General features: G+C 69.7%; 105 protein-coding genes, 1 tRNA gene, 2 pseudogenes and 1 riboswitch (1 of these 109 cut by a window edge). Of the genes and pseudogenes, 70 read left to right on the plus strand and 38 right to left on the minus strand.

The window, feature by feature from the left end:
• Together FE633_RS00005 and FE633_RS00010 are read left to right on the plus strand one after the other, a co-directional pair.
• Positions 1 to 295: pseudogene (locus FE633_RS00005) on the plus strand (oxidoreductase); the annotation flags it as partial.
• Between the two features lie 76 nt (positions 296 to 371).
• Complete coding sequence (locus FE633_RS00010) at positions 372 to 695, plus strand: plasmid stabilization protein (RefSeq protein WP_138042898.1); 324 nt, start codon at positions 372 to 374, stop codon at positions 693 to 695.
• On the opposite strand, the gene FE633_RS49645 is transcribed toward FE633_RS00010, so the two are convergent.
• Positions 614 to 850, minus strand: a complete 237-nt coding sequence (locus FE633_RS49645) for a pentapeptide repeat-containing protein (RefSeq protein WP_138043130.1) — start codon at positions 848 to 850, stop codon at positions 614 to 616. The genes FE633_RS00010 and FE633_RS49645 overlap by 82 nt on opposite strands.
• Positions 847 to 1,143 (minus strand): YciI family protein, encoded by a 297-nt coding sequence (locus FE633_RS00020; protein ID WP_138042899.1) that lies wholly within the window; start codon positions 1,141 to 1,143, stop codon positions 847 to 849. The genes FE633_RS49645 and FE633_RS00020 overlap by 4 nt, the downstream gene beginning before the upstream one ends.
• A 52-nt stretch (positions 1,144 to 1,195) precedes the next feature.
• Here FE633_RS00020 and FE633_RS00025 point away from each other — a divergent pair, with 52 nt between their 5' ends.
• Both FE633_RS00025 and mmpA read left to right on the plus strand, forming a co-directional pair.
• Positions 1,196 to 1,879: an endonuclease V gene (locus FE633_RS00025; protein WP_138043131.1), complete on the plus strand. Its 684-nt coding sequence runs from the start codon at positions 1,196 to 1,198 to the stop codon at positions 1,877 to 1,879.
• 159 nt (positions 1,880 to 2,038) lie between these two features.
• On the plus strand, positions 2,039 to 2,185 hold the full coding sequence (gene mmpA, locus FE633_RS00030; protein ID WP_162931372.1) for a morphogenic membrane protein MmpA: 147 nt from the start codon (positions 2,039 to 2,041) through the stop codon (positions 2,183 to 2,185).
• A 10-nt stretch (positions 2,186 to 2,195) separates the two neighbouring features.
• Here the strand turns inward: mmpA and FE633_RS00035 are convergent, their stop codons facing one another.
• On the minus strand, positions 2,196 to 3,398 hold the full coding sequence (locus tag FE633_RS00035; RefSeq protein ID WP_138042900.1) for a saccharopine dehydrogenase family protein: 1,203 nt from the start codon (positions 3,396 to 3,398) through the stop codon (positions 2,196 to 2,198).
• Positions 3,399 to 3,512: 114 nt separating this feature from the next.
• Between FE633_RS00035 and FE633_RS00040 the strand changes: the two genes are divergently transcribed.
• The 4 genes from FE633_RS00040 to FE633_RS00055 all read left to right on the plus strand — a co-directional run bounded on the left by FE633_RS00040 (position 3,513) and on the right by FE633_RS00055 (position 8,749).
• Positions 3,513 to 3,893 carry an MmcQ/YjbR family DNA-binding protein gene (locus FE633_RS00040; protein ID WP_138042901.1) on the plus strand — a complete coding sequence of 127 codons (381 nt, stop codon included), beginning with the start codon at positions 3,513 to 3,515 and terminating at the stop codon, positions 3,891 to 3,893.
• A 125-nt stretch (positions 3,894 to 4,018) separates the two neighbouring features.
• The gene (locus FE633_RS00045) at positions 4,019 to 5,158 is read left to right on the plus strand and encodes a CaiB/BaiF CoA transferase family protein (RefSeq protein ID WP_138042902.1); all 1,140 of its coding nucleotides are present in this window, start codon (positions 4,019 to 4,021) and stop codon (positions 5,156 to 5,158) included.
• Positions 5,159 to 5,315: 157 nt separating this feature from the next.
• Positions 5,316 to 6,530, plus strand: a complete 1,215-nt coding sequence (locus tag FE633_RS00050; protein ID WP_138042903.1) for an acetyl-CoA C-acetyltransferase — start codon at positions 5,316 to 5,318, stop codon at positions 6,528 to 6,530.
• A gap of 29 nt (positions 6,531 to 6,559) precedes the next feature.
• Positions 6,560 to 8,749 (plus strand): 3-hydroxyacyl-CoA dehydrogenase NAD-binding domain-containing protein, encoded by a 2,190-nt coding sequence (locus FE633_RS00055; RefSeq protein WP_138042904.1) that lies wholly within the window; start codon positions 6,560 to 6,562, stop codon positions 8,747 to 8,749.
• A gap of 31 nt (positions 8,750 to 8,780) precedes the next feature.
• On the opposite strand, the gene FE633_RS00060 is transcribed toward FE633_RS00055, so the two are convergent.
• Both FE633_RS00060 and FE633_RS00065 read right to left on the minus strand, forming a co-directional pair.
• On the minus strand, positions 8,781 to 9,485 hold the full coding sequence (locus FE633_RS00060) for a MerR family transcriptional regulator (RefSeq protein ID WP_138042905.1): 705 nt from the start codon (positions 9,483 to 9,485) through the stop codon (positions 8,781 to 8,783).
• 169 nt (positions 9,486 to 9,654) lie between these two features.
• Positions 9,655 to 11,178, minus strand: coding sequence for a M1 family metallopeptidase (locus FE633_RS00065; protein WP_171059741.1), 1,524 nt, complete (start codon positions 11,176 to 11,178; stop codon positions 9,655 to 9,657).
• A 228-nt stretch (positions 11,179 to 11,406) separates the two neighbouring features.
• Between FE633_RS00065 and FE633_RS00070 the strand changes: the two genes are divergently transcribed.
• The 3 genes from FE633_RS00070 to FE633_RS00080 all read left to right on the plus strand — a co-directional run bounded on the left by FE633_RS00070 (position 11,407) and on the right by FE633_RS00080 (position 16,494).
• Positions 11,407 to 13,368: a Xaa-Pro dipeptidyl-peptidase gene (locus FE633_RS00070; RefSeq protein WP_138042906.1), complete on the plus strand. Its 1,962-nt coding sequence runs from the start codon at positions 11,407 to 11,409 to the stop codon at positions 13,366 to 13,368.
• Entirely contained in the window at positions 13,368 to 14,657 is a 1,290-nt protein-coding gene (locus FE633_RS00075; protein ID WP_138042907.1) for a M14 family metallopeptidase, read from the plus strand. Before FE633_RS00070 ends, FE633_RS00075 begins: the two co-directional genes overlap by 1 nt.
• A 127-nt stretch (positions 14,658 to 14,784) precedes the next feature.
• Positions 14,785 to 16,494, plus strand: coding sequence for a BCCT family transporter (locus FE633_RS00080; protein ID WP_138042908.1), 1,710 nt, complete (start codon positions 14,785 to 14,787; stop codon positions 16,492 to 16,494).
• Positions 16,495 to 16,502: 8 nt separating this feature from the next.
• Here the strand turns inward: FE633_RS00080 and FE633_RS00085 are convergent, their stop codons facing one another.
• A complete protein-coding gene (locus tag FE633_RS00085; protein ID WP_138042909.1) occupies positions 16,503 to 17,459 on the minus strand; it encodes an FAD-dependent oxidoreductase in 957 nt (318 codons plus the stop codon).
• A gap of 66 nt (positions 17,460 to 17,525) precedes the next feature.
• Between FE633_RS00085 and FE633_RS00090 the strand changes: the two genes are divergently transcribed.
• Together FE633_RS00090 and FE633_RS00095 are read left to right on the plus strand one after the other, a co-directional pair.
• Complete coding sequence (locus FE633_RS00090; RefSeq protein ID WP_138042910.1) at positions 17,526 to 18,545, plus strand: oxidoreductase; 1,020 nt, start codon at positions 17,526 to 17,528, stop codon at positions 18,543 to 18,545.
• 170 nt (positions 18,546 to 18,715) lie between these two features.
• Positions 18,716 to 20,356: an ABC-F family ATP-binding cassette domain-containing protein gene (locus FE633_RS00095; protein WP_138042911.1), complete on the plus strand. Its 1,641-nt coding sequence runs from the start codon at positions 18,716 to 18,718 to the stop codon at positions 20,354 to 20,356.
• A 139-nt stretch (positions 20,357 to 20,495) separates the two neighbouring features.
• Here FE633_RS00095 and FE633_RS00100 read toward each other — a convergent pair whose 3' ends face one another.
• Complete coding sequence (locus FE633_RS00100; RefSeq protein WP_246113334.1) at positions 20,496 to 20,960, minus strand: DUF6174 domain-containing protein; 465 nt, start codon at positions 20,958 to 20,960, stop codon at positions 20,496 to 20,498.
• 288 nt (positions 20,961 to 21,248) lie between these two features.
• Here FE633_RS00100 and FE633_RS00105 point away from each other — a divergent pair, with 288 nt between their 5' ends.
• Positions 21,249 to 22,133, plus strand: coding sequence for an alpha/beta fold hydrolase (locus FE633_RS00105; RefSeq protein WP_138042912.1), 885 nt, complete (start codon positions 21,249 to 21,251; stop codon positions 22,131 to 22,133).
• Between the two features lie 167 nt (positions 22,134 to 22,300).
• Here FE633_RS00105 and FE633_RS00110 read toward each other — a convergent pair whose 3' ends face one another.
• The 3 genes from FE633_RS00110 to FE633_RS00115 form a co-directional block, all read right to left on the minus strand.
• Positions 22,301 to 24,685, minus strand: coding sequence for a Tex family protein (locus FE633_RS00110; protein ID WP_138042913.1), 2,385 nt, complete (start codon positions 24,683 to 24,685; stop codon positions 22,301 to 22,303).
• A gap of 151 nt (positions 24,686 to 24,836) precedes the next feature.
• On the minus strand, positions 24,837 to 24,980 hold the full coding sequence (locus tag FE633_RS46960; RefSeq protein ID WP_171059742.1) for an LPFR motif small protein: 144 nt from the start codon (positions 24,978 to 24,980) through the stop codon (positions 24,837 to 24,839).
• Between the two features lie 140 nt (positions 24,981 to 25,120).
• Positions 25,121 to 25,987 (minus strand): SCO6745 family protein, encoded by an 867-nt coding sequence (locus tag FE633_RS00115; RefSeq protein WP_138042914.1) that lies wholly within the window; start codon positions 25,985 to 25,987, stop codon positions 25,121 to 25,123.
• Positions 25,988 to 26,119: 132 nt separating this feature from the next.
• Here FE633_RS00115 and FE633_RS00120 point away from each other — a divergent pair, with 132 nt between their 5' ends.
• Together FE633_RS00120 and FE633_RS00125 are read left to right on the plus strand one after the other, a co-directional pair.
• A complete protein-coding gene (locus tag FE633_RS00120) occupies positions 26,120 to 27,088 on the plus strand; it encodes a GlxA family transcriptional regulator (protein WP_138042915.1) in 969 nt (322 codons plus the stop codon).
• A 91-nt stretch (positions 27,089 to 27,179) separates the two neighbouring features.
• Complete coding sequence (locus FE633_RS00125) at positions 27,180 to 27,815, plus strand: DJ-1/PfpI family protein (RefSeq protein ID WP_138042916.1); 636 nt, start codon at positions 27,180 to 27,182, stop codon at positions 27,813 to 27,815.
• Here FE633_RS00125 and FE633_RS00130 read toward each other — a convergent pair.
• Positions 27,802 to 28,551 carry an enoyl-CoA hydratase/isomerase family protein gene (locus FE633_RS00130; protein ID WP_138042917.1) on the minus strand — a complete coding sequence of 250 codons (750 nt, stop codon included), beginning with the start codon at positions 28,549 to 28,551 and terminating at the stop codon, positions 27,802 to 27,804. The two genes, FE633_RS00125 and FE633_RS00130, sit on opposite strands and share 14 nt — an antisense overlap.
• 301 nt (positions 28,552 to 28,852) lie before the next feature.
• On the opposite strand from FE633_RS00130, the gene FE633_RS00135 reads away from it, so the two are divergent.
• A complete protein-coding gene (locus tag FE633_RS00135) occupies positions 28,853 to 29,359 on the plus strand; it encodes an ATP-binding protein (protein WP_138042918.1) in 507 nt (168 codons plus the stop codon).
• A gap of 13 nt (positions 29,360 to 29,372) precedes the next feature.
• Here the strand turns inward: FE633_RS00135 and idi are convergent, their stop codons facing one another.
• The 4 genes and pseudogenes from idi to galE all read right to left on the minus strand — a co-directional run bounded on the left by idi (position 29,373) and on the right by galE (position 32,822).
• Positions 29,373 to 29,966 (minus strand): isopentenyl-diphosphate Delta-isomerase, encoded by a 594-nt coding sequence (gene idi / locus FE633_RS00140; protein WP_119103548.1) that lies wholly within the window; start codon positions 29,964 to 29,966, stop codon positions 29,373 to 29,375.
• A gap of 126 nt (positions 29,967 to 30,092) precedes the next feature.
• Positions 30,093 to 31,334, minus strand: a complete 1,242-nt coding sequence (locus tag FE633_RS00145; RefSeq protein ID WP_138042919.1) for a bifunctional class I SAM-dependent methyltransferase/N-acetyltransferase — start codon at positions 31,332 to 31,334, stop codon at positions 30,093 to 30,095.
• 211 nt (positions 31,335 to 31,545) lie between these two features.
• A pseudogene (locus tag FE633_RS00150) lies at positions 31,546 to 31,769 on the minus strand (cation efflux transmembrane domain-containing protein); the annotation flags it as partial.
• Between the two features lie 18 nt (positions 31,770 to 31,787).
• Positions 31,788 to 32,822: a UDP-glucose 4-epimerase GalE gene (gene galE, locus FE633_RS00155; protein ID WP_138042920.1), complete on the minus strand. Its 1,035-nt coding sequence runs from the start codon at positions 32,820 to 32,822 to the stop codon at positions 31,788 to 31,790.
• Positions 32,823 to 33,115: 293 nt separating this feature from the next.
• Here galE and FE633_RS00160 point away from each other — a divergent pair, with 293 nt between their 5' ends.
• From FE633_RS00160 to FE633_RS00250, 20 genes are all read left to right on the plus strand, one after another.
• The gene (locus FE633_RS00160; RefSeq protein WP_138042921.1) at positions 33,116 to 34,915 is read left to right on the plus strand and encodes a DUF5941 domain-containing protein; all 1,800 of its coding nucleotides are present in this window, start codon (positions 33,116 to 33,118) and stop codon (positions 34,913 to 34,915) included.
• Positions 34,912 to 35,664 carry a phosphocholine cytidylyltransferase family protein gene (locus FE633_RS00165; protein WP_138042922.1) on the plus strand — a complete coding sequence of 251 codons (753 nt, stop codon included), beginning with the start codon at positions 34,912 to 34,914 and terminating at the stop codon, positions 35,662 to 35,664. The genes FE633_RS00160 and FE633_RS00165 overlap by 4 nt, the downstream gene beginning before the upstream one ends.
• Positions 35,652 to 36,713 carry an iron-containing alcohol dehydrogenase family protein gene (locus FE633_RS00170; RefSeq protein WP_138042923.1) on the plus strand — a complete coding sequence of 354 codons (1,062 nt, stop codon included), beginning with the start codon at positions 35,652 to 35,654 and terminating at the stop codon, positions 36,711 to 36,713. Before FE633_RS00165 ends, FE633_RS00170 begins: the two co-directional genes overlap by 13 nt.
• Positions 36,691 to 37,473: a CDP-alcohol phosphatidyltransferase family protein gene (locus FE633_RS00175; RefSeq protein WP_119103541.1), complete on the plus strand. Its 783-nt coding sequence runs from the start codon at positions 36,691 to 36,693 to the stop codon at positions 37,471 to 37,473. Before FE633_RS00170 ends, FE633_RS00175 begins: the two co-directional genes overlap by 23 nt.
• Positions 37,470 to 38,363 carry a glycosyltransferase family 2 protein gene (locus FE633_RS00180; protein WP_138042924.1) on the plus strand — a complete coding sequence of 298 codons (894 nt, stop codon included), beginning with the start codon at positions 37,470 to 37,472 and terminating at the stop codon, positions 38,361 to 38,363. Before FE633_RS00175 ends, FE633_RS00180 begins: the two co-directional genes overlap by 4 nt.
• A 96-nt stretch (positions 38,364 to 38,459) precedes the next feature.
• Complete coding sequence (locus FE633_RS00185) at positions 38,460 to 39,392, plus strand: ABC transporter permease (RefSeq protein WP_138042925.1); 933 nt, start codon at positions 38,460 to 38,462, stop codon at positions 39,390 to 39,392.
• A complete protein-coding gene (locus FE633_RS00190; RefSeq protein WP_138042926.1) occupies positions 39,385 to 40,179 on the plus strand; it encodes an ABC transporter ATP-binding protein in 795 nt (264 codons plus the stop codon). Before FE633_RS00185 ends, FE633_RS00190 begins: the two co-directional genes overlap by 8 nt.
• Positions 40,180 to 40,604: 425 nt before the next feature.
• Complete coding sequence (gene hpnC / locus FE633_RS00195) at positions 40,605 to 41,507, plus strand: squalene synthase HpnC (RefSeq protein ID WP_138042927.1); 903 nt, start codon at positions 40,605 to 40,607, stop codon at positions 41,505 to 41,507.
• Positions 41,504 to 42,454, plus strand: a complete 951-nt coding sequence (hpnD, locus tag FE633_RS00200) for a presqualene diphosphate synthase HpnD (protein WP_138042928.1) — start codon at positions 41,504 to 41,506, stop codon at positions 42,452 to 42,454. Before hpnC ends, hpnD begins: the two co-directional genes overlap by 4 nt.
• Positions 42,454 to 42,594 (plus strand): DUF6380 family protein, encoded by a 141-nt coding sequence (locus FE633_RS47995; protein ID WP_219925804.1) that lies wholly within the window; start codon positions 42,454 to 42,456, stop codon positions 42,592 to 42,594. Before hpnD ends, FE633_RS47995 begins: the two co-directional genes overlap by 1 nt.
• A complete protein-coding gene (hpnE, locus tag FE633_RS00205; protein WP_138042929.1) occupies positions 42,591 to 44,054 on the plus strand; it encodes a hydroxysqualene dehydroxylase HpnE in 1,464 nt (487 codons plus the stop codon). The genes FE633_RS47995 and hpnE overlap by 4 nt, the downstream gene beginning before the upstream one ends.
• A complete protein-coding gene (locus tag FE633_RS00210) occupies positions 44,051 to 45,181 on the plus strand; it encodes a polyprenyl synthetase family protein (RefSeq protein WP_138042930.1) in 1,131 nt (376 codons plus the stop codon). Before hpnE ends, FE633_RS00210 begins: the two co-directional genes overlap by 4 nt.
• A 112-nt stretch (positions 45,182 to 45,293) precedes the next feature.
• A complete protein-coding gene (gene shc, locus FE633_RS00215; RefSeq protein WP_138042931.1) occupies positions 45,294 to 47,303 on the plus strand; it encodes a squalene--hopene cyclase in 2,010 nt (669 codons plus the stop codon).
• The gene (locus tag FE633_RS00220) at positions 47,300 to 47,944 is read left to right on the plus strand and encodes a phosphorylase family protein (RefSeq protein ID WP_138042932.1); all 645 of its coding nucleotides are present in this window, start codon (positions 47,300 to 47,302) and stop codon (positions 47,942 to 47,944) included. Before shc ends, FE633_RS00220 begins: the two co-directional genes overlap by 4 nt.
• A gap of 5 nt (positions 47,945 to 47,949) precedes the next feature.
• Positions 47,950 to 48,972, plus strand: a complete 1,023-nt coding sequence (gene hpnH / locus FE633_RS00225; protein ID WP_138042933.1) for an adenosyl-hopene transferase HpnH — start codon at positions 47,950 to 47,952, stop codon at positions 48,970 to 48,972.
• A gap of 4 nt (positions 48,973 to 48,976) precedes the next feature.
• A complete protein-coding gene (gene ispG, locus FE633_RS00230) occupies positions 48,977 to 50,158 on the plus strand; it encodes a flavodoxin-dependent (E)-4-hydroxy-3-methylbut-2-enyl-diphosphate synthase (protein ID WP_138042934.1) in 1,182 nt (393 codons plus the stop codon).
• A 154-nt stretch (positions 50,159 to 50,312) separates the two neighbouring features.
• Positions 50,313 to 52,208: a 1-deoxy-D-xylulose-5-phosphate synthase gene (gene dxs / locus FE633_RS00235; protein WP_138042935.1), complete on the plus strand. Its 1,896-nt coding sequence runs from the start codon at positions 50,313 to 50,315 to the stop codon at positions 52,206 to 52,208.
• Positions 52,205 to 53,614 carry an aspartate aminotransferase family protein gene (locus FE633_RS00240; RefSeq protein ID WP_138042936.1) on the plus strand — a complete coding sequence of 470 codons (1,410 nt, stop codon included), beginning with the start codon at positions 52,205 to 52,207 and terminating at the stop codon, positions 53,612 to 53,614. Before dxs ends, FE633_RS00240 begins: the two co-directional genes overlap by 4 nt.
• 80 nt (positions 53,615 to 53,694) lie before the next feature.
• Positions 53,695 to 54,327, plus strand: a complete 633-nt coding sequence (locus tag FE633_RS00245) for a helix-turn-helix domain-containing protein (RefSeq protein WP_138042937.1) — start codon at positions 53,695 to 53,697, stop codon at positions 54,325 to 54,327.
• The gene (locus tag FE633_RS00250; protein ID WP_119103528.1) at positions 54,324 to 54,449 is read left to right on the plus strand and encodes a DUF6126 family protein; all 126 of its coding nucleotides are present in this window, start codon (positions 54,324 to 54,326) and stop codon (positions 54,447 to 54,449) included. Before FE633_RS00245 ends, FE633_RS00250 begins: the two co-directional genes overlap by 4 nt.
• Before the next feature lie 83 nt (positions 54,450 to 54,532).
• On the opposite strand, the gene FE633_RS00255 is transcribed toward FE633_RS00250, so the two are convergent.
• Positions 54,533 to 55,330, minus strand: coding sequence for a tyrosine-protein phosphatase (locus FE633_RS00255; protein ID WP_138042938.1), 798 nt, complete (start codon positions 55,328 to 55,330; stop codon positions 54,533 to 54,535).
• A gap of 169 nt (positions 55,331 to 55,499) precedes the next feature.
• Here FE633_RS00255 and FE633_RS00260 point away from each other — a divergent pair, with 169 nt between their 5' ends.
• From FE633_RS00260 to FE633_RS00275, 4 genes are all read left to right on the plus strand, one after another.
• Positions 55,500 to 57,569, plus strand: a complete 2,070-nt coding sequence (locus FE633_RS00260) for an alpha-galactosidase (RefSeq protein WP_138042939.1) — start codon at positions 55,500 to 55,502, stop codon at positions 57,567 to 57,569.
• A gap of 301 nt (positions 57,570 to 57,870) precedes the next feature.
• A riboswitch (cyclic di-AMP (ydaO/yuaA leader) is annotated at positions 57,871 to 58,035 on the plus strand.
• Positions 58,036 to 58,037: 2 nt separating this feature from the next.
• The gene (locus tag FE633_RS00265; RefSeq protein ID WP_138042940.1) at positions 58,038 to 58,931 is read left to right on the plus strand and encodes a M23 family metallopeptidase; all 894 of its coding nucleotides are present in this window, start codon (positions 58,038 to 58,040) and stop codon (positions 58,929 to 58,931) included.
• A 194-nt stretch (positions 58,932 to 59,125) separates the two neighbouring features.
• Positions 59,126 to 59,848, plus strand: a complete 723-nt coding sequence (locus tag FE633_RS00270; protein WP_138042941.1) for a DUF6250 domain-containing protein — start codon at positions 59,126 to 59,128, stop codon at positions 59,846 to 59,848.
• A gap of 122 nt (positions 59,849 to 59,970) precedes the next feature.
• On the plus strand, positions 59,971 to 60,756 hold the full coding sequence (locus FE633_RS00275; RefSeq protein ID WP_138042942.1) for an SGNH/GDSL hydrolase family protein: 786 nt from the start codon (positions 59,971 to 59,973) through the stop codon (positions 60,754 to 60,756).
• Between the two features lie 84 nt (positions 60,757 to 60,840).
• On the opposite strand, the gene FE633_RS00280 is transcribed toward FE633_RS00275, so the two are convergent.
• Both FE633_RS00280 and FE633_RS00285 read right to left on the minus strand, forming a co-directional pair.
• The gene (locus FE633_RS00280; RefSeq protein WP_246113335.1) at positions 60,841 to 61,443 is read right to left on the minus strand and encodes a TetR/AcrR family transcriptional regulator; all 603 of its coding nucleotides are present in this window, start codon (positions 61,441 to 61,443) and stop codon (positions 60,841 to 60,843) included.
• Between the two features lie 90 nt (positions 61,444 to 61,533).
• Positions 61,534 to 62,724: a glutamate dehydrogenase gene (locus tag FE633_RS00285; protein ID WP_138043135.1), complete on the minus strand. Its 1,191-nt coding sequence runs from the start codon at positions 62,722 to 62,724 to the stop codon at positions 61,534 to 61,536.
• 220 nt (positions 62,725 to 62,944) lie between these two features.
• Here FE633_RS00285 and FE633_RS00290 point away from each other — a divergent pair, with 220 nt between their 5' ends.
• The 8 genes from FE633_RS00290 to FE633_RS00325 all read left to right on the plus strand — a co-directional run bounded on the left by FE633_RS00290 (position 62,945) and on the right by FE633_RS00325 (position 70,357).
• Positions 62,945 to 64,156 (plus strand): MBL fold metallo-hydrolase, encoded by a 1,212-nt coding sequence (locus tag FE633_RS00290; RefSeq protein ID WP_138042943.1) that lies wholly within the window; start codon positions 62,945 to 62,947, stop codon positions 64,154 to 64,156.
• 190 nt (positions 64,157 to 64,346) lie between these two features.
• Positions 64,347 to 64,607, plus strand: a complete 261-nt coding sequence (locus FE633_RS48000) for a hypothetical protein (protein WP_246113336.1) — start codon at positions 64,347 to 64,349, stop codon at positions 64,605 to 64,607.
• A gap of 7 nt (positions 64,608 to 64,614) precedes the next feature.
• Positions 64,615 to 65,772 carry a metabolite traffic protein EboE gene (eboE, locus tag FE633_RS00300; protein WP_138042944.1) on the plus strand — a complete coding sequence of 386 codons (1,158 nt, stop codon included), beginning with the start codon at positions 64,615 to 64,617 and terminating at the stop codon, positions 65,770 to 65,772.
• Positions 65,773 to 66,279: 507 nt separating this feature from the next.
• Entirely contained in the window at positions 66,280 to 68,277 is a 1,998-nt protein-coding gene (locus tag FE633_RS00305) for an ATP-binding protein (RefSeq protein ID WP_138042945.1), read from the plus strand.
• Positions 68,278 to 68,366: 89 nt separating this feature from the next.
• The gene (locus tag FE633_RS00310; RefSeq protein WP_138042946.1) at positions 68,367 to 68,801 is read left to right on the plus strand and encodes a roadblock/LC7 domain-containing protein; all 435 of its coding nucleotides are present in this window, start codon (positions 68,367 to 68,369) and stop codon (positions 68,799 to 68,801) included.
• A gap of 2 nt (positions 68,802 to 68,803) precedes the next feature.
• Entirely contained in the window at positions 68,804 to 69,193 is a 390-nt protein-coding gene (locus tag FE633_RS00315; protein ID WP_138042947.1) for a DUF742 domain-containing protein, read from the plus strand.
• Positions 69,171 to 69,770, plus strand: coding sequence for a GTP-binding protein (locus FE633_RS00320; protein ID WP_138042948.1), 600 nt, complete (start codon positions 69,171 to 69,173; stop codon positions 69,768 to 69,770). Before FE633_RS00315 ends, FE633_RS00320 begins: the two co-directional genes overlap by 23 nt.
• Positions 69,767 to 70,357: a GAF domain-containing protein gene (locus FE633_RS00325; RefSeq protein WP_138042949.1), complete on the plus strand. Its 591-nt coding sequence runs from the start codon at positions 69,767 to 69,769 to the stop codon at positions 70,355 to 70,357. Before FE633_RS00320 ends, FE633_RS00325 begins: the two co-directional genes overlap by 4 nt.
• A gap of 2 nt (positions 70,358 to 70,359) precedes the next feature.
• Here FE633_RS00325 and FE633_RS00330 read toward each other — a convergent pair whose 3' ends face one another.
• Positions 70,360 to 72,243 carry a DUF2264 domain-containing protein gene (locus FE633_RS00330; RefSeq protein ID WP_138042950.1) on the minus strand — a complete coding sequence of 628 codons (1,884 nt, stop codon included), beginning with the start codon at positions 72,241 to 72,243 and terminating at the stop codon, positions 70,360 to 70,362.
• Positions 72,244 to 72,356: 113 nt separating this feature from the next.
• Here FE633_RS00330 and FE633_RS00335 point away from each other — a divergent pair, with 113 nt between their 5' ends.
• The 7 genes from FE633_RS00335 (at position 72,357) to FE633_RS00365 (ending at position 78,173) form a co-directional block, all read left to right on the plus strand.
• Positions 72,357 to 72,524 carry a hypothetical protein gene (locus FE633_RS00335; protein ID WP_281291080.1) on the plus strand — a complete coding sequence of 56 codons (168 nt, stop codon included), beginning with the start codon at positions 72,357 to 72,359 and terminating at the stop codon, positions 72,522 to 72,524.
• 10 nt (positions 72,525 to 72,534) lie between these two features.
• Positions 72,535 to 73,131: a helix-turn-helix domain-containing protein gene (locus tag FE633_RS00340; protein WP_138042951.1), complete on the plus strand. Its 597-nt coding sequence runs from the start codon at positions 72,535 to 72,537 to the stop codon at positions 73,129 to 73,131.
• Positions 73,128 to 73,685, plus strand: a complete 558-nt coding sequence (locus FE633_RS00345) for a GNAT family N-acetyltransferase (protein WP_138042952.1) — start codon at positions 73,128 to 73,130, stop codon at positions 73,683 to 73,685. Before FE633_RS00340 ends, FE633_RS00345 begins: the two co-directional genes overlap by 4 nt.
• Positions 73,686 to 73,715: 30 nt before the next feature.
• A complete protein-coding gene (locus FE633_RS00350; protein WP_138042953.1) occupies positions 73,716 to 74,075 on the plus strand; it encodes an MmcQ/YjbR family DNA-binding protein in 360 nt (119 codons plus the stop codon).
• A gap of 138 nt (positions 74,076 to 74,213) precedes the next feature.
• A tRNA-Pro gene (locus FE633_RS00355) sits at positions 74,214 to 74,287 on the plus strand.
• A 262-nt stretch (positions 74,288 to 74,549) separates the two neighbouring features.
• Entirely contained in the window at positions 74,550 to 75,530 is a 981-nt protein-coding gene (locus tag FE633_RS00360; RefSeq protein WP_138042954.1) for a formylglycine-generating enzyme family protein, read from the plus strand.
• Between the two features lie 375 nt (positions 75,531 to 75,905).
• Positions 75,906 to 78,173: an arylsulfatase gene (locus FE633_RS00365; RefSeq protein ID WP_138042955.1), complete on the plus strand. Its 2,268-nt coding sequence runs from the start codon at positions 75,906 to 75,908 to the stop codon at positions 78,171 to 78,173.
• A gap of 207 nt (positions 78,174 to 78,380) precedes the next feature.
• On the opposite strand, the gene FE633_RS00370 is transcribed toward FE633_RS00365, so the two are convergent.
• The 8 genes from FE633_RS00370 to FE633_RS00405 are packed head-to-tail and all read right to left on the minus strand — an operon-like array spanning position 78,381 to position 87,077.
• Complete coding sequence (locus FE633_RS00370; RefSeq protein WP_138042956.1) at positions 78,381 to 79,178, minus strand: SDR family NAD(P)-dependent oxidoreductase; 798 nt, start codon at positions 79,176 to 79,178, stop codon at positions 78,381 to 78,383.
• 5 nt (positions 79,179 to 79,183) lie between these two features.
• Positions 79,184 to 80,677, minus strand: a complete 1,494-nt coding sequence (locus tag FE633_RS00375; protein WP_212747138.1) for an aldehyde dehydrogenase family protein — start codon at positions 80,675 to 80,677, stop codon at positions 79,184 to 79,186.
• Positions 80,674 to 81,555 (minus strand): ATP-binding cassette domain-containing protein, encoded by an 882-nt coding sequence (locus FE633_RS00380; protein WP_138042957.1) that lies wholly within the window; start codon positions 81,553 to 81,555, stop codon positions 80,674 to 80,676. The genes FE633_RS00375 and FE633_RS00380 overlap by 4 nt, the downstream gene beginning before the upstream one ends.
• On the minus strand, positions 81,548 to 82,627 hold the full coding sequence (locus tag FE633_RS00385) for an ABC transporter ATP-binding protein (protein WP_138042958.1): 1,080 nt from the start codon (positions 82,625 to 82,627) through the stop codon (positions 81,548 to 81,550). Before FE633_RS00385 ends, FE633_RS00380 begins: the two co-directional genes overlap by 8 nt.
• Positions 82,624 to 83,502, minus strand: coding sequence for an ABC transporter permease (locus FE633_RS00390; protein ID WP_171059743.1), 879 nt, complete (start codon positions 83,500 to 83,502; stop codon positions 82,624 to 82,626). The genes FE633_RS00385 and FE633_RS00390 overlap by 4 nt, the downstream gene beginning before the upstream one ends.
• Entirely contained in the window at positions 83,499 to 84,449 is a 951-nt protein-coding gene (locus FE633_RS00395) for an ABC transporter permease (protein ID WP_119106654.1), read from the minus strand. Before FE633_RS00395 ends, FE633_RS00390 begins: the two co-directional genes overlap by 4 nt.
• Positions 84,450 to 84,465: 16 nt before the next feature.
• Complete coding sequence (locus tag FE633_RS00400) at positions 84,466 to 85,998, minus strand: ABC transporter substrate-binding protein (RefSeq protein WP_138042959.1); 1,533 nt, start codon at positions 85,996 to 85,998, stop codon at positions 84,466 to 84,468.
• A 5-nt stretch (positions 85,999 to 86,003) separates the two neighbouring features.
• Positions 86,004 to 87,077, minus strand: a complete 1,074-nt coding sequence (locus FE633_RS00405) for an isocitrate/isopropylmalate dehydrogenase family protein (RefSeq protein WP_138042960.1) — start codon at positions 87,075 to 87,077, stop codon at positions 86,004 to 86,006.
• Positions 87,078 to 87,201: 124 nt separating this feature from the next.
• Between FE633_RS00405 and FE633_RS00410 the strand changes: the two genes are divergently transcribed.
• A complete protein-coding gene (locus FE633_RS00410; RefSeq protein ID WP_212747139.1) occupies positions 87,202 to 88,662 on the plus strand; it encodes an amidase in 1,461 nt (486 codons plus the stop codon).
• Positions 88,659 to 89,429 (plus strand): FadR/GntR family transcriptional regulator, encoded by a 771-nt coding sequence (locus FE633_RS00415; RefSeq protein WP_240437099.1) that lies wholly within the window; start codon positions 88,659 to 88,661, stop codon positions 89,427 to 89,429. Before FE633_RS00410 ends, FE633_RS00415 begins: the two co-directional genes overlap by 4 nt.
• 389 nt (positions 89,430 to 89,818) lie before the next feature.
• On the opposite strand, the gene FE633_RS00420 is transcribed toward FE633_RS00415, so the two are convergent.
• Positions 89,819 to 90,280, minus strand: a complete 462-nt coding sequence (locus FE633_RS00420) for an Lrp/AsnC family transcriptional regulator (RefSeq protein WP_138042961.1) — start codon at positions 90,278 to 90,280, stop codon at positions 89,819 to 89,821.
• 209 nt (positions 90,281 to 90,489) lie between these two features.
• On the opposite strand from FE633_RS00420, the gene ilvN reads away from it, so the two are divergent.
• From ilvN to FE633_RS00440, 4 genes are read left to right on the plus strand one after another with little or no spacing between them, the layout of a single operon-like run.
• Positions 90,490 to 91,002, plus strand: a complete 513-nt coding sequence (gene ilvN, locus FE633_RS00425; RefSeq protein WP_138042962.1) for an acetolactate synthase small subunit — start codon at positions 90,490 to 90,492, stop codon at positions 91,000 to 91,002.
• On the plus strand, positions 91,002 to 92,099 hold the full coding sequence (locus FE633_RS00430; protein WP_138042963.1) for a thiamine pyrophosphate-dependent enzyme: 1,098 nt from the start codon (positions 91,002 to 91,004) through the stop codon (positions 92,097 to 92,099). The genes ilvN and FE633_RS00430 overlap by 1 nt, the downstream gene beginning before the upstream one ends.
• Complete coding sequence (locus FE633_RS00435) at positions 92,096 to 93,124, plus strand: alpha-ketoacid dehydrogenase subunit beta (RefSeq protein WP_138042964.1); 1,029 nt, start codon at positions 92,096 to 92,098, stop codon at positions 93,122 to 93,124. The genes FE633_RS00430 and FE633_RS00435 overlap by 4 nt, the downstream gene beginning before the upstream one ends.
• A 31-nt stretch (positions 93,125 to 93,155) precedes the next feature.
• On the plus strand, positions 93,156 to 94,472 hold the full coding sequence (locus FE633_RS00440) for a dihydrolipoamide acetyltransferase family protein (protein WP_138042965.1): 1,317 nt from the start codon (positions 93,156 to 93,158) through the stop codon (positions 94,470 to 94,472).
• Between the two features lie 94 nt (positions 94,473 to 94,566).
• Here FE633_RS00440 and FE633_RS00445 read toward each other — a convergent pair whose 3' ends face one another.
• The 4 genes from FE633_RS00445 to FE633_RS00460 are packed head-to-tail and all read right to left on the minus strand — an operon-like array spanning position 94,567 to position 97,990.
• Positions 94,567 to 95,247, minus strand: coding sequence for a GntR family transcriptional regulator (locus tag FE633_RS00445; protein ID WP_246113337.1), 681 nt, complete (start codon positions 95,245 to 95,247; stop codon positions 94,567 to 94,569).
• 33 nt (positions 95,248 to 95,280) lie between these two features.
• Positions 95,281 to 95,817, minus strand: coding sequence for a flavin reductase family protein (locus FE633_RS00450; protein WP_246113338.1), 537 nt, complete (start codon positions 95,815 to 95,817; stop codon positions 95,281 to 95,283).
• Positions 95,814 to 96,242, minus strand: a complete 429-nt coding sequence (locus FE633_RS00455) for an ester cyclase (protein WP_138042966.1) — start codon at positions 96,240 to 96,242, stop codon at positions 95,814 to 95,816. The genes FE633_RS00450 and FE633_RS00455 overlap by 4 nt, the downstream gene beginning before the upstream one ends.
• A 56-nt stretch (positions 96,243 to 96,298) precedes the next feature.
• Positions 96,299 to 97,990, minus strand: coding sequence for a BCCT family transporter (locus FE633_RS00460; protein WP_138042967.1), 1,692 nt, complete (start codon positions 97,988 to 97,990; stop codon positions 96,299 to 96,301).
• A gap of 317 nt (positions 97,991 to 98,307) precedes the next feature.
• Here FE633_RS00460 and FE633_RS00465 point away from each other — a divergent pair, with 317 nt between their 5' ends.
• The 5 genes from FE633_RS00465 to FE633_RS00485 are packed head-to-tail and all read left to right on the plus strand — an operon-like array spanning position 98,308 to position 102,946.
• The gene (locus FE633_RS00465; RefSeq protein WP_138042968.1) at positions 98,308 to 99,474 is read left to right on the plus strand and encodes an LLM class flavin-dependent oxidoreductase; all 1,167 of its coding nucleotides are present in this window, start codon (positions 98,308 to 98,310) and stop codon (positions 99,472 to 99,474) included.
• Complete coding sequence (locus FE633_RS00470) at positions 99,474 to 100,100, plus strand: amino acid synthesis family protein (RefSeq protein WP_138042969.1); 627 nt, start codon at positions 99,474 to 99,476, stop codon at positions 100,098 to 100,100. Before FE633_RS00465 ends, FE633_RS00470 begins: the two co-directional genes overlap by 1 nt.
• Positions 100,097 to 100,648: an amino acid synthesis family protein gene (locus FE633_RS00475; protein ID WP_138042970.1), complete on the plus strand. Its 552-nt coding sequence runs from the start codon at positions 100,097 to 100,099 to the stop codon at positions 100,646 to 100,648. The genes FE633_RS00470 and FE633_RS00475 overlap by 4 nt, the downstream gene beginning before the upstream one ends.
• Positions 100,649 to 100,652: 4 nt before the next feature.
• On the plus strand, positions 100,653 to 101,420 hold the full coding sequence (locus FE633_RS00480; RefSeq protein WP_246113339.1) for an alpha/beta fold hydrolase: 768 nt from the start codon (positions 100,653 to 100,655) through the stop codon (positions 101,418 to 101,420).
• Complete coding sequence (locus tag FE633_RS00485) at positions 101,417 to 102,946, plus strand: aldehyde dehydrogenase (RefSeq protein ID WP_138042971.1); 1,530 nt, start codon at positions 101,417 to 101,419, stop codon at positions 102,944 to 102,946. Before FE633_RS00480 ends, FE633_RS00485 begins: the two co-directional genes overlap by 4 nt.
• A 57-nt stretch (positions 102,947 to 103,003) precedes the next feature.
• On the opposite strand, the gene FE633_RS00490 is transcribed toward FE633_RS00485, so the two are convergent.
• Positions 103,004 to 104,005 carry a glycoside hydrolase family 43 protein gene (locus FE633_RS00490; RefSeq protein WP_138043141.1) on the minus strand — a complete coding sequence of 334 codons (1,002 nt, stop codon included), beginning with the start codon at positions 104,003 to 104,005 and terminating at the stop codon, positions 103,004 to 103,006.
• A gap of 141 nt (positions 104,006 to 104,146) precedes the next feature.
• Between FE633_RS00490 and FE633_RS00495 the strand changes: the two genes are divergently transcribed.
• Positions 104,147 to 104,599, plus strand: a complete 453-nt coding sequence (locus tag FE633_RS00495) for an SRPBCC family protein (protein WP_138042972.1) — start codon at positions 104,147 to 104,149, stop codon at positions 104,597 to 104,599.
• A 38-nt stretch (positions 104,600 to 104,637) separates the two neighbouring features.
• Here the strand turns inward: FE633_RS00495 and FE633_RS00500 are convergent, their stop codons facing one another.
• Genes FE633_RS00500 through FE633_RS00520 form a run of 5 tightly spaced genes read right to left on the minus strand, consistent with a single transcriptional unit; the run spans position 104,638 to position 112,166 of the window.
• On the minus strand, positions 104,638 to 107,319 hold the full coding sequence (locus FE633_RS00500; RefSeq protein WP_138042973.1) for a discoidin domain-containing protein: 2,682 nt from the start codon (positions 107,317 to 107,319) through the stop codon (positions 104,638 to 104,640).
• Positions 107,316 to 109,049 carry a DUF2264 domain-containing protein gene (locus FE633_RS00505; protein WP_138042974.1) on the minus strand — a complete coding sequence of 578 codons (1,734 nt, stop codon included), beginning with the start codon at positions 109,047 to 109,049 and terminating at the stop codon, positions 107,316 to 107,318. Before FE633_RS00505 ends, FE633_RS00500 begins: the two co-directional genes overlap by 4 nt.
• Positions 109,049 to 109,915, minus strand: a complete 867-nt coding sequence (locus tag FE633_RS00510) for a carbohydrate ABC transporter permease (protein ID WP_138042975.1) — start codon at positions 109,913 to 109,915, stop codon at positions 109,049 to 109,051. The genes FE633_RS00505 and FE633_RS00510 overlap by 1 nt, the downstream gene beginning before the upstream one ends.
• Before the next feature lie 8 nt (positions 109,916 to 109,923).
• Positions 109,924 to 110,868 (minus strand): carbohydrate ABC transporter permease, encoded by a 945-nt coding sequence (locus FE633_RS00515; protein ID WP_138042976.1) that lies wholly within the window; start codon positions 110,866 to 110,868, stop codon positions 109,924 to 109,926.
• On the minus strand, positions 110,865 to 112,166 hold the full coding sequence (locus tag FE633_RS00520; RefSeq protein ID WP_138042977.1) for a type 2 periplasmic-binding domain-containing protein: 1,302 nt from the start codon (positions 112,164 to 112,166) through the stop codon (positions 110,865 to 110,867). Before FE633_RS00520 ends, FE633_RS00515 begins: the two co-directional genes overlap by 4 nt.
• Positions 112,167 to 112,249: 83 nt before the next feature.
• Between FE633_RS00520 and FE633_RS00525 the strand changes: the two genes are divergently transcribed.
• Together FE633_RS00525 and FE633_RS00530 are read left to right on the plus strand one after the other, a co-directional pair.
• Positions 112,250 to 113,302, plus strand: a complete 1,053-nt coding sequence (locus FE633_RS00525; RefSeq protein WP_171059744.1) for a LacI family DNA-binding transcriptional regulator — start codon at positions 112,250 to 112,252, stop codon at positions 113,300 to 113,302.
• 120 nt (positions 113,303 to 113,422) lie between these two features.
• Positions 113,423 to 113,479, plus strand: partial view of a glycosyl hydrolase family 95 catalytic domain-containing protein gene (locus FE633_RS00530; RefSeq protein WP_138042978.1) — the 5' portion only. Its footprint extends 2,850 nt past the window's final position; 57 of the gene's 2,907 nt are visible here — the first part of the coding sequence; its start codon is at positions 113,423 to 113,425; the stop codon falls past the right edge of the window.

Consider the following 113,479-nt stretch of genomic DNA (forward strand, 5'->3'; position numbering starts at 1 on the left):
CGACTACCGGGCCGACCAGGCGTCACCGCGGGCGGCCGCGGTGACCGGCGACGGCGGCCGCACCTGGGGGCCGGCTGCGCAGCCGCCGCCCGCCTACCGTTCGGGCGTCGCCTGGCTCCCGCACAGCCGCTCGGCCGCCCTCGCGGTCGGCCCCACCGGCACCGACCTCACCACGGACGGCGGCCGCACCTGGCGCACCCTCGACACCGGCTCGTACGACACCGTCGACTGCACGCCCGACATGGGCTGCTGGGCCTCTGGTGAGAAGGGCCGCGTGGCACGGCTGGAGCGCTGATGCGAGCGGACTCGGGCCGTGCTTGGGTGGAAGAGGGGCCGCTTTGAGCAGTCATCCAGCAGTGAGGAGCGCGGTCATGCCACGTGGCTCGAGTCCCAAGCGGGAGCGGCAGTACGAACACATCAAGGAGAGCGCCCGCGAACGCGGCGAGAGCGAGCGGCGCGCCAAGGAGATCGCCTCGCGGACCGTCAACAAGGAACGTGCCCGGAGTGGCGAGTCCAAGACCGCGAGCCGTACCTCGACCCAGGACATCTCGTCCGGCCGGCGTGGCGGTCTGCGGTCCCACAAGGGAGCGGGAGGACCCACGTACGAGCAGCTCTACGAGGAGGCGAAGAGCCGCAACGTCGAGGGCCGCTCCAAGATGAACAAGGAGCAGCTGTCCCGGGCTCTCGGGCGCTGAGGATCTGTCACGGAGCCGGGGTCTCTGCGTCGAGGCAGTCGAGGCGCCTCTGAGCAGGTGTCTTTGAGTGAGGTGTCTCTGAGCGAGGCGCCTCTGAGCGAGGCGCCTCTGAGCGAGGCGCCTCTGAGCGAGGCGCCTCGTGAGGCCGGGCTCAGCCGAGCGTTTCGCGGAACCGCTCCAGTTCGGGCGCCGTCTTCGTCGCGACGAACTCGGTGATCCGGTACTCACACACGCCCGCGACGACGAAGGGGTCGCTCGCCGTGATCTTCTCGACCGCCGCGCGACTGCCGGCGACGGCCAGAATCACGCCACCGTCACGAGGGTTCTTGCGCCCGGACGCGAGGAAGGCCCCTGCCGCGTACTGCTGGTCGAGCCACCGGACGTGTTCTTCCATAACGGCGTCGACGGCATCGATCGGGGCGGTGTAGGTCAGCTCCAGTACGAACATGATCGCGAGCCTACCCGCCGCCCCCTCGGCTCCCCGTACGCTCGACGGCACCATGACGACCGTACGCATCCCCGCGGGCTGGCCCGCCACCGAAGACCAAGCGCGTGCCGTGCAGGACGAGTTGCGAGGGCGGGTGGTCCTCGACGAGCCGGGGCCCGCGCCGGGAACCGGCCGGGTGACGGGGGTCGACGTGGCCTACGACGACGAGCGGAACGTCGTCGTGGCCGCGGCGGTCGTCCTGGACGCCGCGACCCTCGACGTCGTGGCCGAGTCCACGGCCGTGGGGCAGGTGTCCTTCCCCTACGTTCCGGGTCTGCTCGCCTTCCGCGAGGTCCCGGCCGTCCTCGCTGCCCTCGACGCCCTGCCGTGCGAGCCGGGCCTGGTCGTCTGCGACGGCTACGGCCTCGCCCATCCCCGCCGCTTCGGCCTGGCCAGCCACCTCGGCGTCCTCACCGGCCTCCCGACGATCGGGGTCGCCAAGAACCCCTTCACCTTCGCGTACGAGGAACCCGGCGCTCCGCGCGGCTCCTCGTCCCCGCTGCTCGCGGGCGAGGAGGAGGTCGGCCGCGCGCTGCGCACCCAGAAGGGGATCAAGCCGGTCTTCGTCTCGGTCGGCCACCGGGTGACGCTGGACAACGCCTGCGCTCACACCCTGCGCCTCGCACCGCGCTTCCGCCTCCCGGAGACGACCCGCCACGCGGACGCGCTGTGCCGCCGGGCCTTGAAGACGACCTGACGGCGAATCTGCTTACGCTCCTGATCACGGCTCTGATCACGGCTCTGATCACAGCGCTGATTGCGGCTCTGATCACATCTGCTGAGTACGTCTTCTGAGTACCTGTTCTGAGTATCTGTGCGGATGCCGGGCGCCGTCATGATCGGCAGGCTGTGCCGCATGACGACACACCGTGCCTCGAAGCCCGCCGCCAACCCCAGCCAGCCCGTCGAGCGTGCCGTGATGGCGGGACTGATCCTCGCGGTCCTCGCCGGAGTCGGCTGGATAGCGGGGATGATCTACACGGTCATGGGGTGGCCGCTTTGAGGCAGACCTCCTAGGACCTGTCCGGGCGCGAGGCCGCGACCCGGAAGCTGATTCCCGCCTCGCGCAGGCGCTCGATGAGCGCGTCGCCCATGGCCACCGCCGTCGTGACCTGGCCAGAAGTCGGGGGAAGGTCGTCGAAGGCCAGGCACAACGCGGACTCGGCGAGCATCTTGGCGGTCTCCCCGTACCCGGGGTCGCCGCCGGCGACCTCCGTGAAGACCCGGCGTCCGCCGCCCTCGCCCACGAACCGTACGGAGAACCAGCTCTTCGCCCGCTTCTTCTCGCTCGGCCCTTCCCCGGGCTTGAGCCGGCCGGACAGCCAGCGCCGGGCGGGCGGCAGCTGCGCCGCCGCGAACACCGCACCGGCCGCGGCCACCCCGCCCACCGCGAACGGCAGCCGTTTCACGGCCGCGTAGTGCCGGTAGCGGAATTCGGGCCCGTACCGCTCCAGGGCCCGGGCCGACCGCTGCACGATCCGCGGATCGATCGTGGGCAGCGGCAGCGCCCACATGCCCACCTCCTTGGCGTACCGCGGCGCGCTCTGTGGTGCGTACGCGCGTCGGCCGACCACCCGCGGCTCGTGCCGCTTTCGGTCCCGCGCCGCGGCCACCATGTGCCGCCCGCGTGAGAACTGGTTGAGGGCGGAGGCGAACGTGCCGCCCGAGAACATCGCCTCGGAGCGCACGAATCCGTCCACGGTCAGCGGCACCCCTTCGGGGAGCTGCTGGACGGTGAAGTACGCGCCCAGGTCGTGCGGAATCGAGTCGAACCCGCACGCGTGCACGAGCCGCGCCCCGGTCTCACGCGCGCGTGCGTCGTGCCGCACGTACATGAGGTCCACGAACTCCGGCTCTCCGCAGAGGTCCAGATAGTCGGTGCCGGCGTCCGCGCAGGCGGCGAGCAGTTCCTCGCCGTACTCGAGGTAGGGCCCCACGGTCGTGGCGAGCACGCGCGTGTGCTGCGCCAGTTCGCGCAGGGAGGCCGGCTCGTTGACGTCCGCCCGGAGCAAAGGCAACTCGGCGCAGGCCGGGTCGATGGAGGTCAGCCGATCGCGCAGCCGCTCCAGCTTCGCGGCGTCGCGCGCCGCGATCGCCCAGCGCAGCCCCTCGGGGGCGTGTGCGGCGAGATACTCCGCGGTGAGCGCTCCGACGAATCCCGTGGCTCCGAAGAGCACGATGTCGTACATGCGCTCCGTCCTGTCCTGCCTGCCCATGGCACCTCTCAGCCGTGCACCCCGCGCCGTTGTCGGTGGCTGAGGCTAGCGTGAGGTACGAGTATCCGAACCAGTACCCCGTACGAGGAGCCGAACCAAGGACCGGAGGCAGCCGTGCCCGCGACCAGGAGTGCGCTCAAGAAGTGGGAGCAAGTGCGTGATTTCGCCCTCGGCCTGCCGGGCGCGGCCGAGGAGTTCCCCTGGGGCGAGAGCGTCGCGAAGGTCAACAAGAAGGTCTTCGTCTTCCTCGGTGTGGACGACGGCAGCCATCCGCTGGGCATCACCGTGAAGCTCAAGGACGACGCGGCGCACGCCCACGCGATGACCTCGCCGGGCGCCGGGCCCGCCGGGTACGGACTCGGGAAGGCGGGCTGGGTGAGCATCCCGCTGGAGGAGAAGGGCGCCCCGGCCGCGGAGCTGCTGTGCGACTGGGTCGAGGAAAGCTTCCGCACGATCGCCCCGAAGAAACTCATAGCGGAGCTGGACGCGCGCTGATTCCCCTGGAGGCGCAGAGCTTCCAGAATGGGCTAAGCGCTTGCTTGCCAGGGTCTTGTGCCGTGTGGAACGTGTTCTTAACATCGCTGATGTTACATCAGAAGTGTCACAGTGCTGGGGGCTTGATGGCAGAGGCAGGGACGGCGGGGACCGGCCCGCTCGCCGGGGTGCGCGTGGTCGAGCTGGCAGGCATCGGGCCCGGCCCGTTCGCCGCCATGCTCCTCGCCGACCTGGGCGCCGACGTGGTCCGCGTGGACCGGCCGGACGGCGCGGGACTCGCGATCAACCCGCAGTACGACGTGACCAACCGCAACAAGCGGTCCGTGATCATCGACCTGAAGGCGGACGACGGCCCGGACCACGTCCTCGACCTGGCCGAACGCGCGGACATCCTCATCGAGGGCTACCGCCCGGGCGTCGCCGAGCGCCTCGGCGTCGGCCCCGAGGCCTGCCAGGCCCGCAACCCGAGGCTCGTCTACGGGCGGATGACCGGCTGGGGCCAAGAGGGCCCGCTGGCCCCGCGCGCGGGGCACGACATCGCGTACATCGCGCTGACCGGCACGCTCGGCATGATCGGCGCACCGGACGGGCCGCCCGCCGTCCCCGCCAACCTGGTCGGCGACTACGCGGGCGGCTCCCTCTACCTCGTCGTCGGCGTCCTCGCCGCCCTCCACCACGCCCGCGCGAGTGGCACGGGACAGGTCGTCGACGCCGCCATCGTCGACGGCGCCGCACACCTGGCCTCGATGATCCACGGCATGCTGGCCGCGGGCGGCTGGCAGGACCGGCGCGGCGCGAACCTGCTCGACGGCGGCTGCCCCTACTACGGCACGTATGAGACGGCCGACGGCCAGTACATGGCGGTGGGCGCGCTCGAGCGGCGCTTCTACCAGGAGTTCGTCGACCTGCTCGGCATCGCGGAACACGCCTCGGCCCACAAGGACCCGGCGCGCTGGCACGAACTGCGCGAGACGGTCGCGGCCCGCTTCAGGACACGTACGCGCGACGAGTGGACGGCCGTCTTCGAGGGCTCCGACGCATGCGTGGCGCCCGTCCTGTCGCTGAGCGAAGCGCCGCACCATCCGCACCTTGCCGCCCGCGGCACGTTCACCGACCACGACGGCATCACCCAGCCCGCTCCCGCACCCCGCTTCTCCGCCACCCCCGCCGCGGTCCGCAGCGGGCCCGCGCGACCGGGCGCCGACACCGCCGACGTGGCCCGCGACTGGGACGTACCCGGCCTCCCGCAGGGCGGCCCTCCATGAACCGGCAGATCTTCGAGGGCCGAATAGCCGAAAGTACCTCGTCGCCGCCAAGGCCCTGACCGACGGCCGTATCCCCCCTCTACGGCGGGACGACCGAGATCATGAAGGAGATCATCGGCCGGTCCCCGCATGGCTGACCCCATGGAAAGGCTTACCAGTGAGCACCGAAGCGTACGTGTACGACGCGATCCGCACCCCGCGGGGCCGCGGCAAGGCGAACGGCGCCCTGCACGGCACGAAGCCCATCGACCTGGTCGTCGGGCTCATCCACGAGATCCGGGGCCGCTTCCCGGACCTCGACCCGGCCGCCGTCGACGACATCGTGCTCGGGGTCGTCGGCCCGGTCGGCGACCAGGGCTCCGACATCGCCCGCATCGCGGCCGTCGCGGCGGGCCTGCCGGACACGGTGGCCGGCGTCCAGGAGAACCGCTTCTGTGCCTCCGGCCTCGAAGCCGTCAACCTGGCCGCCGCGAAGGTCCGTTCGGGCTGGGAGGACCTCGTCCTCGCGGGCGGCGTCGAATCGATGTCGCGGGTGCCCATGGCCTCCGACGGCGGCGCCTGGTTCGCCGACCCGATGACCAACCTCGCCACCAACTTCGTCCCGCAGGGCATCGGCGCCGACCTCATCGCCACGATCGAGGGCTTCACCCGCCGGGATGTCGACGAATACGCGGCGCTCTCCCAGGAGCGCGCAGCCGCGGCCTGGAAGGACGGCCGCTTCGAGCGGTCCGTCGTCCCGGTCAGGGATCGCAACGGCATCGTCGTCCTGGACCACGACGAGCACATGCGTCCGGGCACGACCGCCGACTCGCTCGCGGGGCTCAAGCCGTCGTTCGCCGACATCGGCGACCTGGGCGGCTTCGACGCCGTGGCGCTGCAGAAGTACCACTGGGTGGAGAAGATCGACCACGTGCACCACGCGGGCAACTCGTCCGGCATCGTGGACGGCGCCTCGCTCGTCGCGATCGGCTCCAAGGAGGTGGGGGAGCGATACGGGCTGCGCCCGCGCGCCCGCGTCGTCTCCGCCGCCGTCTCCGGCTCCGAGCCCACCATCATGCTGACCGGGCCCGCGCCCGCCACCCGCAAGGCGCTCGCCAAGGCCGGGCTGACCATCGACGACATCGACCTGGTCGAGATCAACGAAGCCTTCGCGGCGGTCGTCCTGCGCTTCGCCAGGGACATGGGCCTGTCCCTGGACAAGGTCAACGTCAACGGCGGCGCCATCGCACTCGGTCACCCGCTGGGCGCCACGGGCGCGATGATCCTCGGCACCCTCGTCGACGAACTGGAGCGCCAGGACAAGCGGTTCGGCCTCGCCACGCTGTGCGTCGGCGGCGGCATGGGCATCGCCACCATCGTCGAGCGCATCTGAACGTCCCGTCCCCTTACGGAGAAAAAGCCATGACCGAGAGCACCACCATCCGCTGGGAACAGGACGAGACCGGCGTCGTCACCCTCGTCCTCGACGACCCCCACCAGTCCGCGAACACCATGAACCAGGCGTTCCGGGAGTCGCTCACCACGATCGCCGACCGCCTGGAGGCCGAGCAGGACTCCGTCCGCGGCATCATCTTCACCTCCGCCAAGAAGACCTTCTTCGCGGGCGGCGACCTGCGCGACCTGATCGCGGTCACCCCCGAAACCGCCCAGTTCACCTTCGAGCGGAGCCTCGCCGTCAAGCGCGACCTCCGCCGCATCGAGAAGCTGGGCAAGCCCGTCGTCGCCGCCATGAACGGCGCGGCCCTGGGCGGCGGCTACGAGATCGCCCTCGCCTGTCACCACCGCGTCGCCCTCGACGCCCCCGGCTCCAAGATCGGCTGCCCCGAGGTCACCCTCGGCCTGCTGCCCGGAGGGGGCGGCGTGGTGCGGACCGTACGGCTGCTGGGCATCGCCGACGCGCTGCTGAAGGTGCTCCTCCAGGGCACGCAGTACAGCCCGCGCCGCGCGCTCGACAACGGTCTCATCCACGAAGTGGCCACCACCCGCGAGGAGATGCTCGCCAAGGCCCGCGCCTTCATCGACGCCCACCCCGAGTCGTCGCAGCCCTGGGACCAGCCCGGCTACCGCATCCCGGGCGGCACACCCTCCAGCCCGAAGTTCGCGGCGAACCTGCCCGCCTTCCCGGCCAACCTGCGCAAGCAGACGAACGGCGCGCCCTACCCCGCCCCGCGGAACATCCTCGCGGCCGCGGTCGAGGGATCCCAGGTCGACTTCGAGACCGCCCAGGACATCGAGGCCCGCTACTTCGTGGAGCTGGCCGCGGGCCAGACCTCCAAGAACATGATCCAGGCCTTCTTCTTCGACCTTCAGGCCGTCAACTCCGGCGCCAATCGCCCCCAGGGCATCGAGCAGCGCCAGGTCCGCAAGGTCGCCGTCCTGGGCGCCGGGATGATGGGCGCCGGGATCGCCTACTCGTGCGCACGCGCGGGCATCGACGTCGTCCTCAAGGACGTGTCGCCCGAGGCGGCGGCGCAGGGCAAGGGCTACTCCGAGAAGCTCTGCGCCAAGGCCGTCTCCCGCGGACGTACGACCCAGGAGAAGGCCGACGCGCTGCTCGCCCGCATCACTCCCACCGCCGCGCCGGAGGACCTCGCGGGCTGCGACGCCGTGATCGAGGCGGTCTTCGAGGACCCGGCGCTCAAGCGCAAGGTGTTCAAGGAGATCCAGCACATCGTCGAGCCGGACGCGCTGCTGTGCTCCAACACCTCGACCCTGCCCATCACCGCGCTCGCCGAAGGCGTCGACCGGCAGGGCGACTTCATCGGACTGCACTTCTTCTCGCCCGTCGACAAGATGCCGCTCGTCGAGATCATCAAGGGCGAGCGGACCGGTGACGAGGCCCTGGCCCGAGCCTTCGATCTCGTACGGCAGATCAAGAAGACCCCGATCGTCGTCAACGACTCGCGCGGCTTCTTCACCTCCCGGGTCATCGGGCACTTCATGAACGAGGGCGTGGCGATGGTCGGCGAGGGCATCGAGCCCGCCTCCGTCGAACAGGCGGCGGCCCAGGCCGGTTACCCGGCCAAGGTGCTCTCGCTCATGGACGAGCTGACGCTCACCCTGCCGCGCAAGATCCGTACGGAGACGAAGCGGGCCGTCGAGGAGTCCGGCGGCACATGGGCCACGCATCCCGCCGAGGCCGTCATCGACCGCATGATCGACGAGTTCGGCCGCACCGGCCGCAGCGGCGGGGCGGGCTTCTACGAGTACGTCGACGGCAAGCGCGCGGGGCTCTGGCCCGGACTGCGGGAGCACTTCACACGCGAGGGCGCGGACATCCCCTTCGAGGACATGCGGGAGCGCATGCTCTTCTCGGAGGCGCTGGACACGGTCAGGCTGCTGGAGGAGGGCGTGCTGACGTCTGTCGCCGACGCCAACATCGGGTCCATCCTCGGGATCGGCTTCCCCGGCTGGACCGGTGGTGTCCTGCAGTACATCAACGGATACGAGGGCGCCCCCGGGGTGGGTGCCGGCCTGCCCGGCTTCGTGGCCCGCGCGCGTGAGCTCGCCGAGCGCTACGGGGATCGGTTCACTCCGCCGGCGCTGCTCGTGGAGAAGGCGGAGAAGGGCGAGCGGTTCAGCGACGCTTGAGCATGGGCCGATGAGAGCCGCGCGGGGTGGCTCAGGACTCCTTGAGCCACTCCCGCAGCTCGTCCTTGAGGGAGCGCTGGAACGTGGTCAGGAGGGCCTGCACCACGAAGGGCTGCATGTGCGCCGACAGGGACTTCACCGCCGCCATCGACTCGCGCTCGGACACCTCGGCCTGAAACAGCCGGGACAGTTCACGGGCCGCCGCGCGCGTGTGCTCCATCAGGACAGCGCGCGCGGCGAGGATCGTCTCGTGCGCGATCGGTACGTCGAGCAGCTGAACGCCCAGCCGGAGCAGGCCCGGATCCACACGAAACGCGCCCGCGTCCTCGGTTCGTGCGAGGACGTTCATCGCGGCGAGCCGCTCCAGATCCTCCTCGCTCAGCGGGCGACCGGCCCGGCGCTCCAGTTCGGCGCGGCTCAACTCCTCCGCCGAGTCGGGCGCCCATGAGGCCACCACGGCACGATGGATGGCCAGGTCGTGGGCGCTCAGATCGGCCGGCAACTGCTCCACATACCGCTCGATCGCGGCCAGCGTCATCCCCTGATGCTGCAACTCCTCGATCAGCACGAGCCGGGACAGGTGCCGCTGCCCGTAGAACCCGACCCGGCGCGGACCGATCACGGGCGGCGGCAGCAGCCCTCTGGTGCCGTAGAAGCGGACCGTACGGACCGTGACGCCCGCGCGCGCGGCCAGTTCATCGACGGTGAGATCCGGCTCCTCGGTGTCCGTCGCCATGGCTGCTCCTCGGGTCCTACGGGCCTACGCGCCTTGCACCGCACTGCGTCAGTGCGGTGCAACAGTATTGCTGTCTCACCGGTGTTGTGCAGGCGAGTCCCTGAGCGAGGACGCCGCGGAGTGCAAGAGCGGCGAGCGGGCGCGGGATCGCCCGCCCGCCGCTCCCGCGTCAGTGTTCGCGCGCGGGCGCGTCTTCGTGCTCGTGCTCGTGCACGTCGTTCGTCGCGGCGATCTTCTTCCAGGACTTCGGCTGCGCCGGAGTGCTCGCGGAGCGAGAAGCGATCGACGCGTCCCGGGCCGCGGGTGCGCTCGGCTTGGACGCCTGGTAGAGCCAGGTGTCGAAGAGGGCCGCGAGGGGCTGACCCGAGACCTTCTCGGCGTACTTCAGGAAGTCGCCGACAGTCGCGTTGCCGTGCGCGTACTGCTTCGGCCAGCCCTTCAGGATGGCGAAGAACGCCTCGTCACCGATCTCGTTCCGCAGCGCCTGGAGGGCCAGCGCCCCACGGTCGTACACGGCGATGTGGAACTGGTTCTCCGGCCCCGGATCCCCCGGCTTGACCGTCCAGAAGGCGTCGTCGGCCGGATGCGACGCGTACACGTAGTCCGCGATCTCCTGCGCCGTGCCCTCGCCCTCGTGCTCCGACCACAGCCACTGCGCGTACCGCGCGAAGCCCTCGTTGACCCAGATGTCCTTCCATCCGGCGACGGACACGTAGTCGCCGTACCACTGGTGGGCCAGCTCGTGGACGACCACGGACACGTTGGTGCCGTTCGCGAACTGGCGCGGGCTGTAGAACGGCCGCGTCTGCGTCTCCAGCGCGTACCCGGTGGTGGTGTTCGGGACATAGCCGCCGAGCGCGTTGAAGGGGTACGGCCCGAAATACTCGGTCAGCCAGTCGGCGATCTCCCCGGTCCGCTCGATGCTCGCCCGCGCGGCCCCGTAGTTGTCGCCCAGATCCTTGCTGTAGGCGTTGACGATGGGGATGCCGCTCTCCGACGTCCCGGTCGTCACGTCGAACCTGCCGACCGCCAGCGTGGCGAGATACGTGGCCTGAGGCTTGTTGGACCGCCAGTTGTACCGTGTCCAGCCGAGCCGCGAAGTCGCCGACTGCAGCGTGCCGTTGGAGATCGCCTGCGTCCCGTCCGGCACCGCCACCGACACGTCGTAGGTGGCCTTGTCCAGCGGATGGTCGTTGCTCGGGAACCACCACCAGGCCGCCTCGGGCTCGTTCGCCCCGACTCCGCCGTCCGGCGTGCGGTGCCAGCTGGTGAACCCGTACGCCTTCTTCGAGGACGGTACCCCGCTGTAGCGCACCACGACGGTGACGGCCGTGCCCTTGGGCAGCGGTGTCTTCGGCGTGATCTCCAACTCGTGCTCGCCGGAGGTCGTGAGCGACGCCTTCGCGCCGTTGACCCTCACCTCGCTCACGTCGAGCAGGAAGTCCAGATTGAAGCGCGACAGGTCCTGTGTGGTGGTGGCCAGGAGGGTCGCCGTCCCCTCCAACTTGTCCGATTCAGGCTGGTACTTGAGCCGGAGGTCGTAGTGCGAGACGTCGTATCCGCCGTTGCCGTACGCCGGGTAGTAGGGGTCGCCGATGCCCGGCGCCCCAGGACTGTAGTCTGCCGCCGATGCCGGGATCGCCAGCATCAGGGAGGCCGCGAGCGCGCCCGGGGCGATCAGTCTGCGGTGCACGAAAGCTCCAAGTCGTAGGGTCCCAAGGTCAGTTCGCAGACTATTCACTCGCTGTGGTCCCGGTCGTGTCCACGGCCACCGCTGTCACACGATCGCCATTCGGCCGACATGAGCCAATCCGTCCCACGGACCTTTCACTGCCTACTCGGGGCCCAATCCGTCCAGCCTGCCTCTCCGACCCCGAACGGCCCTCTTTTGCCCGGGAGTTGACCGGGGTACCTTCCGCGCATGCCGATACGTGCGCGCCACATGCGCCTCACCACCTGGAGAACGTTCGCGACGGCGGCCATCGCCGCCCTGATGGCGGCGTTGCTCACCCCGGTCTCCGCGCACAGCGCGCCACGGGAGAGCAAACCCGTCTACTCGTACGAGAACGCGATCCGCGAATCCGTATGGGTCGACACCGGGCTCGACGGCGACTCGGACGGGAAGACGGACCGTGTCGCCGCAGACATCGTCCGGCCGCGCGAACCTGCCCAGCAGGGCCGCAAGATACCCGTGATCATGGACGCCAGCCCGTACTACTCCTGCTGCGGGCGCGGCAACGAGAGCCAGAAGAAGACGTACGACGCCCAGGGCAACGTCGTCCAGATGCCGCTGTTCTACGACAACTACTTCGTGCCGCGCGGCTACGCCTTCGTCGGCGTCGACTTCGCCGGCACCAACCGCTCCGACGGCTGCGTGGACGTCGGCGGCCGCTCCGACGTCCAGTCCGCGAAGGCCGTCGTCGACTGGCTGAACGGCCGGGCCAAGGGCTACACCTCCCGCACCGGCACCGTCCGCGCCAAGGCGGGCTGGACCAACGGCAACACCGGCATGATCGGAAAGAGTTACGACGGCACCGTCGCGAACGGGGTCGCCGCTACGGGAGTCGAGGGCCTGAAGACGATCGTCCCGATCGCCGGCATCTCCTCCTGGTACGACTACTACTTCGCCAAGGGCGCCCCGCTCTACGACTCCGGCCCCGACTGGCTGTCCGACTACGTCGAGAGCCCGGACGCCCGCGCCAAGTGCGCCGCCGTCCAGAAGCGCCTCGTCGACGAGGCCCCGCGCACGGGCGACTGGACGAAGCTGTGGACCGAGCGCGACTACGTGAAGGACGCCGGCAAGGTCGACGCGAGCGTCTTCGTCATCCACGGCATGCAGGACCTCAACGTCCGCCCCAAGCACTTCGGCCAGTGGTGGGACGCTCTCGCCAAGAACGGTGTCGAGCGCAAGATCTGGCTGTCGCAGACCGGCCATGTCGACCCCTTCGACTTCCGCCGCGCCGAGTGGGTGGACACCCTGCACCGCTGGTTCGACCATGAACTCCTCGGCTACGACAACGGCATCGACGACGAGCCCATGGCCGACATCGAGCGCGCCCCCGACCAGTGGGTGACATCCACCGTCTGGTCGCCGCACGGCACGGATTCCGTGAGCCTGCGCCCCGGCAAGGGCGAGCAGGCCGGCGTGGGGACCCTTGGGCTGCGTACCGGATCGGGCACCGAGACGTTCACCGACAACCCGCAGCAGAGCGAGACCGACTGGGCCGCGCAGATCGACCAGTCCACCGCCGGCAAGGCAGGATTCATCACCAAGCCGCTCACCAAGAGCCTGCGCCTGTCCGGCTCCTCCAAAGTGACGGTCACGGCCACGCCGAGCACCTCGACGGCCCACCTGTCCGCGGTCCTCGTCGACCTGGGCCCGGACACCATCCGCGACTACGCGGATGCCGCCGAGGGCATCACCACGCTCACCGACCGCAGCTGCTGGGGCCCGAGTACCACGGGCGACAGCTCCTGCTACAAGAAGACACAGGCCAAGACCGCGGACGTCGACTACACCGTCTTCAGCCGCGGTTGGGCCGACCTCGGCAACTACGCCTCGGACCTGAAGGGCGTCCCGCTCACCCCGGGCAAGCCGTACACCATCACCCTCGACCTGCATGCGAGCGACCACGTGATCCCGGCCGGCCACCGGCTGGCGCTGATCGTCGCGGGCACCGACAAGGACCTCATCGACCCGCCCTCGACCCAGCCCACACTCAAGCTCGACCTGTCCCGTACGACGGCCAGCGTGCCGCTCGTCGGAGGCACCCGGGCCTTCACGGCCGCCACCTCGGGATCCGCGCACATCACGCCCGAGGCCGCCCTCGACGGGGTCGCCGACCCCCGCACCCCGCAGCGCGTCCCCGGAGGAAGCCGTTGATGACGCCCCGTCACATCAAGGCCCTCGGCCTGTCCGCCATGTCCGCGGCGGTGCTCCTCGGGCCACTCCTGACGGTGCCCGCCCTCGCGGCCGCGACCCCGCCGCGTACCGGATTCGAGCGGACCGACGGCGCACGCTGGACCAGTCAGCCCGAGGAGCAGGACTTCCTGGCCGCCGTCGACAAGGCGAGCGGCCGGGTCTCCGTGAACCGGATCGGCACCACCCGGCAGGACCGCCCGCTCCAACTCGTACGCGTCGGCAGCGGGCGCACCGCCGCCCACACCGTGCTGCTCGTGTGCAGTCAGCACGGCGACGAGCCGTCCGGACGCGAGGCCTGCCTCACCACCATCCGCGACCTCGCCTACGCGAAGGACGCGCGCACCCGGGCGTTCCTCGACCGCACCACCCTGCTCGTCGTTCCCACCGCCAACCCGGACGGGCGGGCCGCCGACACCCGTGGCAACAGCGACGGCGTCGACATCAACCGCGACCATCTGTCGCTGGGAACGGCCGAGGCCCGGGCCATGGCGGCCGTCATCCGTGACCGCAGGCCCGACGTGATCTACGACCTGCACGAGTACGGGGCCACACCGCAGTACTACGACAAGGACCTGTTCGACCTCTGGCCGCGCAACCTCAACACCGACGGGGCCGTGCACGACGAGGCGCAGACGTTGTCGGAGGGCTATGTGCGGCCCGCGGCTCGCACAGCGGGGTACTCGACCGGGACGTACGGCATCTGGACCGACCCCGAGACCGGCGACCCCGTCAAACAAGTCGCGGGCGACGGGCAGGAACGGATCCTGCGGAACATGTCCGGCGTCAAACACGGGGTCGGGCTGCTCATAGAGAGCCGCGTCGATCCCCTGACCGACGCGGAAAAGGCCGACGAGGCGCTCAACAACCGGCGCCGTGTCCACTCCCAGCTGGCGGCACTGGACGGGCTGTTCGCCTATTCGGGCGAGCGCCGCACCCGGATCGAGGCGGCCACGTCGGCCGCCCGGCTCGCCGGCTACCGGGACAGCGGACCGGTCTACGTCGGCGGCGCCGACAACGACCCGGCCGAACCGTCCGAGATCATCCAGGATCCGCCCTGCGCCTACCGGCTCACCGCCGGGCAGTACGCGGATCTGAAGGACGAGTTCGCCCTGCACGGAGTCAAGGTGACAAAGGACGGTGACGGCACTTATGTGCCGCTACGTCAGTCCCTGCGGGCACTTGTCCCGCTACTCCTCGACGAACGTGCGCCCTATCACCTCGCGGTCGGAGAGCCTGTGAACGATTGCTGAGTCGATCACGATTGGAAACAGGCGCACCTGTGGTAGGTCGTAGAGACATGAACGACAGAGGAATACGTAGAGACATGAACGACAGAGGAATAAGTGTCGCTACGGCTTTCGGGGGAAGGTGCCGCGGATGACAGAGGATCTGAAGAAGCGGGGAGGTCTGGGAGAGTCGGCGGACATCCCAGGCACCCCCGCCCATAACACCGACCGCGTGGTGTTCGGCGTCACCGCCGCGCTCACCGTCGCCTTCGTAATCTGGGGTGCGGTCGCGACCGACTCGCTGGAGAGCGTCTCCACCGACTTGCTCGGCGGACTCATGCACAACGGCGGTTGGGCCTTCATGCTCGCCGCCTCCGGCTTCGTGGTCTTCGCGCTCTGGCTCGCGGTCAGTCGCTACGGACGGATCCACCTCGGAACGGAGGGCGAGGAGCCCGAGTTCCGCACCGTGTCCTGGGTCGCGATGATGTTCAGCGCCGGCATGGGCATCGGCCTGATGTTCTACGGTGTGAGCGAGCCGCTCTCCCACTACACCACGCCCCCGCCGGGCACCAGCCCCGCCGACTCGGCGGAGCGCATGGAAACGGCGATGGCCACCACCCTCTTCCACTGGACGCTCCATCCCTGGGCGATCTACGCCGTGGTCGGACTCGCCATCGCCTACAGCACCTTCCGCAAACGCCGGCGTCAGACGATCAGCGCGGTCTTCACCCCGCTCATCGGCGAGAAGCACGCGAACGGCAGCGCCGGCCGCGTGATCGACATCCTCGCGATCGTCGCCACGGTCTTCGGCTCCGCGGCCTCACTGGGCCTCGGCGCGCTCCAGATCGGCTCCGGCTTCACGGAGCTGAACTGGTTGGACGAGGTGAGCACCACGTTGCTCGTCGCCATCATCGCCGTACTGACGGCGGCCTTCGTCGCCTCGGCCGTCTCGGGTGTCGAGCGGGGCATCCAGTGGCTGTCCAACATCAACATGGTGCTGGCGCTGCTGCTCGCCCTGTTCGTGTTCGTCGCCGGTCCGACCGTCATCATTCTCGATCTGCTGCCGACGTCGATCTTCTCCTTCCTGGGTGACCTGCCGCAGCTCGCGGGCCGCACCGAGGCCAGCGGCGGCAAGGGCGTAGCGGACTGGCTGGGCAGCTGGACCGTCTTCTACTGGGCCTGGTGGATCTCCTGGACGCCCTTCGTCGGCATGTTCATCGCCCGCATCAGCCGCGGCCGCACCATCCGCCAGTTCGTCGGCGGCGTCATCCTCGTGCCCAGCACCGTCAGCCTGGTCTGGTTCGCGTTCTTCGGCGGTTCGGCGATGAAGCTGCAGGAGGGCGACCGGCTCGCCAAGGAGGCGACGCCCGAGGGCCAACTCTTCGGTGTCCTCCAGGAGTTCCCCATCGCTACGGCCACCAGCCTGCTCGTGATGATCCTGGTCGGCATCTTCTTCGTCTCGGGAGCCGACGCCGCGTCCATCGTGATGGGAACGCTCTCGCAGAAGGGTGCGCTCGAACCCAGCCGTCTCGTCGTGGTGTTCTGGGGCGTGGTGACCGGAGCCGTCGCCGCGATCATGCTCCTCATCGGCAGCGGCAAGGGTGACGCGCTCACCGGCTTGCAGAACCTCACCATCCTCGCGGCCGCGCCCTTCGTGGTCATCATGATCGGGATGTGCGTCGCCCTCATGCGTGACCTGCGCAAGGACCCGGTCATCGTGCGGAGCGCGATGGGCTCTGAGGCCGTCGAACTCGCCGTGATCCAGGGCCACAAGGAGTACGACGGCGACTTCGGACTCAGGGTCGGCCCCGGCCCCGGCACCGAGACGGAAGGGGATCCGCTCGGGCACGAGCACCGCTGAGCCAGGCGTCAGCGGGAGGCGGCAAGCCGGGCCGCCTCCCGCGCGCAGCCCCACGCCACAGTGACGCCGGCCCCTCCGTGCCCGTAGTTGTGCACCAGCACCGAACCGCCGGGCAGGAGTTCACGCTCGATCCGCACCGCGTGGCGCGCGGGCCGCAGCCCCACGCGGTGCTCGAGGACCCGCGCCCCGGCGATCTCCGGTCGCACCGCGGCACAGCGCCGCACGATCTCCTCGGCCACTCCGGGGTCGGGCGTCAGCGACCACTCGCCCTCTTCCGCCGTCCCGCCGAGTATCAGCGTGCCCGGCTGCGGGAAGAAGTACGTCCCTTTGTCGCCGGAGTCCACCGCGGTCAGCCAGGTGGTCACGCCCGGGTTCTCCACGACGACCAGCTGCCCCCGCACGGGCCACATCCCTGGATCCGGTACGAGCTCCCGTGCGCCGAGCCCCGTGCAGTTGACCACGACCGGCGCCGCGACCTCCGCGAGATCCGTGACATGCCGCTCCTCGATCGTCCCGCCTGCCCTGACGAACCGCTCGCGCAGCCAGGCCAGATGCACGGGCATGTCGATCATGGGCAGCCGCGCCCACAGTCCCGGCCCCGGCAGGGGGTACTCCTCGGCCGTCGCCGCCCGCAGCCCCGGCACCCGCGCCGCCCACGGTCCCAAGTCGTCCAGCGATGTGCCACCGTTTACGCCCTCGACCATCCGTACGCCGGTCTCGTCGGGCCGCGCCGCCAACTCCTCGTACACGGACAGTGATTGGAGTGCCCACTCGCCGACGAGTGCCTCCGGCTCGATGCGGTACGGCCACCACAGCGCGCCCGCAACAGCCGAGGTGGTCCGCTCGGCGGGCTCTCGCGTCCAGATCCGGACACGTAGGCCGCTCTCCGCGAGGACGACGGCCGTCGTCAGTCCTATGACACCGCCACCGACCACTGTCACGTCACTGCTCAGCTCACTGTTCACAGGCGGACGTTAACGGAATGTGCCATGCCGTGCTCACATCACCCCCAGTCTGGGGATACTCACACCATGTCTGCCGAGTACGCGACCTTCGGCCTGGCACCGGCCATGCGTGCCGGTGGAGTCCTTGCCAACGGTGACTACCAGGTGCACCGGGATTTCGTGGACTTCATCGTCAACGGACAGCCGCTGCTCTTCCAACTCTCCGACCTCGACGCCGTGTCCCCCCTCGCCTCCGACGTGCCGCCCGCGATCTTCACCGCGCAGGTGCGCAGTCTCCTGCTGGAAGCCGACGCCCCGTTGGAGGGCGGTCGGTACGTGATCTACGGCTGTCCCGAATGCGCGGACCTCGCGTGCGGCGCCGTCACCGCGATGATCGAGAAGCTGGGTGAGGACTATGTGTGGCGCGACTTCGCCTGGCAGACGGACGAGCGGGCGGATCTGGAGCTGAACGGCTATCACGGCATCGGCCCGTTCCGCTTCCGCGGTGCCGAGTACCGTGACGCGCTGGGCTCCCTGCTCACGGGCCCCGGCGGCGAGCGTCGCCGCGTCCTGCTGATCGGTGCCCGCGTCGCCGTCCTCGCCAAGCTCGCCGCCGCACTGCGCACCATCGGCATCGGCGCCGAGATCACCCGGGACGCCACCGACGTCCCCGCCGACGAACTGCGCACCTACGGCGCCGTCGCCTTCGGCCGCGCCGTCGGCGAGCAGGAGCGTGCCTCCGTACGGCGGGCCTTCGAACGCGCCGGCGTCGAGGTCGCGTACGTCGACGGTCTCGCCCCGATCATCCCGCTGCTCGTCGCGCAGATCGAACACGCCCTGGACCGCAGCCCCCAGGACCAGCGCCGCCTCACCCGCCTGGTCGCCGCCGACGGCGAGGCGGGCGTGGAGGTCACCTCCACCTGCCGGGTGCAGCTGATCGCGTACCGGCTGGACCGGCTGTACCGCACGCACGCGTACGAGGTCTTCGACGGCGTCCTGGACGCGGGCCGGCACCGGCTCGCGCTGGACGCGAAGGCCACGAAGGGGGAGGCCTTCATCGTGGCGCGGACGTCGGGGAGCGTGCTGGTGGAGGCGATGGCGCGCTGAGGGCGGGGCGGTGGCCCGGAGCGGTGATGGCGCGCTGAGGGCGGGGCGGCGGAAGCGGAGAGGCGGTAGGCGCGGAGAGGCCGTGGGCGCGGAGAGGCGGCGGTGAGGCGGTGGTGAGGAGTAGATCCGGGCGCTGATGTGCGAGCCGGGCGATTAGGATCTGCTCCCTGATGACTGCCACTCTCGTCGCCAAGAATCTCGCCGCCGGTCACGGCGACCGCTCCCTCTTCTCCGGGCTCGACCTCGTCGTCGCGCCCGGCGATGTGATCGGGCTGGTCGGTGCCAACGGCGCGGGCAAGTCCACGCTGCTGCGCCTGCTCGCCGGGCTGCTCACACCCGAGCAGGGCGAGCTGAGGCTCTCCCCGCCGGGCGCCACCGTCGGGCATCTGCCACAGGAGCCGGACCGCCGGCCGGGCGAGACCGTGCGGGAGTTCCTCGCCCGCCGCACGGGTGTGGCCGAGGCCCAGCGCGAGATGGACGAGGCCACGCAGGCGCTGGTCGACGGGGCACCGGGCGCGGACGACGCGTACGCGACGAGCCTGGAGCGGTGGCTCGGTCTCGGCGGCGCCGACCTCGACGAGCGGGCCGAGGAGGTCGCCGACTCCCTCCGCCTCGGTATCGGCCTGGACCAGCCGATGACGTCGCTGTCCGGCGGCCAGGCGGCCCGCGCCGGACTCGCCTCCCTGCTGCTCTCCCGCTACGACGTCTTCCTGCTCGACGAGCCCACCAACGATCTCGACCTGGACGGCCTGGAGCGCCTGGAGCGCTTCGTGGGCGGGCTGCGCGCGGGCACCGTCGTCGTGAGCCACGACCGCGAGTTCCTCAGCCGCACCGTCACCAAGGTCCTCGAACTCGACCTCGTTCAGCAGCAGATCACGCTCTACGGCGGCGGATACGAGGCCTATCTGGAGGAGCGGGACGTGGCACGCCGGCACGCCCGCGAGGACTACGAGGAGTACGCCGACAAGAGGGCCGCGCTCGAAGGGCGGGCCCAGATGCAGCGTGCCTGGATGGACAAGGGCGTCAAGAACGCGCGGCGCAAGGCGGGGAGCGACAACGACAAGATCGGGCGCAAGTTCCGCAGCGAGGCCAGCGAGAAGCAGGCCGCGAAGGCCCGGCAGACCCAGCGCATGATCGAGCGGCTCGACGCCGTCGAGGAGCCGCGCAAGGAGTGGGAACTGCGGATGGAGATCGCCGCGGCGCCACGATCGGGTGCCGTGGTCGCCACCCTGCGCGACGCGGAGGTGCGCCGCGGTGACTTCACCTTCGGCCCGGCGACACTCCAGATCGACTGGGCGGACCGCGTGGCCGTCACCGGCGCGAACGGCGCGGGCAAGTCCACGCTGCTCGCCGCCCTGCTGGGCCGCGTGCCGCTGGACGCGGGCCATGCCACCCTCGGCCCGGGCGTGATCGTCGGTGAGGTCGACCAGGCCCGCAAACTGTTCCACGCCTCGGAATCGCTGCTCGACGCGTTCCGTGCGGCGGTCCCGGACACGGAACCGGCCGAAGTGCGCACCCTCCTCGCCAAGTTCGGCCTCAAGTCCGACCATGTACTGCGCGCCGCCGCAAGCCTCTCACCGGGCGAACGCACCCGCGCGGCCCTGGCCCTGCTGCAGGGCCGCGGCGTCAACCTCCTCGTCCTGGACGAGCCGACCAACCACCTGGACCTGCCGGCGATCGAACAGCTGGAGTCGGCCCTGGACGCGTACGAGGGCACGCTGCTCCTGGTCACCCACGACCGGCGGATGCTCGACGCGGTGCGGACGACACGGCGGTTGGAGGTCGCGGACGGCAAGGTGACGGAGCGCTGACGGAGGCTGCCCCGGGCGTGTGGCCGGCCGCCGCGCCAGGGTGGGGAGTCGATGACGTACCCGTCCGCGTCGAACCCCAGGTCCCTGCGGAAGTCGTCCGAGCCCGCAGCGCGTCGGGGCGCCCGTTTCAGGACCTGGGTTACGCGAGCGGCTCGTAGTCGCTGATGACGTACAGGGCCTCGTCGTCGATAGCGTTCTCCTCCCAGTCCAGCCAGATCCGGACGGGGTGGCCGGCGCCTGCATGTTCGACCTCTGCCTGGTGGGCGCCGTCCTCGCGTGCCTGCGCCAGCTCATCCAACAGGTCCCCGATCGTGGGCACTTGGTCGGGCAGCTGTTTCACCACGCGCCGGGCGCTCTCGTCGAGTCCGACGGCCTTCACGACCTTTGCGTCCCGGACGGTGATGTCGAACGTGCCGATCAGCGCGCGCTCGCCCTCGCTCGACGTGAGCGTGTAGGTGTACGAGGAGGGCTCCTGCCAGTCGGGCTCGCTCGCCTTCGCTGAGGAATCCTTGCCGCACGCCGACGTCGTCCACAGCAGTGCTCCGAGCACTGCGGCGGCACGGAGGGTTCGCGGGCGGTTTCGCACGGCAGTCGTCGCGATCACGGGAGCCCCTTCTTCAAAGACGGTCACCCCTGTGACGTCGTGGGACCGGGGAACGTTCGCCCGGGCCGGTCACCGCCGACATCGGCACTGTGCGGTGTGTGGCAGCCAGCCGCGCAACGCCGGGGCCACCGATCAGGCTGCCAGCAATGGACAGCCCATTTAAGGGCGCTGACCTGCGACTTTGTGCTCGCGGCTGCTCTCGTCGCTTGAACAAGAGGGAGTTTCCTCAGGAGCTCGCCGGGTAGCTGCACCCATCACCGAATCCGTCCCGTAGAGGAGGTGGGATCGATGGACACCCCGGCCGCCACCAGGACAGCACACCGGTACACGGACATCGACGGGGTCCGGGTCTTCTACCGTGAGGCCGGCCCGCCCGATGCCCCTGTCGTTCTGCTCCCGCACGGTTATCCGTCATCCTCGTTCCAGTTCCGCGCCTTCATGCCGGCGCTGGCCGACCGGTGGCGGCTGATCGCGCCCGATTTCCCAGGCTTCGGCTACAGCGACACCCCGGATCCGGCCGGCTTCCCGTACACCTTCGACGGGTACGCCGGCTTCCTGGAACGCTTCACCACGGCGCTGGAGCTGCGCAGGTACGCCCTCTACCTGCACGACTACGGCTCGCAGATCGGGCTGCGGCTGGCGATGCGCGCACCGGAGCGCGTCGCGGCGCTGATCGTCCAGAACGGGGACATCTACGAGGAAGAGCTCGGCCCGAAGTACCAGACGCTCAAGGAGTACTGGGAACACCCGACGCCCGAAGGGCGGGAGCGCCTGCTGGCGGCGGTGACCGAGGAGGGCCTGCGTGAGGAGTTCGTCGGCGAGATCGACGAACGGCTCGTGGAGCGTGTCAGCCCCGACCTGTGGAAACTGTCGTGGCCCCTGCTGGCTTCCCCGCAGCGCCGCGAGATCATGGTCGGGCTCATGCAGGGACTGCGGGAGAACCTCGACTGGTTCCCGAAGTACCAGGCGTACCTGCGCGAGCACCGCCCCCCGACGCTGATCGCCTGGGGCCCCCAGGACGGCTACATGCCCGAGGGCGCCGCGCGCGCCTATCTGCGTGACCTGCCGGACGCCGAGCTTCATCTGCTGGACGGCGGGCACTGGCTGCTGGAGACCCACCTGGAGGAAGTCGTGGCCCTGGTACGCGACTTCCTCGCGAAGGTGCACACCTAGCTGGTTGAGAAACGGGCACTTGGCTTAGGGGCGCGGGGAACTGCGCGACCAGCCACAGCGGGCCCGCAGCCGAAGTGCGAGCAAAGGGGGCCTGGGGGCGCAGCCCCCTGTTTCGGGAAGGGGTGGGCTGGGGGAAGGAAAACCCCCAGCCCACCCACTCGCGGTGTTCAGCCCCGCCCCCGCCCGCCCTTCGGGTCAACGAGCCCGGCACGCCGAAGCGCGTCCGCCATGGCGCTGTTGGCGGGTGGCGGCGCCTGGCGGGACCCGCCGCCACCGCCCCCGCCGCGGCCCTGCCGCTGCTGACCCCGCTGCTGGGGCGGACGGCCGCCCCGCTGGGGCCGGCCCCCACCCTGCTGCTGCCCCTGCGGAGCAGCCTCGTCGTCCAGACGCAGCGTCAGCGAGATCCGCTTGCGCGGGATGTCGACCTCCAGGACCTTCACCTTCACGATGTCGCCGGGCTTCACGACGTCGCGCGGGTCCTTGACGAAGGTCTTGGACATCGCGGAGACGTGCACGAGCCCGTCCTGGTGGACGCCGATGTCCACGAAGGCGCCGAAGGCGGCGACGTTCGTGACGACGCCCTCCAGCACCATCCCGGAGGACAGGTCGGAGATCTTCTCGACGCCCTCCTTGAAGGTGGCCGTCTTGAAGGCGGGACGCGGGTCGCGGCCCGGCTTCTCCAGCTCCTTGAGGATGTCCGTGACGGTCGGCAGACCGAACGTCTCGTCCACGAAGTCGGCCGGCTTCAGCGAGCGCAGCGCACCCGTGTTGCCGATCAGCGAGGCGACCTCACTGCCCGCCGTCTTCACCATCCGCCGCACCACGGGATACGCCTCCGGGTGCACGCTGGACGCGTCCAGCGGATCGTCACCTTCGCGAATCCGAAGGAAGCCGGCGCACTGCTCGTAGGCTTTGGGCCCCAGCCGCGCCACCTCCTTGAGCGCGGTCCGCGACCGGAACGGCCCGTTCGCGTCGCGGTGCGCCACGATGTTCTCGGCGAGCCCGGAGGAGATGCCGGAGACCCGGGCGAGCAGCGGCGTGGAGGCGGTGTTCACGTCCACGCCGACGCCGTTCACACAGTCCTCGACCACCGCGTCCAGCGATCGCGACAGCTTCACCTCGGACAGGTCGTGCTGGTACTGCCCCACGCCGATCGACTTCGGGTCGATCTTCACCAGCTCGGCCAGCGGGTCCTGCAGGCGCCGCGCGATGGAGACGGCGCCGCGCAGCGACACGTCCATGCCGGGCAGCTCCTGCGAGGCGAAGGCCGACGCCGAGTACACGGAGGCGCCGGCCTCGGACACCATCACCTTCGTGAGCTTCAACTCTGGGTGCTTCCCGATGAGTTCACCGGCGAGCTTGTCGGTCTCCCGGGACGCCGTGCCGTTGCCGATCGCGATCAGCTCGACCGTGTGCTCCTTGGCGAGCCGGGCCAGCTTGGCCAGGGACTCGTCCCACTTGTTCTGCGGGACGTGCGGATAGATGACGTCCGTCGCGACGACCTTGCCGGTCGCGTCGACCACCGCCACCTTCACGCCCGTACGGAATCCCGGGTCGAGCCCGAGCGTCGTGCGCGTGCCCGCGGGGGCGGCGAGCAGCAGGTCGCGCAGGTTCGCCGCGAAGACGTTGACCGCCTCGTCCTCGGCGGCCGTCCGCAGCCGCAGGCGCAGGTCGATGCCGAGGTGCACGAGGATGCGGGTGCGCCAGGCCCAACGGACCGTGTCCGCCAGCCACTTGTCGGCGGGCCGGCCGCGGTCGGCGATCCCGAAGCGGTTCGCGACGAGTCCCTCGTACGAGGTAGGTCCGTCCGTCGGCTCCTCGGGCTCCAGGACGAGGTCGAGGACCTCCTCCTTCTCGCCGCGCAGAATGGCCAGGATGCGGTGGGAGGGCAGCTCGGTGAAGGGCTCGGCGAAGTCGAAGTAGTCGGCGAACTTGGCGCCCGCCTCCTCCTTGCCGTCCCGCACCTTGGCCGCGAGCCGGCCGCGCACCCACATGCGCTCACGCAGCTCGCCGATCAGGTCGGCGTCCTCGGAGAACCGCTCGGTGAGGATCGCGCGGGCACCGTCGAGGGCCGCCTGCGGATCGTCGACGCCCTTGTCGGCGTCGACAAAAGCGGCCGCCGCGGCCAGGGGCTCGACGGCCGGGTCACTGAGCAGCCCCTCGGCCAGCGGCTCCAGACCCGCCTCGCGCGCGATCTGCGCCTTCGTCCGCCGCTTCGGCTTGAACGGCAGATAGATGTCCTCCAGACGCGCCTTGGTCTCGGCGCCGCGGATCCGTGCCTCCAGCTCGTCGGTGAGCTTGCCCTGCTCACGCACCGAGTCCAGGACCGCCGTCCGCCGCTCCTCCAGCTCCCGCAGGTAGCGCAACCGCTCCTCGATCGTGCGCAGCTGCGCATCGTCGAGCATCTCGGTCGCTTCCTTGCGGTAGCGGGCGATGAAGGGCACCGTCGAACCGCTGTCGAGCAAATCGACGGCAGCCTTGACCTGCCGCTCCCGTACGCCGAGCTCCTCGGCGATCCTGCCTTCGATGGACCCTACGAGGGGTGTCGTCACGATCCCGTACCGCCTTCTTCACTGAGGTTGCGCGGCAATTGTGGCAGGTGACACCGACAACGGGGGATCAGGGCGGCATCACGGCACACGAAAGGCCGGGCACACCCTCGGTGTGCCCGGCCACGACGGCGGTCCGCGGTCGCACGGGCGGTCACACCCGGCGGGCCCGCCCGGCGCGTCGCGTCGAGTGGGAGGCACCCCCGAACAGCCGGGCCAGCACCCGGAACGGCAACGTCACGATCGTGGCGAGCGCTCCGCCGATCTGCCGCAACACGTCTGCAATCGCTCGGAACACGTCTTCCCCTTTCGCTTCCCGGCCCCTTGGTCCGCGACCGGTGGCGTCCGGGTACCTCGGAGCCGGGTCCCGAATCCCGGGCCGCCCTGGCCGACCGTGACGCATGCGGACGCACGCGCGCGTGTGTGCGTCCCCGGCCCTCAGCTCTTGCCGATCATCCCCTCGGGGAACGCCCCCGCCGTGAGGGCCGTCATGAGCAGTCCTGTCGCCAGCTCGGTGAGGCGTTCGACGCCCGCGGCGCCCAAGTGCTCGTACGGGGCCCGGTCGAGGCGGTCCGTCCGCTCTTCGATCTCCTTGCGCAGGTCGACCCCCGCCGCCGTCAACTCCCCCTCGGCGTCGAGCAGTCCGCGCTCCCGGAGGCGGTCGGCCGCGGCGTCCCAGTCCTCGCGCGTCCAGCCGCGCGTGGCGAGGATCCACTTCGGTGCCATGCCCTTGCCGGTGGCGGTGTGGCTCACCAGAGCCTCGACGGGGTCGAGTGCCGCGCCGAGCAGGACCGTGAGGTGCCCGTCGCCCCGGTGCTCGCGCAGCAGCGTGGCCGCGTGCCAGAGGGCGAGATGCGGTTCGTCGGGCACGGGCAGATCCGCGTGCGCCGCGTACAGCGGGCGTGCGGTCCGTACGCACGCCTGGGCCGCGCGCAGTGCGAGCTCCGCCGCCTCGGCCATCTCCTTGGACCTGATCGCCTCGTCGCCGAGCAGGCGCCGCAGCGTCGCGTCGACGGCACGGGCGCGTGCCGCGAGCACGGCCTCCGGAGCAGCCGTCCGCCACACCTCGGGCACATGCCGCGCCACCAGCTCATGGCGGAAGTTGTAGAAGGTCGCCGTCACCACGCCCGCGCCCACGGGACCCATGGCCGCGGCCCGCGCCGCGAAGTACGCGGCATTGCGGTCGGCGACCCCGATCGCGGCCAGCTCCCGCCCCAGGTCCGGCGAGAAGTAGTGCGTCGAGTGGAGGGGATTGAGGACGTTGTGGCAGCGCCGCCCGGCGCGTTCTGGCAGAGCAGTCGTCATACCGAAGAGGGTACCGACTGGTCGGTTGGTGACGGTCGGCGGGTCGGGTGGATTCACCGTCATGGCAGGAAGGCAGGAAAGGTGGGCTACTCGTCATTGCGGACGCAGCCCTGCCTGCCAAGAATCGAGAACATGGCGCACCGGACCGTCCTTGTCATTCTGTTCGACGACGTACAGAGCCTCGACGTCACGGGCCCCGTGGAGGTGTTCGCGGGTGCTGTCACGTATGTCGGCGACCCCGAGAGCACGTATCGCATCCACACCGCCTCGCTCGACGGCGCACCCGTACGCACCAGCAGCGGTCTGACCCTCACTCCGGACCACGCGCTCGCCGACGCCCCGACCCCGCACACCCTGCTCGTGCCGGGCGGGCAGGGCACCCGCGCACCCGACCCGCGCCTGACCGAATGGCTGCGCGTACACGGCCCGCGCGCGCGGCGCCTGGTCTCCGTCTGCACGGGTGCGATCCTCCTCGCCGAGGCCGGCCTCCTGGACGGGCGCCGGGTGACGACCCACTGGGGCTACTGCGAGACGCTCGCGCGTCACCACCCGGCGGTCGAGGTCGACCCGGACCCCATCTACGTACGCGACGGGAACGTGGCCACCTCGGCGGGCGTCACCGCCGGCATCGACCTGGCCCTCGCGCTCGTCGAGGAGGACCTCGGCCGCGAGGTGGCGCTCACCGTCGCCCGCCACCTGGTCGTCTTCCTGCGCCGTCCGGGAAACCAGGCCCAGTTCAGTGCCCAGCTCGCCGCTCAGACGGCCCAGCGCGAACCGCTCCGTGAGGTCCAGCAGTGGATCACCGAGCACCCCGGCGAGGATCTGACCGTGGAGGCCCTCGCCGCCCGCGCCAGCCTCTCACCACGCCACTTCGCCCGTGCCTTCCAGGCGGAGACCGGCATGACCCCGGGGCGCTACGTGGACCGCGTCCGCCTCGAGCACGCCCGCCGTCTGCTGGAGGACACCGCCGACGGCATCGAGGAGATCTCCCGCGCCTGCGGTTACGGCACGCCCGAGGCGATGCGCCGCGCCTTCGTGCGCACCCTCGGCGCGGCCCCGGCGGAGTACCGCCGCCGCTTCCGCCCCGCGCTCACCTCCTGAAGCCACCGCTCGCCCACAGAAGCTGCGGAAAGCGGCCGAACGACCCGCCGAAGTCACCGCATCACCCCGCCGAACCCACGAAAGGCCTGCGATGCAGATAGCCATCGTCCTCTTCGACCGCTTCACCGCCCTCGACGCCGTCGGCCCCTACGAGACCCTCGGCCGCCTCCCGGACGCGGAGACCGTCTTCGTCGCCGAGCGCACCGGCCCCGTCCGCACGGACACCGGCGTCCTGGCGATCACCGCCGACAAGACCCTGGCCGAGGTTCCGAGCCCCGACATCGTCGTGGTCCCCGGGGGCCCCGGCCAGACACCGCAGATGGAGAACGAGGTGCTCCTCGACTGGCTGCGCGCCGCCGACGCCACGAGCACCTGGACGACCTCCGTGTGCACCGGCTCTCTGCTGCTCGCCGCGGCCGGACTGCTCAACGGCCGTCGCGCCACCTCGCACTGGCTCGCACTCGACTTCCTCAAGGGGTTCGGCGCCGAGCCGACGGGAGAGCGGGTCGTGACCGACGGCAAGTACGTCACGGCGGCCGGCGTCTCCTCCGGCATCGACATGGGACTCACTCTGGTGGGCAGGATCGCGGGCGACGAACACGCCCAGGCCGTACAGCTGTTGACGGAGTACGACCCGCAGCCGCCCTACGACGCGGGGTCCCCGCAGAAGGCACCCGCGCATCTCGTCGAGGAGTTCCGCTCGAAGAGCCGCTTCATCCTGGCGTAGTCCAGGTGAAGTCCGGCTGACGGCGCTCCAGGAAGGCGGCGACTCCCTCCGCGGTGTCGCCGCTCGCGCTCGCCTGCTCCGCCCAGTACGCGTCCCGGTCCGTACGTCCGTTCGCGAACTCCTTCGCCGCGGCCTGCGTCAGCTGCGAGCGTGCTGCGAGTACCCGAGTGAACTCCGCCACCCGCTTGCCGAGTTCGCCGTCCGGCAGCACCTCGTTCACGAGACCGGTTCGCAGGGCGTGCTCCGAGTCGATCAACTCGCCCGAGAACAACAGGTACTTGGCGGTGGACGGTCCCACCAGGGACACCAACCGCCGCGTGGAGGAGGCCGCGTACACGATCCCCAGCTTCGCCGGAGTGATCCCGAACAGCGCGCCCTCGTCCACGAAACGCAGATCGCACGCCGCCGCCAGCTGGCACCCGCCGCCCACGCAGTAGCCGCGCACCGCGGCGAGTGTTGGCTTGGGAAAGGCGGCGAGCGCGTCCTCCGCGCGCACGGCCAGCCCTTGCGCCTGGGCCGAGGAGCCCCGCAGCGCCGAGATGTCGGCCCCGGCACAGAAGGTCTCACCCTCGCCGGTGAGTACGAGCGCACGCACGGCGGGATCGGCGGCCAGCGCGTCGAGCAGGGGCGGCAGCGCCTCCCACATGCCGGCCGTCATGGCGTTGCGCTTCGCCGGATGGTGGATCACGACGGTGGCGACCCCGTCGGCGACGCTGTGCAGCAGCTGCGGCTCCATGAGCCGGATGCTATCCGCACGCTCGAACGCACGATCAAGAGGGACGGTCGCACGATCAAGAGGGACGGTGCCGTACCGTCGGCACCGTGACGTTGGTCTCGTCCTGGGCCAAACCGTACAACCCGAAGAGTCTGAATTCGACGCAAGAAGGGCAACGGCGGTCTCACGTCCGACCGTGTCGTACATGGTCGGTCGGAAGCCGTCGATACTCGCTGACTTCTGTTCAGTTCCTCGGCCGGGACAGCGCGTTACCAACACTCGACGTGTGGTGACAATCGAGCGCAAGGGTAGGGACCGGACGATGGACGATCATGGGCGTGGGCCCGGCCCACGCCCTGAAGGCGGCGGGGACGTACCACCCGCCGGGGCACCGCCCGGCCCGCTGCCGTACGAGGGCGTCTGGCGGTTCACCGCTCCAGCCGTCGACGTCTCGGTGCCGCAGGCGCGGCACGCCGTCCGTGACCTGCTGGCCCGGCAGGGCGTGCCCATCTCGGACGACCTCGTCCAGGGGCTCCTGCTGATCGTCTCCGAGCTGGTGACCAACGCCGTCCGGCACGCGGCGCTGCTCTCCCCGATGCTGGCCGTGGAGGTCGCCGTCGGTGCCGAGTGGGTGCGCGTCTCCGTCGAGGACAACCACCCCTACCGCCCGACCGCCCTGGAGGCCGACCACGGGCAGACCGGCGGCCGTGGTCTGCTCCTGGTACGCGAGATCGCGGCGGAGGCGGGCGGCGTGTGCGACGTCGAACACACCGCGAGCGGCGGCAAGGTGATCTGGGCCGCCCTGCCGCTCAAACCCACACAGGCCTGACAAGCGCCGGCGGTCACCAGCCCGCGGACGAACCCGTCAGCTCCCTGATCGCCGGGCGCGCCGCGTCCAGGACGGTCATGAACCACGCGGAGAACGGGTCCCTCGCGTGCCGTTCCGCCAGCTCGGCGGCCGTCACGAAAGCCGTCGAGCCGACCTCCTCCGCGTCCGGCCGCAGCGGCGACTGGACCATGCCCACGAACAGATGGTTGAACTCCTGCTCCACCAGCCCCGAGTGCGGGTCCGGGTGGTTGTAGCGCACCGTGCCCGCCTCGGCCAACAGCGACGGAGAGACTCCGAGCTCCTCGTACGTGCGCCGCGCGGCCGCCGCGAAGGGCGCCTCACCCGGATAGGGGTGGCCGCAGCAGGTGTTGGACCAGACGCCGGGGGAGTGGTACTTGCCGAGCGCGCGCTGCTGCAACAGCAGCCTGCCCTGCTCGTCGAACAGGAAGACGGAGAACGCCCGGTGCAGCTTCCCGGGTGGCTGATGGGCGGCGAGCTTCTCCGCGGTGCCGATCGTCGTGCCGTCCTCATCGACCAGTTCCAGCAAGATGGCTTCGGCGGTGCCGGTGGACGAACTGTGCGTCGCGGTGGCAGGAGTGATCGGCATACCCATCCTTCGCTTCGGTCTTCGAACCTCAAGTCTGCCGTACGAAAGCGCTACTCCCGGCACCACGCGGTGTCCCGCATGTCCGGTTCCGCCGCGCGGACGAACCGGACATGCGGGAGCCGTCGATCAGACGCCGAAAGCGGCCGGATACTTGATCGTGCCCGTGGGCACCGGCACGGAATCGTCCAGGACAAGCGCCATCATCGCCTCGTCCGGGACCTCGAATCCGGCCCGGATGCCGTACCCCGAGGCGGGCACGAAACCGAACCTCGGGTAGTACTCGGGGTGGCCGAGTACGAGCACCAGCCGCTCCCCACGCGCGCGTGCCGCCCGCAGCACCGCGCGTACGACGGCCGCTCCGGCACCCTGCCGCTGATACCGCGGCCGTACGGCCACGGGCGCCAGGGCGAGCGCCGGCGCCCCGTCGACATGGCAGCGGGTGATCAGCGCGTGCGCCGCGACCGTGCCGTCCGGTGCCTCGGCGACATACGACAGGCCCGGCAGCCACGCCCCGGAGTCGGCGCGCAGCGCGTCCACCAGGTCCGCCTCCACCTCGGTCGGGAAGGCCGCGGCGTTGACCGCGTGCACCTCGGCGCGGTCGGCGGGGGTCTCCGGACGGGTGAGCCAGCCGGGCGCGCCCTCCGGCAGCCGCAGCACGTATCCGGTGTAGCCGTACTCGCCGCCGTGCTCCCGGCGCAGTGTGATCTCCTCGCGGGCACCCGCCACGGCCTCGGCCATGCCCGGCATGGCGAGGTCCGCGGTGTCGGCCTTGGCACCCAGCGGGCCGTAGTACTCGTCCCAGTCGGACTCCGGCTGCGGGTACACGCCGATGACGGTGTATCCCGCGGCCTCGGCGGCCCGGCTGTTTCCCTCGGTCGTGCGCAACGCGCACTGACCTTCCCAGAAGGCGCGGGCCCGGGGCGAGGGCGAGTCGGTGGTCCACTCGCCCTCGGTGATCACAAGAGTGCCGCCGGGCGCGAGCAGGCGCCGCCAGGAGCGCAGCGCGGTGTCGAAGCCGATGGAGTAGGCCGAGCTCTCGGCCCAGACGAGGTCGAACGAGCCGTCGGGGCAGGGGAGTTCGCCCATGTCCGCGTTGAGTGTGCGGATCGAGCCCGCGAGCCCGCGCGCCTCGGCGGCCGCCCGCAGCTCGGCGAGGAACGGCTCGTGCAGATCGACGGCGGTCACCTCGGCGCCCGCCTCGGCGGCGAGCAGCAGCGCGGCGCGGCCGGGCCCGCATCCCAGGTCGAGTACGCGCGGCCGGGCGGGCAGTGGGCCCGCGAGCGAGAGGAGGTGACGGGTGGTGGCGTCGGAGCCGGGGCCCTGACGTGGAAGTCCGTGGTGCAGGGTGAAGAAGGCGTTGTCGGTCAACGTGAAAACCCTTGGGTGAAGGGCCCGGCCGACGATTCCCTGAACGTCAGCCGCGGGCCCGGGAGATGGGGATGCCTGAGTCGCTGCGCACAGCAGCGCCGAACGCGACAGTCATCAACCCACCTCCTGAATCGTCGGCCACGGTAGCACCGAGACGGACGACTCCGCCCGGCAATTGGGGACGGGCAGCCCCGAGGTGATCGTCCAGGAGCTCGATCGCCTTGTACACGACGTACCCGCCGACGCCGACCAGCAGCAGACAGTTGGCGAGCGCGGCGAGGATCTCGGCGCGCGCATAGCCGAAGGTGCGGCTGCGCTCGGTGCCCGGTTGGCGAAATGGATCGCGAGCAGAGCCACGGTGAGCGTGATCGCCAGCGCGGCGCGCAGTCTCCCTTGGTGGGCGGCTGCCGCCGTGCCCCCGCTGTAATCCGGCAGGTCAGAGCGTCGGCATGATCAGCCGGAGTGGTGGAGGCGCCAGCCCTGCCAGGCCGACTCGACCATCTCGCGCATCCCGCGACGCGCGGTCCAGCCGAGTTCCTCGGCAGCGCGCGCGGCCGAGGCGACCGCGCGCGGGGCGTCGCCCGGGCGGCGCGGTTCGACGAGCGCGGTGCGGGTGTCGCCGGTGACCTCGCCGATGAGGGTCACGAGTTCGCGTACCGAGACACCCTCACCGCGGCCGATGTTCACCGTCAGGTCGCCCGTCGCGCCCGTCGCGTGCGTGGCGTGCGTGGCGCCCGTCGCGTCCGTGGCCCCCCTCGCGCGTGTGACATCCGTCGCGGTCAGCCGCCGCGCTGCCGCGAGGTGCGCGTCGGCGAGGTCGGCCACGTGGATGTAATCGCGTACGCAGGTGCCGTCCGGCGTCGGATAGTCGTCGCCGAAGATCCGTGGGGCCTCGTCGCGGGTGAGCCGGTCGAACACCATCGGGACCACGTTGAAGACGCCGGTGTCGGCCAGTTCGGGCGCGGCCGCCCCCGCGACGTTGAAGTAGCGCAGACAGACGGTCGCGATGCCGTGCGCCCGGCCCGCCGCCCGCACCAGCCACTCACCGGCGAGCTTCGTCTCGCCGTACGGACTCATCGGGGCGCACGGGGTGTCCTCCGTGATGAGGTCCACATCCGGGTTGCCGTAGACGGCGGCGGACGACGAGAAGAGGAACCGCCCGATGCCCGCCTCGGCGACCGCGTCGAGGAGGGTCGCGAGGCCGCCGACGTTCTCCTGGTAGTAGCGCGCGGGCTGTGCGACGGACTCGCCGACCTGCTTGCGGGCCGCGAGATGCACCACACCCGTCACCGCGTGTTCGGCGAACGTCCGCTTCAGCAGATCACCGTCGAGCGATGAGCCCTGTATGAGAGCTATGTCCGACGGCAGTCGGTGAGCGACGCCGGCCGAGAGATCGTCGAGCGCGACGACCCGCTCTCCCGCTTCGGCCATGACGCGTGCCACATGCGCCCCGATATATCCAGCTCCACCTGTGATCAGCCATGTCATGGTCGTTCACCCTATGCCGGGCCGATCGGTTCCGGTCCGGGGTGCGAACCTTGCCCCGGAAAGTTCCGTTCTGCGATCGCGATTTGGGGCGCGGGCCCCGGATCCACGATGATGATCGCAGCAGGCGCAGCACTCAGCCCGTGCTGATCGGGCCGTTAACGGGCGGTGAACGGCAGCTTCTCATCATCCGATAGCCTCTGCCGACACGCCGCCCGGCCGCCCCCGGCCTGGGGCACCCCATCACGCACATGCCCGGCGCCATGGACGCGTCGGAACCCAGGGAGTGAGTTCGTCTGTCGACCGCCATCCTCACCGGTCAGCCGGTCCCCGGATCGTCCCTCGAGGGCGATCTGCGGTCGCTCGGCTTCGACGTGCGGGTCGCCACCGACGCGGCCGACGCCGAGACGCTCCTTGCCGCCGTGCCCGCGGACCAGCGGGTCGCCGTCGTCGACACCCGGTTCGTGGGGCACGTCCACGCCCTGCGCATCGGGCTCACCGACCCGCGCTTCGACGCCTCCGCGATCCCCGGAGCCGTGACCGTCCGGCCCGCGGCCCGTTCCGCGCTCGCCCGCGCTCTGCACGCGGCCGCCGGTGACGCGTCGAGCGGCTCCGTGGTGGTCGGCATCGTCGCCGACCGCGTCGCGGAGTTGCTCGACACCACCGAACTGCACCGCCCCGATCTCGGCGAACTCGTGGCCGCCGTCCCCCGGGACCCCCAGGCCCGCAACGAGGCCCGTCAGTCCGTGGTCGCCATCGACGACGAGGCGATCAGGCTGCGTACGGCCGTGAAGTCGCGCGACGGCTTCTTCACCACGTACTGCATCAGCCCGTACTCCCGCTACATCGCCCGCTGGTGCGCCCGCCGCGGTCTGACCCCGAACCAGGTCACCACGGCCTCGCTGTTCACCGCGCTGATCGCGGCCGGCTGCGCGGCGACGGGCACCCGCGCCGGCTTCGTCGCGGCCGGGCTGCTGCTCCTCTTCTCCTTCGTCCTGGACTGCACGGACGGACAACTCGCCCGTTACTCGCTGCAGTACTCGACGCTCGGTGCCTGGCTCGACGCGACCTTCGACCGCGCCAAGGAGTACGCCTACTACGCGGGCCTCGCTCTCGGAGCCGCCCGCGGCGGCGACGACGTATGGGCCCTCGCCCTCGGCGCGATGGTCCTGCAGACCTGCCGGCACGTCGTCGACTTCTCCTTCAACGAGGCGAACCACGACGCCACCGCCAACACCAGCCCCACCGCTGCCCTGTCGGACAAGCTCGACAGCGTCGGCTGGACGGTCTGGGTGCGCCGGATGATCGTGCTGCCCATCGGCGAGCGCTGGGCGATGATCGCCGTGCTCACGGCGGCCACGACGCCTCGTATCACCTTCTACGCACTGCTCATCGGGTGCGCGCTCGCGGCCACTTACACCACGGCGGGACGCGTGCTCAGGTCGCTGACCCGCAAGGCACAGCGCACCGACCGCGCGGCCCAGGCACTCGCCGACCTCACGGACTCCGGCGCGCTCGCCACGGGGCTGGCGCGTCTCGCGCGTCGTGCACCGCTGCGGGCACCGGCGTATGTCGCGTTCATCGGCGGCGCCGTCGTGGTGCTCGCCACATGGCTTGCCCCCTACGGGAGTTGGTGGCCCGTCCTGGGCGCCGCGTTCTACGTACTCCAGTCGCCCATCGCCCTCGCCCGCCCCCTCAAAGGGGCCCTGGACTGGCTCGTTCCCCCCTTCTTCCGCGCCGCCGAATACGGCACGGTCCTGGTACTGGCCGCCAAAGCCGACGTGAACGGAGCCCTGCCCGCGGCTTTCGGCCTGGTGGCCGCCGTCGCCTACCATCACTACGACACGGTGTACCGCATACGCGGCAACGCCGGCGCACCGCCGCACTGGCTGGTGCGGGCGATCGGCGGGCACGAAGGCAGGACGCTGCTGGTCACCGTTCTGGCCGCGCTGCTCGCCGCCACTGATTTCACGTTCGCGCTCGCGGCGCTCGCCGCGGCCGTGGCACTCGTGGTGCTCGTGGAGAGCATCCGTTTCTGGGTGACCGCCCACCGACGTGGCGCACCCGCCGTACACGATGAAGGAGAACCCGCATGATCGGCCTCGTGCTGGCGGCCGGCGCCGGACGGCGTCTGCGCCCCTATACCGACACCCTGCCCAAGGCACTGGTGCCGGTGGGACCCGAAGGCGACGAGGACAGCATCACCGTGCTCGACCTCACCCTCGGCAACTTCGCCGAGATCGGCCTGACCGAGGTCGCGATCATCGTCGGGTACCGCAAGGAGGCCGTCTACGAGCGCCGCGAGGCGCTCGAGAAGAAGTACGGTGTCAAGATCACCCTGATCGACAACGACAAGGCCGAGGAGTGGAACAACGCCTACTCCCTCTGGTGCGGCCGTGACGCCATCAAGCACTCGGTGATCCTCGCCAACGGCGACACCGTGCACCCGGTCTCCGTGGAGAAGACGCTGCTCGCCGCGCGCGGCGACGGCAAGAAGATCATCCTTGCCCTCGACACGGTGAAGTCCCTCGCCGACGAGGAGATGAAGGTCGTCGTCGACCCCGAGAAGGGCATGACGAAGATCACCAAGCTGATGGACCCGGCCGAGGCCACCGGTGAGTACATCGGCGTCACCCTCATAGAGGGTGAGGCCGCCGACGAGCTCGCGGACGCGCTGAAGACCGTCTTCGAGACCGACCCGCAGCAGTTCTACGAGCACGGCTACCAGGAGCTCGTGAACCGCGGCTTCCGCATCGACGTGGCCCCCATCGGCGACGTCAAGTGGGTCGAGATCGACAACCACGACGACCTGGCCAAGGGACGTGAAATCGCGTGCCAGTACTGACGAGGCTCATCCCCTCGCCGGTCGTCGTCGACATCCGTCCGGGCGCCCTGGACGATCTGGCGGAGGTCCTCGCCGACCAGCGCATCTCGCACTCCGGCAAGCTGGCCGTCGCGATCAGCGGCGGCTCCGGGGCCAAGCTGCGTGAGCGGCTGGCTCCGGCCCTGCCGGGCGCGAGCTGGTACGAGGTCGGCGGCGGCACCATCGACGACGCGATCAAGCTCGCCGACGCCATGAAGTCCGGGCACTACGACGCGGTCGTGGGTCTCGGCGGCGGCAAGATCATCGACTGTGCGAAGTTCGCCGCGGCGCGTATCGGCCTCCCGCTGGTCGCCGTCGCCACGAACCTCTCGCACGACGGTCTGTGCTCGCCGGTCGCGACGCTCGACAACGACGCGGGGCGCGGCTCCTACGGCGTACCGAACCCGATCGCGGTCGTCATCGACCTCGACGTGATCCGCGAGGCCCCGGTCCGCTTCGTGCGCTCCGGTATCGGCGACGCCCTGTCCAACATCTCCGCGGTCGCGGACTGGGAGCTCGCCCACCGCGAGCAGGGCGAGGCGATCGACGGTCTGGCCGCCGCCATGGCGCGCCAGGCGGGCGAGGCCGTGCTGCGGCACCCGGGCGGCGTCGGCGACGACGCCTTCCTCCAGGTGCTCGCCGAGGGACTGGTGCTCACCGGCATCTCCATGTCGGTGGCGGGCGACTCCCGCCCGGCCTCCGGCGCCTGCCACGAGATCAACCACGCCTTCGACCTGCTCTTCCCCAGGCGCGCGGCCAGCCACGGCGAGCAGTGCGGCCTGGGCGCGGCCTTCGCGATGCATCTGCGCGGGGCGCGCGAGGAGTCGGCGTACATGGCCGAGGTGCTGCGCCGCCACGGGCTGCCCGTCCTCCCGGAGGACATCGGCTTCACCGTGGAGGAGTTCGTCCAGGTCGTGGAGTTCGCACCGAAGACCCGGCCCGGCCGTTACACGATCCTCGAACACCTCGACCTCAACACCGATCAGATCAAGGACGCATACGCCGACTATGCCAAGGCCATCGGTAGCTGAACTGCGCCCCGTCGTGCACCCCGAAGGGGTGAAGGACCGGCGCAGTGGTGAGCACTGGGCGGGACGCCTGTACATGCGAGAGATCTCGCTGCGCTGCGACCGGTACCTGGTGAACACCAGGATCACGCCCAACCAGCTCACATATCTGATGGTCGTCGCGGGCATCCTGGCGGGCGCGGCACTCCTCGTGCCCGGGCTCGCCGGGGCGCTCCTCGGCGCCGTCCTCATCCAGATCTACCTGCTGCTCGACTGTGTCGACGGCGAGATCGCCCGTTGGCGGGGCCAGACCTCGATCACCGGCGTCTACCTGGACCGCATCGGCCACTACCTGTCCGAGGCGGCCCTCCTCGTGGGCTTCGGCCTGCGCGGCGCCGACCTGTTCGACGGCTCCGAGAGCCCCGAGTGGCTGTGGGCCTTCCTCGGCACGCTGGCCGCGCTCGGCGCGATCCTGATCAAGGCGGAGACGGACCTGGTCGACGTGGCCCGCGCCCGCAGCGGACTGCCCGCGGTCAAGGACGAGGCGGCCACGCCCCGCTCCTCGGGCATCGCCGTGGCCCGCCGGGCCGCGGCCGCGCTCAAGTTCCACCGCCTGGTGGGCGGTGTCGAGGCCAGCCTGTTCATCCTGTTCGTGGCGATCCTCGACCTGGTGGGCGGCGACCTCTTCTGGACCCGCCTGGGCATCGCGGTCCTGGCCGGCATCGCGATCCTGCAGACCCTGCTGCACCTGGTGTCCATCCTGGCATCGAGCAGGTTGAAGTGAGCACGGGCATGAAGGTCGGCGCGGTGATCATCACCATGGGCAACCGCCCCGATGAACTCCGCGCCCTCCTCGACTCGGTCGCCAAGCAGGACGGCGACCCGGTCGAGGTGGTCGTGGTCGGCAACGGCTCCCCGGTGCCGGATGTCCCCGAAGGTGTCCGCACCATCGAGCTGCCGGAGAACCTGGGCATCCCGGGCGGCCGCAACGTCGGCATCGAGGCGTTCGGCCCCGGCGGCACGGACGGCTATGACGTCGATGTGCTTCTCTTCCTCGACGACGACGGCCTGCTCGCCCGCCATGACACCGCCGAGCTGTGCCGCGAGGCCTTCGAGGCCGACCCGGAGCTCGGCATCATCAGCTTCCGCATCGCCGACCCGGACACCGGTGTCACCCAGCGCCGTCACGTCCCGCGCCTGCGGGCCTCCGACCCGCTGCGCAACTCGCGTGTCACCACCTTCCTCGGTGGCGCCAACGCCGTCCGTACGAAGGTCTTCGCCGAGGTCGGCGGGCTGCCGGACGAGTTCTTCTACGCCCATGAGGAGACCGACCTCGCCTGGCGGGCTCTCGACGCGGGCTGGATGATCGACTACCGCTCGGACATGGTGCTGTACCACCCCACGACAGCCCCCTCGCGGCACGCGGTCTACCACCGGATGGTCGCCCGCAACCGGGTATGGCTGGCGCGCCGCAACCTGCCCACCCTCCTGGTGCCGGTCTACCTCGGCGTCTGGATGCTGCTGACCTTGGCCCGCCGCCCCTCGCGACCTGCTCTGAAGGCCTGGTTCGGCGGCTTCAAGGAGGGCTGGACCACCGCGTGCGGCCCGCGCCGTCCCATGAAGTGGCGTACGGTATGGCGCCTGACGCGACTGGGCCGACCACCCGTCATCTGACAAGCTCGATATCTGAGAGCATGCGGCCGTACCCGGTCCCGGGATCCTGCCCGGGCCCGATCCGGCCGCGCACTTTGAGGACGAAAGTTTCCACTTGTGAGTGAGACAACGCATGACGGCGGAGGAGTCGCGGTGAGCGCCCCTCCGTCGCCCGATGACGGGCTCTCCGCGGCGAACCTCGCCGCCAAGTACGGGCTCGCCGTGAGCGGTGCCCGGCCAGGACTCGTCGAGTACGTCCGCCAGCTCTGGGGACGGCGTCACTTCATCCTCGCCTTCTCCCAGGCGAAGCTCACCGCCCAGTACAGCCAGGCGAAGCTCGGCCAGCTGTGGCAGGTGGCCACGCCGCTGCTGAACGCGCTCGTGTACTTCCTGATCTTCGGCCTGATCCTGGGCGCCGACCGTGGCATGTCCCAAGAGGTCTACATCCCGTTCCTGGTGACGGGTGTGTTCGTCTTCACCTTCACGCAGAGCTCGGTGATGGCGGGCGTACGAGCGATCTCCGGCAACCTCGGGCTGGTGCGGGCGCTGCACTTCCCGCGCGCCTCGCTGCCCATCTCGTTCTCGCTGCAACAGCTCCAGCAACTGCTCTTCTCGATGCTCGTGCTGTTCGCAGTGGCGGTCGGATTCGGCAGCTACCCGAAGCTGTCCTGGTTGCTGATCCTCCCGGTCCTGGTCCTGCAGTTCCTCTTCAACACCGGCCTCGCGATGATCATGGCCCGGGCGGGCTCCAAGACCCCGGACCTCGCGCAGCTCATGCCGTTCGTGATGCGTACGTGGATGTACGGGTCCGGCGTCATGTTCTCCATCCCGATCATGCTCAAGGGCAAGCCCGAGTGGATCGCCGATGTCCTCCAGTGGAACCCGGCCGCCATCTACATGGACCTGATGCGCTTCGCACTGATCGACGGCTACGGCTCCGAGAACCTGCCCCCGCACGTCTGGGCGGTCGCCGGTGCCTGGGCCGTCCTCGTCGCCGTCGGAGGGTTCGTGTACTTCTGGAAGGCGGAGGAGCGGTACGGCCGTGGCTGAGCAGAACACCACCGGGCCGGACGCCGAGTCCCGGATCCCCACCGTCATCGCGGACGAGCTGCACATCGTCTACCGCGTCAACGGAGCCAAGACCGGCAAGGGCAGCGCCACCGCCGCCCTCAGCCGCATACTCAAACGCGGCGAGGAGCGCGGCGTCCGCAAGGTGCACGCCGTTCGCGGTGTCTCCTTCATCGCCTACCGGGGTGAGGCCATCGGCCTGATCGGCTCCAACGGCTCAGGCAAGTCCACGCTGCTGCGCGCCATCGCGGGACTGCTCCCCGCCGAGAAGGGCAAGGTCTACACCGACGGCCAGCCCTCGCTCCTCGGCGTCAACGCGGCGCTGATGAACGACCTCACGGGCGAGCGCAACGTGATCCTCGGCGGCCTCGCGATGGGCATGTCCCGCGAGCAGATCAGGGAGCGCTACGAGGAGATCGTCGACTTCTCGGGCATCAACGAGAAGGGGGACTTCATCACTCTCCCGATGCGCACCTATTCCTCCGGCATGGCGGCGCGCCTGCGTTTCTCCATCGCGGCCGCCAAGGACCACGACGTCCTGATGATCGACGAGGCCCTCGCCACGGGCGACCGCAAGTTCCAGAAGCGCTCCGAGGCCCGCATCCGGGAGCTGCGCAAGGAAGCCGGCACCGTGTTCCTGGTGAGCCACAACAACAAGTCGATCCGCGACACCTGCGACCGCGTCCTGTGGCTGGAGCGTGGCGAGCTGCGCATGGACGGCCCGACCGACGAGGTCCTCAAGGAGTACGAGAAGTTCACGGGGAAGTAGGCCCCGGGCACCACCTCTGGGCCCCGCCGGAACGCCTCCGGCGGGGTCCTGCCGCGCAACCGGAACGCCTCCGGCGGAGTCCTCTCGTGCAAAGAGGCGCCCAAGGGAGATCCGCTGGGCAAAGAACGATCCAACTGTCCACCGCATTAGGAATCTTGGCGGCAATCGGTGTGTTGTTGTGATGTGCAGGACACCCTGACGCGTCATGTCACGTTGTACAACGTAAGCTGTACCGGTGCTGATTCGCGGCAAGTAGGGCGATAATGCGCGACACCGGCACTGGCGTGCCGCGTCAGCGGCCGGGCGGCGTGTCCGAAATGGGATGTATTGGGTCGGCAGTGTAGAACGGGAGATGTGACGGCAATGGCTACGGGAACTCTCCAGCTCCGCAACGCGTGTGCCGTCCGCGTACCGGGCAGCGAGCGGTGACGGCAGCCGGGACGGCGCGCGCCGGCGGCCCGGAGCGCACCACCCTCGACAAGGCCGCGGGCGAGAACTTTCCCGTGGCGCCGTTCTTTCTGCCCAAGCCCTGGCGCGCCGATCTCATGGCCGTGTACGGCTTCGCCCGTCTCGTCGACGACATCGGTGACGGCGACCTGGCCCCCGGCGGCGCCGACGCCCGCCTCCTCGGTGTGTCTCACGAAGAGGCCGAGGACCGGATGGTCCTGCTCGAAGCCTTCGAGGCCGACCTGCACAAGGTGTTCGACTCGACCCCGCGTCACCCGCTGCTGCGCCGCCTCCAGCCGACGGTCCGTCGCGCCGGCCTCACCCCGGAGCCGTTCCTCGGTCTGATCGCGGCCAACCGCCAGGATCAGCTGGTCAAGCGGTACGAGACCTACGACGACCTGCTCGCCTACTGCGAACTGTCCGCCAACCCGGTCGGCCGCCTCGTCCTCGCCGTCACCGGCTCCTCGACCCCCGAGCGCGTCCGCCGCTCGGACGCCGTCTGCACGGCCCTTCAGATCGTCGAGCACCTCCAGGACGTCAGCGAGGACCTGAGGCGCGACCGCGTCTATCTGCCCGTCGAGGACATGAAACGGTTCCATGTCCAGGAGACGGACCTCGCTACGGCCACAGCAGGCGCATCGGTGCGCGCACTGGTTGCATACGAAGCAGAACGTGCCCGGAACCTCCTGAATGAAGGCACCCCCCTGGTGGGTAGCGTCCACGGCAGACTCAGGCTGCTGCTCGCAGGGTTCGTGGCGGGAGGAAAGGCGGCAATCCACGCGATTGCCGCCGCCGAATACGACGTACTTCCCGGCCCGCCCAAGCCCGGCAAGCTCCGGCTGCTGCGTGAGGCGGGCGTGACTCTGCGAGGAGAGGGGTGATCCGGACCGTGGAGTCTCCATCGCACGTGTCCGCACCGGTACTCGCCGCATACAGCTACTGCGAGTCAGTGACCGGACAGCAGGCCCGTAACTTCGCGTACGGCATCAGGCTCCTGCCGACGCCCAAGCGCCGCGCGATGTCGGCGCTCTACGCGTTCTCGCGGCGCGTCGACGACATCGGCGACGGTGCGCTCGCCCCCGAGGTAAAGGCGGCCCGTCTGGAAGACACCCGGGAGTTGCTCGCCCGGGTCCGCGACGGCTCCGTGGACGAGGACGACATCGACCCGGTCGCGGTCGCCCTCCGTCACGCGGCGGACCACTTCCCGATCCCGCTCGGCGGCCTCGACGAACTCATCGACGGCGTCCTGATGGACGTACGCGGTGAGACCTACGAGACCTGGGACGACCTGAAGATCTACTGCCGCTGTGTGGCCGGGGCGATCGGACGGCTCTCGCTCGGGGTGTTCGGCACCGAACCGGGGGCGCGCGGAGTCGAGCGTGCGCCCGAGTACGCCGACACGCTCGGCCTCGCGCTGCAACTCACCAACATTCTGCGGGACGTTCGCGAGGACGCCGAGGGAGGGCGGACCTATCTGCCCTCGGACGACCTCGCGAAGTTCGGCTGTTCCGCCGGATTCAACGAGGCCCGTCCACCGGCCGACTCGGACTTCGCGGGCCTCGTGCACTTCGAAGTGCGCAGGGCCCGCACGCTTTTCGCGGAGGGCTACCGGCTGCTGCCGATGCTGGACCGACGCAGCGGCGCCTGCGTCGCCGCGATGGCCGGCATCTACCGACGTCTCCTCGACCGCATCGAGCGCGAGCCGGAGGCGGTCCTGCGGGGCCGCGTCTCGCTGCCCGGACGCGAGAAGGCGTATGTCGCCGTGCGCGGTCTCTCCGGCCTCGACGCCCGGCATGTGTCCCGCCGGCCCGTCAGGAGGCGCGTCTGATGGACACTCTGGGCCACGGTGACGCAGCTCCCGGAAAACGGCGCGCAACCCTCCGGTCGGCGACGGCGTCCCTGACTGCGACGGCCTGCCGTGCACCGTTCCATCACCACGGCCGGGCCGCGGGGGAGGGCGCACGATGAGCGACACCACACAGCCCGAGGGGCTCGACGCGAACAGCCCAGGCTGTTCGGCTGCAGCGGCCCGGAGGCGAACCGAGCCTCAAGGAAAAAGGACGGCTGTCGTGGTGGGTGGCGGTCTCGCTGGGGTCACCACCGCCCTCGCGCTCGCCGACGCGGGCGTACGTGTCACGCTGCTCGAAGGCCGGCCGCGGCTCGGCGGACTCGCCTTCTCCTTCCAGCGGGGCGCGCTCACCGTGGACAACGGCCAGCATGTGTATCTGCGCTGCTGCACCGCGTACCGCTGGTTCCTCGAGCGCATCGACGCAGCGGCGCTCGCACCCTTGCAGGATCGTCTCGACGTGCCCGTTCTCGACGTGACGAAACCCGTGGGGGGCCGGCTCGGCAGACTGCGACGTGACGCGCTGCCCGTACCGCTGCATCTCGGGCGCAGCCTCGCCACCTACCCGCATCTCTCGCTCGCCGAGCGCGCCAAGGTCGGACGTGCCGCGCTCGCACTCAAGGCACTCGACCTCGCCGATCCCGCCCTCGACACCGAGGACTTCGGCGGCTGGCTGACCCGGCACGGTCAGTCGGCGCGTGCCGTCGAAGCGCTGTGGGACCTCGTCGGAGTCGCCACCCTCAACGCGGTGGCCGGCGACTCGTCGCTCGCGCTCGCCGCGATGGTGTTCAAGACCGGCCTGCTGTCCGAACCGGGCGCGGCCGACATCGGCTGGGCACGCGTCCCGCTGGGTGAACTGCACGACCGGCTGGCCCGCAAGGCGCTCGACTCCTCGGGCGTCCGTACCGAACTCCGTACACGCGTCACGTCCATCTCCCCCAACGGGAACGGCCGTTGGAGCGTTCAGGTTCCCGGCGAGACGCATGACGCGGACGCGGTCGTCCTCGCCGTACCACAGCGGGAGGCGCACGATCTGCTGCCCGAAGGCGCACTCGACGCGCCCGAACGGCTGCTGGAGATCGGCACCGCGCCGATCCTCAACATTCATGTCGTCTACGACCGCAAGGTGCTCAGCAGGCCGTTCTTCGCCGCGCTCGGCACCCCGGTGCAGTGGGTCTTCGACCGGACCGAGGCGTCCGGGCTCTCGGAGGGCCAGTACCTCGCGCTGTCGCAGTCGGCCGCTCAGGACGAGATCGACGAACCCGTCTCGGCGCTGCGCGAGCGCTATCTGCCGGAGCTGGAGCGGCTGCTGCCCGGCACGCGCGGCGCCGAGGTCAGGGACTTCTTTGTGACCAGGGAGCGTACGGCGACGTTCGCCCCGACCCCAGGCGTCGGACGGCTGCGGCCCGGCGCCCGCACCAAGGCACCCGGCCTGTACCTGGCCGGGGCGTGGACCGCCACCGGGTGGCCCGCGACCATGGAGAGTGCGGTCCGCAGCGGTGTCAGTGCGGCGGGCGCCGCGCTGAGCGCCCTGGGCCGGCCCCGCGATCACCTCTTCGAACTCTTCGAGGAGGCGGCATGACGCTCGATCTGAGCGCGGCAGGCTCCCGCACTCCCAGTACCGCAACAAGAGGAGAGACTGTGCCCACTGTGCCCCCGGCATCGAAGGCTGCCGACGCGGTGGACGTGACCGCGCTCCTGGAGCGCGGCCGGACCCTGGCCACACCGGTACTGAAGGCGGCCATCGGCCGCCTGGCACCCCCCATGGACACTGTCGCCGCCTACCACTTCGGCTGGATCGACGCCGAGGGCAACCCCGCGGAGGGCGACGGCGGCAAGGCCGTACGCCCCGCGCTCGCCGTACTGTCCGCGCAGGCCGCCGGTGCCGCCCCCGAGGTGGGCGTGCCGGGTGCGGTCGCCGTCGAACTGGTGCACAACTTCTCGCTGCTGCACGACGACCTGATGGACGGCGACGAACAGCGCCGCCACCGCGACACCGTGTGGAAGGTACACGGCCCCGCCCAGGCCATTCTCGTCGGCGACGCCCTGTTCGCGCTGGCCAACGAGATCCTTCTGGAACTCGGGACGGTCGAGGCGGGCCGTGCCACGCGCCGCCTCACCACCGCCACCCGCGCACTGATCGACGGTCAGGCGCAGGACATCTCGTACGAGCACCGCGACCGGGTCACCGTCGCGGAGTGCCTGGAGATGGAGGGCAACAAGACGGGCGCCCTGCTCGCCTGTGCCTGCTCCATCGGCGCGGTGCTCGGCGGCGCTGACGACCGCACGGCCGACACCCTGGAGAAGTACGGATACCACCTCGGCCTCGCCTTCCAGGCCGTGGACGATCTGCTGGGCATCTGGGGCGACCCGGAGGCCACCGGCAAGCGGCCGTGGAGTGATCTGCGTCAGCGCAAGAAGTCCCTGCCGGTCGTGGCCGCGCTCGCGGCGGGCGGCCCGGCCTCCGAACGCCTCGGCCAACTGCTCGCCGAGGACGCCAAGAGCACCGAATTCGAAAGCTTCTCCGAGGAGGAGTTCGCCGCACGCGCCGCGCTCATCGAGGAGGCGGGCGGCCGCGAGTGGACCGCCCAGGAGGCGCGCCGCCAGCACACCATCGCCATCGAGGCGCTCGACACGATCCACATGCCGGAAGAGGTACGGGCCCAGTTCGTGGAGCTGGCCGACTTCGTCGTCGTACGAAAGAGATGATCACTATCGGTCGAATAAACCTCGCGTAGTCGCCGGCCGGTCCCGCGGGAGAACGCGGACCGGCCGACGGCGGACCCACAGCAGAGACATGCCACTGCACGAAGGGGAAGCCATGACAGCGACGACCGACGGAAGCACCGGGGCCCTCCCGCCCCGCGCTGCCTCGGCCAGCGAAATCCACACCACGACTCCCGCGGCGACCGGGACAGCCGATACCCGAGACGCCGCCGCGCGCGCGATACAGCGCGCCACCGATTTCCTGCTGTCCATTCAGGACCCCCAGGGCTGGTGGAAGGGCGACCTCGAGACGAACGTCACGATGGACGCCGAAGACCTGCTGCTCCGCCAGTTCCTGGGCATCCGCGACGAGAAGACCACGCACGCCGCCGGCCTCTTCATCCGCGGCGAGCAGCGCGAGGACGGCACCTGGGCCACGTTCTACGGCGGCCCCGGCGAACTCTCCACGACCATCGAGGCATACGTCGCCCTGCGGCTGGCCGGGGACGCTCCCGACGAGCCGCACATGGAGAAGGCGGCCTCGTGGATCCGTGACCAGGGCGGCATCGCCGCGGCCCGGGTCTTCACCCGGATCTGGCTGGCCCTGTTCGGCTGGTGGAAGTGGGAAGACCTGCCCGAACTCCCCCCGGAGCTCATCTACTTCCCGAAGTGGGCCCCGCTCAACATCTACGACTTCGGGTGCTGGGCGAGGCAGACCATCGTGCCGCTCACCGTCGTCTCGGCGAAGCGGCCGGTACGTCCCGCGCCCTTCCCGCTCGACGAGCTGCACACCGACGCCCGTGACCCGAACCCCGCCAAGCCGCCTGCCCCGGTGGCGAGTTGGGACGGAGTCTTCCAGCGGCTCGACAAGGCACTGCACGCGTACCGCAAGGTCGCGCCGCGCCGGCTGCGCAAGGCCGCGATGAACACCGCCGCCCGCTGGATCATCGAGCGGCAGGAGAACGACGGCTGCTGGGGAGGCATCCAGCCGCCCGCCGTCTACTCGGTCATCGCGCTCCATCTGCTCGGCTACGACCTCGAACACCCGGTGATGCGCGCCGGGTTGGAGTCCCTCGACCGGTTCGCGGTGTGGCGCGAGGACGGTGCCCGGATGATCGAGGCCTGTCAGTCGCCGGTGTGGGACACCTGCCTGGCGACCATCGCGCTCGCCGACGCCGGCCTGCCCGCCGACCATCCGCAGCTCGTCAAGGCGGCGGACTGGATGCTCGGCGAGGAGATCCGCCGGCCCGGCGACTGGGCCGTACGCAGACCCCAGCTTCCGCCCGGCGGCTGGGCGTTCGAGTTCCACAACGACAACTACCCCGACATCGACGACACCGCCGAGGTCGTCCTGGCGCTGCGCCGCGTCAAGCACCACGATCCGGAGCGCGTGGAAAAGGCCATCGGGCGTGGAGTGCGCTGGAACCTGGGCATGCAGTCGAAGAACGGCGCGTGGGGCGCCTTCGACGTCGACAACACCAGCGCCTTCCCCAACCGGCTGCCGTTCTGCGACTTCGGCGAGGTCATCGACCCGCCGTCCGCCGACGTCACCGCGCACGTCGTGGAGATGCTCGCCGTCGAGGGGCTCTCCCACGATCCCCGCACCCGCCGGGGCATCGAATGGCTGCTCGCGGAACAGGAGGGGGACGGGTCCTGGTTCGGCCGCTGGGGCGTCAACTACGTCTACGGCACCGGGTCGGTGGTGCCCGCGCTCACCGCCGCCGGGCTGCCCGGCTCGCATCCGGCGATCCGGCGGGCGGTGGCCTGGCTGGAGACGGTGCAGAACGACGACGGCGGCTGGGGCGAGGACCTGCGCTCCTACCGCGACGTCGCCCAGTGGAGCGGCCGTGGCGCGTCGACCGCCTCACAGACGGCCTGGGCGCTGCTCGCGCTGCTCGCGGCGGGGGAGCGGGAGTCCAAGGCCGTGGAGCGCGGGATCACCTGGCTCGCGGAAACCCAGCGGGCGGACGGCTCCTGGGACGAGCCGTACTTCACCGGCACCGGCTTCCCGTGGGACTTCTCGATCAACTACCACCTCTACCGGCAGGTCTTCCCACTCACCGCGCTCGGCCGGTACGTCCATGGCGAACCGTTCGCCGACCGGCAGGCGACGGGAAGTCCATGAGTACGACACCCGCCGCCGCCCCGCTGCTGATCGCCTGCGCGCTCGGCATCGAGCGTCTGGCCCTGCGCAGCGGCGACCGCGGCGGCGGTGCGGACGGCCCGGTCACCGTGCTGTGTACCGGCATGGGCCCCATGGCCGCCGAGCGCGCGGTCACCCGGGCGCTCGCCGATCCGGCGCTGGCCGAGGCGGCCGTCCTGGCCACGGGCTTCTGCGCCGGACTGGCGCCCGGGATGCACCCCGGCGATCTGGTCGTCGCCGAGGAGACCCGCGACGCGCGCGGACGCACCCCTTGCGTGGGAACCGACCTGCTCGTGAAGGAGCTGGTGCGTGCCGTGCCCCGGCGCACGGTCCACACCGGACCGCTCACCGGTTCCGACCATGTCGTTCGCGGACACGAACGGTCGGATCTGCTCGCGACCGGTGCCATCGCGGTCGACATGGAGTCGGCGGCCACGCTCCACAGCGCCGTCCGCGCGGGTGTACGCCCGGTTGCGGCCGTACGAGTGGTGGTGGACGCTCCAGAACATGAACTCGTCCGGATCGGCACGGTACGCGGTGGAATATCAGCTTTCCGTGTTCTTCGTGCCGTTCTTCCCGCTTTCTTCGAATGGCACCGTGATTTGCTGCTCCCCAGGAGGTGAGCCAGATGGCCATGCCGCTTCGCCAGACCATCAAGGTGGCGACGTATCTCGCTGAACAGAAACTCCGGAAGCGGGACAAGTTTCCGCTGATCGTCGAGCTCGAACCGCTTTACGCGTGCAACCTGAAGTGCGAGGGCTGCGGCAAGATCCAGCACCCGGCCGGAGTGCTCAAGCAGCGCATGCCGGTGGCCCAGGCCGTCGGGGCGGTGCTGGAGTCCGGTGCCCCGATGGTGTCCATCGCGGGCGGCGAGCCTCTGATGCATCCTCACATCGATGAGATCGTGCGCCAGCTGGTGGGGCGGAAGAAGTACGTCTTTCTGTGCACCAATGCCATGCTGCTGCGCAAGAAGATGGACAAGTTCAAGCCTTCGCCCTATTTCGCGTTCGCTGTGCACATCGACGGTCTGCGCGAACGGCACGACGAGTCCGTCGCCAAGGAGGGTGTGTTCGACGAGGCGGTGGAGGCCATCAAGGAGGCCAAGCGGCGTGGCTTCCGGGTGACCACCAATTCGACGTTCTTCAACACCGACACCCCGCAGACGATCATCGAGGTCCTCAACTTCCTCAATGACGACCTGAAGGTCGACGAGATGATGATCTCGCCCGCATACGCCTACGAGAAGGCACCCGACCAGGAGCACTTCCTCGGTGTGGAGCAGACCCGCGAGCTGTTCAAGAAGGCCTTCTCGGGCGGCAACCGGCGGCGCTGGCGGCTCAATCACTCGCCGCTGTTCCTCGACTTCCTCGAGGGCAAGGTGGACTTCCCGTGCACCGCGTGGGCGATCCCCAACTACTCGCTCTTCGGCTGGCAGAAGCCCTGCTATCTGATGAGCGACGGGTACGTCACGACGTACAAGGAACTCATCGAGGAGACCGACTGGGACGCCTACGGTCGCGGAAAGGACCCGCGCTGTGCCAACTGCATGGCGCACTGCGGCTACGAGCCGACCGCGGTCATGGCCACGATGGGCTCGCTGAAGGAGTCCCTGCGCGCCGCCCGTGAGACCGTCTCCGGAAACCGCGGGTGACGTCGTGACCGCCATTTCCTTGGGTGTCCCCGAGGTGCCGGTCCGGCCGATCGCGGAGCGCCGTCTCTCGCGGCGTATCCAGGTCGGCCCGGTGGCGGTAGGGGGAGGCACGCCGGTGTCCGTGCAGTCGATGACGACGACCCGTACGTCGGACATCGGCGCCACCCTGCAGCAGATCGCGGAGCTCACGGCGTCCGGCTGCCAGATCGTCCGGGTCGCCTGCCCCACGCAGGACGACGCGGACGCGCTGGCCACCATCGCCCGCAAGTCGCAGATCCCCGTGATCGCGGACATCCATTTCCAGCCGAAGTACGTGTTCGCCGCGATCGAGGCGGGCTGTGCGGCGGTGCGGGTGAACCCCGGCAACATCAAGCAGTTCGACGACAAGGTGAAGGAGATCGCGCGGGCGGCCAGGGACCACGGCACTCCGATCCGGATCGGAGTCAACGCCGGGTCGCTCGACAAGCGGCTGCTGAAGAAGTACGGCAGGGCCACACCCGAGGCGCTGGTCGAGTCGGCCCTGTGGGAGGCATCGCTCTTCGAGGAGCACGACTTCCGGGACATCAAGATCTCGGTGAAGCACAACGATCCGGTGGTGATGGTCAATGCCTACCGCCAGCTGGCCGCCGCCTGCGACTACCCGCTGCACCTGGGGGTGACCGAAGCCGGCCCCGCCTTCCAGGGGACCATCAAGTCGGCGGTCGCCTTCGGGGCGCTGTTGAGCGAGGGCATCGGGGACACCATCCGGGTGTCCCTGAGCGCGCCGCCCGCCGAGGAGGTCAAGGTCGGCATCCAGATCCTGGAATCGCTGGGGCTGCGGCAGCGCCGGCTGGAGATCGTGTCGTGCCCGTCCTGCGGCCGCGCCCAGGTGGACGTCTACAAGCTGGCCGACGAGGTCACGGCCGGTCTGGAGGGTATGGAGGTGCCACTGCGCGTCGCGGTCATGGGCTGCGTCGTCAACGGCCCGGGCGAGGCGCGTGAGGCCGACCTCGGCGTCGCCTCCGGCAACGGCAAGGGGCAGATCTTCGTCAAGGGCGAGGTCATCAAGACCGTGCCCGAGTCGAAGATCGTGGAGACCCTGATCGAGGAGGCGATGAAGATCGCCGAGCAGATGGAGGCGAACGGCGTCGCGTCAGGCGAGCCGGGGAGCACAGCGTCGGGGAAGCCCTCCGTCACTGTGAGCTGACTGCGTCTTCCCGGGGGCCGTGACATCGGCGGCCGGCACCGCCCGAGCCCCCGGACCCCCGCCGGAAACGCAGCACATGAGAGGTGCCTGCCCGGCGTGGAGGCAGACGACGCAAGTCCGAGTGGAACGGCACGGACCGAGAGGGGGCCCGAGCGTGACGATTCTGGAGAGTATCCGGGGACCACGTGACCTGAAGGCGCTGTCCGAGGCGGAGATCAACCAACTGTCCGACGAGATCCGGGAGTTCCTGGTGCATGCGGTCGCCAGGACCGGCGGTCATCTGGGGCCCAATCTGGGAGTGGTGGAACTCTCCATCGCGCTCCACCGGGTCTTCGAGTCGCCCGTCGACCGCATTCTGTGGGACACCGGCCACCAGAGCTACGTACACAAGCTGCTGACGGGACGACAGGACTTCTCCAAGCTGCGCGGCAAGGGCGGCCTGTCCGGTTACCCGTCGCGCGAGGAGTCCGAGCACGACATCATCGAGAACAGCCACGCCTCCACCGCGCTCGGCTGGGCCGACGGGCTCGCCAAGGCCCGCGAGGTACAGGGCGAGAAGGGGCATGTCGTCGCGGTCATCGGGGACGGCGCGCTCACCGGTGGCATGGCGTGGGAGGCGCTGAACAACATCGCGGCCGCCAAGAACCGGCCGCTGATCATCGTCGTCAACGACAACGAACGCTCGTACTCGCCGACGATCGGCGGACTGGCCAACCATCTGGCGACGCTGCGGACCACCGACAGCTACGAGAAGGTACTGGCCTGGGGCAAGGACGTACTGCTCCGTACGCCGGTCATCGGGAACACGCTCTTCGAGTCGCTGCACGGTGCGAAGAAGGGGTTCAAGGACGCGTTCGCGCCGCAGGGCATGTTCGAGGACCTGGGCCTGAAGTACGTGGGTCCCATAGACGGGCACGACGTCGCGGCCGTGGAGTCGGCGCTGCGGCGCGCGAAACGGTTCCACGGGCCGGTCATCGTCCACTGCCTCACCGAGAAGGGGCGCGGTTGCGAGCCCGCGCTCGCGCACGAGGAGGACCACTTCCACACGGTCGGCGTGATGGACCCGCTCACCTGCGAGCCCCTCGCGCCCTCGGGTGGCCCCGCCTGGACCTCCGTGTTCGGCGACGAGATCGTGCGGATCGGTGAGGAGCGCGAGGACGTCGTGGCGATCACGGCGGCCATGCTGCATCCGGTGGGCCTGGCGAAGTTCGCGGAGCGGTTTCCCGACCGGGTGTGGGACGTCGGCATCGCCGAGCAGCACGCCACGGTGTCCGCCGCCGGGCTGGCGACGGGTGGTCTGCATCCGGTCGTCGCGGTGTACGCGACCTTCCTCAACCGTGCCTTCGACCAGCTGCTGATGGACGTCGCGCTGCATCGCTGCGGCGTGACCTTCGTGCTCGACCGGGCCGGCGTCACGGGAGTGGACGGTCCGTCGCACAACGGCATGTGGGACATGTCCATCCTGCAGGTCGTGCCGGGGCTGAGGATCGCCGCGCCGCGTGATGCCGACCAGCTGCGGGCCCAGCTGCGCGAGGCGGTGGCCGTGGACGACGCCCCGACGCTGCTGCGCTTCCCCAAGGAGTCCGTCGGACCGGCGGTCCCGGCGGTCGACCGCGTGGGCGGTGTGGACGTCCTGCACCGGGCCGAGCGGCCCGAGGTGCTCCTGGTCGCCGTCGGTGTGATGGCGCCGGTGTGCCTCCAGGCAGCCGAGCTGCTGGCGGCGCGTGGCGTCAACTGCACGGTCGTGGACCCCCGTTGGGTCAAGCCCGTCGACCCCGCGCTGCCCGGGCTCGCCGCCGAGCACCGCATGGTCGCCGTCGTCGAGGACAACAGCCGGGCCTCCGGCGTGGGCGCGGCGGTCGCCCTCGCGCTCGGCGATGCCGAAGTCGACGTGCCCGTACGGCGCTTCGGCATTCCGGAGCAGTTCCTCGCGCACGCCAAGCGCGGGGAGGTGCTGGCCGACATCGGGCTCACGCCCGTCGAGATCGCGGGACGGATCAGCGCGGGTCTGGCCACCCAGGAGCACATGTCCAAGGAGAAACAGGAATGACGACCGCGGAACCCTCTGCGCAGTCCGAGGGGTTCGATCTCGCGAGACTCCTCGCCGCGCGGGGAGCCGAGCGCTACGAACTCCACGCACGGCACCTCAACCACCAGCTCCCGCGCATGCTGCACACCATCGGCTTCGACAAGATCTACGAGAGGGCCGAGGGGGCGCACTTCTGGGACGCGGACGGCAACGACTACCTGGACATGCTCGCCGGATTCGGGGTGATGGGCCTGGGCCGTCATCACCCCGTCGTCCGCAAGGCGCTGCACGATGTCCTCGACGCCTCGCTCGCCGACCTCACCCGCTTCGACTGCCAGCCCCTGCCGGGCCTGCTCGCCGAGCAACTCCTCACCCACAGCCCGCATCTGGACCGGGTGTTCTTCGGCAACAGCGGTACGGAGGCCGTCGAGACGGCGCTGAAGTTCGCCCGGTACGCGACCGGGAAGCCGCGCGTTCTGTACTGCGCGCACGCGTTCCACGGCCTGACCACCGGCTCGCTGTCCGTGAACGGCGAGTCCGGGTTCCGCGACGGCTTCGCGCCGCTGCTCCCCGACACCGCGGTTCCGCTCGGCGATCTGGACACCCTGGCCAAGGAGTTGAAGAAGGGCGACGTCGCCGGGCTGATCGTCGAGCCGATCCAGGGCAAGGGCGTGCACGAGGCGCCGCCCGGATATCTGCTCGCCGCCCAGGAACTGCTGCACCGGCACAAGGCGCTGCTCATCGCGGACGAGGTGCAGACGGGCCTCGGGCGCACCGGTGACTTCTACGCCTACCAGCACGAGGACGGTGTCGAGCCGGACCTGGTGTGCGTGGCGAAGGCACTGTCCGGCGGCTATGTGCCCGTGGGCGCGACCCTCGGCAAGGACTGGATCTTCAAGAAGGTCTACTCGTCGATGGACCGCGTCCTCGTGCACTCCGCGAGCTTCGGATCCAACGCACAGGCCATGGCGGCCGGCCTCGCCGTGCTCTCCGTGATGGAGAACGAGGAGATCGTCGCGAACGCCCGTGCCATGGGAGAGCGATTGCGGTCCCGGCTCGCCGCGCTCGTGGACAAGTACGAGCTGCTCAGTGAGGTACGCGGCCGGGGCCTGATGATCGGCATCGAGTTCGGCAGGCCCAGGTCGCTGAAACTGCGTAGCCGCTGGACGATGCTGCAGGCCGCGCGCAAGGGCCTGTTCGCGCAGATGGTGGTCGTGCCGCTGCTCCAGCGGCATCGGATCCTCACGCAGGTCTCGGGCGACCACCTGGAGGTGATCAAGCTGATCCCGCCGCTGGTCATCGACGAGCGGGACGTGGACCGGTTCGTGGACGCCTTCACCGAGGTGATGGACGACGCACACCACGGTGGTGGGCTGATGTGGGACTTCGGGAAGACGCTGGTGAAGCAGGCGGTGGCGAACCGCTGAGAGGCGGTGGCCGAAGCCGCGCTTTTGTCTGAAAGGCAAGAAATTTGCCGGTGAGGCAAGCCTCTGACTGAATCGGAGGCATGACCCCTGCCGAGGGTACGAACCCTGCCGAGCCGGAGGCGGCCGACGTGCTGCCCGCCGTCGCGCCGCAGCTGCGTGAGCTGCGGCGCCGCGCTTCACTCACCCTGGAGGCCGCGGCCCGTACCGCCGGGCTGTCGCCCGCCCACCTCTCCCGTCTGGAGACCGGGCAACGCCAGCCCTCGCTGCCGATGCTGCTCGCGCTCGCCCGCACCTACGGTACGACCGTCTCGGAGCTGCTCGGCGAGACGGTCGCCGACCGGGATGCCGTCGTGCGCGCCGCCGACATGGAACCCACGCGGGCCGGCGGCTGGACGTACTGGCAGGCCGGTGCGGCGGGGCGCGGCATGCAGTCCCTGCGCGTGCACGTCCCGTACGGGGCGCAGGGCGACATCGTGCGTGTCCACCCGGGCGAGGAATGGCTGTACGTCCTCAAGGGGCGGCTGCGGCTGCGTCTCGCCGACACCGCGCATCTGCTCGCGCCCGGCGACAGCGCGCACTTCGACTCGCTGACCCCGCACCGGATCGCCGCCGCGGACCGGGAGGGCGCCGACCTGCTCTTCGTGCACACCCTGCTGCAGAGCCCCACGGCCACGCTGTGCCTGGGCCCGACATCCACGGGAGACAACGTATGAGCAACATGGAAGAGAAGCTGCCGCGTGGTCTGTGGGTGCGGCTCATCATCTACGTGGCCGTCGGGCACCTCTTCGCGGCCTTCATCTACCTGCTGTTCACGCTCGGCGCGCAGAACCGGTAGCGGCGGGGCCGGCATCGACGCGGGGCCGGGAGCGATGTGGTGCCGGCAGCGATGTGGTGCCGGCAGAGACTGGCGCCGGTGCGTCAGTCGAGAAAACGCTGGCGCAGCCGCTCCCGCGTCTTGGGGGTCACGCCGAGAGCCTGCTCCAGATAGGCGTCGAATCCGCCCCAGGTCCCCTCGATCGTCTCGAACGCCGCCGCGAGATACTCGGCGCGGGCGTCGAAGAGGGGGTTGAGCAGCTCCATGACCTCCGGTGAGTAGCCGTCGGCCGCGGTGCTGCTGCGGCGCACCTTGTAGCGCCGGTGCGTGGCGTTCGACTTCAGATAGTCCGTCGTGACGGCCTCGCGCTCGACACCGACGGCGAGGAGCGTCACCGCGATGGAGATGCCCGCGCGGTCCTTGCCCGCCGCGCAGTGCATGAGCGCGGGCACGCTGTCCTCGGCGAGGGCGTGCAGCACCTGGCTGTGCTCGGCCGTGCGCTCCTTGATGATCTCGCGGTAGGACCTGATCATCCGGTTCGCGGCCCTGCCGTCGGAGAGGATCGAGCGCAGCTGGTCCAGGTCGCCGTCGCGGACCATCTTCCAGAACTCGGCGCCGTGCGCCGGGTCGGTCAGCGGCAGGTTCACATTGCGCACGCCCGGCAGGTCGACGTCCGGGCCCTCCAGCTTCTTGTCCGCGGCATTGCGGAAGTCGAAGATCGTGTGCAGGCCCAGTGAGGCGAGGAACGCGGCGTCTTCATCCGTCGCGTGCGCGAGATGGCCGCTGCGGAACAGCCGCCCGTACGCCACTCGTCGGCCGTCCACCGTCGGCAGGCCGCCCACATCGCGGAAGTTGCGCACTCCGGTCAGCTCGGGCTCGGTCGACGGGACCTGCTGCGTCACGGGGGCTCCTCCCATTCGGCGGCCGACGCTGTTGTCGGCGGGGCGCGTTCTCGACCATACGACATGGATTCCTGGGGCAATGACTTGTCCACAGGCGTTTGCGTCCGAGGCACATGCGATTGGATGATGTTCAGGCTTGAGCGCGCTTGTTCGGATCTGTGAGGGTTTGATGATTGAGATCAGCGAGACCGGTCGCACGTGGCTTCTGTCGGGGCCCACGAGCAGCTATGCCCTCCGGGTCACTGACGAGGACGAGTTGACGCATCTGCACTGGGGGCCGCGCATCGTGCTCGCGGATGCCGAGGCGCTCGCCGCCCGCCCCGGTCCGCAGTACTGGCCCTTCGAGTCCCCGCTCGACGGATACGAGGAGTACCCGGTCGAGGGCGGCCCCCGTTTCGCGCGGCCCGCGCTGTCCGTGCGCACGGTCGAGCGGCGCGGCACGGAGTGGCGCTTCGAGACGTACGAGGCGGACGGTGACGAACTGCGCCTTCGCTTCTCCGACGCGGGGCTCGGTATCACGCTGCACTACCGGATGCGCCATGACGTGGTGGAGCGTTGGGTGACCCTCGTCAACGAAGGGCCCACCGTCGAGGTCCTGCGCGCCGATTCCGCCACCTGGACACTGCCCGAGCGCGACGGCTGGCGGCTGTCACAGCTGCACGGGCGTTGGGCGGCCGAGTCCCGGCTCGTACGAACGGACCTCACCTACGGTGAGAAGGTCATCGGCAGCCGGCGCGGCCACACCGGGCATCAGCATCTGCCCTGGGTCGCGCTCGACGAGGAGGCGACCGAGGAACGCGGCGAGGTGTTCGGATGCGCGCTCGCATGGTCCGGTTCGTGGCGGATCGCCGTGGCCCAACTCCCGGACGCGCGCGTGCAGATCACCGGCGGGGCCGGGTACGACGACTCGGGCCTGGTGCGGCTGGCGTCGGGGGAGAGCTTTGTCACGCCCGTCTTCGCGGGGCTGTGGAGCGACGGCGGCTTCGGCGGTGCGAGCCGTGCCTGGCACGCCTACCAGCGGGCGTATGTGATCCCGGACGCCGGGCAGGACCGGCCCGTGCTCTACAACTCGTGGGAGGCCACGGAGTTCGACATCTCCGAGGAGCAGCAGCGAGCACTGGCGCGCCGGGCCGCGGCGATGGGCGTGGAGCTGTTCGTGGTCGACGACGGCTGGTTCGGGGCGCGGACCAGCGACCGGGCCGGGCTCGGGGACTGGACGCCCAACGCGGACCGCTTCCCGGCGGGGCTCAAGCCCCTCGCCGACGATGTGCATGCGCTCGGCATGCAGTTCGGCATCTGGGTCGAGCCGGAGATGGTCAACCCGGACAGCGAGCTGTACCGCGCGCATCCCGACTGGGTGCAGTTCCAGCCGGGGCGCAGGCGCACCGAGTTGCGCAATCAGCTGGTCCTGAACCTCGCGCGGGAGGACGTTCGGGAGTACCTGTGGGAGCGGCTCGACGAACTGCTGTCCAGCGCCCCCATCGACTATGTGAAGTGGGACTTCAACCGCTGCTTCACGGACGCCGGATGGCCGGACGAGCCGTATCCGCAAAGGCTGTGGGTCGATCATGTGCATGCGCTGTACGGCCTGTTGGACCGTCTGCGGGCCGCGCACCCGGGTGTCGCCTTCGAGTCCTGCTCGGGCGGAGGCGGCCGGATCGACCTCGGGATCATGGCCCGTACGGACCAGGTGTGGACCTCGGACAATACCGATCCGCTCGACCGGCTCGCGATCCAGCACGGCTTCAGTCAGCTGCACCCGGCGCGGGTCATGGCCGCCTGGGTCACCGACAGCCCGAACACGCAGCTCAACGGGCGCGTCAGCTCGTTGCGCTTCCGATTCGTGAGCGCCATGGCAGGGGTGCTCGGCGTCGGGGGAGACCTGACCGAGTGGAGTGACGAGGAGCTCGCCGAGGCGCGGGAGTGGGTGGAGCTCTACAAGGAAATCCGGCCCGTCGTGCAGCGCGGCGACCTCTACCGGCTGCGGGCGCCGGAGGGCGGGCTGAGCGCGGTGCAGTACGTCCACGGAGACCAGGCCGTCGTCCTTGCCTGGCTCCAGGCCCAGCACCATGGCGAGCCCGTCGGGTCGGTGAGACTGCGCGGTCTCGACCCGACAGCAGTGTACGAATGCCTCGAAACGGGCGAAGTGCACCGAGGTGCCGTGCTGTTGCATCAGGGGTTGCGGACGGGGTTGCGTGGCGACCTCGATGCGGCAGTTTTCCGGCTGCGTCGCATGTGAGTGCTATGTCCGGATTAGTGGCCTTCATTCAAACTCGCCCTGGAATGGAGGCCGCTGGGTCGGTGGCCCGTGAGCAGCGTCATATTCGTGACGGTCCGCTGTCGCCATGTTCACGTAATTCAACTGTGTTCTCGGGGATTTCAGGAATTCACAGAGATCGGCAAAGACGCACCGTGACCGAGATATCGGTCAAGGATCAAGAGAATGGGACACATAGGCAACCCAAAGCTTGTCCCTGTGCGTCTTGTTCGCTTACGTTCGCCACCAATCCGGACGGACGCCCAATCCTGCCGCCGCCCGGAATCCGCACACACTGACCCGTGTACGGCAGGAGCGGGGGACCCACAGGTACAACGCCTGTTCCGGTCTCCGGAACGGCTAGGGGTAAAGCCGCGCGAAAAAGCGTGGCCGGGCATCTCCAGCTCGCACCCGACAGCTCACCTCGTAGGCGCCGGAGAGGAATTCGTCATGCCCGCGAAGGGTAAGCACCGCCGTCCGAAGTCCCAGCGTCTCACTCGCTCGATCGCCGTCGCCGGAACGGGTGGCGCCGCGCTCGTGCTGCCGCTTCTGGGGGCGACCGGCGCGCACGCCACTACTCCTCAGACCGCCCCTGTGTCTGTTTCCAAGAAGGCCGAATCCGTTTCGGAGAAGGCCGCCAAATCCGCTCCGGTGGCGGCCCAGAAGAAGGCCGCGAACCGCACGTACACGGTGAAGAAGGGTGACTCCCTCTTCAAGATCGCCAAGGCGCAGCACGTCAGTGGTGGCTGGAAGAAGCTCTACGCGGACAACCGCCGGGCCATCGGCGACGATCCGGCGCTCATTCACCCGGGCCTGAAGCTGGCGATCGGCAAGAAGGCCGCCTCCGCTTCCGGTCCCGTCAAGAGCAAGGCCGCAGCCCCGTCGTCCGCGACGACGACCACGGCTGCCAAGCCGGCGGACGCGCCGAGCACTTCGAGCGGCTTCACCCTGCCCGTCGCGGGCGCGACCGTCGGCACCCCGTACCACCTGGCGGGCTCCATGTGGTCCAGCGGCTACCACACCGGTGTCGACTTCGTGGTCCCCACCGGTACCTCGCTCAAGGCCGTGGGCGCGGGCACCGTCGTCTCCGCCGGCTGGGGCGGCGCGTACGGCAACCAGGTCGTCATCAAGCTCAACGAGGGCCACTACGCGCAGTACGCCCACCTGTCCTCCCTCTCCGTCTCGGCCGGGCAGTCCGTGACCGAGGGGCAGCAGATCGGCCTCTCCGGCGCGACCGGCAATGTCACCGGTCCGCACCTGCACTTCGAGATCCGCACCACTCCGGACTACGGCTCGGACGTGGACCCGGTGGCGTTCCTGCGCGCGCACGGCGTCACCGTCTGACACCTCCCGCACAGCGACGGGGACCACTCGGGCAGCCGAGTGGTCCCCGTTCCGCGTGCTGAGGGGATCGACAACGGTGGCGGTCCGGCGTCACAGTGGTCATGGTCGGCAAGCGCTTTCTATCGCCTCGGCGGCGAGGACCGGCGACTGCCCGTACCCGTGATCGCCATGACCCGTCGTACAGAAGGAGTCCGATGACGACCCGCAGAGCCTTCGGGACCCTGGTCGCCGGTACCGCCCTCGCGGCCGCCCTCGTCCCCGCGCAGAGCGCGAACGCGACGGTCCGCCACCGCCGAGGACGGCTCATCGCCCGCGACGACTTCCGGCACGGCCTCGGCCAGTGGGTCACCGAGCTGCAGGACGGCGGCAACGTCACGGCGTCCCGTGGGGTCCTGGAGATCGACGTACCCAGCGGCGCGACCGTCTGGTTCAGGCGGGCGCTAGAGGGGCGGCCGTACGTCCTCGAGTACACCGCCACGCCGGTCTCCGCCGGCGGCGTCAATGACCGGGTGTCGGATCTCAACAACTTCTGGAACGCCGTCGACGTCCGCTCCCCGGACGACCTCTTCGCCACCGAGCGCGGCGGCGCGCTCGACGAGTACGACTACCTCAAGACGTACTACGCCGGCTATGGAGCGAACTACAACACGACCACGCGGCTGCGCCGTTATGTGGGCGAGGCGGGCGTCCGTCCGCTGATCCGCGACTACACGGAGCCGTTGCTGGTGGCGAACGAGCCCCACCACGTCCGGATCGTGTCGAACGGCTCGACGGTCCAGTGGTGGAACAACGGGCGGCTCGTCTTCGACTACCTCGACCCGGAGCCGTACACGAGCGGGCACTTCGCGTTCCGGACCGTGTGGAGTCATTTCCGGATCACGGACTTCCGGGTGTGGGAGCTGTGTATTCCGAGTTGACCAACACTTGACGCGTGGCTTATCTCACCGCCCGTCAAGCCCTTATTACGGTCGCGTAGGTCACACCGAAAGGTGAATCATGGCCCGATGTGGCAGACGATTCGAAGAATGACAGCAGATCAGTGATCGGGTCGTACGTGGCGGTGGGGGACAGCTTCACCGAAGGCGTGGGCGATCCGGGCCCCGATGGGGCGTTCGTGGGATGGGCCGACCGGTTCGCGGTGCTCCTCGCCGACCGGCGGCCCGAGGGCGGCTTCGGGTACACCAACCTGGCCGTGCGGGGGAAACTGCTCGACCAGATCGTCGAGGACCAGTTGCCCCAGGCCAAGGAACTCGCCCCGGACCTCGTCTCCCTCTGCGGGGGCGGCAACGACATCATCCGGCCGGGCAGCGACCCCGACGAGGTCGCCGAGCGCTTCGAACGGGCCGTCGCGGAACTCACGTCGGCCGTCGGCACGGTGCTCGTGACCACCGGCTTCGACACCCGTGGCGTACCGGTGCTCAAGCATCTGCGCGGCAAGATCGCCACGTACAACCTGCATGTGCGGGCGATCGCCGACCGGTACGGCTGTCCCGTGCTCGACCTGTGGTCGCTCAAGACCATCCAGGACCGGCGGGCCTGGGACAACGACCGGTTGCACCTGTCGCCCGAGGGCCACACGCGTGTCGCGCTCCGCGCCGGACAGGTCCTCGGCCTGGAAGTGCCCGCCGACCCCGACCAGCCGTGGCCGCCCCTGCCGCCGCGCGGCACCCTCGAGGTGCGGCGCGACGACATCCACTGGGCGCGCGAGTACCTGGTGCCGTGGATCGGGCGACGGCTTCGGGGGGAGTCCTCCGGGGACCGTGTGGTGGCGAAGGGCAACCTGTCGCCGTACGACATCAAGATGCGGATCGAGTCGGTGGTGTGAGGGGCAGGGGGCAGGGGCGGTTGGGCCCGGCCTCGGGGCAGCTGAGGGGTGGGATCCGGCGGCGGTGGTGCCTGCCGGTGAGGCTCATCGGCGGCCCGGGGCCGTCAACGCCTCCCGCTCCACGCCCAGTTCGCGGGCGAGTGCCTCGTCCACCCACTCCTGTGTACGGGCCCGGGACACCGTGCCCTCGTACGCCGTCATCTGGACCGCGAGACCGTCGAGGAGCGCGGTGAGCCGCAGCGCCGTGCCCATGGGGTCCGGGCAGCGGAACTCGCCCGCGGCCACGCCCTCCGCGATGACCTCGGCGATCGCGGCCTTCCACTGGCTGTCGAGGCCCCGCGTGACATCCCGCAGCGCCGGCTCGCGCAGTGCCGCGGCCCAGCCCTCGATCCACAGGCGCCAGCCCTTGGCCTGGCCCGTCGGCGCGTACCAGCGGACGGCCGCCCGCAGCCGGCGCAGCGCCGTCGTGCGGCGGCCGAGCAGCTTGCGCAGATGGGCGAGGTCTCCCTCGGCCGCGTATCCGAACGCGGCGGCGACCAGCTTCTCCTTCGTCGAGAAGTGGTACAGCACCAGTGCGTTGCTCACCCCTAGCGCGGTCGCCACATCGGCGATCCGCACGGATGTCACGCCCCGTGCCTCGATCTGCTCGATGGCGGACCGCAGCAATTCCTCACGCCGCTCCGCCACGCTCAACCGCACCCTCCTCGCCACGCGGCAACCCTAAGCCCTTGCCGAGGGCAGTGCAGGGGACAGCCCGCGCCGGCCGGTCGGCAGGTGTCACCGATACCAGCCGAACCGCTCGGAGATCACGGGCAGCCGGTCCGCGACGATCGCGTGCGCGGCAGCCCGCGGCGTCGTCCCGTCGGCCTCCGCGCGGGCCAGCATCCGGTCGATCAGGGCCCGCATCGAGCGGCGCGTATACGTGAACGCTTCGTCCGCGTCGGCCCCGATGTCCCCGAACAGCGTCCACCACCACCAGGCGTTGGTCCCGGAGTTGACGACGACGTCCGGCAGGACGGTGACACCGCGCGCGGCGAGCAGTTCCTCCGCCTCCGGCAGTACGGGCATGTTCGCGGCTTCGACGATCCACCGGGCCGTGACCCGCGCCTGGTTGGCGGTGTCGATGGCGTACGAGACGGCCGCCGGCACCAGCACCTCGGCATCGGCGGACAGCCAGGCGTCACCGGGCAGTTCGCGGTCGGCCGGACGCAACGCCGTGCGGTCGACGGTTCCGTAGGAGTCACGGGCGGCGAGCAGCGCCTCGACGTCGAGTCCCTCGGGGTTGGCGATCGTGCCCTTCACGTCGGCGACGGCCACGATCGAGAGCCCCGCGCGCGCGAGAAACCGTGCGGTGGCCCCTCCCATGGTGCCCAGTCCCTGGATGGCCGCCCTTGTCTCCGCGTACGGCTGTCCGGCCCGGTCCAGGGAGGCGAGGACGGATTCGGCGACGCCGCAGCCGCCGACCAGTTCATCGAGACCGATGCCGTCCACCTCGACCGCGAACGCGTCCGCCAGTCGCCGCCGCGCCGTCGCCTCGTCGTCGAGCAGCGGGTACACGGCCTGCACGGAGGAGGCGAGTCCCGCCTCGGCGGCGGCCCGGTCGACGACGTCCTGGGTGAGGCCGAGGTCTTCGCCGGTGGTCCAGAGGGTTTCGATGTACGGGCGCATGGCGCGCAGGTAACGCACCAGGAGGTCGTACGCCTCTGGGGCCCGGGGATCGCAGTCGATGCCGCCCTTGGCGCCGCCCAGCGGAACGTAGCGGCCCTCGGGGTTGTAGTGCAGAGCCTCCTTCATGGTCATGCCTCGGGCGAGCCCCGCGACTTCGTCCAGCGTGCAGCCGTCCCGCATCCGCAGCCCGCCGCTGGAGACACCGCGGACCAGCCGGTCGACCACGAGGTGCCCCTGGCGGCCGGTGACATGGTCGGTCCAGGTCAGCGTCATCAGGGGGCTGCTGTCGGGGGCCGTCATGGGGGCCGTCATGAGGTCTCCTCGGGAAGGCTGACGCGACTGACTGATCAGGCGATTACTGAACAGTGAGTCAGTGTGGGAAGCGGTTCGTGAAACTGTCAACGCTGCTGAACGAATATTCAGTAAGGTCTGTTGTGCATCGCGCTGTCATGCGCCCGACCCGGCGCTGTCAGTGGCGGAGCCCATAATGGAAAGCCAGACGACTCCACCTGGAGGTACCGTGACCGGTTTCCGTGCCCTGAGCTCCGGGCTCCGCGCGCTGCAGCCCGCCGCCTTCGGCGCGGATCCAGCCGGTGAACGCATGGAGCGCATTCGCAGATCGCCGAACTTCGCGGACGGAGTCTTCCGGAATCCCGAGGCCCCCCCGACCCCGTCCTCCGGTTCGATGCTCGACTTCGCGAAGGTCTTCTTCCGCAAGGAGGAGCGCGCCCGGCGAGCCCCGTCCGGCATGGTGCCGGTACACGCCACGACGCTGGCCGACCTCGCCAAGCCCCCGGCCCATGGGGTGCGTCTGACCTGGATGGGACACTCCAGTGTGCTCGCGGAGATCGACGGTCACCGTGTGCTCTTCGATCCCGTCTGGGGCGAGCGGTGCTCCCCGTTCAGCTTCGCCGGGCCCAAGCGGCTGCACCCGGTGCCCCTCCCGCTGGCCGCACTCGGCCCGGTCGACGTTGTCGTCATCTCGCACGATCACTACGACCACCTGGACCTGCCCACGATCAAGGCCCTGGCCGGCACGGACACGGTGTTCGCGGTGCCGCTCGGTGTCGGCGCCCACCTGGAGCACTGGGGCGTCTCGGCGGACCGGCTGCGCGAGCTGGACTGGAACGAGTCGACGAAGGTCGGCGGACTCTCCCTGACCGCCACGCCCGCGCGCCACTTCTGCGGCCGCGGTCTGCGCAACACCCAGCACACGCTGTGGGCCTCCTGGGCCGTGGCGGGCGACGAACACCGGATCTACCACAGCGGTGACACGGGCTACTTCCCCGGTTTCCGCGACATCGGCGCAGAGCACGGCCCCTTCGACGCCACGATGATCCAGATCGGCGCGTACAGCGAATACTGGCCGGACATCCACATGACGCCCGACGAGGGCATGCGCGCCCACCTGGACCTCCAGGGCGGGCGGCCCAGCGGCGTGATGCTGCCGATCCACTGGGCGACCTTCAATCTCGCGGCGCACCCCTGGTCCGAGCCTGGCGAGGGGACCATCACCGCCGCCCGCGGGGCCGGCGCCCGGATCGCGCTGCCGCGCCCCGGTGAGCCCTTCGAGCCGACCGCCGAGACGGTTCCGTCCGAGCCCTGGTGGCGCGGTGTGGCTCTCACGCCCAAGGGCGGGTGGCCGGCGGACGAGGTGAAGGCGACGATCAGGACTTCGGTCGGGGACACGGTGGAGGGCACCGGAGAGCCCGAGGCTGTTCCGGCGGGCTGACAGCGACTGCGGCAGCAATCGTGAGCAGGCGTACGGGAGTTACAGGCCGCTGTGTGAAATCCCTGCTCAAATTCCTATGTCTACTCCTGGTTGACTGTTGCCAGAAAGTGGAAATCACTGTCGTCTTTGTCACTCGTCCTACCTGACAGTAGCTGGCTGAAAGTTCAAGCACCGTGAGTAAGGTGCGGTCATGAAAGATCGGACAGCGGCTCTCCGCTTCGGATCCCGGTCTGCCGTGCACCTCGCCGACCTTGCGCTCCTCGTTCGGGCACCGGCCGCGCTGAGTGTCCCCGGTGACGTGATCGCGGGAGCGCTGGCCCCCGGACCTCCGACAGACGTCTGCCTCCTCGTCAACTCGGTGGCCAACTGGGGGAGTTCGGGCCCGCTCAAGACCCGGAAGACCGCTGACGCGATGCTCCAGGGCAACTCCATACGGCGCGGGGGAGCGTGAGCGGCCCATGCGCTTCATGCATCCCGACAGCTCCACCGTCCACCTCGGCTACTGCAGCAACATCCACCAGGCGGAGGACCTGGACGGTGTCATCGGCCAACTCGCCCGCTACGCCGAACCCGTGCGGGAGCGGCTCGGGGTCGACAGGCTCGGCATCGGACTGTGGCTGGCCCGGGGCGTCGTCACCGAACTCGTCGCCGACGCGGGTTCGTTGAGGCGCCTCAAGGCCGAACTGCGGGCCCGCGGCCTGGAGACCGTCACCCTCAACGCCTTCCCGTACGCCGGGTTCCACCGCGAGGTCGTCAAGAAGGACGTGTGCGTCCCCGACTGGGCGGACGAGGCCCGCCTGCGGTACACCCTCGACTGTGCCCGCGTGCTCGCCGCCCTCCTCCCCGACGACGCCGAGCGTGGCAGTGTCTCCACGCTGCCGTTGGCCTGGCGTCGGCCCTGGCCCGGTGAGCGTGCCGAGACCGCCCGCCGCGCGCTGGAGCGGCTGACCGTGGGACTCGGCGGGCTGGAGGCGTGGACCGGCCGACGCGTCCGGGTGGGCTTCGAGCCGGAACCGGGCTGCGTCGTCGAAACCACCAGTCAGGCGGTGCGGGAGCTGGGCGGCCTCGACCCCGACCGGCTCGGCGTCTGCTTGGACGCCTGCCACCTCGCCGTCCAGTTCGAGCACCCCGCCGCGGCCCTGCGGCAGCTCGAGGACGCCGGGCTGCCCGTGGTCAAACTCCAGGCATCCTGCGCCGTCGAGGTCCACGACCCCGCGGACCCCGCCGCCCGCGCGGCCCTGCGTCGGCTCGCCGAGCCCCGGTTCCTGCACCAGACCCGTACAGCGACGGCCGGTGTCGTCCACGGAGTCGACGATCTTCCGGATGCCCTGGACGGAAGACTGCCCGCCGACACCGGTCCGTGGCGCGTCCACTTCCACGCCCCGCTGCACGCCGCAGCCGAACCACCCCTGCGTACGACTGCCGACCATTTCGCCCGCGTCCTCGCCGGACTGCTCGACCGGCTCTCGGCCGGCTGCGACCACATCGAGGTCGAAACCTACACCTGGTCCGTGCTCCCCGAGCAGCCCATCGATCTCGCCCGCGGAATCGCCGCCGAACTCGCCTGGGTCCGTGACCGGTTCACCGAACTGGGCCTCAAGGAGGACCGTTCCTAGACACTGAGCTTCCGCCACCGTCTCCGCACCGTCCCGCTGGATCCGCCGAACCTCAGCGGCAGCCATGGCCGACTGCGGACAACACGGCGGGTGACCGTCCGAGGGGCGGGGCGGAGAGCATCGTGGAGCCGGAAACCGTCCCGGCAGGTTGATGACGGACCCGGAACAGGCGGTCGGCGAGGGCCGAGGGGCGAACTGCCCCTCGGCCCTCGCCCTGTGCCCACGACCGCTTCTGACCAGCTCTGATCGAAACCTTTCCCGTTGCGGGGACATGCGCCTGAAGTGTTATCGGCCTGTCGTACGAACGCTCATACCAGAGCGGGACGTTGACCGTCGGACTTTGTCAACTGCCTCCCGCATGTGATGCGGTGGCAACTACTGTGAGTGGCCGCCGGGCGACGCAGAGCCGGATTTTCGGCGTGCTCGACCGGCACCGCGATGGCGCATGCCCACGTCGCGGATCCGCGGGATCCACCACGGCCCCGACACACCAGTACGAGGACGTCGATGTCTCACCTTCGCGCACCGGCCGCACGCGCAGACCGCCGCGAGGGCGGGCGACACGGAAAACCGCTCGCCCGTGCCGCCCCCTCGCTGCCCGAGACGCACATACGGCCCCAGCTGCTCCGGCTCGCGGTCCTGCCCCCCATCGCGGTGGCCCTCAGTGCCAGCGCCGCCGTGCTGTTCACCGTCCGCTCCACCGCGGCCAGGCCCGGCCTCACCCTGTGGGTCGTGCTCGGCGGAGCCGTCGCGGTGGCCCTCGCCGCCATCGTGATCGCCGCCGTGGCCGCCAACCGCGCCGCCAGGTCCGTACGCGACCGAGTCGACGCACTCCGCCGGGCCAGCGCCAGTCGCCAGGCCGACCTGCCGGCCCTCGTCGAGGCACTGCGGCGCGGCGAGGCTCCGCCCGCGCGCCGGCCGCCCAGCCAACCCGGCCCGGACGCCGACGAGTTCGATCTGCTCGCCGAGGACCTCGCACAGGCTCACGAGGGCGCTGTCGGCGCGGTCGTCCAGGCCTCCCGACTGTCCAGTCACGCGGGCAGCGAGCAGAAGGTCGAGGTCTTCGTCAATCTGGCCCGGCGGTTGCAGTCCCTGGTGCAACGCGAGATCGCGATCCTGGACGAGCTGGAGAACGAGATCGAGGACCCGGACCTGCTCAAGGGCCTGTTCCACGTCGACCACCTCGCCACCCGCATCCGCCGCCACGCCGAGAACCTCGCCGTGCTCGGCGGCGCGACCTCGCGCCGTCAGTGGAGCAACCCGGTCTCCATGACGGAGGTGCTGCGCTCCGCCACCGCCGAGGTCGAGCAGTACTCGCGGGTCAAGCTGGTGCCGCCCGTCGACGGCACCGTACGCGGCCACGCCGTCGCCGACGTGATCCACCTGCTGGCCGAACTCGTCGAGAACGCCACGGTGTTCTCGTCCCCGCACACCCAAGTCCTGCTGCGGGTCAATGTCGTCACCTCGGGGCTCGCCGTCGAGGTCGAGGACCGCGGGCTCGGCATGCCCCTGGACGAGCAGGACAAGATGAACGCACTGCTCGCCGACCCGGACCAGGTGAACGTCGCGAGCCTGTTGCAGGACGGCCGCATCGGGCTGTTCGTGGTCTCGCAGCTCGCCCGTCGGCACGGCATCGTGGTCCGGCTGCAGTCCAACATCTACGGCGGCGTCCAGGCCGTGCTCGTCGTGCCGCAGGATCTCCTCGGCGCCGCGCCGGAGCGGGAGCAGGAGCAGGACCAGCAGCGGCAGTCAGTCGCGGGGCCCCGGCAGCAGTGGGGGGCGGCGGAGACCGGTACCCCGGCCGACGGCGTTCCGGCGTATGGCACTTCGGCCCAGGGCATTCCCGCTCAGGCCACTCCGGCTCAGGCCACTCCGGCTCAGGCCACTCCGGCTCGCGGCACTCCGGCTCAGGGCACTCCCGCCCACGGTGCTCCGGCCGTCACGCCTCCGGCGAAGGGCACACCCGTTCCTCATGGCGCCTCGGCCCTTGGGCCGGTGACGACGGCGAACGCCCACCATGGCACGAGGCCCGCCGTGCCGCGCCAGCAGCAGCGGGACGATGTGCCGGACCGCAGGTCGGGCGCCAGTGGTTCGGCGCCGCTGCCCGTACGCGGCGCAGAGGCGCGGCCCAACCCGGCGGAGGCCCTGCCCGGTATCCGCCCCGAGCACCGGTGGGTCGTGACGGAGAACATGAAGGCGTCGCCGACGCCGCGCAACAGCGCGGTGCGCGGCACCAGCGGCAAGCCCCAACTGCCCAAACGGCGAGCCCAGGAACACATCGTGCCCGAGCTGCGCGAGGGGCCCGTACCCCGCCCGGCGTCCGAGTTCCTCGTCGGGCACGACCCCAACCTGATGGCGGCGTTCCAGCGTGGCATCGGACTCGCCGAGGCCCAGCAGAGGGACGCCGCCCGCAGGGACGCGACGCCCATCGGCGAAACAGAGACACCCCCCGCGCCCTCTCACTACCGCACGGCCCGGCACGACGGGAGCCCACCAGCCGGATGATCAACGTCACCGCCATCTCCACACCCACCCCCACACCCACCCCCACCTCCGCTCCCACGGACGTACGTAATTCAAGGAGTCGATCCCCCATGGCGAGCGATGTGCCGAGCGCCCATGTTTCCGACCTCGACTGGCTGATGAGCGGCCTGGTACAGCGCGTACCGCACACCAGAAGCGCGGTGCTGCTCTCCTGCGACGGACTGGTGAAGTCGGTGCACGGCCTCGACCCCGACAGCGCCGACCACATGGCCGCCCTCGCCGCCGGGCTCTACTCCCTGGGACGCAGCGCCGGGGTCCGCTTCGGGGACGGCGGCGACGTACGTCAGGTCGTCGTCGAACTCGACTCGACCCTGCTGTTCGTGTCCACCGCCGGCTCCGGTACCTGCCTCGCCGTCCTCGCCGGCCGCGAGGCCGACGCGGCCGTGCTCGGATACGAGATGGCGATGCTGGTCAAGAGCGTCCGCCCGTACCTGATGACCGCGCCCAGGGAGACCGCCGCCGAAACCTCGGCGATGAGGCCTTGAACGTGTCCGCGCCCGGCGACGGGCCCTGGCTCGACGATGGGCCCTGGCTCGACGACGCGGCCGGACGCCTGGTGCGCCCCTACACGGTCAGCAACGGCCGGACCAGGCCGAGCGCCGCGTTCGACCTCCTGTCGCAGGTGATGGCCACCGGAGCCACCTCTGCCGGCTATCTCGGCCCCGAGCACACCCAGGCACTGGACCTGTGCCGGGACCCCGTCTCGGTCGCCGAGGTCGCCGCACATCTGAAGCTTCCGGCGGCGGTCACCAAGGTGCTGCTGTCCGACCTGGTCGACTGCGGGGCGCTGTCCACCAAGCCCCCGGCCTTCCACCACAACCCCACTGACCGGTCTCTTCTGGAGGCAGTGCTCGATGGACTACGACGACAGCTCTGACCCTTTCCCCACCGCACTCAAGATCCTCGTGGCGGGAGGTTTCGGGGTAGGCAAGACCACCCTCGTCGGCGCCGTGAGCGAGATCGCGCCGCTGAGCACGGAGGAGCTGCTCACCACCGTCGGCGCCGCGACCGACAACCTCGACGGCATCGAGAACAAGGTCGAGACGACCGTCGCGATGGACTTCGGGCGCATCACCCTCGACCCCGGACACGTGCTGTACCTGTTCGGCACCCCCGGACAGGAGCGCTTCTGGTTCATGTGGGACGAACTCTCCGAAGGCGCGCTCGGCGCGATCATCCTCGCCGACACCCGCCGCCTGGAGGAGTGCTTCGCCGCCGTCGACTTCTTCGAACAGCGCGGCATGGGATTCATCGTCGCCGTCAACGAGTTCGACGGCGGGTACCGCTACGACCCGGAGGAGGTACGGGCGGCCATCGACCTCGACCCGGAGATCCCCGTCGTGTGCTGCGACGCGCGGATCTCCAGCTCAGGAGTGCAGACCCTGCTGACCCTGGTCCGTCATCTGCTCGCCCATGCGCCCTCGCACGCGCCCAGCCACGGAGCCCACACATGACGTACGACCCGCCGCGCCCGGCCGGTCGGCTGTTGCTCACCCCCGAGGACAAGGAAGCCCCCGCCAGAACGCGGCGGCTGCGCCGGCTCGGTCTGGGGGAGCGGCCGGAGCCCGCCTTCGACGCGTTCGCGGACCGGCTCGCGGAGATCACCGCGACGCCGTACGCGATGGTCAACTTCATCGACGAGAACGGGCAGTTCTTCGCGGGCCTGCACACCCCGGACGGCGCCGGCCCGGTCAACCGGCCGACCACGGTCGTCGTCGCGGACGGCACGGTGCGGGGATTCGGTCGCCATATGGCCCGCGACCACGGCTTCTGCCCCCATGTCGTGGTCCGGCACAAGGCGCTGGTCCTGGAGGACGTACGCGACTATCCACGGTTCGCCGGGAACGCGGTCGTCGACGAGATGGGCATCCGCTCGTATCTGGGCGCCCCGCTCATCGACCGCACGGGCATCGCCCTCGGCACGGTGTGCGTCGAAGACGTCACACCGCGGCGGTGGGGCAGGGCGGGCTTGGACACCATCAAGGCACTGGCGGCGGAGCTCGTCGGGCAGATCGAGCTGCGGGAGGGCGGTGGTTTCTGAACTCAAACGGAAACGCTCTCCCCGTCCGGGAAAGTGATCCACACGTCGGTGCCCTCCAGCGCGCAGGACACCGACTCCCGTAACACCTGGGGGTGCACGGCGTCGCGGGTCAGCGCGAGCAGCGTGACGTACACGCCCCTGCCGCCCGGCCGGCCGGCCGCGCACCGCAGATACGGTGTCGCCGAGTGCGGTCCGAAGGCGTTGGCCTCGATCTCGCGCGCGATGCCCGCGTCCTCGTCCCAGCCGTGCAGCGCGACGACCACGCTGGTCAGCCCGTCCTCGGTCCGGGCCAGCGACCAGCCGGAGCCCCGCTCCGCCGTGGGCCGGGCCTCGGCTGCGACCGCGTATCCGCCCTCCCGCACCGCCACACCGGCCGGGGCCTGGACCCGATGCACACGGATCTCCCACGGACCGCGCAGCACACTGGTCGTCTCGATGGGGAACTTCTCGTTGCTGCCTGGCAGTTGAGCGTCGTAGCGGGATGCCGCCGTACGCCCGGAGCAGTGCAGCGGAACGATCAGGCGTCGGCGTGAGGCGGTGCCGTCCGGTGCGAGGAGCGCGATGTGTCCGTCCACCGTCCGCTCCCAGGCGTGCGCGCCCGCCTCCGGCGCGGTCGCCGTGGAGTACCCGAACTTCGCGTAGTGCGGATCGTCCTCGGTGGGCCGGTCCGGGGCGTTGTGGTCACTGCCGTGGTTGACCAGGCGGATGATGCCGTCGTGCTTCGTGCCGTGCAGCAGCCAGCCCGGCGCGGGAAGCGCGGTGTACTGGTCCGACTCCTCGACGGGGAGCGGCAGTTCGCGCTCCGTCCACACCGGATGGCCCGCGGGCAGCAGCAGCCCCAGGAACCCCTTGCTCGCCCAGTACGGTGACGCGGGCCCCGAGTACGGCTGCGTCATCGGCAGGAACGTGCCGTACCAGCCGAGCGGCAGCAGCCCCCGCTCATCGGGCACCCCGCGCTCCACGAAGTGACTCACTGCCCCGGACGCCAGCCGGCGCGTGAGCCCCGGAGCCAGCGGGGTGCAGCCCGTGAGGGCACCCAGCCACACCGGGGCCGTGGTGGCGAAACGGTACGTCAGGGAGCGTCCCTGGTGCACCGGCGCGCCGTCGCCGCCGAAGAACCGCGGGTAGACCGTGAGGAACTGGGCAAGCCGGTCCCGGTAGACCCGGCCGCGGCCGCCGCCTTCGCCCCCGGTCATCCGGGACCACAGCAGCGGGTACAGGTGCATGGCCCAGCCGTTGTAGTAGTCGAAGCCGCGTCCCTGGCCGTCGCTGTACCAGCCGTCGCCGACGTACCAGTCCTCGATGCGGTCGAGCCCGGCGTCGATGTCGTCCTGCCGGTACGGCGCGCCGACCGAGGCCAGGAACTGCTCGGCCACCACCTGGTACAGGCGCCAGTGGTTGTTCCAGGTGCGGCGGCCCACGAAACCCCACAGCCAGTCCACGATCCGCTCCCGTACGTCGGTGTCCAGGCGGTCCCAGATCCAGGGGCGGCTCTCGTGCAGTCCGACGGCGATCAGGGCCGCCTCCGCCATCTGCTGGGAGCAGTCCGTGACTTCGGGCCAGGCCTCGCCGCTGTCGCGGTCCGTGCCCGTTGTCAGACCCCGCGCGTACCGTTCCACGAGACGGGGGTCCACCTCGCCCTGTGCTCCGGCGATCCGGAAAGAGGCCAGCAGAAATGACCGTGCGAATCCTTCCAGGCCGTCCGACACCACACCCGACCAGGAGGTCCTGCCGGGCAGCCGGTACTGCGCGAGTCCCGGCGTCGCATAGGGAACCAGCGCCTCCAACTGCCGGTCGGCGAGCGCCTCCCAGTGCGCCCGCGTCCAGCCGGTGAGCGGCGACAGGACACGGTCGCTGGGCGGCAGGGCCAGGTGCGGTGTGGGCATGACAGAGCTTGACTCCTCGGTCTCCGGGTGCTTTTTCAGGTCTCCGAGGAGGGATACGGCTGTACGCCGCAGATAGATCAATTGAGTCGTATTCGGATGCGTGAGGCTCCCACGTGACGGTGGTCGCCGAACACGACCCCGCGCTGCGGGCCCGCGCCGCCGACCGCATCCCCGGCATCCGTACGGTCGACGATCACCGCAAGGTCATCGACGCCCCGGATGTCGACGCCGTGCTCGTCCTCACGCCGGACCACACCCAGCACGTCTCATATATGGGATAGCATGCCGAATATGAGACAAGAGGAGGGTGCTGCCACGGGTGGTACCGAACCGGAGGCCGTAGATGTCCGGCTCGCTGGGCGCCTGGCCGAGTTGCGGGCGGAACGCGGCTGGTCCCTGGGGGAGCTGGCGGAGCGCACCGGAGTGAGCCGGTCGACGCTGTCGCGGGCCGAGCGGGCCGAGATCAGCCCCACGGCCTCGCTCCTGAACCGTCTGTGCGGCGTCTACGGACGCACCATGTCGCAGCTGCTCAGCGAGGTCGAGGCCGAGCCCGCCCAGCTGGTACGGGCCGCAGACCAGACCGTGTGGGAGGACCAGGCCTCCGGGTTCGTACGACGCTCGGTGTCGCCGCCGCACGCCGGGCTGCGGGGCGAGCTCGTCGAGGGGCGGCTGAGGGCCGGCGCCGACATCGCGTACGACCGGCCTCCCGTACCCGGCCTGGAGCAGCACATCTGGGTGCTCGACGGGCGGCTCGAGGTCATGGCCCAGGAAGCCGAGCACGGGCTCGACGCGGGGGACTGTCTGCGCCTGCGGGTGTGGGGGCCGACGCGGTTCCGGTGCCCGGGGCCGGACGAGGTGCGCTACGTCCTGGCTGTGGTGCTGCCATGACCGTCATACGCCTGACGCCCCGCCAACTTCTGACCTCCCTGGAGGGGTTGACCGATCTGCTGACCGACACCGTGAACGGGGGAGCGTCGGTCGGATTCCTCGCCCCGCTCGATCGCGATGCCGCGGCCGAGTGGTGGCGAAGCCGGGCGGCCGCCATGGAGGACGGCCGCCTCGCCGTGTGGGCCGCGTACGCCGCCGGCCGGGTCGTCGGCACGGTCAGCCTGGCCTTCCCGGACAAACCCAACAGCCGTCATCGCGCCGAGCTGATCAAGCTGATGGTGCACCGGGACGGGCGCGGCCGGGGGACGGGGCGGACGCTGCTCGTCACCGCGCAGCGCGCGGCCGCGGAGGCGGGCGTGACCCTGCTCCATCTGGACACCGAGACGGGCAGCCCGGCCGAGTCCCTGTATCGGTCGGCGGGCTGGATCCGGGCCGGCGTCATCCCCGACTACGCGAGGACGCCCTCGGGGGTGCTGCGTCCGACGACGATCTTCTACAAGTACATCGGCGCCGCCGAGGCCGCTGATGTCACCGAACCCGCTCTCAGCAGCTGATTGTCAGTGGGATTGGCTACGGTGCGTTCCATGCTGGATGCCGAAGACGTACGCCGGATCGCCCTCTCTCTGCCGGACACGACGGAGAAGATCGCGTGGAGCATGCCCACGTTCCGGGTCGCGGGGAAGATGTTCGCCACGCTGCCCGAGGACGAGACCTCCATCGCCGTGCGCTGCCCCAAGGAGGAGCGCGACGAACTGGTCCTGGCGGAGCCCGGGAAGTTCTGGATCGCCGACCATGAGGCGAGCTTCGCGTGGGTCCGGGTGCGGCTCGCGGCACTGGAGGACACCGGGGAGCTGCGCGACATCCTCGCGGACTCCTGGCGCCAGGCCGCTCCGCCCCGACTTCTGGAGTCCTACCCGGAGTTGGGCCTGCCGGCCGCCGACTGAGCCGCACCGCGCTCCTCGGTCCGGCCGTAGCGACGCTGCGTGGCCGCGTCGGACAAAAGGAGTGCGCGACCACCGCCCCGAGTGCGGTATTGTTTCCGTGCACGTTCGGCCAGGGAAACCCCAGGTCACAACGGGCAACGGGACGTGGCGCAGCTTGGTAGCGCACTTGACTGGGGGTCAAGGGGTCGCAGGTTCAAATCCTGTCGTCCCGACTTGCGTAGCAGCAGGTCAGAGGCCGTGTCGGGGTATGCCGACACGGCCTCTTGATCATTTCTGGGGGCCGGTTGGAGGCCATGCGGTCAAGGCCGCAGGGAGGGATCGGCTTCCAGGGCACCGACACCATCGAGGAGACCGCCGGGCGCGCGCCTCGGCAGCCGGTCGGGGCAGGCATGGCGGGCCCGTACTCTCGAACCCACGCCACGGACGAATGTGCGGTCAGTCGGGTGAGGAACAGCCGCCGAGGTCGGAGGAGCGATGTCAGGCGCATGTTGCGCCCCCACGTCAGGGGGCGACCAGGAGATACCCGAGCCATCTGCCGTGCCGCTCCAAGGCTCGGGGCGGGCCCCGGCGCAGGTGCTGCGCGCCATGCTGCGCATCCCCGGAGGAACGTTCTTGATGGGAGGTGACGACGCCGACGCGTTCCCCGATGACGGCGAAGGCCCGGTCCGGGCGGTGCGGCTGTCACCGTTCCTCATCGACGCGACCACCGTCACCAACAGGCAGTTTGCGACGTTCGTGCGCAGCAGCGGTTACCGGACCGATGCCGAGCGCTACGGCTGGTCCTTCGTGTTCTACGCACTCGTCCACCCTGACGCCCGGCATCTGGTGCGCGAGGGCACCGTGGCGCAGGCGCCCTGGTGGCTCGCGGTTGACGGGGCGTGCTGGCGGGCCCCCTACGGGCCGGGGTCGTCATGGACCGATCTGTCGAACCACCCTGTCGTCCACGTGTCCTGGCGCGACGCGTCCGCCTACGCGGCATGGGCGGGCAAGCGATTGCCCACGGAGGCGGAGTGGGAGATGGCGGCGCGTGGCGGTCTGGAACGCTCCCGCTTCCCCTGGGGGGACGAGCTCCTGCCCCGGGGCCAGCACCGCTGCAACATCTGGCAGGGGAAGTTCCCGCAGGACAACACGGGTGAGGACGGGTTTCTGGGAACCGCGCCGGTCAAGACCTACAGGCCCAACAACTTCGGCCTGTACAACACATCGGGCAATGTGTGGGAATGGTGCTCCGACTGGTGGAGCACCACATGGCACGCGGCCGACCGCCCGGAGACCCGCGAGGACCCGGCCGGACCTCCCACGGGGGAGGCGAAGGTGATCCGCGGCGGCTCCTACCTGTGCCATGCGTCGTACTGCAACCGCTACCGCGTCGCCGCGCGCACGTCCAACACACCCGACAGCAGCACCGGGCACATGGGGTTCCGCTGCGCGGCGGACCTGCCCGGGACCCGCTGACGGACCGCTCGGGCGACCGCCTCCGCCCTCGCCTCAGGGCGCGTGGCTGTGGCGGATCGCGGGGGACGGCCCGCGGTGAGCGTCCCGGCGTCGAGGGCCGGTCGGCAGGGAAACCGCCGCCTGACGACGGACGCACGGGCATGGGCAGCCGTGGTTGACACGCGAGTGACGGCCGGTCAAACTCAAACTCGGGCTACTGGTAAGACCAGTTAACTGGGAGCCCTCCTCGGAACCTCCAGGGGTCTGCCGACCGCGTCAACTATTCGGGTTCCGCCCGCCCGACCGCCGCGCCGCCCAGCAGACGTGATGAGTGCGGACCCCGCTGCCTGTCGGTGCAGCGCACGTTCGAATGTCCATGCAAAAGGAGCGTCCTGGATGACCAACGCCTCTCCGCATCTGCCGTCCGCGAGCGGTACCTTCCAAGGCAAGATCGGCACGACCTACGAGGAATCGACTCCGTGGTGGCCCGATCAGCAGGCGCTTCCCGAGGACACGCCCAATGTCGTGGTCATCGTGCTCGACGACGTCGGCTTCTCCGACCTCGGCTGCTTCGGCTCGGACATCGACACCCCGGCCATGGACGCCCTCGCCGCCGACGGCCTTCGTTACGCGAACTTCCATACCACTACGCTGTGTTCGCCGACCCGTGCCTGCCTGCTGACCGGCCGGAACCACCACTCCGTCGGCATGCGCATGCTGTCCAACTTCGACACCGGCTTCCCGAGCGGTCGCGGACGGATCACCAAGGCCGCCGCGACACTGCCTGAGGTGCTGCGTGACAGCGGCTTCAACACCATGGCCGTGGGCAAGTGGCACCTGGCGCCGATGGAGCAGACCACCGCGTCCGGGCCGTACACCCAGTGGCCGCTGGGCCGCGGGTTCGAGCGCTACTACGGATTCCTGGAAGCCGAGACGGACAGCTTCTATCCGGAACTGTTCTACGACAACCATGCCGTGGATCCGCCGAAGAGCCCGGAAGAGGGCTATCACCTCAGTGAGGACCTGGTCGACCGGGCGATCGAATTCGTCAGGGACCAGACGTCGGTCACCCCGGAAAAGCCCTTCTTCCTGTATCTGGCGTTCGGTGCGGCGCACGCCCCGCACCAGGCTCCCCAGGAATACCTGGAGAAGTACCGGGGCCGGTTCGACCACGGCTGGGACGCCGAGCGCGCCGCCCGGCACGCCCGCCAGATCGAACGGGGCATCCTGCCGCCCGACACCGAACTGGCGCCGCGCAACCCCGGGGTCGTTCCCTTCGACGAACTGTCTGACGACGAGAAGAAGCTGTCCGTACGCCTCCAGGAGGCCTACGCGGCGATGGTCGACCACACCGACCACCACATCGGCCGGCTCATGGAATTCCTGGAGCGGATAGGCCAGATGGAGAACACCATCACCATCCTGCTCTCGGACAACGGGGCCAGCCAGGAAGGCGGGCAGAAGGGTTCGCTCAACCCCACCGCATTCCAGAACGGCGTCCCAGAGGACTTCGAGGAGATGGTCGCGCGGATCGATGAGATCGGCACCACACGCGCTCATGCCAACTACCCCTGGGGCTGGGCACAGGCGGGCAACACGCCGTTCAAGCGCTACAAGCAGAACACCCACGAAGGCGGCGTCCGCTGCCCGCTCATCGTGCACTGGCCCCGGGGGCTGCCGCGCACCAGCGAGATCAGGCAACAGTTCCACCATGTCACCGACATCGTCCCGACCCTTTTCGAACTGCTGAGTCTGCAGGCCCCCTCGGTCTACAACGGCATCCCGCAGCTGCCGATCCACGGTGTCAGCATGGCGTACACCTTCGACTCGCCGACCGCGCCGACGCGCAAGGAAGCCCAGTACTTCGAGATGTTCGGCCACCGCGCGATCTGGCACGACGGCTGGAAGGCCGTCACCTACCACCAACGCGGAACGTCCTTCGACGCGGACCAATGGGAGCTCTACCACCACGACACCGACTTCTCGGAATGCAACGACCTGGCGCAGGCGCAGCCCGAGCAACTGCAGAAGATGGTCGCTCGCTTCTGGGTGGAGGCAGGCAAATACGATGTGCTGCCGCTGGACGACCAAGGATTCGCCTACCGGGCGAAGATTCCGCGTCCCGGCTCTCCGCGCAGGCGCACCACCTTCACCTACTACCCCGGCATGGCCCATCTGCCCGGCGCCGCGGTGCCACCGGTGATGAACCGCGGCCACCGCATCACCGCGTTCGTCGACCGGGCCGCCGCGTCGGACGAGGGTGTCCTGGTGTCCCTGGGCAACATCAGCAGCGGATACGTCCTGTACGTCAAGGACAACCGGCTGGTCTACGAGTACAACTTCCTCGGCACTCGGTACACGGTGACCTCGGCGGAAGAACTCCCGACCGGCCCGGCGGAGTTGGCCCTCGAATTCGTCAAGACCGGTGACATGCGGGGCGTTGGAAACCTGTACGTGTCAGGAAAGCCGGTCGGCAACGGGGACATTCCGCGGGTCCTCCCGCACTTCCTGGGATGGCAGGGCCTCGACATCGGCCGGGACACCCTGTCTCCCTCCTCACCCAGCTATGACGGCGAATTCGCGTTCACCGGAAAGCTCGAGAAGGTCCTCTTCACGGTCGCGTCGGACGAAGAAGGCGAGGAACCCTTCGAGCGAATCGACTGACTCGCTCCCGATCAGTGGGTGCGGTAGAGCTGCGGAAGCGAACCTCCGGATCAGGCGGAGCCGCTGCACCACTTTCCCAGGACGCATCCCGGGCGCAGGACTTGAAGAAGCCTGCGCCCGGGATAGGTCGTACGTTGTCGCCGGGGCGGGGAGCGACGCGGGGCCCTCTGAGGACCTCAGTGCTACCAACTCCCGCCCGACGTCCAGTCAGTTGGGCGGCGTATAGCGTCCGTCGATCGCTGTCCAGCCTCCGTCCACGAAGAGCTGGCTGCCCGTCACGAAGGATGACGCGTCCGACGCGAGGTAGACGACGGCGCCGGCCAGCTCGTCGGCGCGGGACCAGCGGCCCAGGGCGCTCTTGGTCGCATAGGCCTCCGACCAATCCGGCACAGCCCTGATCTGCGCGGTCAGCGGTGTGTCCACGATGCCCGGGGCGATGGTGTTCACCCGCACGCCCGACGGGCCGAGCTCGGCCGCCGCGGTCCGCAGCAGCTGGACGAGGCCGGCCTTCGTGGCCGCGTACACCCCTTGTCCCGGCTCGACGGCCACCGCGCGAATCGAGCTGAAGCCTATGATGCTTCCCCTGCCACGTTCGGCCATGCCACGGCCGAACGCCCGTACCAGGTCGAAGGATGCGCGCAGATTGAGTGCCACGACCCGCTCGAATTCCTCCGTCGTGTAGTCGAGCAGGGACTTGCGCACGTTCGTCGCGGCGGTGAAGACGAGCACGTCGACGGGTCCGAGCTCCTCGGCTGCGCGCACGACCGCCTCGGCGTCGAGCACGTCGAGGGCGTACGCCGAAAGGCCCGGCCCCATCGACGCCGACGCCGTGGCCGCCGTCAGGTCAAGGTCGGCGCACACCACCGTAGCGCCGTGCGCGGAGAGGGCCAGGGCGCTCTCGCGGCCGATTCCGCTGCCGGCGCCCACCACGACAGCCCTGCGGCCGTCGAGCCTGAACATGCGGGAGTACGCGTCCACCGCATCGGTGCGGTCCTTTGCTTGCATGGTCCTCACGGCTTCGTTGTCGTCGGACGGATCACTGCCATACGGGTTACGGTGAGCTCTTCGATGGCGAACCTCGGACCCTCCCGTCCGGCCCCGGAGTCCTTCACGCCGCCGTACGGCATGACGTCGGAACGGAACCCGGGAACCTCGTTGATGACCACTCCGCCCACCTCCAGGCGGTCGAGAGCGGCGAACGCCGTGTCAAGGGCGCTGGTGTAGATGCTCGCGTGCAGTCCGTAGCGCGAGTCGTTGACCACGTCGAAGGCCGTCTCCAGATCGGGCACGGACCGTACCGCGACGACGGGGCCGAAGACTTCCTCGTCCCAGACGGCGAGGGCGCGGTCCACGTCGAGCAGCACGGTGGGCTCGATCACCCCGTCGGTGACCCGGCCTCCGGCCGCCGGCACCGCCCCCGCTTCCACCGCCTCCTCCAGCCACGCGCACACCCGCTTGGTCGACCGCTGGTCGATGAGTGCCGAGACTGTCGTCGCCGGATCGCGGGGATCGCCCACGACCACATGGGCCACTCGCTCCGTCAAGCGGGCCACGAACTCCTTCCGCACGGCGTCCACCACGATGACCCGCTGCACGCTGATACACGCTTGGCCCGACGCGTAGTACCCGCCGCGTACCACCGCATCGGCGGCGGCGTCGAGGTCGGCGTCGGCGGCCACCACCAAGGCGGCGTTGGAGCCCAGTTCGAGCAGCACCTTGGTGGGTGCAGCGTCCCGGGCGATCTGGTGGCCCACGGCGGCCGAACCGGTGAAGGACACCGCCCCGATCCGGCGGTCGGTGGTCAGCGCGACGCCCACCTCGGGGCCCCCGGTCACCAACTGCACCGCGGCTTGCGGCGCGCCGCCGTCACGAAGGGCCTCGCGGAGGAGGTGCACCAGCCACAGGGTGGCCAGCGGCGTCTGCGGGGCGGGCTTGGCGATGACCGGGCAGCCGGCGGCCAGCGACGGCGCGATCTTGTGCGCGGCGAGCAGCAGCGGGTAGTTGAAGCCCGAGATGCCCACCACCACGCCGATCGGTTTGCGGGTCCAGAAGCCGAGAAGCCCCTCGCCCGACGGCAGCAGGTCCAGCGGGACCGTCTCCCCGTGCAGCCGCGCTACTTCCTCGGCCGCCGTCAGCAGTGTCAGCAGGGTGCGATCCACCTCGACACGGCAGTCGACCAGCGGCTTGCCGGTCTCCAGGACCAGGAGCCGCTCGAAGTCCGCGCGTCGGGAGGCGACCGCCTCGTGCGTCGCGAGCAGCGCCGCCCTGCGTGTGTGCGAGGGGAGTCTGCCGACCCGCTCGCGGACCGCGACGGCCGCGTCCACCGCGTGGCGTGCGAGGCAGGTGTCCCCGACCGGCGCCCGCGCGACGAGCGTCCCGTCGTAGGGAAAGCGGACGTCCTCGGCGGCGGGTGCCTCCACCCAGCCGTCGCCGATGGGAAGCCCCTCGGGAAACTCCCTCCCCACGGGGCTGTCGCCGCTGGCGGGGTTGACATGGGTGGTCAAGGTCGGTACTCCCGGTTGAGATCGGCCGCCGACACTCCGGACAGTGCCTTGCCCAGAGTCGGAACGGCGGCGATGAGCCTGCGTGTGTAGGAATGTTGTGGTTCCTCGTACACCTGCTCCGTGGACCCGGTCTCCACGATCTGCCCGTCATGCATGACCGCGACCCGGTCGCACACATGACGGACCACGGACAGGTCGTGTGAGACGAAGACCAGCGTGAGGGACAGCTCGTCGACGAGGTCCGCGATGAGGTTGAGCACTTGGGCCCGTACGGACACGTCCAGGGCGCTCACCGGCTCGTCGGCCACGATGATCTTCGGACGGGGGGCGAGAGCGCGCGCGATCGAGATGCGCTGCCGCTGGCCGCCGGAGAACTGGTGCGGATACCGGTCCGCTGCGTCTGCTTGCAGGCCGACTGCCTCGAGCAACTCGGCCACCCGCTCACCGCGGTTCCGGTGCCCCTGCGCGACGAGCGGCTCCGCCACGATGTCGCCGACGCGCATGCGCGGGTCCAGCGAACTCATCGGGTCCTGGAACACGAGTTGGAGTCGCTCGCGGACGAACCGGAGCTGTCTCTCCCGGAGCCCGGTGATGTCCCGGCCGTCGATCGCGACGCTGCCGCTGGTGGGGTGGTCGAGCCCGGCCAGAATCCGCAGCAGGGTCGACTTGCCGCACCCCGACTCGCCCACGATGCCGAACCGTTGCCCCTGGGGGATGGTGAAGCTGACGCCGCGCAGGGCGTGCACCGGTGGGCTCGGGCGGAGCAGCGAGGTACGAGGCCGTCGGTAGTCGCGCGTGACGTCGCGGACGCTGATGGCGTCCACGGGGCCGGTCTGCGACCCGGGTGCGAGGGTGGCGCTGGTCGGCTGCTCAGCCACGGCCGGCCTCCTGGTTCGTGGTCATGCCGGTCCCGCGTGCGCCGCTCTCGGATGCCGGCTCGGATACCGGGTGGAAGCATGCGTAGCCGGAGTCCGGTCCGGTCGGGACCCATTCCGGCCTGGTGGCGCACACCTCGGTCGCAGAAGCGCACCTGTTTCTGAAGACGCATCCGGCCGGGAACTGACCCGCCGGCGGAACCGACCCGCCGATCGTGACCAGCCGACCGCGGTCGTCGACCACGGTCAGGTCCGACGCGCCGATCAGGCCCTGGGTGTAGCGGTGCCGGGGGCGCGTGAACACCTCCCGGACCGGGCCGGACTCGACCACCCGCCCGCCGTACATGACCATGACCCGCTCGCAGGCGGTGGCGACCACGGCCAGGTCGTGGGTGATGAAGAGCATGGCCGACCTGCGGTCCTGGACGCCTCGCACGATCAGGTCGAGCACCCGCGCCTGCACCGTGACGTCGAGCGCGGTGGTGGGTTCGTCGCAGACCAGGAGCGCGGGGTCGTTCGCGAGGGCGATGGCCAGCACCACCCGCTGCCGCTGGCCTCCGGAGAACTGGTGCGGGTAGGCGTGCGCGGCGGCCGCGGGATCGGGAAGACCCACCTGGGCGAGCAGTTCCACGGCGGCGGCTCGGGCGGACGCGCGGTCGGGCCTGGTCCGGTGGACCAGCAGCACTTCGGCGATCTGCCGCCCGACCCTCATCGTGGGGTTGAGAGCGGTCATGGGCTCCTGGAAGACCATGGCGATCTCCTTGCCCCGCACCCGGGACATCCGCGCCTCGTCGGCACCCACCAGGTCGTGGTCGACTCCGGCGAGCCGCACCGATCCAGTGGCCCGGAGCCCCTCGGGGAGCAGGCCCATGACGCTCAGCGCGGTCAGCGACTTGCCCGACCCCGACTCACCGATCAGGCCGACCCGCTCACCGGCCCGGATGGTGAAGTCGACATCTTCGACGAGCTTGCGGCCGCCCACCGCTACGTCCAGGTTCCGAACGGCCAACACGTCGTCGGGGGAGCCGGAGGAGCCCGCCCCGGAGTCCGGTGCCGTGTCAGGTGCCGCGGTCATCGGCGGTCCTCCAGCTTGGGGTCGAAACGGTCGCGCAGGCCGTCACCGAGCAGGTTGAATCCGAGCACCGCCACCGCGATCGCGATGCCCGGAAACACGGCGAGCCGGGGAGCGGACGACAGCATCTCCTGGCTCTCCTGCAGCATCCGGCCCCAGGACGGTGTGGGGGGCGGCGTTCCGAAGCCGAGGAAGGACAGGGCGGCTTCGGCGAGTACGGCGATGGCGAAACCGACCGACGCCTGCACGATGACGAGACTGCTGACGTTGGGAAGGACATGCCGCAGGCCGATCGCGAACGGTCCGCGGCCCGCCGCGCGCGCGGCGATGACGTATTCGGTCTTCATGACCTGCAGCGTGCCGCCGCGGATCAACCGGGCGAAGTTGGGGATGGACGCGATGCCGATGGCGACCATCGCGACCAGCGTGCCGGCGCCGTACACGGCGGCGAACATGATGGCCAACAGGAGTGCCGGGAAGGCGAGAAGCAGATCGTTGCCGCGCATCAGCAGCTCGCCGAACCAGCGGGGCGCCATTCCGGCCACGATGCCGAGGGGCACTCCGACCAGGGCGGCGACCCCCACCGCCACGAAGCCGACGAACAGCGTGGTGCGCGAGCCCATCAGGAGCTGACTGAACACGTCGCGGCCGAATTTGTCCGTGCCGAACCAGTACTCCAGCGACGGCTTCTCCAGCCGCGCCGAGGGATTCACCAGGGTCGGGTCGTGCGGGGTCCACACGAAGGACAGCAGTGCCATGCCGAGCACGACCGAGACGATGAGACCGCCCACCAGGAGGCTGCCTGCCATCGGGCGGCGCCGCCGACGGCCGTCGGGCACCGCGGACGCGACGGCGGCTTCCGTATCCAGAGCACTCATGACGCACCCACCCTGAGCCGCGGGTCGATCACCAGATAGATGACGTCCACCAGGAAGTTCACGAGCAGCACCGCCATTGCGATGATCATGACCACGTCCTGCACCATGATGAGGTCCCGGTTGGACACGCTGTCCAGCAGCAAGCTGCCGAGCCCGGGGATGACGAAGACCCGTTCGATGACGACGGCGCCCACCAGCAGCGTGGCGAGGTGCAACCCCAGGACGGTGACCACGGGCACCGCCGCGTTCCGCAGGCCGTGCCGCAGCAGCGCCTGCGTCGGGCGAAGTCCTTTGGCGCGAGCGGTGCGCAGATAGTCCTCCCGCAGGACGTCGAGCACGGCGCTGCGGACATAGCGGGTGAGCATGGCCGCCTGCACCATTCCGAGGGACAGCGCGGGCAGCACCAGCTGCTTGAGGAACAGGACCGGATCCTGCGCCGGGGGTGTCCAGCCGTTCGCCGGCAGCCACCCGAGCCCCACCGCGAACACGGTGATCAGAAGGATGCCCGCGAGGAACGCCGGGACGGCCACGCCGACTTGAGACAGGGCCGAGAGGATGAGCCCGGACGGCCTGCGGTGCCGCACAGCCATGAGCGTGCCCATGGGGATCGCCAGGATGCAGGCGAGCACCATCCCGGTGACGACGAGCCACAGGGTGACCTGGAGGCGGTCGGCGATCTGCGGGCCGATCGGCGTCTGCGAGATGTAGGAGTTCCCGGGGTCGAAGGTCACAAGTCCCTGTACCCAGTTGAGGTACTGGACCACGAGCGGCCGGTCGAGCCCGAACTGCTCGCGCAGTTGCGCCACCGCCGTGTCCGACGCGCTGACGCCGAGGGCGACGCGGGCCGGATCCCCTGGCAGCACCGCCATGAACGCGAACACGATCACGGAGCTCACGACAAGGCTGGCCAGGAGGATCGCGATCCGCTGCACCAGACGGACGATCATCGGTTGACGCCGCCTTTCATGACCGGCCCAGACCGGTGAGGTCCAGCGACTCGGAGACGGAGTTCACCGGCAGGCCGGTGATGCCCTTGTCCGCCACCATCAGGTTCGGCAGCAGGAACAGCCAGTCGGCCGCGGCGTCCTTGGACAGAAGCCGGGCAGCGTCCCGCATGTAGGTGATCTGCTCCTGCTGGGTGCCCTGGTCCGCCTTCTCCAGCAACGCGCTGAATTCAGGGTTTTCGTAGCGGGTGTAGTAGGTCTTCTCCCCGAACACCGTCTGCATGTCGCGGGGTTCCACATGGGCGATGATGGACATGTCGTAGTCGGCGTTCTTGAACACGGTGCTCAGCCACGCGGCGGGGAACTCCAGCTGGTCCAGCTTGACCTTGAACCCGGCCTGTTCGAGCTGGCTCTTGACCACGGTGCCGCACGCGGTGGCATAAGGCAGCGTCGGAATGCGCAGCCGCAGCGTCTGGCCTGCTTCGCCGGACTCCTTGAGGAGCTTCTTGGCCTTGCCGAGGTCGTAGGGATACTGGTTCGTGAGGTTCTGGTACCACGGGTCGGTCGGCGGGACCATGCTGCCGATGAGTTTGCCGCGGCCTGCCCAGCAGGTGTCCAGCAGCGCTTTGTGGTCGATGGCGTAGCGGACTGCCTGACGAGCCTTCAGGTTCCGCATCGGGCCCGAGCCGTTGTTGAGGGAGAGGACCACCTCGCCGTTGGTCGTGCCCTCGATGACCTTGTACTTCGAGTTCTTCTGGAACTGGTCCAGAGAGTCCGGGGTCTGCATCGTGCCGATCACGTTGATGGTGCCCGTGAGCAGCGCGTTGTTCATGGCCGTCGGGTCCTTGAAGTACTTGAGGGTGACCGACTTGAAGTGCGGTTCGCGCCCCCAGTAGCCGTCACGACGGGCCAGCGTGATCGAGTCGCCGCGTTTCCAGTTCTTCACCACATAAGGGCCGGTGCCCACCGGCTCGGTGGCGAGCTTGCTCACGCCGGTCCGGCTGAACATCACGCCGACGCGGGTGGTCATCCGGTACAGCCAGTCGTTGCTCGGCCTTTTCAGGGTGACCTTGAGTTCGGTGGGCGACGCCGCCTGTACTGTGTCGACGACGTTCATCTGGGCCTTCTGCGCTATCGTCCAGTCGGATTTGACGCGTTCGATGGAGAACTTGGCGTCGTCGGCCGTGAACGCTGCGCCATTGCTGAACTTGGCGTCTTTCACCAGCTGGAACGTGTACGTCTTGCGGTCCTTGGACAGGCTCCACGACTTGGCCAGTTGGGGCTGTATGTTCCCGGACGCGTCGACCTTCACCAGGTTCTCGTAGACGTTGTAGAGCAGCGCCTGGGGAATGGCGGCACCGGCGGTCTTGGTGATGTCGAGGTTGGCCGGCTCGGCGTTGAGGCCGATCTTCAGGCTGTCGCTGTTCTTGTCGGGGCTGCCGGTGCTGTTCCCGTCTGCCGTGGACCCCGCCGAGCAGGCCGCCAGAAGCAGGGATGCGAGTGTGGCTGCGACCGCCCCGGTGTGCCGCGTCAGCTGCTTGTCATGTCTCATATGCTCTACCTCTGGCTTTCCATCGTGTGCAGGACGGCGGACGCCACATCCGCCGTGGTGGCGTTGCCACCGATGTCGGCCGTGTGGTGCCTGGCATCTCGCAAGGTGCCCGCCACCGCGTCACGGATACGGCGAGCCGCGCTGGTGTGTCCGAGGTCGTCGAGCAGCAGTGCGCCGGAGAGCATGCATGCCACCGGATTCGCCACGCCCTTCCCGGCGATGTCGGGTGCGGAGCCGTGGACAGGTTCGTAGATCCCCGGCACATCCGCGCCCGGAAGGACGTTGGCGCTGGGCGCCATGCCCATACCGCCGGCGAGTACCGCGGCGAGATCGGACAGGATGTCGCCGAACAGGTTGCTGGTGAGCAGGACGTCAAGTGATCGCGGAGCCTGGATCATGCGGGCGGCCATGGCGTCGACCAGCACGGTTTCCAGCCGGACCTCCGGGTAGTGCTCGCCGACCTCGCGCACGACCCGGTCCCACAGCGGATAGCCGTATCGCATCGCGTTGGACTTGGTCACCAGGCACAGGTGTCCCGAACGCCGACCGGCCAGGGCGAAGGCCTGGTGTGCCGCCCGCTCGATGACGCGACGGGAGTGCACGGCGACCTCGATGCCGAGATCGTGTCCGCTGCCGGCGTGCGCCACCCCGCCGGCGCCGACGTACTCGCCCTCGGTGTTCTCGCGAACGATCACCAGGTCCACGCCATCGGTGTCGCGCACCTTGGTGGGAACGCCGGGGAACGCGCGCACCGGGCGGAGGTTCACGGCGAGGTCGAGTTGCTGCCGGAGGCCGATGATCAGGCCCCAGACCAGTTCATGCTCCGGCACATCGGGACGTCCGACGGCACCGAATAACACGGCGTCCCTCTTCTTGACGAGGTCGGCCGCATCGGCCGGCATCGCCGCGCCCTGCTGGAGGAACCGTTCGCCTCCCCAGTCGAACTGGGTCACGTCGAGCCGGTGGCCGTCGGCCTCCAGCGCGGCGTGAAGTGCGGGTACGGTCGCCGCCACGACCTCAGGACCGATTCCGTCGCCCGGAATCACGGCGAGCCGCACGACCTTGGTGTCCCGCGTCATGGACGCCACCTTTCGCTTGCAACTGGCCTGACCAGTAAGCTCACTTGTCAGGTACCGTGGCGACTGAAACTGTTCTTGTCAAGGGTTCGCATGCCCCGGACGTCGCGAACGAAGGAGGGTGCGGGTGCTCTCAGAACAGGGCCTGGCCGCCATGCCGGCCGTCGAGTTGGTGGCCAAATTCGCTGACCGCACGTTGTCGCCGGTCCAGGTCCACGACGCCGTCCAGTCGGTGATCGTGGCGCGCGAGAGTGTGCTCAACGCGTTCTGGGTGAGGGATCCGGAGGAGTCCCGCAAAGCAGCCTTGGCCAGCGAGGCGCGATGGGCAGCGGGGGAACCGCTCGGGCTCATCGACGGCGTGCCCGTGACGCTGAAGGAGAACGTCGCCCGCAGGGGCGTCCCCATGCCCTCGGGCAACGCGGGGGCCGAGCCGGTCGTCCCCGAGGCGGACGCGCCCATCACCGCGCGCGTCCTCGAATCCGGTGGGGTGATACTCGGGTCGACCGTGATGCCGGACTGGGGCATGCTCTCCTCGGGAGTCTCCAGCCGGCACGGCATTTCACGCAGCCCCTGGAACGCCGCCTGGACCACGGGCGGTTCCAGCTCCGGTGCGGGGGCCGCGGCCGCCGGGGGATACGGTCCGCTCCACGTAGGCACCGACATAGGGGGATCGATCCGGCTGCCGGGCACCTGGCTGGGCCTCGCCACGCTCAAGCCCAGTTACGGGAGGATCCCGCTGGACGCCCCGTACCAGGGGCGCGCCGCCGGCCCGATGACCCGCACCGTGGCGGACGCGGCCCTGTTCATGCGAGTCCTGAGCCGACCGGATCCCCGGGACTGGTCGAGCCTGCCGCCGCAGGACATCGACTGGTCGGCGCTGGACGGCGATGTACGCGGTCTGCGGGTGGGGGTGCACCTGGACGCCGGCTGCGGGGAGCCGTGCGACGAGGAGATCCTCGCCGCGGTGAACCGCGCCGCCGCGGTCTTCGAGGCCGCGGGAGCCGTCGTGGAGCCGGTCGCGCCGTTCATGAGCCAAGATCTCTTGGACGACCTGGATCTGTTCTGGCGAGTGCGGTCCTGGAACGACTTCCGCGAACTGGCGCCCGAGGCCGGGCTGCGCGTCCACCCCCACATCATCCAATGGTGTCAGGGGGGCGCGGACGTGCCGGGCACGAAGGTACTCCAGTGCTACCAGCAGATCATGCGCATCCAGGCGCGGACCGTGGCGGCGACGGTCCCGTACGATCTGGTGCTCTCGCCGGTGGCTCCGGTCGCGGCGTTTCCCGCTGAGCAGCCGATGCCGTTCATGGAGGACGGGAAGACCATGTACCACATCGGCTTCACCGCGCCGTACAACATGTCGGGGCAGCCTGCCGCGACCGTCAACTGCGGCTTTACGGCTGACCGTCGGCCCATCGGGGTGCAGATCGCGGGCCGCCGCTTCGACGATCTCGGCGTCTTGAGGGCGGCGGCGTGGTACGAACGGACCCGGCCTGCCGAGGCGGTCCCGCGCTGGCCGGACAGCGCCCCCGGGGCGCCCACCGGGGAGAAGACGACATGGACCACGCTCGAGGGGGAGAAGCCGTGAGTGACGGGGCACAGTTCCGGCAGGTATCGCCGCCGGTACGGCTCTACCAGCGCATCGTCGAGCAGATCGAGGAAGCGATCGCGCGAGGTGACCTGAAGCCAGGTCAACGGCTGCCGAGCGAGCGAGAGTTGGTGGCGCAGTTCGGGGCGAGCCGGCCCACAGTGCGGGAGGCCCTGCGTGTGCTGGAGAGCAACGGCCTGGTCCGCTCGCGCCAGGGTGACCCGAACGGCCCGGAGATCCTGCCGTTCTCGTCGGCCGGCCTGACCAAGGAGATGACCCGGCTCGTCCAGTTCGACAACGTGTCGATGGCCGAGTTGATCTCGTTCCGCATGATCCTCGACGGGTCGGCGAGCTTGCTGGCGGCTCGGCTGCGGTCCGAGGAGGAGCTGTCTGCCATGGAACGGACGCTCGCCGTCATGGCGGACGCGATCGAGGCAGGGTACGAGGAGTTCAGCAAGGCGGACGTCGCATTTCACGAGGTGGTGGCCCAGGCCAGCCGCAACTCCCTCATCGAGGTCTGCAACCTGGTGGTGCGGGGTGCTGTCCTCTCGCTGATCTCGGACAAGCTCGCCCATGCACCCAACAGCACAGCGCTCATGCGGGAGTCGCTCCACCACCACAGGGAGGTGCTTGAGGCGATCCGGGCACAGGACGGCCCGGCGGCAGCACGCATCTCGCGGCGCGACCTTTACGACTACTACGCCGGCTACGTTCCCGAGAACGAGCAAGGGCCGCTGCTCGCGCTCGTGGACGACGAAGAGACCTGAACCTCCACCATGGTGACCGCGCGCGGCGGCGCGCGGACGAGTCTGTGCCGTTCGGAAATGCGTCGCCGGTCGTAGGGAGCTGGTCGGATCCGCCGGGGGCGCTGGGATCATGTCCAGCGCCCTGCGGTCGCCTGCCCGCCGGTCCATGACCCAGCGCATCCGTGCCGTGCAGGCCGAGGCAGAGCATCCGGAAGAGGAGGTACGGGCTCTCGTCCGGCGTCGGCCAACTTGGCTCCTGCACTGCTGGACCTGTTCGGGGTCCGACCACCGCACAGCTCCTCGGGCCCTCCAAGTGCGCATCGCCTGACCAGGATTCATTCGGCCCCTGATCACCCCACCCCGATGACACCTCGGGGGAGCGTGGCGTGCGTCGCTCGTGAAGTCCGATCTCAGGGCACGGGAGTTCCGCGTTGCCAGGAAGCGATGACGATCAGCGTCTTCGTCTGCAGCACACCGACACCCTTACGACGCAGACGATTGACCACTTTTGACAGGTCATCGACATTGTCGACATGCAAGCGGACGAGTGCGTCCACGTCGCCGGTGAGCGTCAACACCTCGTCGACCTCCGGCAGAGTCGACGCGAACTCCACGATGTCGTGGATGTCCGTGTCGCCTGTGAAGCGCAGCTCAGTGACCGCCTGAAGGCCCTGACCGAGCTTGGCCTGATCCGTCGTGATCGTGTAGCCGGTGATGACTCCCGACTCCTCGAGGCGCGCGATGCGCCGACGGACCGGCGCAGGCGAGAGCTTCACCTGGCGGGCGATGTCGCGAACGGTGCGCCGCCCGTCGGCTCGCAACAACTCCAAGATCTGCAGATCGACCGAGTCGAGATGTACGGATGCCGACATCCCGCAAGTGTAAGCAGTGCTTCCCTCAACGCTCACTCTCGAGCCGGATGCACTGCTCGAGAGGAGCGTGCTTCGCATCGCCGTGCGCACTTTTGTTGTGGACGGATCGGGCCCTTGCCACCGTGTCTTTCATGTCAGCCGCGATACAACCAGCAACACGCGCTGCCCTCTCTGAAGCTGTGAAGCCAGGCACGCACCATGTTGGTGCCGTGCTGCAACTCGATGTCGTCGCCGTGCCCTTGGCGGTCGCACGGGTCGCCTCGATCTTGGCGCATCGCCAGTTCGAAGTGCTCACCATGGAAGTCGCCGCGCCCGTCGACGGGCTGCGGAGGATCACCGTCGAGGTGGACACGGCGGACGAGATCAAGTTGCAGCAGCTCGTCAAGTTCTTGAACCGGTCACCCGACGTCGTCAAGGTCGTCCGCCTCTCCGACGACAAGTCGCACAATCGGCGAGGGGCATTCGTGACGGTCACCTTCCCCGAAGGCCGACTTGCCGAAGTTGTCGCCATCGCCCGAGCGTATTCGGCCGAGATCGTGGAAGCCGACCGGACTCGCTGCATCGTCTTCGCCGCAGCGGAGCCCGCCCGTGTCGATGCCCTCGTCACAGCGCTCTCCGGCTTCACCATCCGGGAGATCGTGATGGCGGCGCCGCTGCGGATATCCCGCCCGCTCCGTAAGGGATACGCCGCCGTGGACCGCACCCGGACCTGGGGGCAGTAATGAGCACGAACTCACGTGCGACGCCTGCGGCGACCCACGCCGACGACATCCTGCGGTTGGTCGATCCTGCCGGGACGCTGAACGAAGAGGCCGCCGCGGGCATGCTCGACGTGACCGATGAACTGGTACGTGCGCTGTACCGCGACATGGTGCTCGGGCGCCGCTTCGACCAGGAGGCGTACTCCCTGCAACGCCAGGGTGAGCTCGGGCTCTGGCTGATGTCCCTCGGACAGGAAGCGGCACAAGCCGGGTCGATCCGCGCTCTTCGAGCGGACGACCGGGTCTTCCCCTCCTACCGCGAGCACGTGGCAGCCCTGTGCCGTGGTATCTCACCAGCAGAACTGCTTTCGCAGTGGCGTGGTGCGAGCCATGGCTCGTGGGACCCCGAGCGGTATCACTTCCACATCTACAGTCTTGTGCTGGCCACGCAGACACTGCACGCGGTCGGCTATGCGATGGGCGTTCGGTACGACGCCGGCGACAGCGTCGTGTTCACCTACTTCGGTGACGGTGCGTCGAGCCAGGGGGACGCCAACGAGGCGCTCAACTGGGCGGCGGTGACGTCGGCACCCATCGTGTTCTTCTGCCAGAACAACGGATGGGCGATCTCGACACCCGCGAGCAAGCAGTACGCCGGCCCGCTGAGCGAGCGTGCCAAGGGATTCGGACTCGACGCGGTGTCTGTGGACGGCAACGACGTACTGGCTGTCTACGCCGCCACGCAGCGCATGGCCGAGCGGGTCCGGACCGGTGGAGCACCCGGGTTCATCGAGGCGCACACCTATCGCATGTCCGGACACAGCACGTCGGACGATCCGGGGCGCTATCGCGACAGTGCTGAGCTCGCCCGGTGGGAGGCCCACGACCCGGTGGAGCGGGTGCGCCTTCTGCTCACGGCGCGCGGCTGGGCCGACGAGGACTACTTCGCCGCGGTCGCATCCGACGCCGAGGAGCTCGCAGCGCAGACGCGCCGGGAGTGCCGTGCCATTGCGGAGCCGTCCCTGAGCGACACCTTCCGCAACACCTTGTGCGAGGAGACCGAGGCCCTGCGACGCGAACGCGAAGGCTTCGAGACTTTCGAGGAGTCCTTCCTGTGACCAGCACCGCTGCGGCCGGCTCGGCCAGGAAGGACGCCCAGGACAAGGGCTTCACGACCACGCTCGGACGCGCACTGAACGAGGGTCTGCGGCAGTCGATGCGCGACGACGATCGTGTGGTTCTGCTCGGCGAGGACATCGCGTCCCTGGGCGGGGTGTTCCGGGTGACCGATGGCTTGGCCGTCGAGTTCGGCGACCGCGTCGTGGACACCCCGCTGGCCGAATCGGGGATCATCGGGACGGCGATCGGCCTGGCCCTGCGGGGGTACCGACCAGTGTGCGAGATCCAGTTCGACGGTTTCGTCTACCCCGCCTTCGATCAGATCGTCAGCCAGCTGGCGAAGATGCGGGCACGGTCCCGCGGGCTGCTGCGGCTCCCCGTCACCATCCGGATCCCGGTGGGGGGCGGGATCGGCGCGGTCGAGCACCACAGCGAGTCGAATGAGGCGTACTTCTGCCACACGGCAGGGCTACGCGTCGTGGCATGCGGCCATCCCCAGGACGCGTACGACATGCTCCGCGCCGCGATCGCGTGCGACGACCCCGTCATCTTCTACGAGCCGAAGCACCGGTACTGGGACCGGGCCGAGGTCGGCCTCGGCCGCCCTGTGGACGGCGACACGTTGGGGCGCGCACGCATCCTGCTCGAGGGCGCCGACGTCACCGTGGTCGCGTACGGGCCCACGGTCGCGGGCGCCCTCAGTGCGGCCGAGGTCGCCGCCGCCGAGGGCCGTTCGCTGGAAGTCCTGGACCTCCGCTCGCTGTCGCCGCTCGACACCACCGAGCTGTGCCGCTCGGCGTCGAAGACGGGACGCGTCGTGGTCGTACACGAGGCGCCCGTCAACGTCGGCCTGGGCGCTGAAATCGCCGCCACGGTCATGGAGCACTGCTTCTACAACCTCGAGGCCCCCGTGGAACGGGTCGGTGGCTACAACGTCCCCTATCCGCCGGCGCGGGCGGAAGGTGACTACCTGCCCGATCTCGATCGAGTTCTCGACGCCGTCGACCGGGTGTGCGCCCCCTGAACCGTCCGGCGAACCTCTCCTGGAGAACACGATGCTCGCAACCAAGCACTTTCATCTCCCCGATGTCGGCGAGGGTCTGACCGAGGCCGAGATCCTCGAGTGGCACGTGGGACCCGGCGACCCGGTCGGCGTCAACGACATCATCGTGGAGATCGAGACGGCGAAGGCAGTGGTGGAGCTGCCCAGCCCGTACGCCGGGACCGTCGCCGATGTCCTCTGTGCCGCCGGCGAGGCGGTAGCCGTCGGTGCGCCGATCATCACGTTCGAGGTCGAGGACGACAGCGCCCCGCAGGCGGGCCCGCAGGCGGCGGCGCCCAGACTCGACGCCACACAACAAGAGCCCGTCGATCCGCCTGCCCAGGCCGACCAGCCGTCCGCCCCCGCCCGCGAGCCCGTCCTGGTCGGCTACGGGCCGGCGCACGCGCAGACAGCGCGACGCCCGCGAAAGAGGAAGCCCGAGCTGCAGGCCGTCACACCTTCCACCCAGTCCCTCGCCACCCCGCCGGTGCGCAAGCTCGCCCGCGACCTCGGAGTCGACTTGCGCCTCGTGACTGCCACAGGCCCGTCGGGACGCATCACGCGCGAGGATGTTCACCGCCTCGCCGGGCAGCGGGCAACCGCGCTGAACGCCCCGGACCTCCCCCGGGACGACGTGGTGCGCACGCCGATTCGCGGAGTGCGCAAGCACACCGCTCAGGCCATGGCCGAGAGCGCCTTCACCGCTCCGCACGTCACGGAATGGGTCACTGCCGACGTGACGCGGTCCCTCAAACTGCTGGAGAGAGCACGCGCCGACAAGGCGTTCGAGGGTGTGCGCCTGACACCGCTGTGTCTCGTCATCAAGGCGGCGATGACCGCTATCGCGCGGCATCCCGAGATCAACGCGAAGTGGGACGCCGCGGCCGGTGAGATCGTCCAGTACTCCGACGTCAATCTCGGCGTCGCCGCGGCGACGCCGAGAGGGCTCGTCGTCCCCAACATCGCCGCTGCCCAGCGGCTCTCCCTGCGTGAGATCGCCCTGGCGCTCACCGACCTCATCGGTCAGGCCTGTGCCGGCAAGACGCCACCCGAGCGGATGAGGAACGGGACCTTCACGATCACCAACATCGGTGTCTTCGGGATCGACGGTGGAACACCGATCCTCAACCCCGGCGAAGCAGCGATCCTCTGCTTCGGCCAGGTGCGGCGAACGCCGTGGGAACACAAGGGACGCATACGGCTGCGCGACACCGCGACCCTCGCCTTGTCGTTCGACCACCGCCTCGTCGACGGCGAGCTCGGTTCGCTCGTCCTGCGCGACATCGCCCGGTTCCTCGAGCGGCCAGACCTGATGGTTCTTCACCACTGAGAAATGCCCAAGGCATCCCGCCCGCTCCGGGATCCGCGGCCCCCGCTCATCACCGTGCGTCAACCGGCAATGACTGCGCCGTCCGGCGCGTGTGTCAGGCGCTGCCCATGGCGTCGAGGCCTGCCATGAGAGCCAGTCGGCTCGCGCGGACGTGGTCGCGCATCACCCGCTCCGCACTGTCACCGTCCTTGGCGATGATCAGCTCGAGGACGTTGTGGTGCTCGCGGTCGGACTGCAGGGCGCGGCCGGGCTGGCTGAGCGAGGTCTTCACGAGCCGGGAGTAGGCCAGCTGGTTCATGAGGATGCGGTAGTGCGCTTCGAGCTTGGCGTTGTCGGCGCCGGTGATCAGCAGGTCGTGGAACTCCTCGACGAGCTCGGCGTAGCGCTCTTTGTCGTCGGCCTCGACGGCGGCGTCGGCCTCGGCGAGGTTCTCCTCGAGGCGGTCGAGCTCGGGTACCCGCCCCCGCCGCGCCAGCAGCCTCGCGGCCGCGCCTTCGAGCAGCTCCTTCATCTCGAACAACTCGGTGATCTCGCGGCGCGAGGGCGCGGTGACGAAGGTCCCCACGCGAGGCCGGATCTCGACCAGCCCCTCGGTCTGCAACTGCTTCAGTGCCTCGCGAACCGGTGTGCGGCTGACGCCGAAGGACTCCGCCAGTGCGATCTCCGACAGGCTGCCCCCGGCCGGGAGTTCACCGCTGATGATGCGGCGACGCATCTCAGTGATCACGCGGCCCTGCATACTCCCGTTGTCGGTCGCCTGCTTCGCCTTGCTCATCTGGCCTTCCCTCGATCGGCTCCGTGCATGGCATCAACCTAGAGCGCTGAGTGCACCGCCGTCGAAGAACCCCCCGGCGCTGTAGATCATCGGTGTCCGGTCGCTGATCTCCGCGTCCACGACGCGGCAGACGAAGATGGTGTGGGTGCTGGCCTGAAGGCGCTCGCGGATCTCCACCTCCATCCGGGCGCTGCTCCGGCCGATCAGTGGGCTGCCGAACCGGCCGGGCTCCCAGTCGAGACCGCTGAACTTGTCGTCGGACTTGGCGGCGAAGCGTTTGACGACGTCCAGCTGCTCGACGGACAGGATGTTGATCGCGAGATGGGAGGCCCGGAAGAGACACTCGTACGTCGACGAGGTGCGCTGCACGCACACCATCACCGTCGGCGGGTCGAGGGAGATGCTGGCGAACGCGTTCACCGCCAGCCCTCTGGGGCGGTCACCGTCCATGGCGGTCACCACCGTCACCCCGGTGACGAACCGTCGGTTGACCTGCTTCATCACTTCTTGGTCGGGCTTGGTGCGGAGTGTGTTCACAGGGGCCTCGTCAGGAGTCGTGGGGAGGGTCACCGGTCCTCCCCGACAGTGATGATGCCGAGTGCGGCGAGGAGCGCACGAGGGTCCCAGGTGACGTACTCCTCGACCACCAGGTCGTCTTCGAAGCGGGCGAAGGTGGCCCCGTCCACTACGACCGACCGGCCCGTCGGCGGCACGCCGAGGAAGGAACCCTCGTGCCGGCCGGTGCTGTGCCAACGCACTGCCAGGCGATCGCCCTCCGCCACGATCTCGTCGATGACCGTGACGAGATCGGGGAACGCCGAGCGTGCCGCGAGGATCGATGCCTTGAACTCACGCAGGGACTGGCCCTCTTCGGCCGGCGAACTACGCCGGCGGTAGTCGGGGCTGAGCAGGCTGTCGAGAGCGTCGACCTCGCCGCGGTCCCAGGCCGCAGCCCAGGTCTCGATGACCCGCGTTCTGCGGATGTCGCCGGACATGTCGTTTCCTCCTGAGGGTGAGGGCTGCGGGCTGGGTGACTGGGCTTTGGCCGGTGTCAGTGGGGTGAGGGAGTGGTCGTCGGTCCGGCGTGGACCGCTTCCTCATCTCTCCCGGTGCCGTGCTCCAAGGCGAACTTCCTGTCCTCGAGAGCCTGTTCCGCCGCCCGGCGGTCGCCGGCCAGCTCCTTCCAGAAGGAGACCGCCAGGCCTGCGATGATCACAAGGAACGGCGCCGAGGTGACGATCACCGTGTTCTGCAGGGCGTTCAGGCCACCGGCGAGCAAGAGGGCGATCGCCGTGAGGCCGGTCAGCACGCCCCACAGGACGAGCACCCGGCGCTGGGGATCGAGTGAACCGCCCGAGGTCATCATGCTGAGCACATACGTGTTCGCGTCCGCGCCCGAGACGAAGAACATCACGACCAGCACGATGGCGATCGCCGACGTCACGGTCGCGAACGGGAAGTGGTCGAGGGTCGCGAAGAACGCGCTGTTGATGTCCGCCGCGGTCTGCTTGGCGATCGTGCCCTTTTCGAACATGTCGACGTGGATGGCGGTGCCGCCGAACACGGTGAACCAGGTGAAGAAGACGACCGTGGGGACGACGAGCACCCCCATGATGAAGCCGCGAATGGTGCGACCGCGGGAGATGCGGGCCAGGAAGACCCCGACGAAGGCCCCCCAGGACACCCACCAGGCCATCATGAAGTAGGTCCACCACTGCATCCATTCGAGGCCGCCGAAGGCCGTGCCCTGCAGGCTCATCCGGAAGAAGTCGGAGGCCCAGGTGCCCACGGACTCGATGTACAGATTGGCCAGGAACACCGTCGGACCGACGACGAGGATGAAGACGAAGAGCGCGATGCCCAGGATCGTGCTGCCCTGGCTGAGGAACTTGATCCCCTTGCTGACGCCGGTCACGGCCGACAGCGTGAAGACGGCGGTGACGAGGGAGATGATCAAGACCTGGCTGACGGAGTTGACGGGGACTCCGAACAGCGTGCCGAGACCGTTGTTGACCTGCAGGGCGCCGAGGCCCAGCGACGTCGTGGTGCCGAAGAGCGTCGCGAACACCGCGAGAACGTCGATGGCCTTGCCGATGGGCCCGTTCACCCGCTCGCCGAGCAGCGGATAGAAGAGCTGGCTGACCAGCGCGCGACGGCCCTTGCGGAAGGTCGAGTAGGCGATCCCGAGGCCGAACACCGCGAAGATCGCCCACGCGTGCAGTCCCCAGTCGAAGTAGGAGTACTGCATCGCCCGGATCGCGGCCTCGGGCGTCCCCGGCTTGGCCAGACCATGGGGTGGTGTGGCGAAGTGCGAGATGGGCTCGGCAACGCCGTACGAAACGAGGCCGATGCCCATGACCGCGCTGAGGATCATCGCGAACCAGGCGGGCGTGGAGAACTCGGGACGGTCGTGGTCCTTGCCCAACCGCATGTCGCCGGCCGGGCTGAACGCCAGGAAGACCAGGAAGATCAGAAGGGCCAGCGTCACCACGAGGTAGGTCCAGCCGAACGACTTGGTGACCCAGTTCAGGGAGCTGTTCGTCACGTCGGTGAGGCTGTCGGTGAACAGCATGGCCCAGACGACGAAGAGGGCTGCGACACCGACCGAGGTCCAGAAGACCGAGCCCAGTCGGCCGTTCTCCGGATCAGGTGTGGAAGCGGCGTCGGCATGCGTGGAGTCCGGCAGTGCGGATGCCGTTCTCGGCTCGGGGGTGTCGGGTTGCTCCGTGGTGTGACCGGGCATGGGTCGCTCCTTGCGCACTGTGGCAACAGTCAAGCCAAGGCTTCTTGCATGCCAGTGGACGTTAGGTATGCCACAGGTCGCTGTCAAGAAGTGGCGCTGCATACATTTTTCTCGCCTTGCAGATGGGCGTTCTTTCGCTATATGCAGGCATATGGGGGCTGGATGGTGCCTCGATTGAAGGTGAACTGGCGGATGGGTTGACTCCTTTATTGGTCCCCACCTACCTTCACTTGCATGCCACAGGGCGCTACTGGGTCGCTTGGTATGTCAGCGTTTCGGCCCGGTCAAGGCTCGTCCGTACTGGAAGGAACACGCAGATGCGCTTCTCGATCTTTCATGGGATGGGCGCCCCGGGTCGTCTCGCCGACTACCACCAGCTCATGGACGAGGCGAGGGAATTCGCCGTCGCCGCCGACCGCGCGGGCTTCTGGTCCATCTGGTACACGGAGCACCACTTCGGTCACGAAGGTCAGGAGCTCACTCCCAACCCGGTGCTCATGGGTGTCGACATCGCGGCCCGGACCTCGCGCATCCGTATCGGTCAGGCCGCGAGCATCGTCACCTTCTGGCACCCGCTGCGTCTTGCCGAGGACCTCGCGCTGCTCGACCAGCTCTCGGGCGGCCGGCTCGAGGTCGGTGTCGGACGCGGTCTCTACGGCCGCGAGGCGCTGAACCTCAACCCGGTGGCCGACCCGCGCGACCAGCAGCGCAACAGGGCTCTCTTCCAGGAGACCCTCGAGGTGCTCAAGGCCGCCTGGAGCGGTGAGTTCTTCTCCCACAAGGGCGAGTTCTTCGAGTTCCCCGCTCCTGGTGTGAAGTGGAACCACCCCCTGTCCCCGCCGTCACCCGACTTCATGGACGACGGTGTCATCACCAAGATGATGGTGACGCCGCGTCCGCTGCAGCCGCAGCTTCCGCTGTGGCAGGTCATCGACACGCCCCCGTCCATCGAGTGGGCCGCTCGCAACGGGGTCAAGGGCATCTTCTGGCTTCCACCGGTGTCGGCGCTCAAGGGCCGCTTCGAGCTCTACCGCGACGCGGCCAGTGAGGCCGCGGGCCGGGAGTTCGCGCTGGGTGAGGGCATAGGGCTCGTCCGGGACGTCTTCGTCGCCGACACCATGGAGGAGGCGCGCGCCGGCTTCGAAGAGGCCGTGATGAACACCTACCGGTGGGTCTGTCACTGGCGGGGGCTGTCGAACCTGATGGAGGACGGTGAGGAGCTCACCGACGCCCACCAGCTCACCTACGACTTCCTGCACGGTCGCAACCAGCTGGTCGGGACCCCCGAATACGTCGCGGAGAAGATCGCCGAACTCCGTGACGAGCTGAACGTGCAGGACCTGTTCCTCTGGACCACTCACCCCGGTCTCGACCACCGCAAGGCGATGCGCAGCCTCGAACTGTTCAGCGAGAAGGTGATGCCGCGGTTCGCCGGTTCACCGGACTCCGCGGGCACCGGCCACGCCCCTGCGAGGGCCCGCTGATGACCGCACGGGTCCGCAGGATCTGCACGGTCGTCGAGGACGTGGTGACCGAACTCCGCAGACCTGTCGCCACCCCGGTGCGTCGCGCCGCCGTCGCCGCCGTCATCACCAACCCGTGGAGCGGCCGCGGTGTCGTCGCCGACCTGAACGAAGAGGTGGTGAGGGTCGCGCCTCTGGTGGCGCACGAACTGACGTCCCGTCTCCTCGACGCCCTGGGCGGCGCGGACCGGGTCCAGGCGTTCGGCAAGGCCGCCATCGTCGGTCTCGGCGGTGAGACGGAGCACGCCGGAGCGCTGATCCACACGCCGTACTTCGGAAACCTCTTCAGAGAGATCACCGAAGGCAGTTCGGTGATCGTCTTCTCCGACGAGCGGGCCGAGGCAGGGGCGCCGCTCACCGTCCCGATGTGGCACAAGGTTCACGCGGCGACGCGGTCCCACTACCAGACCATCACCGTCCGCGTCCCCGACGCACCCCGTGCCGACGAGATCGTGGTCATCGCCGCCGCATCCACCGGCGGGCGGCCGAACGCCCGGATCGGGGACCGTTCCAGCGATCCGCAGGTGAGGCTGGCGGACCACCCCCGCAGCCGATACAAGCTCGAGAATCTGGAGACCGTTCGATGAACGTCCGCAAGATCGTCACCTACGTCGACGAGGTCCTCACGGAGGGGGGCCGCCCCGTCGATCCGCCGGCCCGGACCGCCGTGGTCGTCGCCGTCATCGACAACCCCTGGGCAGGGCAGGGCTTCGTCGAGGACCTCGCCCCCGGCATCGACGCCACCGCCTCCGACCTGGGCAAGCTGCTCGCCCCACGGGTCGTCGCGGCACTGGGTGTCCCGGTGGAGGCCTACGGCAAGGCGGCCATTGTCGGGCTCGACGGAGAGATCGAGCACGGCTCGGCGCTCATCCACACGCTCAAGTTCGGCGATCACTTCCGTAAGGCCGCTGAGGCGACGACACTGCTTCCCGCGGTCGAGAAGCGTGCGGGCGCGGGCACCGTTTTCGACGTGCCGCTCAAGCACATCACCGATGCCACGATCCGCTCGCACCACCAGAGCATCGAGGTGCGGGTGGCGGACGCCCCCCACGCGCACGAGATCATCATCGGCCTGGCGGCTGCCGGGCAGGGACGCCCGCAGTCCCGCCTGGCTCCGTTGTCGACAGAACAGTGACGACGTGATCCACCACTCCGTCACCGGAACCGGCCCGGACGTCGTGCTCCTGCACGGCGTCGGGCTGGACCACAGGATGTGGCAGCGCTGCGTGCCGGAACTCCCCGCCGGCCACCGGGTGATCTGGGTCGACCTCAGGGGCCACGGTGCCTCGCCCCCGGCAGATCCCGGAACCTCTCTGGGCGACCTCGCCGACGACGTCGCCGAGGTCCTGGACCACATCAGTGCCCATCGGGTCCACCTCGTGGGCTTCTCGCTCGGCGCCCTCGTGGCGGCTCATCTCGCGGCCCACCACCCCTCTCGTATCGCCACGTTGTCCCTCGTGAGCAGCGTCGCCCCGCGCACCCCGCAGGAGCGCGCGGCGGTCGTCCGACGGCTGGAAGCGGCGCGCACCGATCCCGCGGTGACCGCGGACGGCGCGGTGGAACGCTGGTTCAGCCCCGAGTGGCGGCTGCGGGAACCGGACCTCGTCACGGAGATACGGAGCACACTGCTGGCGAACGACCATGCCTCCTACCTGGCCTGCTACACCGCCTTCGCGACCGGCGACGAGGAGGTCGGCCCGCTCCTCGGCCGGATCACCGCGCCCGTCATGGCCATCACCGGGAGCGAGGACCCCGGTTCGACCCCGGCCATGTCCCGGAGGCTGGCGTCGGCCCTCCCCGACGCCCGCGTGAGGATCGTGGCAGGAGCCCGTCACCTGCTTCCACTGGAACGGCCCCGCGAACTGGCCGCCGCGCTGACCGAGCACTTCGAGAGGACCACGCCATGACCGTCCCCAGCGAGGCCGTTCCGACCGGCGGGAAGCCGGCCGACCTGCCCCGGCGCGACCACTTCATCAACGGCGAACGGGTGGCGCCCGCCGAGGGCGAGTACTTCGAGAGCGTCAACCCGACGCACGGAACGGCCTTCTACGAGGCGGCGCGGGGGAGTGCAGCCGACGTGGACCGCGCCGTGACAGCCGCACAGCAGGCGTTCGAGAACCCCGCCTGGCGCGACCTCTCCCAGACCCGTCGCGGCCGGCTGCTGCGCAGGCTCGGTGACCTGATCGGGGAGAACGCCGAGTCGCTCGCCCGCACGGAAACGCTCGACAACGGCAAACTGCTCCGCGAGATGCGTGCCCAACTCGCCGCGCTGCCCGAGTACTTCTACTACTTCGCCGGTCTGGCCGACAAGATCCACGGCGAGGTCATCCCGGGGTCGGCTCGCAGCCTCCTCAACTACACCCTGCGGGAACCGGTCGGCGTCTGCGGCGCCATCACTCCCTGGAACTCGCCGCTCATGCTCACCACCACCAAGCTGGCTCCCGCGCTCGCCGCGGGCAACACGATGGTGGTCAAACCGTCGGAGCACACCTCCGCGTCGCTGCTCGCACTGGCGGAACTGCTCGACGGGGCGGGGTTTCCGCCGGGAGTCGTCAACGTGGTGACCGGGTTCGGTGCCGAAGCGGGCGGCGCCCTGGTCGCGGACCGCCGGGTGCGCAAGATGTCCTTCACGGGGAGCACCGCCACCGGCGCGGTCATCGCGCGGGCCTGCGGCGAACGCTTCGTCAAGGCCACCCTCGAACTCGGCGGCAAGTCCCCCAACATCGTCTTCCCGGACGCCGACATCGCCTCCGCCTCGATGGGCATCGTCGCCGGGATCTTCGCCGCCGCCGGCCAGACCTGCGTCGCCGGGAGCCGGGTGTTCGTACACCGTGACGTCTACGACGAGACCGTCGAGCGCGTGGCGGAGCGAGCCCGCACCATCCGCATCGGCGACCCCCTCGAGCCAGGGACCGAACTCGGCCCTCTGGCGATGGCGTCCCAGCTCGCCAAGGTGGAGGAGTACGTCGCGGTCGGCCGCAAGGAGGGCGGACAGGTCGTCACCGGCGGCACCAGGGCCGAAGTGGGTCTCAGCGGGTACTTCTACGAGCCGACCGTCTTCGTCGGCACCGACAACGGGATGCGGATCAGCCGGGAGGAGATCTTCGGCCCGGTCGCGTCGATCATGCCCTTCGAGACCGAGGAGGAGGTGGCGAGGCTCGCCAACGACACCGACTACGGTCTTGCCGCCGGTGTGTGGACCAGGGATCTGGGCCGTGCCCACCGGATGGCCTCGGTGCTCGAAGCGGGCACGGTCTGGGTGAACACCTACCGGGCCATGTCGCCGATGTCGCCGCGTTCGGGATTCAAGAACAGCGGAATGGGTGTCGAGCACGGCACCGAGACGATCAAGGAGTACACCCGCCTGAAGTCCGTGTGGGTCAACACGAGCGACGAACCCCAGGGCGACCCCTTCGTGCTTCGTTCCCAGTAGCCGGCAGCCATCACTCCGCCCGCCCCCACGTCCAGCCGGCGGCCACACCGGCCAACGTCATCCGCCACCATCGAGGTCGGCGCGTCGGCTGAGCACCCGTAGCTCGTGACCGATGAGCCGCATCTCGTACAGCTTCCCCCGCGCGTTGTCGAAGGGGCGGTGGAGGACCATCATCAGCCGGCCGTCGAAGGTGTGAAACAGCATGCCGTGACCGCTGTCGTCCCGGACCAACGGCCGGTGCTGTTGCCATGGCCCGGTGACATCCCCGGACTTCGAGATGGCATACGTCTGCACATAGCCGCCGTCGAGGGTGCCGTCCTGGCCTGCCCTGTTCTTTTCGTACGTCGACCACAGCATGAGCAAGGACCCGTCAGGGGTGCGGTACAGCTGTGGTCCGTCGGTGATATAGGGCGGGATCTGGTTCGGCGCGCCGCTGGGGATCTGCTCGCTGATCCAGAACGCGTCCGAGGCCTTGAACAGGAAGACCGGATCTCCGATCGTCCGGGACAGGTCGGGAGTCAGCCGGATCGCTTCCATGGTTCCGTCGATGGTCTGCAGCCACTCGTGTGCGTACACCATCCAGGGCTGTCCGGACGGGTCGACGTAGAGCGTGCCGTCGAGGGTCATGAGGTTCTCGGGCGGCGCGGGGCGTGACGGGTCGAGGACGGTGAAGGGACCCAGCAGAGAGTCGGACACGGCGGTGATCGTGCCGCGCATGTAGTTCGGGATCTGGAACGGCGTGCCCCATTGGTTGGGCGGTGGTATCGCAAGCGACCTGTCCTGGTTGTGCAGCGTGGTGAACAGGTAGTACTTGTCGCCCCATTCGTGCACTTCCGGCGCCCATCCGCCGTCGGTCGCCCAGATTCCGTTCTGCTCGGCGGCCAGGAAAACCACGACGGGGCGCATCCAGTCGCGCAGGTCGCGGCTGCGGTAGACCATCGTGCCGGTGCCGTCCACGCCCGATACGGACGGGTCGTTGGACGTGTAGAGGTGGTAGGTGCGGGTCTTTTCGTCGGCGACGATGAACGGATCGTGCAGCGGCATGTCGGGAAGCCGCATCGGTTCGGTCTCAGCCACGGTCGAAGAATACGTTGCCGGTTCCGCACCAAGACGAGTCCCAGTAGACCGATGACTTTGCGCGCCCGCAGGCGTCTACCCGTGCGACAGGCTCGACCAAGGTGCGAGAAGAGGAGACGAAACATGAGTACAGAGCAGACCTCCGCGGCCAACGGCTTTTCCTACACGCTGAGCCGAACGCTGGACGCTCCGGCGGTGAAGGTGTGGCGCGCGTGGACCACCCCCGACCAGTACGCCCAGTGGGCTTACGCCGTTGCCGGCTCCGTCGAGATGGATGTACGGCCGGGCGGAGCGTGGAAGGCCACGATGGCCACACCCGACGGCGGACAGTTCCCGCTGACCGGCTCCTATCTCGAGGTCACCGAGAACCGCCTGCTGGTCGTCGGCATGGACGTACCCGGCAAGCCCGCGCCCGCGGCCATGACCATGGAACTCGCCGAGCAGGACGACCACCACACCCAGATCGTGCTCCGCCAGACCTGTGACACCGCCGAGGAACGCGACATGGCCGAGCAGGGCAGCACCATGCTCCTCGACAGCCTGAGCACCTTCCTGACCGAAGAAGCGAGGGACTGAACACGCGTGGAGCACCGCCACGGCGGGCGGGGCCGCGCTCAGGGCCGGATCGTCAGCCAGTCCAGCGCGGCGACCTGCCGTCCGCCCTCCGCCACGAGGTAGACGTCGTGGGTACCGGTGACCTCGCGCTTCAGGCGCACCTGCTGCTCCTGCCAATCGCCGCCGTTGCCGTTATTGTCGCCTCGGACCGGCACCACCCCGAGCAGCGGACCGTCCGGTGCGTCCAGGCGCAGTTGGAGTGAACAGGTGCGCGCGCAGGAGGACGCGCTGCGCACGGTGAGCCGCCCGCCGTCGACGTTCACCCTGCGGAAGCCCACCCAGTCGCCGGAGCCGAGCACCCCGGTGGCGGCCGCGCCGCGCTCCACGCCTCGTACGACCGCGGCGTGCTCGGCCTGGAGTGTGGCGGAGGCGTCGGGCCCGTCGCCGTACAGGCGCAGGTCGTTGACGGCCCAGGGGGCCGGTCCGCTCGCGGTGAGTGTGATCCTGAGGTAGCGGGCGGTGGTCTGCCGGGGGAACACCGCGTCCTGGGTGAAGGAGCGGCCGGCGACCCGGGCGAGCGGCTCGCCCCAGTGCGTGCCGTCGCGGCTGACCGCGACGGAGAAGCCGTACGGCTGGCCGCTGGTGTCGCGGCCGGCGTCGAGGGAGAGCCTTTCGAAGGTCTTGGACTCACCGAGGTCGACGGTCAGGGACTGACCGGGCGACTGCGGACTCGCCGCCGTCCAGCGGGTGTTGATGTCCCCGTCGGTGACGGCGGAGGCGTCCGTGCCGTCGCTCGCGGTCGCCGTCCAGGTGCCGTGCCGCACGCGCTGCTGACAGCCCGGCAGATTGCAGCCCGTCGACCAGATCGGTTCGCCGTACTCGTACGCGCCCTGGTCGGGAGCCGCCCCCCGGATGTCGGTAGTGATGCCGTCGATCACCTCGCCGGCGTCGATGGCGGGTGAGCCGGGGGTCAGCCACAGTTCGCCGTTGACGGCGTCGGTGTAGCCGGGCCGGTCGCTGATCAGGTTGGAGCGGACCACCGGCAGCGGGTCGCCGGTCTGGCTGGCGGTGATCGGTTTCGGTCCGATGATGTTGCTGATGTACGAGCCGGAGGCGTCGGTCGCGCCGCTGAGCAGGACCGAGTTGCCGTTGATGCCCACGCCGTAGCTGGAGTTGTGGTCCTCGTTGGCGATGCTCGGTCCGGTGTGGCCGTTGAAGAACGTGCCCCGGGCGCCGGTGTTCCAGGCGACGTTGTGGTGCAGCCGGAAGTGGCCCGAGTAGTTGTCGACGTAGAAGCCGACCTGGCCGTCGGCGTCGTGCGAGGTGTTGTGGTCGATGGAGCTGCCGGCGCCGTTCAGGCTGCAGCAGACATAGAAGGGGGAGCCGTCGCGCGAGGTGCGCATGGCCTCGGAGAGGTCGTTGTAGGCGATCCGGTTGTCGTGGAACTCGGTGCCGTTGAGCTGCCAGGCGGTGTCGATGGAGGCGCGTCCCGTACGCCGGATCGTGTTGTGGGTGACCGTGTGGCCGTTGCCGTTGACCTCGATGCCGGGTGTGTAACTGCCCATCCAGCCGACGTCGTGGATGTAGTTGTTGGTGACGGTGTTTCCGGTGCCGCGCAGCAGGACGCCGTCCCCGGCGGACTGGGAGATCTCGCTGTTCTTCAGGGTGTTGCCGGTGCCGAGGATCTGTACGCCGGAATCCAGGATCCGGGAGGCGACGATGTGTCCTTCGAAGGGCGGGATCGCCAGATCGCTGTCGGGCGGCATGGGGAGCGTGGAGAACTCCGAGATGTGGGTGGCGCGCAGCCGGTCGACCACGACTCCCGTGCTGTCGTTGCCCGTTCGGAGGGACGTGCCCCAGAGGTTCAGTCCGCGCACGGTGACGTACGAGCTCTTGCTCAGGTCGATGCCCCAGAGCCGGTGCTTGGCGGTCACCGTGTGTCCGGCGATGCCGTCCTTCGGCGGCACCATGTAGAGCCGGTGCGCGGTCTCGTCGTAGTACCACTCGCCCGGCTGGTCGAGGGCGGCCTTGGAGCCGACGAGGTAGTAGTTGCGGTAGTTCTGGTTGCCCATGCACAGCGGCGGGCAGCGGTAGTTGCCGCCCTTGAAGTCCAGCTTGCCGGGTGCGGCGGCGGTGACCGTGCCGGTCTGCTGGGCCCAGGGGTTGGAGCCCGCCCACAGGTGCACGGTGGCGCCGGTCCAGTCGGCGTCGGGCAGATCGCTGTCGTCGATGTGCTGGTCCGTGGAGGTGGCCTCGGCCTGGGCCCAGGTGGCGTTCAGCGGATCCGGGCCGGAGTTGGGCCAACGGCCCTCCGGCGCACGGCCGTTGTCCAGGAACACCGCGTTGAAGTCGGGGTCGGGAGGAAGGTCGGTGTCGGCGGCGACCAGTCCGTCGCCGGCGTCCTTCCAGCCGGTCACCGGCTCGGTCCCGTCGACGGTCACCGGCCCGTCGCCGTACGCGGCGATCGTGATCGGGGCGTCCTTGGTGCCGGAGGGCGGGGTGAGCTGTTCGCGGTAGGTGCCGCGATGGACCAGGCAGGTGTCACCGGGGCGGACGCGGGAGAGGCAGTCGCCGATCGTGCGCAGGGGTCTCTCCGCCGAGCCGTAGGTGTTGTCACCGCCCCATGGGGCGACGTGGTAGGTACGGCCGGGGTCCGCCGCCTGGACCTGGGCCTGGGCCTGGACCGGGAGCGCCAGCAGCGCCGTCACGGCGGCCAGTACGGACAGCTTTCCGAATCTCATGTCCCGCCTCCACGCGTCGAGTGTTTCGGGGGTTGTCGCCAGGCTGCCTCGGCCTCCCGTCCGTCGGGGGCGCCCAGCACCGCGCAGCTCAACCAGTGCTCTCCCGGCGGGAGTTGACCGGTCAGCGTCGGCAGTGTCGTACGCCGCGCAAGGACGTTGGTGCCAGGCAGGCAGTCGACGACCGCGCCGGAGCGCAGGCCGTCGAGGTCCCGCAGGCCGGTGAACCCCGCCGGGGCCGACGCACGGGCGTATCCGGTTCCGGCCGCGGCCTCGGCTCCGGCATCGCGGTCGACGGCGAAGCCGCCCTCCGCGGTGTGCAGGGCACGGGCCGTCCGGATGCGATGGGTGCGCAGATGCCACGGCGGTGCGGCCGTCAGCCAGGTGGTGATCTCGACGTCGGGCCAGGGCCGCCAGGTGCCGCGGACGGTGTCGCCTCCGGTCTCGGGGTCGGCCGGCTCCTCGCGCACCCGGTAGTGCGCCCCGCCGTCGTCGCTCAGCGCCAGCATCGAGTCGTAAGCGCCCTGCGCGAGCCCCAGCGGGCCGCCGGGCAGGCTGAAGCCGAACCGGGACGAGTAGGCGAACTTGGCGTACTTCTCGGCGCCGTGCCGCAGCCAGGCGTGATGCTGGCGCCCGGCGAGCAGGGTGACATCGCCGGAGGCACGCATCAGCACCGCGCCCGCGTGCGGCTGGGCGCTGACGGCGGGCAGCGCGGGAGCTGGCTCCTCGGTCGCGCTCCAGAACGCGTGATCGTCCGGCAGCGCGAGCGGCAGGAACGCCTTCAGCGACCAGTAGGGGGAGCCGGGCGCGTTGTACTGCTCGGCGAGCGCGGGCTGCGGGTAGCCGTACCCGACCGACAGCAGCCCCTCCGGCCCGGTCACCGGTCGCCCCCGCCACCAGCGCAGATGCCGCAGCAGATACCCCTTGACGACGCCCCATGGCAGCGCGTCGACCCCGGCGAAGGGCAGCGCTCCCCAGAAGGCGGCCTGCGCCCAGCGGTAGGTGAGGCTGCGCCCGTACGGGACGGCGGCGCCGTCGTCCGCGAACCAGTGCCGGAAGTCGAGGGCGAACCGGGCCGCCCGCTCCTTGAAGCGGTCCCCGCCGGTGAGCGTGTCGCACAGCAGTCCGTAGAAATGCATTGCCCACGGCACGTAGTAGTCGCGCCGCTCGGTGGGCCCGTCGGAGTACCAGCCGTCGCCGAGCCAGAAGGTCTCCAGACGCCTCAGCCGGGCGCCGGTCAGCGAGCGGTCGTACGGCACGCCCACCCGGTCGAGGCCCAGGCCGATCAGTACCGGGAAAAAGTGCCAGTTGTTGTCGGCCGTCTCGCGCGGGAGGGCACTGCGCAACCAGCGTGCGAGCCGATCCCGTTCGGCGCCGCTCAGCGGGTCCCACCACTGCTCGGGTGCGAGGGCCAGCGCGAAGCCGATCGCGGCCATCTCGACGATGCGCTGGTCTCGGTCGCGGGGCTCGCCCCAGTACTCGGGGTGCGCCGGGTCGCTGCCGTGGGCGAGGCCCCGCAGCCACAACTCGGTGTGCGGTACGGCCCCCTTGCCCGCCGCCAGCGGGGCGAGCCCCCACAACGGGCGGGCGAACGCCTCCAGTTCGGCGGCGGTGTCGTCGTGGATGGCCGTGTTCACGCCGAGCCGTACGCGAGCCCGGCCGGTGCTGAAGTGTGGCACCAGAGGGGCCACCAACTCCCGTACACGGGAGGCAAGTTCCATACGCGCGTCCATCAGCCCTTCTCCGCCCCGGCCAGCAGCCCGGTGCGCAGGAAGCGCTGGGCGAGGACGAAACCGATCAGCAGAGGCGCGCAGGCGACCAGTCCGGCCAGCGCCGCTTCCGGCTGGTGGATGTCGAGGTCGGCGAAGCCGCTGGAGTTGTTGACCGCGCCGGTGGACTGGAGCAGGGACATCAGACCGAGCTGGAGGGTGAAGGTGCGGTCGTCGGAGAGCATCACGAAGGGCAGGAAGAACTCGGTCCAGCAGCGTACGAAGCCGAAGAAGGCGATCAGCGCGATCGCCGGGCGGGCCAGCGGCAGGGCGACCGACCAGAAAAGCCGCAGCTCGCTCGCGCCGTCGACGCGTCCGGCGTCCAGCAGGCTGTCGGGCAGGTTGGCCTGGAAGTGCAGGAAGGCGAGGTAGACGCCGAAGGGATAGAAGGACAGCGGAAGGATCACCGCCCAGACCGTGCCGGTGAGGTTGACCGCCGACATCTCCAGGTAGAGGGGCAGCACCAGCGCGGCCGGCGGCAGGATCATCGTCACGATCGAGAGCGTGAGCAGTGTCCGGCGGCCCGCGAAGTCGTGTTTGGCGAGCACATAGCCCGCGGGCACGCACAGCAGCAGGGCGAGGACGACACTGGCCGCCGCGTAGATCACGGAGTTGCCGATCCACAGGGTGATCTCGCCGTCGTTGTACGACGTCAGGTGTGCCCAGGCGTCGCCGACGTTGCCGAGTGAGCCGAAGCCGAGCGGTGCGCCGGTCGTCAGGTCGTCGGCGGTGCGGGTGGGCGCGAGGAGCAGCCAGAGCAGGGGCAGTCCGAAGAAGACGGCAGCGCCGAGCAGGAACAGGGCACGGGCGCCGCGCGACAGGGTGGTCATGGTCCGGCTCACCCGGCTTTCGTGGAGTCCGTGGCATACATACCGGTGCGGGAGATCACGATCCAGGCGGCCAGCAGCCCGACCGCGAGCATGGCCAGCGACAGCGCGGCGGCCTTGCCGAAGTCGCCGTCCTGGGTGGCGTAGACGTAGGCGAGCTGGTTGACGGACCAGGTGGGGCTGATCTGGCCGGGGGCGCCGGTGGACAGCACGGTCGGTTCGACGAAGACCTGGCTGCCGGAGGCGAAGCTGGAGATCAGTACGAAGGCGACATATGTGCGCACCAGCGGCAGCTTGATGTGCCACATGGTCCGCCAGGCCGAGGCGCCGTCGACCTGTGCCGCCTCCAGGACGTCCTTGGGGAGCGCGGTGAGCGCCCCGTAGAGGACGACGATCCAGCCGCCCGCGTGCACCGCGACGCCCATCACGGCGAGGACGGTGATCAGGCTGCCGCCGGAGAGCGCGTCCGTGGCGGTCTTGACGTCCATGAGCTTCAGCAGCGGTCCGAACGGGCTGCTGTCCGGGCTGACCATGAACAGCCACAGCAGGGCCGCCGCCGAGCCGGTGACCGCGCCCGGCAGGTAGTAGACGAGCTGGAGGGCGCCCGTCACCCGGCCCGGCCGGGCGTGCAGGGTGAAGGCGAGGGAGAGGACGGTCAGCAGCAGGACCGGCAGCCAGATCAGCAGATATGCGGTGACGTTCTGGGCCGCCTCGCCGAGCCGGTAGTCGTCGAGGACGGCCGCCCAGTTGCGCCCGCCGGAGAACGAGCCGTCATGGACGAGGGACGTCCACAGGGCGTATCCGGCGGGCGCGAGTCCGAAGACCGCGAGGAACAGGGCGTACGGGCCGACGAGAATCCAGACGGCGGTGGTACGGCCCTTGTGCCTCCGGGGCCGGGGTTCGGCCCGGGGCACGGGTTCGGCGGCGGGCGGACGGGCCGGGGTCAGCGTCTTCATCCGACGGAGTACTCACTGGTCTTGGCCGCCGCCTCCAGTTTGTCCTGCCAACTCGCCAGCACTTTACGGAGGTTGGCGCCGGAGTCGGCCGCCTTGCCGACCGTGTCGTTGAAGCTTGCCTGCCAGTCTGCCTCGAAGCGGACGGCACCGAATCCGGGGCGCAGGGCGTTCGCCGCCGCGGTGAGGGCGGGCATCGGGTCGGCGGCGTAGTACGGGTCCTTCGCCTTGGCCTCGCCCCACTTCTGTGCCGCCGCCGTGAAGGCGGGGTAGGTGGGCTGGTCGGCCTGGAGCGTGACGTCGGTGGTCATCCAGCGCACCAGGTCCGCCGCCTTCTCGGTACGGTCGCCGGCGTGCGCGGAGACGAGGAAGGCACCGCCGCCGACCTGTCCGGCGTACGACTTCGTCTCGCCGGGCCAGGTGGGCATGGGGGCCGCGGCGATCCGCCCCTTGGGAATCTTGAACGCGGGCCCGAACATGAAGTCGCCGAACCAGGCCGGGCCCGGCAGCATCAGGATCTTGTTGTCCTTGCCGAGCTTGGCGAAGGCGGGGTCGGTGGGGACGACGGTGGTGACGGCCTTCTTCTCGGCCATCGGCTGGAGCAGGTCCGCGACCCGTGTGCAGCTGGACTGGGTGAGGTCGATGTGGACCTTGGTGAGGCTGAGCGTGTCGCGGGTGGGGCAGCCGCTGCTGCCGAAGTAGGTGCCGGCGCCGTACTTGCCGTTGATCGCGCCGACGATGGTGCCGGGGTGCTCCTTGGCCGCCTTCAGCCCGGTTCGCTGGTAGTCCGCCCAGGTCTTCGGGACCTGGTAGCCGTACTTCTTCATCAGCGACGCGTCGTACCAGAGCACGGTGGGGGCGATGTCGTTGCGCAGGCAGTAGGTCTTGCCGCCGAAGGTGCAGGTGTCGAGGGAGCCGGGCGCGAAGCCGTCACGTACCGACTTGGGCACGAGGCCGTCGAGCGGGGCCGCGTAGCCGAACTTCTCACTGGCGAGCGTCGCGGCCTCGGCCGGGTTGGTCAGGAAGACGACGTCGGGCCAGCCACTCTTGGTGCGGTTGGCGAGCGAGACCTTGGTGGGCACGTATCCCGCGTCGGGCGGGATGGTGACGATACGGATCTTCTGGTCGGGGTGTGCCTTCTTGTACTGCTGGGCCGCCGGTGTCCGTGTGTTGTCCACCCAGACCAGCAACTCGCCTTTGTCGTTGCCCGATTTGCCGCTGCTGCCTCCGCCGGTGCCTCCGCAGCCGGAGAGCGCCAGTGCCACGGCGGCGGCCAGGGAAGCGGCGCGCCATCTCTTCATCGAGACCACCTTTACTCCCGGGAGTACGGTTGCGATAGTTTTCGCAATTCGCGACCGCCCCGGAAACGTAGGAGATTCATCCGATGACGTCAACGGTTTCGGCAGGATCCGGCTCAGGAAGACGGCGAACTCTTGCCGAAATCGCCGAACAGGCGGGCGTGTCGGTCTCCACCGTCTCCAAGGTGCTGCACGACAGGTCCGATGTATCGGCGGAGACCAGGGCCAAGGTGCAGCGTCTTCTCGAACAGCACGGCTATCTGGCGAAACACCGTCCGGCGGCCACCGCGGCACCGCCCGGCGGACTGATCGACTTCGTCATCAACGAGCTGGACAGCCCCTGGGCCGTGGAGCTGATCCGCGGCGCGGAGGACGTCCTGCACGACGCGAACATGGGACTGGTCGTCTCGGCCACGCACGGCCGGACCAGACGCGCGCGGCAGTGGCTGGACTCGCTGGCCACCCGGTCCACCCGCGGGGCGATCCTCGTGGTGCCCGAGCTGACACCGGAACAGCACGAGGAGCTGGGTCGGCTCGGCATCCCGTACGCGCTGGTGGCGCCGATCGACGAGCCCGCGCCCGGGACGCCGTGGGTGGGCGCGACCAACTGGCCCGGCGGGCTGGCCGCCACCCGCCATCTCATCGAGCTGGGCCACCGCCGGATCGCGATCATCAGCGGCCCGGAGCGCCGGCTCACCTCACGGGCCCGGGTCGACGGCTACCGCTCGGCTCTGGCGGAGGCGGGCCTCCCCTTCGATCCGGCGCTGGTGCGCTACGGCGACTTCACCCACAATCTCGCGCACCAGCACGCCCTGGAGCTGCTGGCGCTGCCCGAGCGCCCGACCGCCGTCTTCGCGGGCAGCGATCACCAGGCGCTGGGTACCTACCGGGCCGCCGCCGAGCTCGGGCTGCGGATCCCGGCCGACGTCAGCGTGGTCGGCTTCGACGACCTGCCGTTCGCCGACTGGGTGACCCCTCGGCTGACGACGGTCCGCACTCCGCTGGCCGACATGACCGCGCTCGCGGCGCGGATGGTGCTGCGGCTGCTGTCCGGGGAGCAGCCGGAGACGACTCGGGTGGAGGTGGCGACGGAGCTGGTGGTACGGGAGAGCAGCGCGCCACCGCCGGGCCATGGGTGAGTCATTGAGGTCAGTCATCGGATGAATAGTGGAACTGTCAGCCGTATTGACGCCTCATTGGCCGCTTCCTACCCTCCCGTCTAAACCAAGTCATCGGATCTATATGACGGGAGTTCGATGATGGGTGTCAGCAGACGGAGATTTCTGGGCCGCGTCGCCGGGGGCGCCGTCGCCGGA

Origin of the sequence: Streptomyces montanus (assembly GCF_005786655.1) — a bacterium.
GTDB lineage: Bacteria > Actinomycetota > Actinomycetes > Streptomycetales > Streptomycetaceae > Streptomyces > Streptomyces sporangiiformans.

Bases quoted from the DNA above. Each gene is read 5' to 3' on its own strand.
- FE633_RS00010 (WP_138042898.1), top strand. From the start codon at position 372: ATGCCACGTGGCTCGAGTCCCAAGCGGGAGCGGCAGTACGAACACATC.
- FE633_RS00020 (WP_138042899.1), bottom strand. From the start codon at position 1,143: ATGTTCGTACTGGAGCTGACCTACACCGCCCCGATCGATGCCGTCGAC.
- FE633_RS00025 (WP_138043131.1), top strand. From the start codon at position 1,196: ATGACGACCGTACGCATCCCCGCGGGCTGGCCCGCCACCGAAGACCAA.
- mmpA (WP_162931372.1), top strand. From the start codon at position 2,039: ATGACGACACACCGTGCCTCGAAGCCCGCCGCCAACCCCAGCCAGCCC.
- FE633_RS00035 (WP_138042900.1), bottom strand. From the start codon at position 3,398: ATGGGCAGGCAGGACAGGACGGAGCGCATGTACGACATCGTGCTCTTC.
- FE633_RS00045 (WP_138042902.1), top strand. From the start codon at position 4,019: ATGGCAGAGGCAGGGACGGCGGGGACCGGCCCGCTCGCCGGGGTGCGC.
- FE633_RS00055 (WP_138042904.1), top strand. From the start codon at position 6,560: ATGACCGAGAGCACCACCATCCGCTGGGAACAGGACGAGACCGGCGTC.
- FE633_RS00060 (WP_138042905.1), bottom strand. From the start codon at position 9,485: ATGGCGACGGACACCGAGGAGCCGGATCTCACCGTCGATGAACTGGCC.
- FE633_RS00070 (WP_138042906.1), top strand. From the start codon at position 11,407: ATGCCGATACGTGCGCGCCACATGCGCCTCACCACCTGGAGAACGTTC.
- FE633_RS00075 (WP_138042907.1), top strand. From the start codon at position 13,368: ATGACGCCCCGTCACATCAAGGCCCTCGGCCTGTCCGCCATGTCCGCG.
- FE633_RS00080 (WP_138042908.1), top strand. From the start codon at position 14,785: ATGACAGAGGATCTGAAGAAGCGGGGAGGTCTGGGAGAGTCGGCGGAC.
- FE633_RS00090 (WP_138042910.1), top strand. From the start codon at position 17,526: ATGTCTGCCGAGTACGCGACCTTCGGCCTGGCACCGGCCATGCGTGCC.
- FE633_RS00095 (WP_138042911.1), top strand. From the start codon at position 18,716: ATGACTGCCACTCTCGTCGCCAAGAATCTCGCCGCCGGTCACGGCGAC.
- FE633_RS00105 (WP_138042912.1), top strand. From the start codon at position 21,249: ATGGACACCCCGGCCGCCACCAGGACAGCACACCGGTACACGGACATC.
- FE633_RS00115 (WP_138042914.1), bottom strand. From the start codon at position 25,987: ATGACGACTGCTCTGCCAGAACGCGCCGGGCGGCGCTGCCACAACGTC.
- FE633_RS00120 (WP_138042915.1), top strand. From the start codon at position 26,120: ATGGCGCACCGGACCGTCCTTGTCATTCTGTTCGACGACGTACAGAGC.
- FE633_RS00125 (WP_138042916.1), top strand. From the start codon at position 27,180: ATGCAGATAGCCATCGTCCTCTTCGACCGCTTCACCGCCCTCGACGCC.
- FE633_RS00130 (WP_138042917.1), bottom strand. From the start codon at position 28,551: ATGGAGCCGCAGCTGCTGCACAGCGTCGCCGACGGGGTCGCCACCGTC.
- FE633_RS00135 (WP_138042918.1), top strand. From the start codon at position 28,853: ATGGACGATCATGGGCGTGGGCCCGGCCCACGCCCTGAAGGCGGCGGG.
- idi (WP_119103548.1), bottom strand. From the start codon at position 29,966: ATGCCGATCACTCCTGCCACCGCGACGCACAGTTCGTCCACCGGCACC.
- galE (WP_138042920.1), bottom strand. From the start codon at position 32,822: ATGACATGGCTGATCACAGGTGGAGCTGGATATATCGGGGCGCATGTG.
- FE633_RS00165 (WP_138042922.1), top strand. From the start codon at position 34,912: ATGATCGGCCTCGTGCTGGCGGCCGGCGCCGGACGGCGTCTGCGCCCC.
- FE633_RS00175 (WP_119103541.1), top strand. From the start codon at position 36,691: ATGCCAAGGCCATCGGTAGCTGAACTGCGCCCCGTCGTGCACCCCGAA.
- FE633_RS47995 (WP_219925804.1), top strand. From the start codon at position 42,454: ATGGACACTCTGGGCCACGGTGACGCAGCTCCCGGAAAACGGCGCGCA.
- hpnE (WP_138042929.1), top strand. From the start codon at position 42,591: ATGAGCGACACCACACAGCCCGAGGGGCTCGACGCGAACAGCCCAGGC.
- FE633_RS00210 (WP_138042930.1), top strand. From the start codon at position 44,051: ATGACGCTCGATCTGAGCGCGGCAGGCTCCCGCACTCCCAGTACCGCA.
- shc (WP_138042931.1), top strand. From the start codon at position 45,294: ATGACAGCGACGACCGACGGAAGCACCGGGGCCCTCCCGCCCCGCGCT.
- FE633_RS00220 (WP_138042932.1), top strand. From the start codon at position 47,300: ATGAGTACGACACCCGCCGCCGCCCCGCTGCTGATCGCCTGCGCGCTC.
- hpnH (WP_138042933.1), top strand. From the start codon at position 47,950: ATGGCCATGCCGCTTCGCCAGACCATCAAGGTGGCGACGTATCTCGCT.
- FE633_RS00240 (WP_138042936.1), top strand. From the start codon at position 52,205: ATGACGACCGCGGAACCCTCTGCGCAGTCCGAGGGGTTCGATCTCGCG.
- FE633_RS00245 (WP_138042937.1), top strand. From the start codon at position 53,695: ATGACCCCTGCCGAGGGTACGAACCCTGCCGAGCCGGAGGCGGCCGAC.
- FE633_RS00250 (WP_119103528.1), top strand. From the start codon at position 54,324: ATGAGCAACATGGAAGAGAAGCTGCCGCGTGGTCTGTGGGTGCGGCTC.
- FE633_RS00260 (WP_138042939.1), top strand. From the start codon at position 55,500: ATGATTGAGATCAGCGAGACCGGTCGCACGTGGCTTCTGTCGGGGCCC.
- FE633_RS00265 (WP_138042940.1), top strand. From the start codon at position 58,038: ATGCCCGCGAAGGGTAAGCACCGCCGTCCGAAGTCCCAGCGTCTCACT.
- FE633_RS00270 (WP_138042941.1), top strand. From the start codon at position 59,126: ATGACGACCCGCAGAGCCTTCGGGACCCTGGTCGCCGGTACCGCCCTC.
- FE633_RS00285 (WP_138043135.1), bottom strand. From the start codon at position 62,724: ATGACGGCCCCCGACAGCAGCCCCCTGATGACGCTGACCTGGACCGAC.
- FE633_RS48000 (WP_246113336.1), top strand. From the start codon at position 64,347: ATGAAAGATCGGACAGCGGCTCTCCGCTTCGGATCCCGGTCTGCCGTG.
- eboE (WP_138042944.1), top strand. From the start codon at position 64,615: ATGCGCTTCATGCATCCCGACAGCTCCACCGTCCACCTCGGCTACTGC.
- FE633_RS00305 (WP_138042945.1), top strand. From the start codon at position 66,280: ATGTCTCACCTTCGCGCACCGGCCGCACGCGCAGACCGCCGCGAGGGC.
- FE633_RS00310 (WP_138042946.1), top strand. From the start codon at position 68,367: ATGGCGAGCGATGTGCCGAGCGCCCATGTTTCCGACCTCGACTGGCTG.
- FE633_RS00320 (WP_138042948.1), top strand. From the start codon at position 69,171: ATGGACTACGACGACAGCTCTGACCCTTTCCCCACCGCACTCAAGATC.
- FE633_RS00325 (WP_138042949.1), top strand. From the start codon at position 69,767: ATGACGTACGACCCGCCGCGCCCGGCCGGTCGGCTGTTGCTCACCCCC.
- FE633_RS00330 (WP_138042950.1), bottom strand. From the start codon at position 72,243: ATGCCCACACCGCACCTGGCCCTGCCGCCCAGCGACCGTGTCCTGTCG.
- FE633_RS00340 (WP_138042951.1), top strand. From the start codon at position 72,535: ATGAGACAAGAGGAGGGTGCTGCCACGGGTGGTACCGAACCGGAGGCC.
- FE633_RS00345 (WP_138042952.1), top strand. From the start codon at position 73,128: ATGACCGTCATACGCCTGACGCCCCGCCAACTTCTGACCTCCCTGGAG.
- FE633_RS00350 (WP_138042953.1), top strand. From the start codon at position 73,716: ATGCTGGATGCCGAAGACGTACGCCGGATCGCCCTCTCTCTGCCGGAC.
- FE633_RS00360 (WP_138042954.1), top strand. From the start codon at position 74,550: ATGTCAGGCGCATGTTGCGCCCCCACGTCAGGGGGCGACCAGGAGATA.
- FE633_RS00365 (WP_138042955.1), top strand. From the start codon at position 75,906: ATGACCAACGCCTCTCCGCATCTGCCGTCCGCGAGCGGTACCTTCCAA.
- FE633_RS00370 (WP_138042956.1), bottom strand. From the start codon at position 79,178: ATGCAAGCAAAGGACCGCACCGATGCGGTGGACGCGTACTCCCGCATG.
- FE633_RS00385 (WP_138042958.1), bottom strand. From the start codon at position 82,627: ATGACCGCGGCACCTGACACGGCACCGGACTCCGGGGCGGGCTCCTCC.
- FE633_RS00390 (WP_171059743.1), bottom strand. From the start codon at position 83,502: ATGAGTGCTCTGGATACGGAAGCCGCCGTCGCGTCCGCGGTGCCCGAC.
- FE633_RS00395 (WP_119106654.1), bottom strand. From the start codon at position 84,449: ATGATCGTCCGTCTGGTGCAGCGGATCGCGATCCTCCTGGCCAGCCTT.
- FE633_RS00400 (WP_138042959.1), bottom strand. From the start codon at position 85,998: ATGAGACATGACAAGCAGCTGACGCGGCACACCGGGGCGGTCGCAGCC.
- FE633_RS00405 (WP_138042960.1), bottom strand. From the start codon at position 87,077: ATGACGCGGGACACCAAGGTCGTGCGGCTCGCCGTGATTCCGGGCGAC.
- FE633_RS00420 (WP_138042961.1), bottom strand. From the start codon at position 90,280: ATGTCGGCATCCGTACATCTCGACTCGGTCGATCTGCAGATCTTGGAG.
- FE633_RS00430 (WP_138042963.1), top strand. From the start codon at position 91,002: ATGAGCACGAACTCACGTGCGACGCCTGCGGCGACCCACGCCGACGAC.
- FE633_RS00440 (WP_138042965.1), top strand. From the start codon at position 93,156: ATGCTCGCAACCAAGCACTTTCATCTCCCCGATGTCGGCGAGGGTCTG.
- FE633_RS00445 (WP_246113337.1), bottom strand. From the start codon at position 95,247: ATGAGCAAGGCGAAGCAGGCGACCGACAACGGGAGTATGCAGGGCCGC.
- FE633_RS00455 (WP_138042966.1), bottom strand. From the start codon at position 96,242: ATGTCCGGCGACATCCGCAGAACGCGGGTCATCGAGACCTGGGCTGCG.
- FE633_RS00460 (WP_138042967.1), bottom strand. From the start codon at position 97,990: ATGCCCGGTCACACCACGGAGCAACCCGACACCCCCGAGCCGAGAACG.
- FE633_RS00465 (WP_138042968.1), top strand. From the start codon at position 98,308: ATGCGCTTCTCGATCTTTCATGGGATGGGCGCCCCGGGTCGTCTCGCC.
- FE633_RS00470 (WP_138042969.1), top strand. From the start codon at position 99,474: ATGACCGCACGGGTCCGCAGGATCTGCACGGTCGTCGAGGACGTGGTG.
- FE633_RS00475 (WP_138042970.1), top strand. From the start codon at position 100,097: ATGAACGTCCGCAAGATCGTCACCTACGTCGACGAGGTCCTCACGGAG.
- FE633_RS00485 (WP_138042971.1), top strand. From the start codon at position 101,417: ATGACCGTCCCCAGCGAGGCCGTTCCGACCGGCGGGAAGCCGGCCGAC.
- FE633_RS00490 (WP_138043141.1), bottom strand. From the start codon at position 104,005: ATGCGGCTTCCCGACATGCCGCTGCACGATCCGTTCATCGTCGCCGAC.
- FE633_RS00495 (WP_138042972.1), top strand. From the start codon at position 104,147: ATGAGTACAGAGCAGACCTCCGCGGCCAACGGCTTTTCCTACACGCTG.
- FE633_RS00500 (WP_138042973.1), bottom strand. From the start codon at position 107,319: ATGAGATTCGGAAAGCTGTCCGTACTGGCCGCCGTGACGGCGCTGCTG.
- FE633_RS00505 (WP_138042974.1), bottom strand. From the start codon at position 109,049: ATGGACGCGCGTATGGAACTTGCCTCCCGTGTACGGGAGTTGGTGGCC.
- FE633_RS00510 (WP_138042975.1), bottom strand. From the start codon at position 109,915: ATGACCACCCTGTCGCGCGGCGCCCGTGCCCTGTTCCTGCTCGGCGCT.
- FE633_RS00515 (WP_138042976.1), bottom strand. From the start codon at position 110,868: ATGAAGACGCTGACCCCGGCCCGTCCGCCCGCCGCCGAACCCGTGCCC.
- FE633_RS00520 (WP_138042977.1), bottom strand. From the start codon at position 112,166: ATGAAGAGATGGCGCGCCGCTTCCCTGGCCGCCGCCGTGGCACTGGCG.
- FE633_RS00525 (WP_171059744.1), top strand. From the start codon at position 112,250: ATGACGTCAACGGTTTCGGCAGGATCCGGCTCAGGAAGACGGCGAACT.